Origin of the sequence: Neisseria sp. P0008.S002 (genome assembly GCF_051962805.1) — a bacterium.
Classification (GTDB): domain Bacteria; phylum Pseudomonadota; class Gammaproteobacteria; order Burkholderiales; family Neisseriaceae; genus Neisseria; species Neisseria perflava.
The window spans coordinates 227,642-340,603 of record NZ_JBQCUY010000002.1; the positions used below are offsets into that span (position 1 = coordinate 227,642).

At 47.7% G+C, this 112,962-nt stretch carries 108 protein-coding genes, 1 tRNA gene, 1 pseudogene and 1 riboswitch (1 of these 111 running past the window's edge); of the genes and pseudogenes, 52 read left to right on the forward strand and 58 right to left on the reverse strand.

The features are described from left to right. From ACTHSA_RS02990 to ACTHSA_RS03025, 8 genes are all read right to left on the reverse strand, one after another. Window positions 1-637: the 5' portion of a U32 family peptidase gene (locus ACTHSA_RS02990; RefSeq protein WP_004519591.1), read on the reverse strand. Its footprint begins 281 nt before the window's first position; only the first 637 of its 918 coding nucleotides appear in the window; it begins with the start codon at window positions 635-637; its stop codon lies off the left edge, out of view. Between the two features lie 10 nt (window positions 638-647). Next, window positions 648-1,655: a ubiquinone anaerobic biosynthesis protein UbiU gene (ubiU, locus tag ACTHSA_RS02995; RefSeq protein WP_070625134.1), complete on the reverse strand. Its 1,008-nt coding sequence runs from the start codon at window positions 1,653-1,655 to the stop codon at window positions 648-650. Window positions 1,656-1,990: 335 nt separating this feature from the next. After that, entirely contained in the window at window positions 1,991-2,611 is a 621-nt protein-coding gene (locus ACTHSA_RS03000; protein WP_070625133.1) for a DUF2238 domain-containing protein, read from the reverse strand. A 108-nt stretch (window positions 2,612-2,719) separates the two neighbouring features. Beyond that, window positions 2,720-3,709, reverse strand: a complete 990-nt coding sequence (locus tag ACTHSA_RS03005) for a phosphatidate cytidylyltransferase (protein ID WP_004519594.1) — start codon at window positions 3,707-3,709, stop codon at window positions 2,720-2,722. After that, the gene (locus tag ACTHSA_RS03010; RefSeq protein WP_039862078.1) at window positions 3,706-4,413 is read right to left on the reverse strand and encodes a lysophospholipid acyltransferase family protein; all 708 of its coding nucleotides are present in this window, start codon (window positions 4,411-4,413) and stop codon (window positions 3,706-3,708) included. Before ACTHSA_RS03010 ends, ACTHSA_RS03005 begins: the two co-directional genes overlap by 4 nt. A 63-nt stretch (window positions 4,414-4,476) precedes the next feature. Further along, complete coding sequence (locus ACTHSA_RS03015) at window positions 4,477-4,851, reverse strand: hypothetical protein (protein ID WP_039862080.1); 375 nt, start codon at window positions 4,849-4,851, stop codon at window positions 4,477-4,479. 2 nt (window positions 4,852-4,853) lie between these two features. Then, complete coding sequence (locus ACTHSA_RS03020) at window positions 4,854-6,140, reverse strand: dual specificity protein phosphatase family protein (RefSeq protein ID WP_224783390.1); 1,287 nt, start codon at window positions 6,138-6,140, stop codon at window positions 4,854-4,856. Window positions 6,141-6,205: 65 nt separating this feature from the next. Beyond that, a complete protein-coding gene (locus ACTHSA_RS03025) occupies window positions 6,206-7,948 on the reverse strand; it encodes a bifunctional alpha/beta hydrolase/class I SAM-dependent methyltransferase (protein ID WP_039862081.1) in 1,743 nt (580 codons plus the stop codon). Window positions 7,949-8,386: 438 nt separating this feature from the next. On the opposite strand from ACTHSA_RS03025, the gene ACTHSA_RS03030 reads away from it, so the two are divergent. Together ACTHSA_RS03030 and ACTHSA_RS03035 are read left to right on the forward strand one after the other, a co-directional pair. Further along, window positions 8,387-8,671, forward strand: a complete 285-nt coding sequence (locus tag ACTHSA_RS03030; RefSeq protein ID WP_440367167.1) for a PepSY domain-containing protein — start codon at window positions 8,387-8,389, stop codon at window positions 8,669-8,671. 382 nt (window positions 8,672-9,053) lie between these two features. Then, window positions 9,054-10,700: a Pycsar system effector family protein gene (locus tag ACTHSA_RS03035; RefSeq protein WP_440378800.1), complete on the forward strand. Its 1,647-nt coding sequence runs from the start codon at window positions 9,054-9,056 to the stop codon at window positions 10,698-10,700. A gap of 51 nt (window positions 10,701-10,751) precedes the next feature. Here ACTHSA_RS03035 and ACTHSA_RS03040 read toward each other — a convergent pair whose 3' ends face one another. Beyond that, window positions 10,752-11,351: a CDP-alcohol phosphatidyltransferase family protein gene (locus ACTHSA_RS03040; protein ID WP_070625271.1), complete on the reverse strand. Its 600-nt coding sequence runs from the start codon at window positions 11,349-11,351 to the stop codon at window positions 10,752-10,754. Window positions 11,352-11,422: 71 nt separating this feature from the next. Further along, a riboswitch (PreQ1 riboswitch) is annotated at window positions 11,423-11,468 on the forward strand. 3 nt (window positions 11,469-11,471) lie between these two features. Between ACTHSA_RS03040 and queC the strand changes: the two genes are divergently transcribed. Beyond that, window positions 11,472-12,131, forward strand: coding sequence for a 7-cyano-7-deazaguanine synthase QueC (gene queC, locus ACTHSA_RS03045; RefSeq protein ID WP_070625131.1), 660 nt, complete (start codon window positions 11,472-11,474; stop codon window positions 12,129-12,131). A 96-nt stretch (window positions 12,132-12,227) separates the two neighbouring features. On the opposite strand, the gene ACTHSA_RS03050 is transcribed toward queC, so the two are convergent. After that, window positions 12,228-13,289 (reverse strand): L,D-transpeptidase family protein, encoded by a 1,062-nt coding sequence (locus ACTHSA_RS03050; RefSeq protein WP_070625269.1) that lies wholly within the window; start codon window positions 13,287-13,289, stop codon window positions 12,228-12,230. 140 nt (window positions 13,290-13,429) lie between these two features. Between ACTHSA_RS03050 and rlmD the strand changes: the two genes are divergently transcribed. The 9 genes from rlmD to ACTHSA_RS03095 all read left to right on the forward strand — a co-directional run bounded on the left by rlmD (window position 13,430) and on the right by ACTHSA_RS03095 (window position 21,912). Continuing rightward, entirely contained in the window at window positions 13,430-14,755 is a 1,326-nt protein-coding gene (rlmD, locus tag ACTHSA_RS03055; protein WP_070625129.1) for a 23S rRNA (uracil(1939)-C(5))-methyltransferase RlmD, read from the forward strand. 124 nt (window positions 14,756-14,879) lie between these two features. Beyond that, the gene (locus ACTHSA_RS03060) at window positions 14,880-16,367 is read left to right on the forward strand and encodes a 23S rRNA methyltransferase (RefSeq protein ID WP_070625127.1); all 1,488 of its coding nucleotides are present in this window, start codon (window positions 14,880-14,882) and stop codon (window positions 16,365-16,367) included. Window positions 16,368-16,390: 23 nt separating this feature from the next. After that, window positions 16,391-17,494, forward strand: a complete 1,104-nt coding sequence (locus ACTHSA_RS03065) for a response regulator transcription factor (RefSeq protein ID WP_070625125.1) — start codon at window positions 16,391-16,393, stop codon at window positions 17,492-17,494. Between the two features lie 10 nt (window positions 17,495-17,504). Beyond that, window positions 17,505-18,041 carry a GTP-binding protein gene (locus ACTHSA_RS03070; RefSeq protein WP_003748733.1) on the forward strand — a complete coding sequence of 179 codons (537 nt, stop codon included), beginning with the start codon at window positions 17,505-17,507 and terminating at the stop codon, window positions 18,039-18,041. Window position 18,042: 1 nt separating this feature from the next. Beyond that, window positions 18,043-18,684: a hypothetical protein gene (locus ACTHSA_RS03075; protein ID WP_003748732.1), complete on the forward strand. Its 642-nt coding sequence runs from the start codon at window positions 18,043-18,045 to the stop codon at window positions 18,682-18,684. A 39-nt stretch (window positions 18,685-18,723) separates the two neighbouring features. Continuing rightward, complete coding sequence (locus tag ACTHSA_RS03080) at window positions 18,724-19,083, forward strand: roadblock/LC7 domain-containing protein (RefSeq protein ID WP_003679682.1); 360 nt, start codon at window positions 18,724-18,726, stop codon at window positions 19,081-19,083. Window positions 19,084-19,181: 98 nt separating this feature from the next. Beyond that, window positions 19,182-19,257, forward strand: a tRNA-Asn gene (locus ACTHSA_RS03085). Window positions 19,258-19,502: 245 nt separating this feature from the next. Further along, window positions 19,503-19,898, forward strand: coding sequence for a hypothetical protein (locus ACTHSA_RS03090; RefSeq protein ID WP_049323926.1), 396 nt, complete (start codon window positions 19,503-19,505; stop codon window positions 19,896-19,898). Window positions 19,899-20,352: 454 nt separating this feature from the next. After that, a complete protein-coding gene (locus tag ACTHSA_RS03095; RefSeq protein WP_049323927.1) occupies window positions 20,353-21,912 on the forward strand; it encodes a TerC family protein in 1,560 nt (519 codons plus the stop codon). A gap of 64 nt (window positions 21,913-21,976) precedes the next feature. On the opposite strand, the gene ACTHSA_RS03100 is transcribed toward ACTHSA_RS03095, so the two are convergent. Continuing rightward, a complete protein-coding gene (locus ACTHSA_RS03100) occupies window positions 21,977-23,080 on the reverse strand; it encodes an anhydro-N-acetylmuramic acid kinase (protein WP_070625123.1) in 1,104 nt (367 codons plus the stop codon). Window positions 23,081-23,233: 153 nt separating this feature from the next. Here ACTHSA_RS03100 and ACTHSA_RS03105 point away from each other — a divergent pair, with 153 nt between their 5' ends. Then, window positions 23,234-24,808 (forward strand): inorganic phosphate transporter, encoded by a 1,575-nt coding sequence (locus ACTHSA_RS03105; protein ID WP_039862088.1) that lies wholly within the window; start codon window positions 23,234-23,236, stop codon window positions 24,806-24,808. 342 nt (window positions 24,809-25,150) lie between these two features. On the opposite strand, the gene ACTHSA_RS03110 is transcribed toward ACTHSA_RS03105, so the two are convergent. The 3 genes from ACTHSA_RS03110 to secA all read right to left on the reverse strand — a co-directional run bounded on the left by ACTHSA_RS03110 (window position 25,151) and on the right by secA (window position 29,692). Beyond that, window positions 25,151-25,588, reverse strand: coding sequence for a ProQ/FINO family protein (locus ACTHSA_RS03110; RefSeq protein WP_004519616.1), 438 nt, complete (start codon window positions 25,586-25,588; stop codon window positions 25,151-25,153). Between the two features lie 117 nt (window positions 25,589-25,705). Beyond that, entirely contained in the window at window positions 25,706-26,806 is a 1,101-nt protein-coding gene (gene aroC, locus ACTHSA_RS03115; RefSeq protein ID WP_004519617.1) for a chorismate synthase, read from the reverse strand. Between the two features lie 132 nt (window positions 26,807-26,938). Next, window positions 26,939-29,692, reverse strand: a complete 2,754-nt coding sequence (gene secA / locus ACTHSA_RS03120) for a preprotein translocase subunit SecA (protein WP_049335622.1) — start codon at window positions 29,690-29,692, stop codon at window positions 26,939-26,941. 154 nt (window positions 29,693-29,846) lie between these two features. On the opposite strand from secA, the gene ACTHSA_RS03125 reads away from it, so the two are divergent. From ACTHSA_RS03125 to argF, 7 genes are all read left to right on the forward strand, one after another. Then, on the forward strand, window positions 29,847-30,269 hold the full coding sequence (locus ACTHSA_RS03125; protein WP_039862113.1) for a DciA family protein: 423 nt from the start codon (window positions 29,847-29,849) through the stop codon (window positions 30,267-30,269). A 291-nt stretch (window positions 30,270-30,560) separates the two neighbouring features. Continuing rightward, entirely contained in the window at window positions 30,561-31,139 is a 579-nt protein-coding gene (azu, locus tag ACTHSA_RS03130; protein WP_003748712.1) for an azurin, read from the forward strand. Between the two features lie 92 nt (window positions 31,140-31,231). Next, complete coding sequence (locus ACTHSA_RS03135; protein ID WP_004519620.1) at window positions 31,232-31,741, forward strand: hemerythrin domain-containing protein; 510 nt, start codon at window positions 31,232-31,234, stop codon at window positions 31,739-31,741. Window positions 31,742-31,775: 34 nt separating this feature from the next. Beyond that, the gene (locus tag ACTHSA_RS03140) at window positions 31,776-32,396 is read left to right on the forward strand and encodes a glucose-6-phosphate 1-dehydrogenase family protein (protein ID WP_004519621.1); all 621 of its coding nucleotides are present in this window, start codon (window positions 31,776-31,778) and stop codon (window positions 32,394-32,396) included. Window positions 32,397-32,508: 112 nt separating this feature from the next. Beyond that, window positions 32,509-33,642, forward strand: a complete 1,134-nt coding sequence (gene dapE / locus ACTHSA_RS03145) for a succinyl-diaminopimelate desuccinylase (RefSeq protein ID WP_004519622.1) — start codon at window positions 32,509-32,511, stop codon at window positions 33,640-33,642. Between the two features lie 98 nt (window positions 33,643-33,740). Further along, on the forward strand, window positions 33,741-34,496 hold the full coding sequence (locus tag ACTHSA_RS03150) for a methylated-DNA--[protein]-cysteine S-methyltransferase (protein ID WP_070625121.1): 756 nt from the start codon (window positions 33,741-33,743) through the stop codon (window positions 34,494-34,496). A 129-nt stretch (window positions 34,497-34,625) separates the two neighbouring features. Next, window positions 34,626-35,621: an ornithine carbamoyltransferase gene (argF, locus tag ACTHSA_RS03155; protein WP_107737777.1), complete on the forward strand. Its 996-nt coding sequence runs from the start codon at window positions 34,626-34,628 to the stop codon at window positions 35,619-35,621. A gap of 99 nt (window positions 35,622-35,720) precedes the next feature. Here the strand turns inward: argF and ACTHSA_RS03160 are convergent, their stop codons facing one another. The 4 genes from ACTHSA_RS03160 to hemN all read right to left on the reverse strand — a co-directional run bounded on the left by ACTHSA_RS03160 (window position 35,721) and on the right by hemN (window position 39,489). Next, complete coding sequence (locus tag ACTHSA_RS03160; RefSeq protein ID WP_004519626.1) at window positions 35,721-36,707, reverse strand: TraB/GumN family protein; 987 nt, start codon at window positions 36,705-36,707, stop codon at window positions 35,721-35,723. A gap of 38 nt (window positions 36,708-36,745) precedes the next feature. Further along, entirely contained in the window at window positions 36,746-36,991 is a 246-nt protein-coding gene (locus ACTHSA_RS03165) for a DUF1289 domain-containing protein (RefSeq protein WP_004519627.1), read from the reverse strand. 612 nt (window positions 36,992-37,603) lie between these two features. Beyond that, window positions 37,604-37,936, reverse strand: a complete 333-nt coding sequence (locus tag ACTHSA_RS03170) for a hypothetical protein (RefSeq protein ID WP_004519629.1) — start codon at window positions 37,934-37,936, stop codon at window positions 37,604-37,606. A 131-nt stretch (window positions 37,937-38,067) separates the two neighbouring features. After that, the gene (gene hemN, locus ACTHSA_RS03175) at window positions 38,068-39,489 is read right to left on the reverse strand and encodes an oxygen-independent coproporphyrinogen III oxidase (protein WP_004519630.1); all 1,422 of its coding nucleotides are present in this window, start codon (window positions 39,487-39,489) and stop codon (window positions 38,068-38,070) included. A 162-nt stretch (window positions 39,490-39,651) separates the two neighbouring features. Between hemN and fnr the strand changes: the two genes are divergently transcribed. Then, a complete protein-coding gene (gene fnr, locus ACTHSA_RS03180; RefSeq protein ID WP_039862092.1) occupies window positions 39,652-40,386 on the forward strand; it encodes a fumarate/nitrate reduction transcriptional regulator Fnr in 735 nt (244 codons plus the stop codon). Window positions 40,387-40,472: 86 nt separating this feature from the next. Here the strand turns inward: fnr and ACTHSA_RS03185 are convergent, their stop codons facing one another. Further along, window positions 40,473-41,423 carry a CysB family HTH-type transcriptional regulator gene (locus tag ACTHSA_RS03185; RefSeq protein WP_049344882.1) on the reverse strand — a complete coding sequence of 317 codons (951 nt, stop codon included), beginning with the start codon at window positions 41,421-41,423 and terminating at the stop codon, window positions 40,473-40,475. 442 nt (window positions 41,424-41,865) lie between these two features. Between ACTHSA_RS03185 and ACTHSA_RS03190 the strand changes: the two genes are divergently transcribed. Then, on the forward strand, window positions 41,866-42,627 hold the full coding sequence (locus tag ACTHSA_RS03190; RefSeq protein WP_070587458.1) for an OmpA family protein: 762 nt from the start codon (window positions 41,866-41,868) through the stop codon (window positions 42,625-42,627). Between the two features lie 135 nt (window positions 42,628-42,762). Here ACTHSA_RS03190 and ACTHSA_RS03195 read toward each other — a convergent pair whose 3' ends face one another. Together ACTHSA_RS03195 and greA are read right to left on the reverse strand one after the other, a co-directional pair. After that, a complete protein-coding gene (locus ACTHSA_RS03195) occupies window positions 42,763-43,191 on the reverse strand; it encodes a DUF4149 domain-containing protein (protein ID WP_004519635.1) in 429 nt (142 codons plus the stop codon). Window positions 43,192-43,289: 98 nt separating this feature from the next. Beyond that, window positions 43,290-43,766 carry a transcription elongation factor GreA gene (greA, locus tag ACTHSA_RS03200; RefSeq protein WP_039862094.1) on the reverse strand — a complete coding sequence of 159 codons (477 nt, stop codon included), beginning with the start codon at window positions 43,764-43,766 and terminating at the stop codon, window positions 43,290-43,292. A gap of 343 nt (window positions 43,767-44,109) precedes the next feature. On the opposite strand from greA, the gene ACTHSA_RS03205 reads away from it, so the two are divergent. Then, window positions 44,110-45,519 (forward strand): PepSY-associated TM helix domain-containing protein, encoded by a 1,410-nt coding sequence (locus ACTHSA_RS03205; protein ID WP_049336743.1) that lies wholly within the window; start codon window positions 44,110-44,112, stop codon window positions 45,517-45,519. A gap of 211 nt (window positions 45,520-45,730) precedes the next feature. Here ACTHSA_RS03205 and rplS read toward each other — a convergent pair whose 3' ends face one another. The 9 genes from rplS to ACTHSA_RS03250 all read right to left on the reverse strand — a co-directional run bounded on the left by rplS (window position 45,731) and on the right by ACTHSA_RS03250 (window position 54,643). After that, window positions 45,731-46,096, reverse strand: coding sequence for a 50S ribosomal protein L19 (rplS, locus tag ACTHSA_RS03210; RefSeq protein WP_003679470.1), 366 nt, complete (start codon window positions 46,094-46,096; stop codon window positions 45,731-45,733). A gap of 14 nt (window positions 46,097-46,110) precedes the next feature. Beyond that, the gene (gene trmD / locus ACTHSA_RS03215) at window positions 46,111-46,860 is read right to left on the reverse strand and encodes a tRNA (guanosine(37)-N1)-methyltransferase TrmD (RefSeq protein ID WP_004519639.1); all 750 of its coding nucleotides are present in this window, start codon (window positions 46,858-46,860) and stop codon (window positions 46,111-46,113) included. Continuing rightward, the gene (gene rimM / locus ACTHSA_RS03220) at window positions 46,860-47,369 is read right to left on the reverse strand and encodes a ribosome maturation factor RimM (RefSeq protein WP_070625118.1); all 510 of its coding nucleotides are present in this window, start codon (window positions 47,367-47,369) and stop codon (window positions 46,860-46,862) included. The genes trmD and rimM overlap by 1 nt, the downstream gene beginning before the upstream one ends. A 15-nt stretch (window positions 47,370-47,384) precedes the next feature. Then, window positions 47,385-47,633, reverse strand: a complete 249-nt coding sequence (gene rpsP, locus ACTHSA_RS03225; protein WP_003684452.1) for a 30S ribosomal protein S16 — start codon at window positions 47,631-47,633, stop codon at window positions 47,385-47,387. A 75-nt stretch (window positions 47,634-47,708) separates the two neighbouring features. Continuing rightward, entirely contained in the window at window positions 47,709-50,105 is a 2,397-nt protein-coding gene (locus tag ACTHSA_RS03230) for a GNAT family N-acetyltransferase (protein ID WP_440378797.1), read from the reverse strand. A gap of 55 nt (window positions 50,106-50,160) precedes the next feature. Then, window positions 50,161-51,558 carry a HAMP domain-containing sensor histidine kinase gene (locus ACTHSA_RS03235; RefSeq protein ID WP_004519642.1) on the reverse strand — a complete coding sequence of 466 codons (1,398 nt, stop codon included), beginning with the start codon at window positions 51,556-51,558 and terminating at the stop codon, window positions 50,161-50,163. A gap of 15 nt (window positions 51,559-51,573) precedes the next feature. Next, complete coding sequence (misR, locus tag ACTHSA_RS03240; RefSeq protein ID WP_004519643.1) at window positions 51,574-52,251, reverse strand: two-component system response regulator MisR; 678 nt, start codon at window positions 52,249-52,251, stop codon at window positions 51,574-51,576. A gap of 206 nt (window positions 52,252-52,457) precedes the next feature. Further along, window positions 52,458-54,290: a PglL family O-oligosaccharyltransferase gene (locus tag ACTHSA_RS03245; RefSeq protein WP_049336737.1), complete on the reverse strand. Its 1,833-nt coding sequence runs from the start codon at window positions 54,288-54,290 to the stop codon at window positions 52,458-52,460. After that, window positions 54,287-54,643 carry a DUF2069 domain-containing protein gene (locus tag ACTHSA_RS03250; protein ID WP_049336736.1) on the reverse strand — a complete coding sequence of 119 codons (357 nt, stop codon included), beginning with the start codon at window positions 54,641-54,643 and terminating at the stop codon, window positions 54,287-54,289. Before ACTHSA_RS03250 ends, ACTHSA_RS03245 begins: the two co-directional genes overlap by 4 nt. 217 nt (window positions 54,644-54,860) lie before the next feature. Here ACTHSA_RS03250 and hisC point away from each other — a divergent pair, with 217 nt between their 5' ends. From hisC to ACTHSA_RS03320, 14 genes are all read left to right on the forward strand, one after another. Then, window positions 54,861-55,946: a histidinol-phosphate transaminase gene (gene hisC, locus ACTHSA_RS03255; protein WP_049336735.1), complete on the forward strand. Its 1,086-nt coding sequence runs from the start codon at window positions 54,861-54,863 to the stop codon at window positions 55,944-55,946. Between the two features lie 19 nt (window positions 55,947-55,965). After that, complete coding sequence (gene hisB / locus ACTHSA_RS03260) at window positions 55,966-56,922, forward strand: imidazoleglycerol-phosphate dehydratase HisB (RefSeq protein WP_070587450.1); 957 nt, start codon at window positions 55,966-55,968, stop codon at window positions 56,920-56,922. A 169-nt stretch (window positions 56,923-57,091) separates the two neighbouring features. Beyond that, window positions 57,092-57,736 carry an imidazole glycerol phosphate synthase subunit HisH gene (gene hisH / locus ACTHSA_RS03265; RefSeq protein ID WP_049336732.1) on the forward strand — a complete coding sequence of 215 codons (645 nt, stop codon included), beginning with the start codon at window positions 57,092-57,094 and terminating at the stop codon, window positions 57,734-57,736. Between the two features lie 72 nt (window positions 57,737-57,808). Beyond that, window positions 57,809-58,546: a 1-(5-phosphoribosyl)-5-[(5-phosphoribosylamino)methylideneamino]imidazole-4-carboxamide isomerase gene (hisA, locus tag ACTHSA_RS03270; protein WP_049336731.1), complete on the forward strand. Its 738-nt coding sequence runs from the start codon at window positions 57,809-57,811 to the stop codon at window positions 58,544-58,546. A 178-nt stretch (window positions 58,547-58,724) separates the two neighbouring features. Further along, window positions 58,725-59,042: a hypothetical protein gene (locus ACTHSA_RS03275; protein ID WP_004519651.1), complete on the forward strand. Its 318-nt coding sequence runs from the start codon at window positions 58,725-58,727 to the stop codon at window positions 59,040-59,042. Window positions 59,043-59,082: 40 nt separating this feature from the next. Then, window positions 59,083-59,850 (forward strand): imidazole glycerol phosphate synthase subunit HisF, encoded by a 768-nt coding sequence (hisF, locus tag ACTHSA_RS03280; RefSeq protein WP_049336730.1) that lies wholly within the window; start codon window positions 59,083-59,085, stop codon window positions 59,848-59,850. Between the two features lie 43 nt (window positions 59,851-59,893). Beyond that, complete coding sequence (gene hisI / locus ACTHSA_RS03285; RefSeq protein WP_004519653.1) at window positions 59,894-60,301, forward strand: phosphoribosyl-AMP cyclohydrolase; 408 nt, start codon at window positions 59,894-59,896, stop codon at window positions 60,299-60,301. 32 nt (window positions 60,302-60,333) lie between these two features. Beyond that, window positions 60,334-60,657 carry a phosphoribosyl-ATP diphosphatase gene (locus ACTHSA_RS03290; RefSeq protein ID WP_003679440.1) on the forward strand — a complete coding sequence of 108 codons (324 nt, stop codon included), beginning with the start codon at window positions 60,334-60,336 and terminating at the stop codon, window positions 60,655-60,657. A 118-nt stretch (window positions 60,658-60,775) separates the two neighbouring features. After that, window positions 60,776-61,099 (forward strand): histidine triad nucleotide-binding protein, encoded by a 324-nt coding sequence (locus ACTHSA_RS03295; protein WP_004519654.1) that lies wholly within the window; start codon window positions 60,776-60,778, stop codon window positions 61,097-61,099. A gap of 35 nt (window positions 61,100-61,134) precedes the next feature. Next, window positions 61,135-61,338: a Sec-independent protein translocase subunit TatA gene (gene tatA / locus ACTHSA_RS03300; RefSeq protein WP_003679438.1), complete on the forward strand. Its 204-nt coding sequence runs from the start codon at window positions 61,135-61,137 to the stop codon at window positions 61,336-61,338. 3 nt (window positions 61,339-61,341) lie between these two features. Then, complete coding sequence (gene tatB / locus ACTHSA_RS03305) at window positions 61,342-62,004, forward strand: Sec-independent protein translocase protein TatB (RefSeq protein WP_004519655.1); 663 nt, start codon at window positions 61,342-61,344, stop codon at window positions 62,002-62,004. A 15-nt stretch (window positions 62,005-62,019) separates the two neighbouring features. Then, the gene (gene tatC / locus ACTHSA_RS03310) at window positions 62,020-62,796 is read left to right on the forward strand and encodes a twin-arginine translocase subunit TatC (protein WP_039862097.1); all 777 of its coding nucleotides are present in this window, start codon (window positions 62,020-62,022) and stop codon (window positions 62,794-62,796) included. A 557-nt stretch (window positions 62,797-63,353) separates the two neighbouring features. Next, window positions 63,354-64,739 carry a GntP family permease gene (locus ACTHSA_RS03315; protein ID WP_004519658.1) on the forward strand — a complete coding sequence of 462 codons (1,386 nt, stop codon included), beginning with the start codon at window positions 63,354-63,356 and terminating at the stop codon, window positions 64,737-64,739. Window positions 64,740-64,830: 91 nt separating this feature from the next. Beyond that, entirely contained in the window at window positions 64,831-65,349 is a 519-nt protein-coding gene (locus tag ACTHSA_RS03320; RefSeq protein WP_049336727.1) for a gluconokinase, GntK/IdnK-type, read from the forward strand. A gap of 59 nt (window positions 65,350-65,408) precedes the next feature. Here ACTHSA_RS03320 and dtd read toward each other — a convergent pair whose 3' ends face one another. From dtd to ACTHSA_RS03350, 6 genes are all read right to left on the reverse strand, one after another. After that, window positions 65,409-65,870 carry a D-aminoacyl-tRNA deacylase gene (gene dtd, locus ACTHSA_RS03325; RefSeq protein ID WP_049336726.1) on the reverse strand — a complete coding sequence of 154 codons (462 nt, stop codon included), beginning with the start codon at window positions 65,868-65,870 and terminating at the stop codon, window positions 65,409-65,411. Between the two features lie 98 nt (window positions 65,871-65,968). After that, entirely contained in the window at window positions 65,969-66,733 is a 765-nt protein-coding gene (locus ACTHSA_RS03330; RefSeq protein ID WP_049336724.1) for a peptidylprolyl isomerase, read from the reverse strand. A 44-nt stretch (window positions 66,734-66,777) separates the two neighbouring features. Beyond that, the gene (locus tag ACTHSA_RS03335; protein WP_049336722.1) at window positions 66,778-67,650 is read right to left on the reverse strand and encodes a peptidylprolyl isomerase; all 873 of its coding nucleotides are present in this window, start codon (window positions 67,648-67,650) and stop codon (window positions 66,778-66,780) included. A 68-nt stretch (window positions 67,651-67,718) separates the two neighbouring features. Continuing rightward, window positions 67,719-67,991: a BolA family protein gene (locus ACTHSA_RS03340; RefSeq protein WP_440378798.1), complete on the reverse strand. Its 273-nt coding sequence runs from the start codon at window positions 67,989-67,991 to the stop codon at window positions 67,719-67,721. Beyond that, on the reverse strand, window positions 67,988-68,278 hold the full coding sequence (locus ACTHSA_RS03345) for a YciI family protein (protein WP_004519663.1): 291 nt from the start codon (window positions 68,276-68,278) through the stop codon (window positions 67,988-67,990). Before ACTHSA_RS03345 ends, ACTHSA_RS03340 begins: the two co-directional genes overlap by 4 nt. Next, window positions 68,278-68,811 carry a septation protein A gene (locus tag ACTHSA_RS03350; protein ID WP_049336720.1) on the reverse strand — a complete coding sequence of 178 codons (534 nt, stop codon included), beginning with the start codon at window positions 68,809-68,811 and terminating at the stop codon, window positions 68,278-68,280. The genes ACTHSA_RS03345 and ACTHSA_RS03350 overlap by 1 nt, the downstream gene beginning before the upstream one ends. A 353-nt stretch (window positions 68,812-69,164) precedes the next feature. On the opposite strand from ACTHSA_RS03350, the gene ACTHSA_RS03355 reads away from it, so the two are divergent. The 10 genes from ACTHSA_RS03355 (at window position 69,165) to ACTHSA_RS03400 (ending at window position 83,432) form a co-directional block, all read left to right on the forward strand. Beyond that, window positions 69,165-71,153, forward strand: coding sequence for a FimV/HubP family polar landmark protein (locus tag ACTHSA_RS03355; protein WP_004519665.1), 1,989 nt, complete (start codon window positions 69,165-69,167; stop codon window positions 71,151-71,153). Window positions 71,154-71,380: 227 nt separating this feature from the next. Then, window positions 71,381-72,226, forward strand: coding sequence for a tRNA pseudouridine(38-40) synthase TruA (gene truA, locus ACTHSA_RS03360; protein WP_004519666.1), 846 nt, complete (start codon window positions 71,381-71,383; stop codon window positions 72,224-72,226). Window positions 72,227-72,540: 314 nt separating this feature from the next. After that, a complete protein-coding gene (gene porB, locus ACTHSA_RS03365; protein ID WP_070503692.1) occupies window positions 72,541-73,602 on the forward strand; it encodes a trimeric porin PorB in 1,062 nt (353 codons plus the stop codon). 468 nt (window positions 73,603-74,070) lie between these two features. After that, window positions 74,071-76,365: a NosR/NirI family protein gene (locus ACTHSA_RS03370; RefSeq protein WP_191620597.1), complete on the forward strand. Its 2,295-nt coding sequence runs from the start codon at window positions 74,071-74,073 to the stop codon at window positions 76,363-76,365. 109 nt (window positions 76,366-76,474) lie between these two features. Next, window positions 76,475-78,442, forward strand: coding sequence for a TAT-dependent nitrous-oxide reductase (nosZ, locus tag ACTHSA_RS03375; protein WP_004519669.1), 1,968 nt, complete (start codon window positions 76,475-76,477; stop codon window positions 78,440-78,442). Between the two features lie 198 nt (window positions 78,443-78,640). Next, complete coding sequence (locus ACTHSA_RS03380; RefSeq protein WP_100066638.1) at window positions 78,641-80,020, forward strand: nitrous oxide reductase family maturation protein NosD; 1,380 nt, start codon at window positions 78,641-78,643, stop codon at window positions 80,018-80,020. A 56-nt stretch (window positions 80,021-80,076) separates the two neighbouring features. Further along, complete coding sequence (locus tag ACTHSA_RS03385) at window positions 80,077-80,976, forward strand: ABC transporter ATP-binding protein (protein WP_004519672.1); 900 nt, start codon at window positions 80,077-80,079, stop codon at window positions 80,974-80,976. After that, window positions 80,973-81,803, forward strand: coding sequence for an ABC transporter permease (locus tag ACTHSA_RS03390; RefSeq protein ID WP_004519673.1), 831 nt, complete (start codon window positions 80,973-80,975; stop codon window positions 81,801-81,803). Before ACTHSA_RS03385 ends, ACTHSA_RS03390 begins: the two co-directional genes overlap by 4 nt. Further along, window positions 81,800-82,294, forward strand: a complete 495-nt coding sequence (locus ACTHSA_RS03395; protein ID WP_004519674.1) for a nitrous oxide reductase accessory protein NosL — start codon at window positions 81,800-81,802, stop codon at window positions 82,292-82,294. Before ACTHSA_RS03390 ends, ACTHSA_RS03395 begins: the two co-directional genes overlap by 4 nt. Window positions 82,295-82,412: 118 nt before the next feature. Continuing rightward, the gene (locus tag ACTHSA_RS03400; protein WP_070587445.1) at window positions 82,413-83,432 is read left to right on the forward strand and encodes an FAD:protein FMN transferase; all 1,020 of its coding nucleotides are present in this window, start codon (window positions 82,413-82,415) and stop codon (window positions 83,430-83,432) included. 595 nt (window positions 83,433-84,027) lie between these two features. On the opposite strand, the gene ACTHSA_RS03405 is transcribed toward ACTHSA_RS03400, so the two are convergent. The 5 genes from ACTHSA_RS03405 to ybeY form a co-directional block, all read right to left on the reverse strand. Continuing rightward, window positions 84,028-84,939, reverse strand: a complete 912-nt coding sequence (locus ACTHSA_RS03405; RefSeq protein ID WP_070587443.1) for a MetQ/NlpA family ABC transporter substrate-binding protein — start codon at window positions 84,937-84,939, stop codon at window positions 84,028-84,030. A gap of 194 nt (window positions 84,940-85,133) precedes the next feature. Continuing rightward, window positions 85,134-85,820, reverse strand: a complete 687-nt coding sequence (locus ACTHSA_RS03410) for a methionine ABC transporter permease (protein ID WP_070587440.1) — start codon at window positions 85,818-85,820, stop codon at window positions 85,134-85,136. 1 nt (window position 85,821) lies between these two features. Next, window positions 85,822-86,559, reverse strand: coding sequence for a methionine ABC transporter ATP-binding protein (locus ACTHSA_RS03415; protein ID WP_004519679.1), 738 nt, complete (start codon window positions 86,557-86,559; stop codon window positions 85,822-85,824). Beyond that, window positions 86,556-87,398, reverse strand: a complete 843-nt coding sequence (locus tag ACTHSA_RS03420; protein ID WP_049344871.1) for an HlyC/CorC family transporter — start codon at window positions 87,396-87,398, stop codon at window positions 86,556-86,558. Before ACTHSA_RS03420 ends, ACTHSA_RS03415 begins: the two co-directional genes overlap by 4 nt. Before the next feature lies 1 nt (window position 87,399). After that, window positions 87,400-87,915 carry an rRNA maturation RNase YbeY gene (ybeY, locus tag ACTHSA_RS03425; RefSeq protein ID WP_440367225.1) on the reverse strand — a complete coding sequence of 172 codons (516 nt, stop codon included), beginning with the start codon at window positions 87,913-87,915 and terminating at the stop codon, window positions 87,400-87,402. 118 nt (window positions 87,916-88,033) lie between these two features. Between ybeY and hemC the strand changes: the two genes are divergently transcribed. After that, window positions 88,034-88,969, forward strand: a complete 936-nt coding sequence (hemC, locus tag ACTHSA_RS03430; protein ID WP_440367226.1) for a hydroxymethylbilane synthase — start codon at window positions 88,034-88,036, stop codon at window positions 88,967-88,969. Window positions 88,970-89,031: 62 nt separating this feature from the next. Here hemC and trhP read toward each other — a convergent pair whose 3' ends face one another. After that, window positions 89,032-90,387, reverse strand: a complete 1,356-nt coding sequence (gene trhP / locus ACTHSA_RS03435; RefSeq protein ID WP_003748589.1) for a prephenate-dependent tRNA uridine(34) hydroxylase TrhP — start codon at window positions 90,385-90,387, stop codon at window positions 89,032-89,034. Window positions 90,388-90,714: 327 nt separating this feature from the next. Between trhP and ACTHSA_RS03440 the strand changes: the two genes are divergently transcribed. Beyond that, on the forward strand, window positions 90,715-91,461 hold the full coding sequence (locus tag ACTHSA_RS03440) for an amino acid ABC transporter permease (RefSeq protein WP_049344868.1): 747 nt from the start codon (window positions 90,715-90,717) through the stop codon (window positions 91,459-91,461). A 79-nt stretch (window positions 91,462-91,540) separates the two neighbouring features. Here ACTHSA_RS03440 and nagZ read toward each other — a convergent pair whose 3' ends face one another. From nagZ to ACTHSA_RS03490, 10 genes are all read right to left on the reverse strand, one after another. Then, a complete protein-coding gene (nagZ, locus tag ACTHSA_RS03445; RefSeq protein ID WP_039862102.1) occupies window positions 91,541-92,626 on the reverse strand; it encodes a beta-N-acetylhexosaminidase in 1,086 nt (361 codons plus the stop codon). 97 nt (window positions 92,627-92,723) lie between these two features. Then, window positions 92,724-94,244: a Na+/H+ antiporter NhaC family protein gene (locus ACTHSA_RS03450; protein WP_004519687.1), complete on the reverse strand. Its 1,521-nt coding sequence runs from the start codon at window positions 94,242-94,244 to the stop codon at window positions 92,724-92,726. A gap of 132 nt (window positions 94,245-94,376) precedes the next feature. Next, window positions 94,377-95,876, reverse strand: a complete 1,500-nt coding sequence (locus ACTHSA_RS03455) for a DegQ family serine endoprotease (protein ID WP_004519688.1) — start codon at window positions 95,874-95,876, stop codon at window positions 94,377-94,379. A gap of 245 nt (window positions 95,877-96,121) precedes the next feature. Further along, window positions 96,122-97,375 (reverse strand): glutamyl-tRNA reductase, encoded by a 1,254-nt coding sequence (gene hemA / locus ACTHSA_RS03460; protein ID WP_003684306.1) that lies wholly within the window; start codon window positions 97,373-97,375, stop codon window positions 96,122-96,124. 147 nt (window positions 97,376-97,522) lie between these two features. Next, a complete protein-coding gene (rpoH, locus tag ACTHSA_RS03465; protein WP_004519690.1) occupies window positions 97,523-98,386 on the reverse strand; it encodes an RNA polymerase sigma factor RpoH in 864 nt (287 codons plus the stop codon). Between the two features lie 279 nt (window positions 98,387-98,665). After that, a complete protein-coding gene (lnt, locus tag ACTHSA_RS03470) occupies window positions 98,666-100,213 on the reverse strand; it encodes an apolipoprotein N-acyltransferase (RefSeq protein WP_004519692.1) in 1,548 nt (515 codons plus the stop codon). A gap of 55 nt (window positions 100,214-100,268) precedes the next feature. Then, the gene (locus ACTHSA_RS03475; RefSeq protein ID WP_049344865.1) at window positions 100,269-101,135 is read right to left on the reverse strand and encodes a DUF808 domain-containing protein; all 867 of its coding nucleotides are present in this window, start codon (window positions 101,133-101,135) and stop codon (window positions 100,269-100,271) included. Between the two features lie 111 nt (window positions 101,136-101,246). After that, entirely contained in the window at window positions 101,247-102,629 is a 1,383-nt protein-coding gene (locus ACTHSA_RS03480; protein ID WP_039862103.1) for a TolC family protein, read from the reverse strand. A gap of 63 nt (window positions 102,630-102,692) precedes the next feature. Next, a complete protein-coding gene (locus ACTHSA_RS03485; protein WP_004519695.1) occupies window positions 102,693-104,630 on the reverse strand; it encodes a MacB family efflux pump subunit in 1,938 nt (645 codons plus the stop codon). Between the two features lie 81 nt (window positions 104,631-104,711). After that, window positions 104,712-105,893 carry an efflux RND transporter periplasmic adaptor subunit gene (locus ACTHSA_RS03490; RefSeq protein ID WP_004519696.1) on the reverse strand — a complete coding sequence of 394 codons (1,182 nt, stop codon included), beginning with the start codon at window positions 105,891-105,893 and terminating at the stop codon, window positions 104,712-104,714. Between the two features lie 289 nt (window positions 105,894-106,182). Here ACTHSA_RS03490 and ACTHSA_RS03495 point away from each other — a divergent pair, with 289 nt between their 5' ends. Continuing rightward, complete coding sequence (locus ACTHSA_RS03495) at window positions 106,183-106,605, forward strand: type IV pilin protein (protein ID WP_004519697.1); 423 nt, start codon at window positions 106,183-106,185, stop codon at window positions 106,603-106,605. 117 nt (window positions 106,606-106,722) lie between these two features. On the opposite strand, the gene nusB is transcribed toward ACTHSA_RS03495, so the two are convergent. The 3 genes from nusB to ACTHSA_RS03510 all read right to left on the reverse strand — a co-directional run bounded on the left by nusB (window position 106,723) and on the right by ACTHSA_RS03510 (window position 108,168). Next, window positions 106,723-107,151, reverse strand: coding sequence for a transcription antitermination factor NusB (nusB, locus tag ACTHSA_RS03500; protein ID WP_004519698.1), 429 nt, complete (start codon window positions 107,149-107,151; stop codon window positions 106,723-106,725). Window positions 107,152-107,271: 120 nt separating this feature from the next. Beyond that, on the reverse strand, window positions 107,272-107,751 hold the full coding sequence (gene ribH / locus ACTHSA_RS03505; protein ID WP_003748562.1) for a 6,7-dimethyl-8-ribityllumazine synthase: 480 nt from the start codon (window positions 107,749-107,751) through the stop codon (window positions 107,272-107,274). Window positions 107,752-107,844: 93 nt separating this feature from the next. Then, window positions 107,845-108,168, reverse strand: a complete 324-nt coding sequence (locus ACTHSA_RS03510; RefSeq protein WP_039862122.1) for a DUF2185 domain-containing protein — start codon at window positions 108,166-108,168, stop codon at window positions 107,845-107,847. 254 nt (window positions 108,169-108,422) lie between these two features. Here ACTHSA_RS03510 and rnc point away from each other — a divergent pair, with 254 nt between their 5' ends. Both rnc and era read left to right on the forward strand, forming a co-directional pair. Further along, window positions 108,423-109,142, forward strand: coding sequence for a ribonuclease III (rnc, locus tag ACTHSA_RS03515; protein WP_003683027.1), 720 nt, complete (start codon window positions 108,423-108,425; stop codon window positions 109,140-109,142). A gap of 64 nt (window positions 109,143-109,206) precedes the next feature. Beyond that, window positions 109,207-110,136 carry a GTPase Era gene (gene era / locus ACTHSA_RS03520; RefSeq protein WP_036493257.1) on the forward strand — a complete coding sequence of 310 codons (930 nt, stop codon included), beginning with the start codon at window positions 109,207-109,209 and terminating at the stop codon, window positions 110,134-110,136. Window positions 110,137-110,190: 54 nt separating this feature from the next. Here the strand turns inward: era and coaBC are convergent, their stop codons facing one another. The 3 genes and pseudogenes from coaBC to ACTHSA_RS03535 all read right to left on the reverse strand — a co-directional run. Then, window positions 110,191-111,369, reverse strand: coding sequence for a bifunctional phosphopantothenoylcysteine decarboxylase/phosphopantothenate--cysteine ligase CoaBC (coaBC, locus tag ACTHSA_RS03525; protein ID WP_039862104.1), 1,179 nt, complete (start codon window positions 111,367-111,369; stop codon window positions 110,191-110,193). 44 nt (window positions 111,370-111,413) lie between these two features. Beyond that, window positions 111,414-112,643 carry a tetratricopeptide repeat protein gene (locus ACTHSA_RS03530; protein ID WP_004519703.1) on the reverse strand — a complete coding sequence of 410 codons (1,230 nt, stop codon included), beginning with the start codon at window positions 112,641-112,643 and terminating at the stop codon, window positions 111,414-111,416. Between the two features lie 137 nt (window positions 112,644-112,780). Next, a pseudogene (locus tag ACTHSA_RS03535) lies at window positions 112,781-112,962 on the reverse strand (hypothetical protein); the annotation flags it as partial.

Here is a 112,962-nt window from a genome sequence, read left to right on the forward strand (position 1 = left end):
TGAGAAACGGCTGGCCTTCTCGCGTATTCATGGCCATACCGTGCTCATGATCGAGGCAGCGGAACTCGCAACTGTCTTTATTCAGATTGTAATGGCGGGCGGTAAAGCAACGTGATGAATAGGCAAGCGGCATTTTACCCCAAGCGAAGAGTTCAGTTTCAATGCCGTCTGAAGCCTTGATGATTTCGGCAACCTTATCGCGGCTTAGCTCGGACGGTGCAATCCAGCGGAATGCCCCTAATTTTCGGAATACGTCCAAAGTAGTTTCGTTGTAGATATTCAGGCTTGCACCGGCAACAAAAGGAATGCCGTGTTCGCGTGCCAATTTGACCGCCCCCATGTCGTTGGCTTCAACTTTAAACTTTCCCTGCTCCGTGATTTTGCGCAAGCGTTTCAGATCGGATTCGCTTTCGAGCAGGACTTGTGAAGAAAGAATAATCTCCTTACCGCTTTCCGCCAAGTCTTCAGCCAGTCCGAACCAGTCGGCAAAGCGCATTTTCTGACGGCGTGAGCAGACTACCTCACCCAAATAGACCGTATCCAACGGCGTATCCAGCATGGAAACGTAAAATTCCAGCAGGGCTTCTTTTTGCCAGAAAAATAAAATAGGGCCCAGCGACAATTTCAATGAATTCATTTTTTTCCCCTTATTTCCATGGGCGGTTGTATGCGCCCAAAGTTGTCTGATGACCTTCCGAAACTTTGCTCAAGGCATTGTTCCAGGACGGATTGACTTTGAAACGCGATGGATCGGCTGCAGCTGCATCCAGTGCTTGGCGCAGGGATTTGGTTACTTGCGCCGTATACATCGGACTGCGTTGGCGTCCCTCGATTTTGATGGCGGACACACCGATTTTGATGAGTTCGGGCAACATTTCCAAAACATTCAGGCTGGTCGGTTCTTCCAAAGCATAGTAAGTTTCATCATTGACTTCAAAGCGGCCTTTGCACAAGGTTGGATAACCTGCCGGTTCATTGGGTTTGTATTGGTCTATCAATACCTGGTTTAGACGTACGTTCATGCGGTCGGGCAGTTGTTCCCAGCGGACGGATTTTGCCGGAGAGCAGACACCTTGCATATTGGGCGATTCGCCTGTTGCATAGCTCGACAAGATGCAACGGCCTTCCACCATCACACACAAACTGCCGAAACCAAAGACTTCAATTTCCACATCAGTATTGTCAATCACATGTTTGACCTGATCGATGGTCAGCACGCGCGGCAAAACGGCACGACGGATGCCGAACAGCTCTTTCATCATATTGATGGCTTCGTAATTGGTGGCCGAACCTTGTACCGACATATGCAGGCGTAAATTCGGATGTTTGTCTGCCGCATACGCCATGATGGCGGGGTCGGCAACAATAATCGCATCGGCACCCAAATCCGCCGCCGTATCCACAGCGGCGTGCCAACGCTCCACTTGGCCAGCTTGTGCGAATGTATTGATAGCCATCAGTACATTGCGCCCGCGCGCATGGGCGTAAGCAACGCCTTCCCGTGCCGATTTCATATCGAAATTCAGTCCCGGAAAGTTTCGTGCATTGGTCGCATCTTTCAAACCCATGTAAACCGTGTCCGCACCGTTGTCCACAGCGGTTTTCAGTGCAGGCAGGTTGCCGGCGGGGCAGACCAATTCTGGAATTCTCTGCATTTTGTGTTCCTCGTCTTGATGATAACCTCTATCGGATTAATCAATATTTTGTAGAATTCCGGATATTTTATGGATTAATGACACAAGATATGCTGATTTAAATCAAATCGAAAAATTCAGATTGACGTAGGCATATTGTTTACAAAATCTTAACAGACGTTGTTTTTTATATATTTCATGTGCTTAAAAATTTTGATGACGAATTTTGTTTCAAAATCGGCTTATGTTTTTAACTATCGCATTTATTAATTTTTACAATAATGGCGATTGAAAAATGAAAAAAAGGCCGTCTGAAAATCTGGTTTCAGACGGCCTTCTGCTTTAAAGGGATATATTTAAGAGAAACCCAAGCGTTTATCGGGTCGGGTAAACACAAAAATAAACAGGGAAGTTAACGCACCCAAAGTATCGGCAAGCATGTCTTTTTGCGCGTCCCAAATATCGCCTTGGGAACCCAAGAATTCTAGTCCGGCCTCTCCGCCGTCGATGACGGCATATTGCCATTCGATGATTTCATAGGCGGCAGCCACGCTCATAATGAAGAACAGGGAGAAAAATAAGGCCAACGGCAGGTTGCACAGCTTGCGGCGCAGCAGCCACTCAGCCATCGGGTAGGCATAAAAGCCGATGATGTAATGGGCAATACGGTCGTAATGATTGCGGTTTTCGCCCAAAATTGGTTCGACAAAGCGGTTGATGGATTCAAATGGCACATCGGCAAAAGTGTAGTATGCACCGATGGAATGCATGATCAGCCAGAAGCTCATGAATAAGTAGGCCAAGTTGCTGAAGCGGAAAATGCGGTAGGTGGCAACCAGAAGGAAGAATACGGATGCTACGGGGGTGATTTCGGCGTACCAGACCGCGCGGTCATGAGGATTAATGCCTGACCAAACAATGAGGGCGAAGATAATCGTAGCAAGAAAAATGGGAAAGATTGGAGAGGGTTTATTCATGTTGTGTGTATGTAGTAATAATGGTTGCGTATTGTATAACGAATTGGCAGGGCTGCAGTTTTAGACATTCAAGGCCGTCTGAAAAGCAGCTTTCAGACGGCCTGAAGTTTAGCCGTTCCAGAAATAACGGGTGATGTGGAAAAACACAGGTGCAGCAAAACAAATCGAATCCACACGGTCAAGCATACCGCCGTGGCCGCGTATCATATTGCCCCAGTCTTTGACACCGTAATCGCGTTTGATGGCAGACATAACCAGGCCGCCAAAGAAGCCCATCAGGCAGACGATAAAGCCGATAATGGCTGCTTGGCCGTGAGAGAACGGCGTAATCGGCGCCATCAGCGCGGCAATGGCAGTGGCCGATAAAATACCGCCGACAGTGCCGGAAATAGTTTTTGACGGAGAAAGCGAAGGCATGATTTTTGCACCGCCAATCAGTTTGCCCCAAACGTATTGCAACACATCCGATACTTGCACCACGCCAATCAGGAAGATCAGCAACAGGATATTGTTGCCGTTATCGAAGCCATCCAAGTCCAGAAACATCAGCGCCGGAACATGAGACAGACAGAAGATGCAAATCATCGCCATCCATTGTGTTTTGGCGGCGCGTTCCAAAAAGTGTGCCGTTTGGCCGCTGAGGCTGGCAATAATCGGCAGTATCAAAAAGCCGTAAACCGGAATAAAAATGCTGAACATGCCGTACCAGCCGTCATAGACGAAATAGTATTGCACCGGCAGAAGCAGGTAAAAGCAGACCACCATGCTGTAATAGTCGCTGCGGCGTCGATAGACGAGGGTCATAAATTCGCGCAGTGCGGCAAATGAAATCAGGAAAAACAGTACAACCGTCCCGATTTTGCCGAACCAAAATGCACCCAGCAACACCAACGTCATCAGCCACCATGCGTAAATACGGGCGTTGAGGTTGGCAATGGTGGCATTATCTGCGCCGTTTTTGCGCTTGAGCCATTGTCCGATGATGCTGGCAAAACACAATACGGCAAATACGCCGACAAAAATATAGCTGGCTTGCGGAGTCAGATGAGCGGCGGCTTGTTCGACAATGATTTGTTGGGAAGTCGTAGAAAGGCTCATGCTTGTTCTCCTTTGTTTTGCTGAACTTCAGATTCATTTTGGCAAAGCTCGCTGCGGTCGTTTTCAGACGGCCTGAGTGCCAGTAGCGCCTCACGGCTGCGTGTCAAAAAGCTGTCTTTGTCTTCGTTTTCCTGCAAAGTAAGCGGCTGTCCGATATGGACTTCACACAAAAGCGGGATAGGCAGGATTTTGCCTTTGGGCAGTACGCGGCTGATGTTGTCTATCCAAATCGGCACAAATTCGGTATTGGGTTTACTTTTCGCCAGATGATAAATGCCGGACTTGAACGGCAGCAGGATGGTGTTGTCGTCAGTATTACGCGTGCCTTCAGGGAAAATAATCAAAGAGTCGCCTGCGTTCAGCGCGTCTTTCATCTGTTCGGTAATTGCTTGCGGATTATCACTATGGCGCGGAATCAGCAAGGCATTGAAAACGTTTTGAATGATGAAGCGTTTGAGTTTGCTTGTCAGCCAGTAATCCGAACCGGCGACTGGGCGCGTGGACAAGCGCCAGCGGCGGGGCAGGGAAATCCACACCAATACAAAATCGCCATGGCTGCCGTGATTGGCGTAATAGACTTTTTGGTGCTGATTGAATGTCAGCTCGCGCGGACTTTTGGGGCGTACGCCCGTAAGAAAAGAGACCGACAGACATAAGGCTTGGTCAGTTAGCCAGGCAAGTTGTTTTTTGAGGAAGTTTTTCATTGTTTCTGCCTTTGGGAGTGAGATACCGCTCTAGATCTGGTTTGGGTAAATTAGCCAAAATAATCAAATGCTTTGGATAAGCAAAATTAAAAATTGTGCGGCGGTCAGGTATAAGCTTTTGCGCCATAAGGAAAGTGCGCCGTTTATCCGTTGGGTCAACGTACGGCTGCCTGAAATTTGGCGTAAACCGTTTTGCTGTAAGGTGTGGTCGAAGTCTTCAGGAGAGTAGCGGTTGTCGGCAAAGTCTTGGAACACGCGACGGTCGAAGTGAATGCGGATATGGCAGTACAGCAAAACTGCTGCCAAGACAAGTTGCACCGCAAACCATGCGCCGCCATATTTTGCCGACAAGGCGAGCAGCAAGGCATTGCAGGCGGCAACATAATGTGCGGTAGAGAGCAGGTGGGCAGTAATACGGCTGTCGGTTGCGTTGTCCATCATTATCCTTGTTTTAAACGGTTGGCCGCAGCTTCAACTGCTTGGGCGGTGGCCGGCGATAATACCATTTGCGGCCGAGCCTGTTTGAGTTCGGCCTTCGCTTGCGCCAAGTTTTTGCAGCCACCATAGACCAGCAGCCACGTCAGCACCACTGCGGCACTTCTTCCATAACCCAAAGCGCAACATACCAGCGCTTTGCCGTGTTTTTGGCGCAAGGTTTCCAATATCAAGGCCGTCTGAACCAAATCGTTTTCAGACGGCGTTACCATATCCAGTAAAGGCAGAGCGCGATATGCTCCCTGATAGCTACGGCAGGGATATTCGGCGCATACATCCAATACGACAGGCAAATGGTTTGAAATCCCTAAAACGCTGCCAATTAATACATCATTGCGGACTGGTGCCGTTTTCGCTTTACCGCGTAACCAATACGCCATGTTTAGCCGTACGCTCACCAGATAAGGCAATAGTAAAACCGTCGCTGCCACCGATAATTTACCGTTAGCCTGTTTTTGGAATATGTTTGCATTTCCAGTCAAATAGGCAAAGGATACCATCAGTAAAGACACGCTAATCCATATCAACCACAGCCACACACCACCCAGCAGCGCAGGCAAAGCCGTCAAACACGCGCCAAGTAAATACAGCAACGCAATCCTTCTTGAGCGTACATCACTCAAGCCCAGTCTTAACGGCGAAGTCATCTGACGCGGGAAAGCCCACAACACCAGCCAGCCAAGCAATGCTCCTGTCGGCACGTCAATAAAATGATGTTGATAAGTTGTCAGTACCGACAGGGCAATCAGGCTTTGCCATAAGAAAAGAGGCAGGCGGATTTTGGGAAAGCGCGTCCAATAAAATGCACCCACGATAATTGCCAACGCAATATGCAAAGATGGCGCTTGGTTGTACGGCAAATCAAATGCAGCCAATGAATCAAACAGCCAGCCTGACAGTCCATCGGCAGGCGGTTTAGGCCACCCGAAACGCAGCGGAAACAGCACAAAGCAAGCAGTCGCAATCAGTTGGGCGGCTACAAGGTGCGCTACATATCGGTTTTGTTCATGTGTATCACGGCAAAGAAAAAATGCCGCGGCATACATCAGGTTCAGCGACCAATAAGGCACAATCGTCCATGCCCAAAACGGAATATTGCTCTCCCATGCAAAAGCGATTTCAGGTACATAGTCCAGCGATGCCGCGTAATGGTTGGAGAGGCCGTAGCTGGTGTAGAACAGGATACCGACTGAAATCAGCTTGAGTAGGGAGGTTTTGAGGGTAGGTTTCATGGATAGGTACATGGTTTAAATAAGGCCGTCTGAAAGTTAAAAAATTGTTCAGACGGCCTTTATTTTTATTTCTTCACTGCCAAGCTCACGGTGAAAATACCGTCTTCGTCTATCCATTGATGGATTTTTTCAAAACCGGCTTTTTCAACCAACTGATCCATTTCCTGCTGACTGCGGCGGCGCATTACCCAGTTTGGGCTGCCTGCTTTGTGGCTGGTCAGGGCGCGGGCAATCATTTCCAGTTGCGGATGCCACGGCTGGCCGGTGTAAATCAGGTAGCCGCCGGTTTCAATGGCTTCTCCAAAGCCGTAGAGCGAGTTTAAAATCAAATCGTTGTCGGCAAACAATTCGTGCAAGCCGGAGACGATGCCTAGGGTAGGGCGCGGCTGTAAATCATGATAATTGGCGCGGTCGTAAGCATTGACTTCATTGAAGGTTACCGTGTTTTGCAAGCCGCGTTCTGCAATCAGTTTGCGGCCGGCTTCGACATTAATCGGGCTGTAATCGCGCAAGCGTACGGAATCAGGCAATGTGTCGGCAGTCAGGGCATCCAATACATAGCGGCCATGACCGGACGCGATATCCAAAACGTGTACAGGTTTGCCTGCTTCACGCAATTTAGCTGAGGCCGTCTGAATGGCTTTGCCGATATTGACTTTGCGTTGGCGAATGCCGCGCCAGCCGATGGCGTTGAGATAGTATTTGTCCACCCATACACCGAAAGCGTTGCTGCCTTGCGGTTGATTGCGGTAGACATAATCCAGCGTGCTACCCGAATCAAAACCTGTTTCTTGACCGATTCTCAAGCCTTCACTCCAGCGTGAACCCAGTTTGAGCGAGGCGCGATATGTTGCCCAAAATGCGCCGCGAGGCGTACAAACAGGCAAAGGCGTAGCCAGTTCGTCGGCTTCGCGACGGCTGTCTCCAAACAAGTGCGCTTGAGTCAGATCGACTTGTTGCAAAGGCTGATTGAAACGCTCGCGGATAAAACGGCGCATTTCGACAAAAGCGATTTCACGGTCTTGCTCGCCTAACGTATCGTGGTAGAAACCGGGCAGGATATGGCGCTCTTTAATATGGCTGCCTAAGCGGTTGTAGAAATCGTGTTGCGGTTTGTGATGAACAACCCAATCGCTGCCTGAAATCAACAGTTGTATAGGCGTAGTAATCGCTTGTGCATCGGCAACGACGCGCTCGGCCGCCTCATATAAACCCAGCAGGATGCGCACAGAAATAGCGCGGGCAATCAGCGGATCATTGTCGTAGCTTTTTTGACGTTCGACATTGTGGGTCAGATAGTGGGCTTTGACGTAGCTGTTGACAAAGAAATTGCCACGCCATTTTTGCATAATTTTCAAACCGGTACGGGCAAACGGAACATAGAGTTTGACTTTGAACGCAGGCGAAGCCAATACGGCGCAACGGATTTTCGGCGCGTAATCGTGCAACCAAGTAGAAACCAATACCGCACCAACACTTTGTGCAATCACGCAGATGTTTTCAGGTTTGATGCCGTATTCGCTTTGAATGTGTCGGATAAAATCATCTACATCAGCAACCGAAGTACCGATACTCGGACTATCGCCGCGTTCACCAGGGCTGTAACCATGACCGCGCGCGTCCCAAGCAAAATAGGCAAAATCATCAAAACCTAGCTCATCTGCCACAAACATCATCCGGCCGGAGTGCTCATGCCCGCGATGGAACAGCACAATGGCTTTGTCGGAAGAACCATCAGCAGCAGGGCGATAGCGGTAGAAAAGCGAAGTACCGTCTTGGGTAGAAAAGAATTTTTGCTGTTCGGACATGAGAAACTCCTAATAGTCATATTTTTTGAACAGTATCATGACATATCGAATAAATGCAATGACTATCCGATAGACGGACGAATGCAATGATGGAGAGAAATGGTAAAAGATGGTTTCAAATTTCACTTAAAACTGATGACAGTGATTGTGAAAAGGGTTAGATAGGGGGTGGATAACCTTACAAACTACTACCGACATATCATCATAAACTCTTTGTTTTGCAATTAATTTACGAAACACAGTCAGACGGGACTTATCGTTATCATATTGTTGCCAAATTTTTTCTCTTATTTCTTCTGAAGGGGAATCGCTTAGGCCGTCTGAATAGTTTTCAGACGGCCTTTACTGCGTTTAACCAAGCACTAATTAACTGCTAATTTTGTCATGTTTTAATACATCCATCGAAACCCGAATACACATTTAAAAAGGAAATCAAACATGAAAAAATTTTTATTGACCGCCATCGTTGCTTTGTCTGCCGCTACTGCCGGTGCCAGTGATTATATCGAACACAAAATCTACAGCGACAAAAACTTCGAGCAAAATCGTGCTAAAGCCGTAAAAATTTTGGAACAACGCGGCTATCAAGTTCACGATGTTGAAGCCGATAGCCGTCGAGGTCAGCCTGTGTTGGATATCGAGGCTTTTAAAGATGGTCGTGAGTACGACATTGTTTTGTCTTTTCCTGATTTGAAAATTATTAAAGAACGCATCGACTATTAATATTTTGATGCAAAGCGGGTTGTCGCAGGACTTTGGGGTTCTGCGGCAGTTTGCTATTTAGGTATTTAAAGAATGTAAGCTACATGTAAATTACCTAAAATAAATGAACTAAATATGCTTTTTATTTTCCATTTAATTCAAAGTGTTTGATGTTGGGAGTCATGATATGGATTTGAATGATTGGAAGGAAAATGGTCGGCCGAAGCAGATGGGCGACCAAGACAAATCTTTAAACGACGGCGTATCTGCCGATTCCCAACAGGACGTTGATTTTTGGGATCGCAATCGAAACAATACTGTTGAAAACGAAGTTGAGGTTGCGGCTGAAACGGTAGAAGTTCAGGAGGAGGTAGAAGGTCAGGAAGCAGTTGAACATCCTGAGATGCCGTCTGAAAAAAGTGAAAAGAAAGCCAAACGCAAAAAAGACAAGGCAAAAAAGAAAAAAAATAAAGCCGAAGATTTGAATGCGCCTGATTTGTTGGGTACGAATAAGGGCGTGGAAACCATGTTCCGCAACGCCGTACGCTCGGAGATGGAATTGTTGGCGCTGGCGGCAACCAAAGCGAATATTATGATTTCGCTGAATGGTTTTATCGTGTCTGCTCTGATGATTTCGGGCGCGTTTATTTTTTCATCGTCGCCCGAATTTTTGATTCCGGCCAGTACGTTTATGATTACTGCCGCCGCATCTATCGTGTTTGCGTTGCTTTCTGCTTCGCCGGAACGTATCGGCAAAATGCAGGCGGCGCGGACATGGTTTAAGGATTTTATCCGCGGCCGTTCTAAGCTGCGGGACTTGAAAACCCGCCTCAGTAGTACCGAAACGCGCTTTTTTGGCGGCAGCCAACCCAATATTTTGATTTATGAAGACCGTGTGAAACTGCAAAAAGATCAATATTGGGAAATGATGCAGGAGATTATGGGCGACCGTAAACAAATCTATGAAAAGATGAGCGACCATCTTTATTGGCTTGGTTTGTTGGCGGACAAACAGTTCAAATACATCAATTTGTCTTACGCGGTATTCCGCTGGGGCTTGCTGGCTTCACTGGTGGCGTTTATCGGCGTGAAAACATTGCCGTCATTGCTGATACCGCCGGCCAACAATGCGGCAGAGCTGCGTTCGCTGGGAATCAATATGTTTAACGGTGTGTACGAGCCTTCCGCCGTACAACAGCTTCCGGATGGTAAGTTGCTGATTGCGGAAGACGAACCTAACCATGCGTTCAGTATCATCAGTATTGATAAAACCGGTAGGTTTGTGGAAGACGAGGCATTGGATACGCGCGTGATTACCGGTTTCAAACGCCGTCTCAGCGACTTGGAGGCTTTGGCTCGCGACGAGGAAGGTTTTATCTACGCGCTGACTTCACACTCGCGCACCCGTAAAGGCAACCGCTCGCCTGACCGCGAACACTTGATGCGCTTTAAAATTCAAGACGGCAACGTGTTGGGGCTGACCAGCTACGACAATCTGACGCAGGTTTTGGAAACCGATCACAAGTTGCATGATTTGATTCGCGAGCGAACCAAGGCAGAAGTTTCTTTTGACGAAATCAATATTGAGGGCATGGCGTTTGATCCGGTGAAAAAACGTCTTGTTTTGGGGTTCCGTGATCCTGAGTTCAACAACATGGCTTTGGTTGCGTTTATCAGCAATCCGAAAGATGTGTTTGAGCGCAATGCCAAACCTGAGTTTGATGAAGTAGCTGTGATTGATATTGATGGCGGCGGTATCCGTTCCCTCAACTATGATCCTGTGTTGAAAACCTACGTGATTGCCAATGAAGTGAAGGATGAGAATGGACAGAAATTCTCACAACTGTGGACTTGGAGCGGTAACCCGACCGATGAACAGCAAAAAATCTCTCTGCCTAATCTGCAACACATCACCAACGTTGAAGCTGTTGATTCGATTACCGTTAACGGCAAGCCTCAAATGATTCTAATGGGTGACGAAGGTAATGCTTCGCAGAAAATTACTGCCAAGTATATGTTGGTAGATTACAGTCAACTGGGTAAACAGTAAGTGATCTTCGCTGACGGATAAAAGGCCGTCTGAAACCGATAGTTTATGGTTTCAGACGGCCTTCAAGCCATTGATGACACGTTTGTAGCAGGTATAAACCAATGCCGCGCAGGCCAGCCACATAAGGATATAGAAAGTCGGATGGAAGCTGCCGGCGATTGCATACCATACTGCCAATGCACCGATAAAGAATGCACGGTCGCTTTTGCCGAATGGCCCGTCATAACGCCGGCCGTTACCATGAACTTGCCCCAAAACGCCGCAAAACTCAGTCATTGCCGCCAGCCAAATAAACAGGGCAATTTGTACGCCGCCGAAGGGTGCGATAAAGGCAAAAGGCAAATACAAAGCAGCATCGGCGGCAATATCGGTGATTTCATTCAAATAACCGCCCAATGCCGATTGTTGGCCGAACTCCCGTGCCAGCATACCGTCCATCGCATTCAGTGCCATGCGGACAAACAACCAGATCGGCAAAAGCCAGAATAATGTGGATACACCTGCAAACAATGCTAAAAGCAAACCGAGCAAAATGGAAACGGCGCAGGCAAACAGGGTTACCTGATTGGCAGTAATGCCTTTTTGATACAGTCTCTTAACGATGGGGCGCAACAGGTTTTGGAATTTTGGTTTCAGGGCGTAGATACTCATCATTATGCAGAATAAAAGAAAATGAAGTGCCGTGATTATAGACGAAATCCGTTATAATCCGTCAATCTTCGAATCACGCGGTTCGCAAACCTCCCGCGTTAACAAAACTAGGAATTTACAATGGAAAAACAGCAAGCCCTTGTTATTTTTTCGGGCGGGCAGGATTCAACGACCTGCCTGATTCAGGCAATTCAAACCTATGGCCGTGAAAATGTGCAGGCCATCACTTTTCAATATGGACAACGCCACGCCATCGAATTGGAGCGCGCGCGTTGGATTGCCCAAGATTTAGGCGTGAAGCAGACCGTACTTGATTTGAGCCTGATACAACAGATTACGCATAACGCGTTGATGGATGATACGGCATCCATTGAAACAGCTTCAGACGGCCTGCCCAATACATTTGTAGATGGACGCAATGCTTTGTTTTTGCTTTACGCCGCCATTTACGCCAAAGGGCAGGGGATACGCCATATCATTGCCGGCGTATGCGAAACCGACTTTTCCGGTTATCCCGACTGTCGCGATGTGTTCGTCAAGTCGATGAATGTTACGCTGAATCTGGCTATGGATTACGCTTTTCAAATCCACACGCCCTTGATGTATTTAACCAAAGCGCAAACTTGGGCATTGGCGGATGAAATGGGTGTGTTGGATTATATTCGCGAGCATACGCATACCTGTTATAACGGCGTGGTCGGTGGTTGTCATGAATGCCCGAGCTGTATTTTACGCGAGCGTGGTTTGTCAGAATATTTGGAAAGCAAAAAGGCCGTCTGAATTAAGAGAGACATAATATTTCCAATATCCAGTTGTACGAAAAGGCCGTCTGAAAAATTCATTTCAGACGGTCTTTGGCTATGTATTTTGTTCTGCTTAGAACAGCAAATCTGCCGGTTCGCTGCTTGCCGGAGCATCTTTTACAGGCGCAGAGGCCGAGGCAGTAGCCGGTTCGGAAGCGGCTTTAGGCGCGGAAGCAGGCGTCTCGGCAGGAGTGGTTGCCGGTTTGGCAGCAGGTTTTGCCGGTTTCACCGGAGTCGGACGAACGCTTTGTTTCGGTTCGGATGCTGCTTTGTTTGTATCGTCGGTAGCATCGACTTCGATTTCAGTACCTTGAGGCAATACCACATCTTTAGCAGGAGCCGGTTTCGGCATGACTTTGGGTTTGCTGTAAGCATCCGTGCCGCTGGTCCATGCCAAAGATTTTAAAGGCGATTTGAGTTTCACGCCTTTGGCGCAGGTCAGACAGTTTGCCGCACCGGTGCGTCCTTTCAGGATTGCATCCACACGCGCTGCAGGAATGGTTTTGCCGTGCGCTTTTGCCCAAGCGGCAATGCTTTTTTTCAGGGCAGCCGTATCAAGGTTTTTCTTGTCGTATGGGTCACGATAGGCAGCCAGCCACAAGTTTTGGTTGGCATCTTCGTTCAGGCTCGCCATTTGGTAGATAACGGAGGCAGGAGAACCTGTTGCGATGGTTTTGGCAAATTCCAATGCGTCAGGCGATTTCATGCGCACGCAACCATGGCTGCGGACTCCGGGCACGCTGGCAGGGGCATTGGTGCCGTGAATGCCCAGGCTTAATTTGGGGTCGCCAAGACGGACGAATACGGGGCCCAGCGGGTTATTTGGGCCGGCCGGTACGCTTTTTACGCCGTCATTGCGTTCTTTTTGGATAGATTTAGGGATGTGCCAAACCGGGTTGTAGGCTTTTGCACCGATTTTATGTTCGCCCAGATTGGTTTGGGTCATGGCTTTGCCGACGGCAACAGGATAAATTTTGCTCAGTTTACCGTTGTCGTAGAGGAACAAACGCTGTTGCGTAATATTGATAACGACGTGTTGTCCGGAAGAGGCGGGGGAGACGTCTGGAATAAGTGTGTTTGCAGCAGCGGCCGAGGTCAGAAGGGCGGCTGTCAGGCCAAGGAATAATTTTTTCATGTCGTCTTTTTTTTGTAGGGATTGAAATGAAAGTTTTTGGCGCATGATACCTGAAACTCTGTGTTTTTGTGAGAAAATATGCGCTTTCGGTATTGGAAGACAGTCAGGCGGCCGGTAAGCGGCTGTCTGACGGAAACGGTATGAGTGTGAAAGAACGGTATCAAGAGGCGGAAGTTTTTTCTTTGGATTATGAGGGCAGGGGTGTTGCCAGAGTCGATGGAAAGACTGTATTCATCGGCGGTGCGCTGCCCGGAGAGCGTGTAACGTTTGCCATTCATAAAGAAAAAAAGCAGTTTGCAGAAGCTCAGGTCGAAACGGTTTTAAAACCTTCTTCCGAACGCATTGAGCCAGCTTGTTGCTATTTTGATACATGTGGCGGCTGTTCGCTTCAACATGTTTCTTTCGGAGCGCAAGTTGCGTTAAAGCAACGGATTTTGGAAGAGCAGTTGGAACGGATAGGTAAGGTCAAGCCGGAAATAATTTTACCTCCTTTATATGGTTACTCCTGGTATTATCGCGATAGAGCGCGTTTAAGTGTTTCGGTGGATAAACAAGGCCGTCTGAACCTCGGTTTTCAGGCCAAAAAAAGCCATGATGTCGTCAATATCCGCCATTGCCATATTTTGCCTAAGCATGTGTCCGATAGATTGCCTGATGTCCGCAATTTGCTGCAAAAGCTGCATGATGACGGTGTAAAAGTGAAATTTGTTGAGTTTTATTGCGGGAAAAATGTGACAGCACTCAACATTCGTTTCGTAAATCAACCGTTTGGACAAATATTAAGCGAATTGCGTAATTGGTTTGATAAGATATTGTCGGGTGCTGAAAAAGTATGGCAAATATGGCTGCAGGATCATGCCGAGTCCTTGCCGTTTTATCCCGAGAATGTGCCTGCTCTGAACTATAATTTTGCTCAATTTGACGTGGAAATGCCTTACAAGCCGGGTGATTTTACGCAGATTAATGCGCAGCTGAACGAAGTGATGGTGGCAAGGGCGGTCAGGCTTTTAAACCCTCAAAAAGGGGAGAGGATTGCCGATTTGTTTTGCGGTTTGGGCAATTTCAGTTTGCCGTTGGCGAAAAGTGGCGCATCGGTTGTCGGTATTGAAGGCGCCGATTATTTGGTAGATAGGGCAAGGGAAAATGCCCGCCTGAATCGTTGTGCCGAGAATATGACGTTTTCTGTTGCCGACTTGTTCGATACCGATGAAAAGACTGTCGAGTCATGGGGAAAATTTGACAAGATGCTGCTGGATCCGCCGAGAAGCGGGGCTTATGCTGTTGTCAAATCGATACATAAGCCGTTTTTACCCCAAAAAATAGTATATGTTTCATGCAATCCATCAACATTTGCACGGGATGCCGGTGTCTTGGTGGATAAGGGCTATAAGTTTAAGGCGGCAGGAATCATGAATATGTTTGCACAAACCTCGCATGTTGAATCCATCGGTGTGTTTGAGTTGTAAATTGGTATCAAGTCCTTTATGTGAGTAGGGTTTTTAATGTAAAAATGAGTGCATTCATGTTATCATCATTCGTTTGGGGAATTCATAACGTTGAAGTTGCGTGTAAAGCAACAGATGTTAATAAATGCAGTTTGCAGCACAAGACCGGGAGGTGTTCTTGAACTATCAACTTTTAACTATTTTTTTGCTGGTGCTTTTTTTGCTGGTGTTGTTTTTTGTTCGTCATAAACAAAGTAGTGAACAAAGAGGCAACTCAGGCAAACAAAGCGCACATGCATCAAAAGGCGGCCATAAATCTGCCGCTCATACAGCCTCCTCTGAGGATGGAAACGACTGGATTGAGAAAGTCAACCAGACAGTTTCCAATGCGGATAATCAAGATTGGGAATGGGGCGGAAGCGGCTCAAGCAATGCTACGGCTTCTGTTTCTGCACAAGAAGTCGATCCGCTGACCGAATATCAGGTTTATAAACAGTTCGGCTATGAAAGTAAAGCAGCAGAGTCTTTGGCCGGTTATCTCAATACTTTGGAAGACGGTGCACCGGAAAAACTGGTTCATGAATTAATCGGTTTGAATCTGCGCGTCGGCAATATCGACATGCTCGCAGATACGCTTGAGCGCCATAGTGCTTCCCTTTCTGAAGACAGTGTAGCCGAATACTTGAAAGCTGGTCTGGCTTTGGATTCAACCAACCTGCGCTTGCGCGTTTTTGCCGAACATCATCTCGGTTGGAATATGCAGGAAGTGGATCGTCAAATTGGCGAACAAAGTGGTTTGGAAGTTGCTTCCGATGAGCATATTGCCTTTGAGAACGATTCGGCCGAACGCATTGTCGTGCCAGGTATGGGTAAACGCGCGCCTATCGTATTAGGCAAGAAAGACTTTGGCGAAATCAGCCCTGAAGAGATGGGCGCGGTGATTGGTTTTGCCAAGCCGGAGCGCAGTGCAAAAATCCTGAAAGACAAGATCAGTTACGAGACTGCTTTGCATCAATACAACAAAGCAATCCAAACTTCTGCGAAACCTGCTGGTCTCATTATCGATGCCTTGCGTCTGGATTATCAGAATGAAGAAGTAGGGCAGTTTGCCAAGCATCTGTGGAAGCTTTACCACTCTTTGGGCCAATATGGCCGTCAAGTAAAAGAACGTATGCTTGGTTGGGGTTATAGCCTTGGTTATCACGAAATTTTTGATGATTTGGAAAAAGGGCCGTCTGAACAGCAAATTAAAGAGATTGGTTTGAAGCGCGGTTATATTCAGCCAAGTTCTTTGCAGATGAAAGCCAAATATCGCGATTTGGTTCAAAAAGATTCTTCTGTCATTAGTGCAAGCTCTTCACCTGCTGATGAAGCCCTGAAAGAAGTGGAGTCTCTGTTGGCCTACGGTCAGTTGGATTTGGCTATCGGCACTCTGGAACAGGCTGTTTTGCAGTATCCTCAAGAATCGCAGCTGTACATCATCTTGTTTGATTTGTACGAACGCGTCGAAGACTGGGGACGTTTGGAGCAATTCCTGCGCTTGTTGCGTGAACGTGTTGTCAGCCTGCCTGAAGAGGTTGTCTTGGCAATGAGCCGTCTCTTGCAACGAATGAACCAATATTCAAAAAAATAAGATAATCGTAGAAAGTACGAGTGATGAATAATCATTTACCAAAAATTAAAACCATACGGGTTATGTTACAGGAGATGGGTGAGCAACAGCAGGCGGTATTCCGTATGGCATTTAAAATGCACAATACGACGAATTACGTCATCGTTTCCCCTGATTCTGATGAAAAACCGGATTTGGTATTGGTTGATACCGATACTCCGGAAGGTGTAGAAGCTTGGAAAGAGTCGAAGAAAACTTATCCGGAAGTGCCTGTAGCGATGTTTTCTTCCGAGTTGCCGACAGTAACGACTCCTTATTTGGCCAAGCCGGTTAAATTCGATACCTTGTTTCCTGTTTTGCGCAGCCTGGCTCAGGGCGGGAATGTTTTTGAGCCGTCTGAACAACAAGCGGCTGAAGAGAATAAAGGACAATCAAATTCTGATGGCGCAAGAAAAGCCACCATTCGCCGATTTAATCCAAATAAAGGCTTGTTGGGTGCGCTGAAATTTGCCAGTCAAGGACACCAAGATATTGCCGTCTTGCATGAAGGCAAGCCGATATTAATCGTGTTTCCTAGTATCCAGCGAGTACTGCTGACAGTCAGTGCCAATGAGTTGGAGAAATTGTGTAAAAACGATAACTTGGCAGTTGTGTGTAAGGCTGTTCCTGATAATCCGCAATGGAAAGAGAAAGCCAAAGTTACCATTATGTCATGCTTGTGGCAAATGGCCATTTGGACTGCATCAGGCCGTCTGATTTATCCGATGACGCCGCAAACTGTCTTTACGCTCAAGCGTTGGCCAAACTTAACCCGTTTGGCGCATGTTCCGGAATCTATGCGTCTGTCGGCATTTCTGACGAAAACATCCGTTAATTTAAATGTTCTCTATAAAGTCATGCCATTAGAGATGCCTGATATTTTGAATTATTTATCGGCAACATATATAACAGGCTTTTTGGCGACAGATACAGAGTTTGCAACAGATGCGAATAATACGCCTTCCTTGAATGAACAGATTGATGTGAATAGCAAAGACGTACCTGAAACAGCAATGAGCAAAGAGGCTCAAAAAGTTGCCGGTCCGTCTAAAGAACAACCTCGCGGCCTGTTGCAACGCCTGATGCGTAAGTTGCTGGGTAAATCGTAAAGGACACATCATGAAAGAAAATAAAATTATCTTTACCGGTCCTGTTGGCGTAGGTAAAACCACTGCAATTTCAGCTTTATCTGATGAACCGCCGGTTCAAACCGATGCATCCGCATCCGATATGACACTTGTCCGCAAGGGGTACACGACTGTGGCAATGGACTACGGTGTCATTCATTTGGATGAGGAAACCAAGGTTCATCTTTATGGTACGCCTGGTCAGGAGCGTTTTAATTTTATGTGGGAAATTCTGAGCCAAGGCAGTATGGGCTTAGTGCTTCTTTTAGATAATACAAGAAGCAACCCATTGAAAGACTTGCAATTCTTCTTGGATGCGTTCCGCGAGTTGCTGAAAAAAGCGCCTTTGGTTGTAGGGGTAACGAAGATGGATATCCGCTCCTTGCCAAGCGTAGATGTATATCAAAAATATTTAGCACAGAATAATTTTAATGTACCGGTTTTTGAGATTGATGCACGTCGAGAAGACGATGTAAAACAATTGGTTACTGCCATGTTGTTCTCAATTGACCCCGGATTAGAGGTATAAGATGGAAGCGACACTCTCTTTACAATCAAATTTATATCCTAAGATTACACCGGCAGGTGCGTATTATGCCGTTTCAAGTGATACGCCCAGCGCCAGCAGAACTTTATTGTATGGTTTGTTGCGCGCAGAGCCGTCTGAAACCATCAGCAGTGAAAAACTTTTGGCGTGGGCAGACACCAGCGATATCAATACCGCTTTAAACCTGTTGTATCGCCTCCAACGCTTGGAGTTTTTGTACGGTGACGAGGAAATCAGCACAGAGGACATCCATCTGACTGACGAGCAATTACCGACATTGTTGGAACAGTTGTCTAATTCTGGCAAAGCTTTATTGGCTGATGAAAACGGTTTGTATTTTGCCAATGCCAATTTCCATCACGAGGCTGCGGAAGAATTGGGCCTTTTGGCGAGCGAAGTGGCCAAAATGGAAGACAATCACCGTCTTTTGATTCGCAATAACCTGCATATCAATAATAGCGCATGGGGTATTTGCGATCCTTCAGGCCAAAGTGAATTGACCTTTTTCCCGCTGTATATTGGCATGACCAAGCTGATTTTGGTAATTGGCGGAATGCCTGATTTAAATAAAGAGGCTTTTGTTACTTTGGTTAAAGTGCTGTACCACCGATACGGCAGCCGTTGATTTTTGCCTGACCAATATTTATTTTAGAATGGAGCGACTATGCAACAACTATTGATCTCTGTATTAAGCGATTTGAACAATACCTCTGCGGATATCACTGCTTCTGCAGTTATTTCTACAGACGGCCTGCCAATCGCAACCATGCTGCCTTCGCATTTGAATGCAGACCGTGTAGGTGCGATGTCGGCAACGCTTTTGGCATTGGGCAATCGTTCCGTACACGAGTTGGCTTGCGGTGAGTTGGATCAGGTAATGGTTAAAGGTAAAAATGGCTATATTCTGCTGAGTCAGGCAGGTGAAAATGCAGTGTTGGCATTGATGGCAAAAGAAAGCGGTAAATTGGGTTTGATTTTGTTGGATGCGAAACGTGCGGCCAAACAAATTGCTGAAATCTTATAAAAGTTTTATAAATTAAAAAGATATAAAAATATTTTTGTTTTTATATAGATTGTTGCTTGACAGGCTTCTGATATTTTCTATATAATCCCATTTTTAATTCCCCGATAGCTCAGTCGGTAGAGCGACGGACTGTTAATCCGCAGGTCCCTGGTTCGAGCCCAGGTCGGGGAGCCAGATTTGAAAACCACCATCTTGTATGGTGGTTTTTATTTTATCTATTGGTTAATATTTTAAGATATTTTGATGATAATTGATTAAATGATTACACTTAATTCATCAGCCTTTATAGGAACAAATCATCGAGGTTACATCACAACCATCCATGTGAAAAGTGGAAAAGACTTTTGAAGATCTATAAATCGTAGCAATCCAAAAGATAAAACAATTTATGAAGTAAAATAATTTATGAAAGGTTAAAAATGATTTACTCAGCAAAGCTAAAAAAAATGGATGAAATAATTGAGGAATTTGCATATTTTTCTATAGAAAATAACGATCTATATTGTTTCCTTAATTGTTGTCCAATGGCTATTGAAGTGAATAAAGTTTACAATGTGGAACTTGACTATTTCATTATTGATGAGTTTATATTGGAAGAGGTTAATACAGATGAATCTGTTATTATTCCTTTTGAAAGAATAGGTGATAGTGCACAATATAAGATAACAGGTAGGTTAGATGGCAATACATTTACAGCTGGAAATATTTGCTTTGAAGATGATGCTCTTCAATTAGAATATTCTTATTTAGATGGCAGATTAATTACTTTAACTGTATGGAGATTAAGTATATCCGTAATTTCTGAAAGAATATAATCGTTATATTTTCTAAGAAAATTATTGTCTATATAAACCGTGCCGTCTGAAAAAATCCCAATTTTTCAGACGGCTTGAGACCTTAGTAAAAAAACCTAAGTTTTTACCCAGGCATTTAGGGGGTTTCTTATAAGAATCTTCTTTCGGCAAACCGAACAAACCATGATCACCAAATATATCGACCGATTCCTTTTGTTAACGCTGGAGAAAGTGATTTGTTGGCAGCTGTAGACTGTTTTTAAAAGAAAATATGCTGTCGGACTTTGCCTTTCTTTCGTCAAACTGATAAACTGTTTGCCATTATTTTTGACTGGGGCATAAATTTTTCATGAAAGACGCAGAGCAGAGTAGTTGTTATACCGCTTCTTTCCCTTTATTTATGCCCGAAATTTGGCAGTCTGTCCGTTTTAAGCGGAACGGCTGCCTTTTTGTATTTTAAAGGAACGCAATCATTATGGATTTCAGTTGGTTGGCCGAGCCGCATACTTGGATAGGCTTTGCCACGCTTCTGGTTTTGGAAGTTGTTTTAGGTATAGATAACCTTGTTTTCGTAGCAATTTTGGCAAACAAGGTCAAACCGTCGCAACGGGATAGGGCGCGGATAACGGGCTTGGGTTTGGCTGTCGTTATTCGGATTTTCATGCTGGGCTTCATGGCGCATATCATGACGCTGACGCGTCCTTTGTTTGAGCTGGGCGGCTTGGAGATTTCTGGTAAAGACATGATTATGTTTGCCGGTGGTATTTTCCTGCTTTATAAAGCGACTACCGAGCTGCACGAACGCCTTGAAGGCCATAATCAATTTGCGGTTGCTGAAGGGCAGAAGAAGCATTCTTCTTTTTGGGGCGTTGTGGCGCAAATCTTGATTTTGGATGCGGTTTTCTCTATCGATTCTGTTATTACGGCAGTGGCGATGGTGGATCATATTGTGGTAGCAATGGGTGCAGTGGTTGTGGCGATGACGGTGATGATTTCCGCCAGCAAACTGTTGACCGCCTTTGTGGACAAGCATCCGACCGTTGTGATGTTGTGTTTGGGTTTCTTGTTGATGATTGGTTTCAGCCTGATTGCGGAAGCCTTCCATTTCCATATTCCGAAAGGCTATTTGTATGCGGCGATCGGCTTCTCGATTTTGATCGAACTGTTTAATCAGGTTTCGCAAAAGAATGCCCGCAAAAATGACTACATCAGTACCTCTTGGCGTAAGCGTACCGCTGAAAATGTGTTGGGCATGATGGGTATCCGCGAAAGCATTTTGGCAAAAGCAGGCGATAACGGCGGTGATGACGAGCATTTTGAAGAAAACGAAAAATCCATGATTCGCAGCGTGCTGACTTTGGCGGAGCGTCCGATTATGGGTGTGATGATTCCGCGTCGGGAGATCGAGAAGTTGGATATTTCCCAAAGTCGGGAAGAACAAAATGCGCAGCTGAAAAATACGCCGTATAGCCGTTTGTTGGTTGTCGGTAAGGCAGGTGTAGATGAGCCTTTGGGCTATATCAGTAAAAAAGATTTGCTGAACCAGCTGCTTGAATCTGGGGAAATCAATATTCAGACGGCCTTGCGCCAGCCGTTGATTTTGCCGGACAGTACGACGGCATTGAATGCGATTGAATTGTTCCGTCAAAGCAGCGCGGATTATGCCTTGGTGGTGGATGAGTTTGGTGCGGTATTGGGCATGGTAACCATGAAAGATTTGTTGGAAACTATTGCCGGTGAGTTCCCCGAGGAATTCGAGCGTGAGGAAGAAGAAGCTGCTCCAGCCAGTCAGGATGAAACGCTGTCTGTGGATGGTGCATTGGAGTATGTGGAATTGGCTTCTCAATTGAATCTGCCTGCCCAAGAGGAAGATGCGGACTTTCATACCGTTGCCGGCTTGATTATGGAAGAATTGCAAAGTATTCCTGATGTAGGCGATTTCATCGATTATCACGGCTGGCGTTTTGAAGTGGTTGAGAAGGACGGACAACGGATTGCACGTGTGAAAATCAACCGTTTGCCGGAAGAAGAATAAGTGAAGAGTTAGTATGGTAAAGGCCGTCTGAAAATGTTCAGACGGCCTTTTTATTGATTCAACTTTAGTTACCGTAATGTCCAGAGCCTAAAATTCGGTGTGAATGTGCGCCGGTTGCATGGTGGGGATTGCTCGGAACTTGATTGCACCAACAGGCTGCAAGCCAGGCAAAAGCGGCGGCTTCCACCCATTGCGGGTCAAGATGGAGCTTGGCTGTGCTGTGCAATTTGGTGTCGGGAGAAAACAGGGTTTCCAAGTCTTGCATCAAAACCGGATTGCGGATGCCGCCGCCGCAGATGTAAAGATTATGAATCGCCGGAGCAGCTTGTTTGGTCGCGTCAAAAATGGTTTGTGCGGTATAAAAGACCAATGTGCGTATCACATCTTCCGGCTTTTCATTACCTTTCAGACGGCCTTGAAGCCAGCTTAGGGAAAACAACTCTCGGCCTGTACTTTTGGGATAAGGGCGGCTGAAATAAGGATGGTCGAGCAGGGAAGCGAGCAGGTCGGGGAGGATTTTGCCTTGTGCGGCTTTTTCCCCGTTTTTGTCGTAAGGCTGCTGCCAGATATGTTGCATCCATGCATCCATCAGCATATTGCCGGGGCCGGTATCGAAGCCGAAAGAAGGGCTGTCGGGCGGGAGGATGCTGATATTGGAAATGCCTCCAATGTTGAGTACGGCTCGGGTTTCATTCGCATCTCGAAACAGCGCTTCGTGAAAGGCTGGGACGAGGGGTGCACCTTGACCGTTGCAGGCAAGGTCGCGGCTGCGAAAGTCGCCGACAGTGAAAATGCCGGTCAGTTCAGCTAACAGGGAGAGGTTAACCAGTTGAATGCTGTAACCGTATTCAGGCGCATGGCGGATGGTTTGTCCGTGGCAGCCGATTGCGGCAATGTCTTTGGCCGACAGGTTTTGTTCTGCCAATAGTTGTTGGACGGTTTGGGTGTATAGGCGGCTGAGTGTTTGCGCCAGGATATTGCTTCTGTGCAATTCATTTTCGCCTATGTCTTGTAGTGCCAACAATTCTTGGCGCAGGCCGTCTGAATAGGGTAGAAAGCTGTGGGCAACGGCTCGTTGCCATTGCTTGCCCTGCATTTGAATCAGTACGGCATCGGCACCGTCCATGCTGGTTCCGGACATGATGCCGATATAGTATTGGGGTTGCATTTCGGTTACAGAAAGAGAAGGTAAAGCGACATTTTAACGCCTTTTGACGTTTTTACGGGAATTTCGGCATTTAATGTAAATAGTTGGTGCAAGAAAGATTACAAAGAGGTTAAAATAACGTGACTCAACATGTTTTCCAAAAGGAAACTTTCCATGGCTCAAACTCAGTCGAGTGCGAACTTGAAGCTGATTAATACGGTTTTTGCCGCTATGCTTGTGAGCATGGTCGGCTATTTTATTTATTGGGGCCTGGGTTATACCCACTACAACCACTCCGGCCTGTTTATCCTTGCTACCTTTTTCGGCGTCTTCATGGCGTTTAATGTGGGTGGTAACGATATTGCTAACTCTTTCGGTACAAGTGTCGGCTCCGGCACATTGACTATTCCGCAAGCTTTGCTGATTGCGGCAGTATTTGAAGTCAGCGGCGCAGTGATTGCCGGCGGCGAGGTAACAGATACCATCCGTAAGGGTATTGTCGATTTGAATGGCATGCATCTGGATCCGATGCAGTTTGTTTTTATTATGATGTCTGCGCTTTTGGCTGCGGCATTGTGGCTGCTTTTTGCATCGCGCAAAGGTCTGCCGGTTTCTACGACACACGCCATTATCGGCGGTATCGTCGGTAGTGCCTTGTGTATGGCGGCATTGAACGGTGTGGATTCCATTGCGCTGATTCAATGGGACAAGTTGGGCGAAATTGCCTTGTCTTGGATTTTGTCTCCGGTATTAGGTGGCATCGTTTCCTATCTATTGTTTTCACGAATTAAGAAAAACGTTTTGGACTACAACTCTTGGGCCGATAATACGCTCAAAGGCATCAAGTTGGAGAAGAAAGCCTATAAAGAAGAGCACCGCCTGTTTTTTGATGCCTTGAGTGAATCTGAAAAAGTCGAATACGCCACCAAAATGGCGCACGATGCCCAAATTTATGATGAGCCGGACTTTGATCCTGAAGAATTGCAGTCTGAGTATTATCGCGGTCTGCACCGCTTTGACAGCCGTAAGGGCGAAGTAGATTCTTACAAAGCACTGCATTCCTGGGTGCCGTTTATTGCTTCTGTCGGCGGCATGATGATTGCGGCCATGTTGATTTTTAAAGGTCTGAAAAATCTGCATTTGGGCATGAGCAACGTCAACAGCTTCCTGACCATTTTCATGATCGGCGCAGCTATTTGGATGGGTACGTTTGTATTCGCCAAAAGTTTGAAACGCAAAGATTTGGATAAATCGACTTTCCAAATGTTCTCATGGATGCAGGTATTTACTGCTTGCGGTTTCGCATTCAGCCATGGTGCAAACGATATTGCCAATGCGATTGGTCCGTTTGCCGCGATTATGGATGTGCTGCGTACCAACAGCATTACTTCTCAAAACGCCGTGCCGCCAATTGCCATGTTGACTTTCGGTATCGCTTTGATCGTCGGCTTATGGTTTGTCGGTAAAGAAGTGATTAAAACCGTAGGCACCAGCTTAGCAGAAATGCACCCCGCGTCAGGCTTCTCAGCAGAGCTTTCTGCCGCCGCCGTCGTGATGGCCGCATCATTTATGGGCTTGCCTGTTTCCAGTACCCATATCTTGGTAGGTGCAGTTTTGGGTATCGGCTTGGTTAACCGCAATGCCAACTGGAAATTGATGAAACCGATCGGCCTTGCTTGGGTTATTACCTTGCCTGCTGCTGCCGTTTTGTCTGTTGTCAGCTATTTGGTTTTGCAAGCCGTGTTTTAACTGACTGTTTGATTTAAAAAGGCCGTCTGAAAGATATTTCAGACGGCCTTTACTTATGTTCATAAGAGTAGATTTTAGATTGCTTTAATGTCGAACAAATAATGTTGTTCAATGTTTAAATTGATACAAGAATAATCAGCGTAATAAAGAAATACCTTATTGGGAATAGCTTAGAAAAGATTTTGGTTTCAAAACTTGGCTTGGTGGGGGTAAACAAGGCTATTTTTAATCAGCCACTATAAGGTTAAGGCAATAAAAAGCCCCAATTCATCGACGTTAAAGATGTCGTATTAAATTGGGGCTCTATTTATTTAGTGCAAGCCTTATCAGGCCGTCTGAACATTATTCAGAAGCTTCGTTGGTCTCGGCTTGAGTAGGAGCTACTTCTGCTTCTGTAGTAGCCTTAGCGGCTTGACGTTCGGCTTGTGCAGCCAATGCCTGTTGAACGGCTGGGTGCTGTTGGGCGATGGTTTGTTCTTCTGCGCTGACTTCGCCTTTGAAGCGGTTATTCAAGTCAAAACGTTTGCCGCCGCGAGCCAGGGCTTTCAGATAGCGCGGACGGCGGCAGTGGTTAGCCAGTACGCGTGCAATCAGTGCAGGGTCGTATTGGGGCAGGGCGGCAACCAAGTCTTGGTCGATACCGACGGCCAACGGTTTGAATCGTTTGAATACATCATATTTGCCGTAAATGTGGTCGGCAATCATGTCTGTCTGTTTTTTCTTGCTCATAGTTTGGACGGCAGATTTCAGCGCAGCGCCCAAAGCGGTTTCTTGTGCCATTGCGGTTGTATTCCTCTAATATAAATCCGTATTTTCGTCATACGGCAATAAGGTGCTATTGTAGTATAAAGACTGTGATTTGGCTAAATTTTTCTGAGAATATTCAGAAATAAACGGTTATTTTTCCAATTTGGCAATGTCTGGTGTATTAACCTGAACATCGGCATTTTGTGCACGATGGCGTAAGGCGTGGTCGATCAAGACCAATGCCAGCATGGCTTCTGCAATCGGAGCGGCGCGTAATCCGACGCAGGGGTCGTGGCGGCCGTGTGTGGCAAGTTCGACAGGGTTGCCCTCTATATCAATACTGCGGCGCGGTGTGGCGATGGAACTGGTCGGTTTAATGGCAATATTCACATGAATGTCTTGTCCGGTGCTGATGCCACCCAAGATGCCGCCTGAGTGGTTGGATAGAAAGCCTTGAGGCGTGAGCTCGTCGCCGTGCTCGCTGCCGCGTTGAGTTACGCTATCAAAACCTGCGCCGATTTCCATGCCTTTGACGGCATTGATGCCCATCATGGCATAGGCAATTTCTGCATCGAGGCGGTCAAAAACTGGTTCGCCTAAGCCGACAGGGACGTTGGCTGCTTCGATATGAAGTTTTGCGCCGACAGAATCCAATGATTTGCGCACGCTGTCCATATAGTTTTCCAAGTCCTCAATTTGGCTTTGGTTTGCGGCAAAAAAAGGATTTTGGGAAATATATTCGTAACCTTCAAACTGGATTTCTTTTTCGCCTACTTGGGTAACGTAGGCGGTAATTTCAGTACCGAATTTTTCTTTCAGCCATTTTTTCGCAATTGCTCCGGCTGCAACGCGGGCAGCGGTTTCGCGGGCGGAACTTCTACCGCCGCCGCGATAGTCGCGTGTACCGTATTTGTGCCAGTAGGTGTAATCGGCATGTCCGGGGCGGAAACTGGTGGCGATATTGCCATAGTCTTTGCTGCGTTGGTCGGTATTGCGGATTAGGAGAGCGATAGGTGTACCGGTAGTTTTGCCTTCGAATACGCCGGAGAGGATTTCGACTTGGTCGGCTTCGCGACGTTGGGTAACGTGGCGGCTGGTGCCGGGTTTGCGACGGTCAAGGTCATATTGGATATCCGCTTCGCTCAATTCTAATCCTGGCGGGCAGCCGTCGATGATGCAGCCCAAGCCTGCGCCGTGGCTTTCGCCGAAAGTGGTAACGGTAAAGATTTGTCCGAAGGTATTGCCTGCCATAGGGATACTCTTTTGAAATTGGGTTTGGAAATTTTTTACTTGTTTGGATAATTCTCAGGCCGTCTGAACAGATGTGAGAACGAAATCAAAGATTCTCGTTTCACCGTTCAGACGGCCTTTTGAGATGACTACTTAGTTCAATTTACCGTGGCACTGTTTGTATTTCAGGCCGCTGCCGCAAGGGCAAGGATCGTTGCGGTGAACAATCAGGCCGTTTTGTGCAAGCGCTTCAGGGCTGAAGTCTGTGCCGTCAGGGTCGAACGCTTCTGTAACCAAATCGGTTTGCGATTGACCGAGCAATTCTTCCATATCAGGCGCATCGGAGTGGACGGTTTGAACATCGCTGACGCTTTGTGCGGCGGTGTGGTCGTATTCGCTATTGCGCTCGATTTGAACGGCAGTCAGCAAAGCGGCAATGTTTTGTTTGATACCGCGCCACAGATTTTCAAACATGGCGAAAGCTTCGCGTTTGTATTCCTGTTTCGGATTTTTCTGAGCATAGCTGCGCAGATGGATACCTTGGCGCAAGTAGTCCATAGCGGCGAGGTGTTCGCGCCATTGGTTGTCGATAACTTGCAGCATAACATTGCGTTCGAAGTCTGACATAGCCTGTTTGCCGACCAATTCAACTTTTTCGGCATACTCGTCTTCGATGCGCTTGATGAGGCGTTCTTTAATGTCTTGGTTGTCCAAAGTGCTGTCTTCTTTCAGCCAGCCTTTAATATCGACATGCAGGCGGAAATCGGCGGCAAGTTGGTGCTCCAGTGCTGGAATGTCCCATTGCTCTTCCATGCTGTCAGGCGGGATGTGGTAATCAACCAAGTCGCTGATAACGTCGGCGCGGATTTCGCGGGTCAAATCACTGACATCTTTGCTGGTCAGGATTTCGTTGCGTTGATGGTAGATCACTTTACGTTGGTCGTTGGCAACGTCATCATATTCTAAAACCTGTTTACGCATATCAAAGTTGCGGCCTTCGACTTTACGTTGTGCGCCTTCGATTTGACGGGTCAGCAGGCCGTGTTCGATGGCAACGCCGCGTTCAGGTGCCAGGCGGTTGAGGATGGCGGCGGCACGGTCGAGTGCAAACAGGCGCAACAATGGATCTTCAAACGATAGATAGAAACGGCTGGAGCCGGGGTCGCCCTGACGGCCGGCACGACCACGCAACTGGTTGTCGATACGGCGGCTTTCATGGCGTTCTGTACCGATAATATGCAAACCGCCTGCGGCCACAACTTGGTCGTGTTCAGCTTGCCAACCGCTTTCAAGGGCAGAAATTTGCGCTTGTTTTTGCTGTTCGCTCAGGGTTTCATCGGCATGGATGGCTTCGATTTGATGTTTGAGGTTGCCGCCCAAGACAATATCGGTACCGCGGCCTGCCATGTTGGTGGCAACGGTAATTGCGCCGACTTTACCGGCTTGAGCTACAATCAATGCCTCGCGCTCGTGTTCTTTGGCGTTCAGAACGTTATGCGGCAGACCGGCTTTGTGTAACAAGTCAGAAACCAGTTCGGAGTTTTCGATGCTGGTGGTGCCGACCAAAACCGGTTGACCGTTTTTGTGGCATTCGGCAATGTCTTTGACAACGGCTTCAAATTTTTCTTCAGCTGAGCGGAAGATTTGGTCGTTGAAGTCTTTACGTTGTACAGGACGGTTGGTCGGGATGATGACGGTTTCGAGGTTGTAAATGCTTTGGAACTCGAAGGCTTCGGTGTCGGCCGTACCGGTCATACCGGATAGTTTGCTGTACAGGCGGAAGTAGTTTTGGAAGGTAATAGATGCAAGCGTTTGGTTTTCGCGTTTGATTTCTACGCCTTCTTTGGCTTCAACAGCTTGGTGCAAGCCTTCGGACCAACGGCGGCCGGCCATCAGACGGCCTGTGAATTCGTCCACAATCACGATTTCACCGTCTTGAATGACGTAGTGTTGGTCTTTGTGGAACAGGGTGTGCGCACGTAATGCCGCCATGAGGTGGTGCATCAGGGAAATATTGGCGGCAGAGTAGAGCGAGTCGTTTTCCTGTAATAAGCCCATTTGTGTCAGGATTTGCTCGGCGTGTTCGTGACCAGCTTCGCTCAGAATAACTTGGTGTGCTTTTTCATCTACCCAGTAATCGCCTTCGCCTTCTTCGGTTTCTTGGCGGATAAGGTGGGCCGGAACGGCATCCATTACGCGGTAGAGCTGGATGTTGTCATCTGCCTGGCCGGAAATAATCAGCGGCGTACGCGCTTCGTCGATCAGAATGGAGTCCACTTCGTCGACAACGGCAAAGTTCAATTCGCGCTGAACTTTGTCGTATTGGTCGGTAACCATATTGTCGCGCAGGTAGTCGAAGCCGAATTCGTTGTTGGTGCCGTAAGTAATGTCGGCACCGTAAGCGGTTTGGCGTTCGAAAGGTTGCAAATCGGCGACGATCACGCCGACACTCAAGCCTAAGAAGTTGTACAAAGGCTCCATAATGCTCGCGTCACGGGAGGCGAGGTAGTCGTTGACGGTAACGACGTGGACGCCTTTTCCTGACAATGCATTCAGGTAAACGGCAAGGGTGGCCACCAGAGTTTTACCTTCACCGGTACGCATTTCGGCGATTTTGCCGTTGTGCAGAACCATACCGCCGATAAGCTGTACATCAAAGTGGCGCATGCCCAATACACGGCTTGATGCTTCGCGGCAGACGGCAAAGGCTTCGACCAAGATGTCGTCCAGGCTTTGTCCGTCGGCGAGACGTTGTTTGAATTCGGCTGTTTTAGCTTGCAGTTCTGCATCGCTCAATGCCTGCATTTGTTTCTCAAGCGCGTTGATTTTGGCAACGGATTTACGATATTGTTTCAGCAGGCGGTCGTTGCGGCTGCCGAAGATTTTCTTAGCAATGTTTGTCAGCATGAATAATTCCTGCGCCTTGATATAATAGTGGGCGAAATTGGGATTTTAACACAAGCGCTTGTATAACGCGGTAATGCTGTTTGAAATAAAGGCGGTTTTGCTGTATTTCAATTGTAATTGTTTGGTTAATTTACTGAGAGGCCGTCTGAAATATATGGATTTAGCACAATTAGGCAAGCGCAATCATTTATTGGCGGGCTTGTTGCAACAATCGCAACAATGGCGGAAATTGGATGCAAAAATCAAAACGGTTTTGCCGGCCAACCTGCATCCGCATTTTCAGACGGCCTGCGTAGAAGACGGAAGATTGGTCTTGCTTGCCGCCAATAATATGGCTGCTTCGCGTTTGAAAATGATCCTGCCTGCCATGTTGCCCAAGTTGCAAACATTGCATACAGGCGTCAGGGAAGTGGTGGTCAGGGTAGTTCCCAAGCCTCCGGCTCAGCCGAAAACCAATAGTTTGAGATTGAGCGAGGCAGCTTTAGACAGCTTCGATGAGGCGGCAGCCAAATTGGAAGGCAAACATCCCGAATTGGCGGCGGCATTGGCAGAATTGGTGCGCAAGCACAGCCGCTAAAATCATGCCGAATGAGATTATGGTTAATAAATGTTAAAATTTATTTCATTTGACTGATAGCATCTAATACTAAAGAAATACGACCTAAACAGTAACTGTTTTCTTTTAGGTAAACTGATGTAAACTTGGCCTGAAATTTTGATTTCGTGTGAAGTTTGTAGCAAAATAACGCCTGAATTTCTTATCACTCTGCGTGAATAAGTTTAAGTTTGACATTTGTCTTTGTTAATATATTCGCGCGGGTTCTATTAATAGAACTTAACAAGACTCTCATCATTAGGAGATACATCAATGAAAGCTTATCTGGCTCTGATTTCCGCTGCCGTTATCGGCTTAGCTGCATGCTCTCAAGAAGCTGCAAAACCTGCTGAAGCACCTGCTGCTTCCGCTGCTTCTGAAGCTGCTCCTGCAGAAACTACTGCACCTGCCGATGCCGCTCCTGCCTCTGAAGCTGCTCCAGCCGATGCTGCCGCCGCTCCTGCTGCCGGCAACTGCGCAACTACTGTTGAAGCCAACGACGCTATGCAGTTTAACACTAAAGAAATCCAAGTGAGCAAAGCTTGTAAAGAATTCACCATCACTTTGAAACACACTGGTACCCAACCTAAAGAAAGCATGGGTCACAACATCGTCATCGGTAAAGCCGAAGACATGGACGGTATTTTCAAAGACGGTGCCGGTGCTGCTGCAACTGACTACGTTAAACCTGACGACGCACGCGTTGTTGCCCACACCAAACTGGTTGGCGGCGGCGAAGAAGCTTCCCTGACTCTGGATCCTGCTAAATTGGCCGGCGGCGAATACAAATTCGCTTGTACCTTCCCAGGTCACGGCGCTTTGATGAACGGTAAAGTTACTTTGGTTGACTAATCCGCCTCAAGCTCGAAAACAGACAGCCTGCCTTGCGCAGGCTGTTTTGTTATAATCTGGAAACATTAATTTAAGAATAAAACTTCAAAACCATGAATCCGTTTGAAACCAAAAGCGTTACTTTTGCCGAACCCATTGAAATGCTGTACGCCTGTCATGGCAAAGTGCGCCGTTTCTGCAGCCAGGTTGCCATGTTGTCGAACTATATTGCCGAAAACGGCTGCAATCAAATCGTTTTGCAAACCATCCGCCAAATTGCCCAATATTTTAATGTTGCCGCGCCGTTGCACCATGAAGACGAAGAAGAAAATTTCTTCCCGCTTCTATTGCAATATGCGCCGCAAGCTCAAGAAAGCGTTGACGAGCTTTTGCGCCAACATATCAGCCTGCACAACAACTGGGCGGCGGTATCTGCCGAATTCGCCAAACTCGAAGCAGACAACGCCTATATCCCCGATGCGGAAACGTTCAAACGCTTTGTCGCAGGATATGATGTTCATCTGGCGATTGAAGAGCCGCTATTTGATATGGGCAAAACCTTTATCCCCAAAGAAAAACTGACCGAAATCGGCGAAATTATGGCTGCACGCCGCCGCAAATAAGGTCGTCTGAAACAATCGTCTCAAGGAATACACTATGCTGACCCCAAAAAGTTGCGATTTGTTCAATATCCCTTTTTTCCAGTTTTCCCAGCTTAAAAAATACCAGCCTGAAAGCATTCCGCAAATCAAGGCAGACTATAAAGAAAACTGGCAGGTATGGCAGCAGCTAATCCAGCAGGTTGCCGCCGAATTGGGTGCACCGTTTGCGCCGCCGCATATCGAACGCTGGTGTAACGGCTGGCAGGTCCGCGCCCATTTTTTTGCCTATTTCAAATACGAACAATATAAAAATTCCGCAGCGATTTTATCGATTTTGCTGAATCGCCGCCGTTTGAGCGTCAGCTTGGACTGGCATTGCTATAAAGCCGATGTTTCTCCCATTGCGCTGCCTGATTACAACCGCTGGCTGGATAATTTTGATACTGAAAAATACGCTTCCTTCGATATGTGGCACGGTGCGGAAAGCGAATATGACGATTATCGTACCGTTGCCCAACAAAGCGACGGCGATAGAAAGCTTCGAGACGATAAAGATTTCTTCTGTATCGGCAAACACATCGAACGCGATGATTTGGGCAAGCAGGATGTCGCGAAATGGATAGTGGAAACAGTGGAAGACTTACTGCCGCTGTATGAAGCTTGTCATGGAAAATAAATCAGGATGCAGAAAGGGAAACTGCCCATTCAGTATCTTCAAATAAACTCAAGGCCGTCTGAAAATCATATTCAGAACGTTTCAGACGGCCTGTTTCTCAAAGTGAGCAAATATGACCGAAACCCAATCCCTAGAGCTTGCCAAAGAGCTGATTTCCCGCCCGTCCGTTACGCCGGATGACCAAAACTGCCAACAACTGCTGGCCGAACGCCTGCAAAAAATCGGTTTTGCCGTAGAAGAGCTTCATTTCGGCGACACCAAAAACATTTGGTTGCGCCGCGGTACTCAGGCTCCGGTGTTCTGCTTTGCCGGACATACCGACGTTGTGCCGACAGGTCCTGTTGAAAAATGGGATTCGCCTCCGTTTGAACCGACCGAGCGTGAAGACCGTCTGTATGGCCGCGGCGCGGCGGACATGAAAACCAGCATTGCCTGCTTCGTTACCGCCTGTGAGCGTTTCGTTGCCGAATATCCCGATCATCAAGGCAGTATCGCGCTCCTGATTACTTCAGACGAAGAGGGCGATGCGCTGGATGGCACAACCAAAGTTGTCGATGTATTGAAAGCGCGTGGCGAATTGATTGATTACTGTATCGTCGGCGAACCGACTGCCGTGGATAAATTGGGCGATATGTTGAAAAACGGCCGACGCGGCTCGTTGTCGGGCAATCTGACCATCAAAGGCAAGCAAGGCCATATTGCCTATCCGCATTTGGCAATCAATCCCGTGCATACTTTTGCCCCGGCCTTGCTGGAGCTGACGCAGGAAGTCTGGGACGAGGGCAACGAATACTTCCCGCCGACCAGTTTCCAAATTTCCAATATTAACGGCGGCACAGGCGCGACCAATGTGATTCCGGGCGAGCTAAACGTCAAATTCAATTTCCGTTTCTCTACCGAGTCTACTGAAGAAGGGCTGAAACAACGCGTTCATACCATTTTGGATAAACACGGCGTGCAATACGATTTGCAGTGGTCTTGCTCAGGCCAACCTTTCCTGACACAGGCAGGAAAACTGACCGATGTGGCACGCGAAGCCATTGCCGAGATTTGTGGCGTTGAGGCTGAATTGTCCACCACCGGCGGCACTTCGGACGGACGCTTCATCAAAGCCATTGCGAAAGAGCTCATCGAATTAGGCCCGTCTAACGCGACCATCCACCAAATCAACGAAAACGTACGTTTGGAAGATATTCCGAAGTTGTCGGCGGTGTATGAAGGTATGTTGAAACGCCTGTTGAAGTGAAAAGGCCGTACCGTAGGCTTTGAAAAACGATAGGGCGATACGATTCTTTTGCTCTTTCGGTTTTCTCTTAAGTTATCGATAATTGAACAAGGCAAAATATGATTACTCTGCCTTCTTTAAACGAGCTTCCATCAAAGTGGAATGAAATCCGAGAGCAGTTGGAAACTGACTTTCCCGCTACTCTCGAAGCCTTACTGCACGAGCGTCTTACCGAACACGAAGCCAAGCAGTTTGAGCAGGATTTTATTGACTGTATCGGTTGTGCGCCTGAAGAATATGTCCGTATCCGCCGAGCTATCCGACTGTTGGAAACGCGTTATCCTGATAGTCCGAACGAACTGACTGCGGCCGCGGTTGCCACGCCGTTGGGCGAGATGTTGGCGGTGTTCGGCAGCAAGGGTTTGTGTCTGCTGGAATTTGTCGGGCAGAAACATATGGAACAGGAAATCATGGCTGTCCAAAAAGCTTTGAACGGACAGTTTATTTTCCAAGAAAATGAGCAAACGCAACTTTTGCGTCAAGAATTGGATTTATACTTCCAAGGCCGTCTAAAAGTTTTTGCGACGCCTTTGGAAACGATAGGTACAGCCTTTCAGCAGCAGGTGTGGAATGCGCTGCTGACTATTCCTTACGGCGAAACGCGCAGCTACAAGAAGCAGGCGCAACAGTTGGGTAATCCTAGAGCCGTCCGCGCCGTTGCCGCTGCAAACGGGCAGAACAAGGTGTCTATCCTGATTCCCTGCCACCGTGTTATCGGTAGTGACGGCAAACTGACCGGCTACGCAGGCGGTTTGAACCGCAAACAATCGTTGCTTGCCTTGGAGAGAGGCGAGGTTCAGACGGCCTTGTTTTGAGAGGATCTGCATTAGGGGCAGGCTTCGCACGCTGAAAAATTGAGTAGCAGAAGGTCGGGGAAGCCCGGAAAAATCTGCATGGAGAAAAATGTTGGGCAACGCCCACGCTAGAAAAAAGAGAAATAAGACATGAGCCTGAAAAACCGCCATTTTTTAAAACTTTTGGATTTTACGCCGGAAGAAATCACCACCTATCTCGACCTTGCCGCCGAATTGAAAGCTGCTAAAAAAGCAGGGCGCGAGGTGCAGCGGATGCAGGGAAAAAACATTGCCCTGATTTTCGAGAAAACATCAACCCGCACCCGTTGCGCGTTTGAAGTGGCTGCGCGTGATCAAGGGGCAGGGGTAACTTATCTGGAGCCGTCTGCCAGCCAAATTGGGCATAAGGAAAGTATTAAGGATACGGCGCGCGTTTTAGGGCGGATGTTTGACGGTATCGAATATCGCGGCTTTGGGCAGGATGTGGTGGAAGAGCTGGCCAAGTATGCAGGCGTGCCTGTGTTCAATGGTTTGACCAACGAGTTCCACCCGACTCAAATGCTTGCTGATGCGCTGACGATGCGCGAGCATAGCGACAAGCCTTTGAACCAAATTGCGTTTGCCTATGTCGGCGATGCGCGTTACAACATGGCCAATTCGTTGCTGGTGTTGGCTGCGAAACTGGGCATGGACGTGCGTATCGGTGCGCCGAAAAGTTTGTGGCCGTCTGAAAACATTATCGAGACGGTGCAGGCTGTTGCCAAAGAGACCGGCGGACGGATTCTGTTGACGGAGAATGTGAAAGAAGCCGTAAAAGGCGTGGATTTTATCCATACCGATGTGTGGGTCAGCATGGGTGAGCCTAAAGAGGCGTGGCAGGAACGTATCGATTTGCTGAAAGATTACCGAGTTACGCCTGAATTGATGGCGGCGGCGGAAAATCCGCAAGTCAAGTTTATGCATTGCCTGCCTGCTTTCCATAATCGTGAAACCAAAGTCGGTGAATGGATTTATGAGACATTCGGTCTGAATGGTGTGGAAGTAACGGAAGAAGTTTTCGAAAGCGAAGCCAGCATTGTGTTTGATCAGGCAGAAAACCGGATGCACACGATTAAAGCGGTGATGGTAGCTGCATTGGGCGATTGATTGTTACGCTCAACGCTGCTTACCGCTTCATTTAATAGAGATTAAATAAAGGCCGTCTGAAAGAAAGACTTTCAGACGGCCTTGTTGTTGGATTGGAGTTTATTGCCAAATCAGAACTTTGGGTTCGGGCGTTACTTGATAGCCTTCTTGACGCAATAGTTCGATTAAGCCTTTTCCGCTGGGTAAATGGGCAATGCCGACAGCAAAGAGGGTGCTTTGTTTGGCCGATTGCTTGCGGATTTCAGGTAGCCATGCCAAGTTACGGCGGATCAGGAGGTCGTTTTTCAGCCAATCGGACATGGCTTTGGCGTGTTTAGCATCAACACGTTTGAGGGTGCACTGTTCGGTTTCTTCCAAAAGTGGGATGAGTTCTTCAAAGCGGCCTTCTGAATAGGCTTGATGGAGTTTTTTGATATCTTCGGTTTCTTCTTTATTGGTTTTAATGCTGGCTTTCAGAAAGTTGAGCATGGTTTCTTCAGGCTGTGCTTTGAAGATTGCGGAAACTTCGTCCAAGCTTTCTAATGAACTACGCGGTTTGTTGATATTGACTGCTGCGTTGGTCAGCAACATATCTGCACCGGTTTCTGCGCTATATCCTTGGGGAAATGCGCTGCCGGCAAAAACCAATGCTGCCCACGGGTGGAGTTTGTCGGCAATTCTGGTGATGGGTCGGCTTTCTTCATTTTTTGAATAGATTTCTTGTAAAAGACGGAAATCTGTTTTGCCAAGCTTGCGGCTAAGCGGTTCGGTACTCATGACTTCTTTGAAGTATTTTTGATACATTTTTTTCGTTTCCGGACTGCTGTCCGGCAGTGGGTCAATTTCTGTGGTCAGTTGGTTGGTGGATTGCAACAGTTTGACCGCATCGGAAGACAAAGTTTGATTGGTTCGTCCCATGTGGATGGTGCCGAGCAGGTAGGAATCGGGTTGGCCTTCTTTGCTGATTTTCCAAACATTGCTGGTCAGTTTAGGCTGCTGCCAGTTAAGTTCGGCAGGTTTGTTGTCGGGTGAGATCGCGGCGGGTTTGCAGGCGCCCAGGGCGAGGGCAGTCAATGGCACAAGCAGGCAGGCAAGCAGTTTTTTCATGTTTTTCCTTATTGTGGTGTGCGGTAGGCAAGGGCAATTTAGAAATCGAGCAGGTTTTGAACCGGATGTTCGCCCGTTTCGGTTTTTTCCATTTTGCGGTTGCGGATTTTGGCTTTCCTGAGGGATAGAAGGTGCATGACTTGATGCTTTTGGCTGTCGGTCATCTGGAGCCAGTACAAGCGCTCTTCCCGGCTGCGCAGGCAGCCTTTGCAATAGCCTTTGGCATTGGCTTCACAAACGCCGATGCAGGGACTGGGGATGGGGAAAAAATCAGGTTGTTCCATATTTTAAAAGCGTTTGAGACAAGAGACTGGACAAACCAAAATTGCAGACTGCATTCGTATTTGTCTACACACGATCGGTGTATCCAGCAGGGTTCCTAATATCCAATTGAGTTGATCATTTCAATAAGTTTATATCTGCCACCCTAGGCATAAAAAACCTAAGAGAAACCATAAATATATCGCAGAAGAAGTCAGTATCTTCCCTATTTTCAGATTTCTCCAATAAAACCCAAGTAAGAACATTATAAAAATTAAAGGAATTCCAATATAAATATAATATTTAAGCGATCCTAATTCACTGAACACGTTTATAACAGAATAGAGACCGATAAATCCACCTGACCAAAAAACAATTATTGCTGGCCCTAAAAAAATAGCCGTTATTAAATGAGGGAGCAGTATGATTTTTATCCATTCTTTATATTTGTTGTTCATTTTAATCCCAATTACTTCAATGGTATCGTATCGATTCAAATGGGGGAGCAAAGTGTACAGTAACGTCACCAAGAATAATTACGGTATGTTTGGCAGAATCATGTTTTAATACATATTTGGAGTTCCGCTATATTTTGATTTTCAGACGACCTATGTGTAGCCCCAACTATCTGCATTTTATGACTTAATCAGTTTGCGCAAAGACTGATTGTTGTATTTGATATCGGCAATCAGCTGGTCATATTGGTGCATTCTACGGAGCGAGCGGGTAATTAGATAGACCGAGAAAATAATCAAGCTGATGTTCATCAGACTGACCAGTACGAGCAAAGGCCAAACATCAACGGCCTCGTACCATTTCGATGTCGCAATCAGCGCACTGAAAATAGACAAAGGGAGTGCGAAAACGGCAATGCCCGTACGCATGATAGCAAGTGCCGTGCGTTTTTCTGCAAGGAGAAGCTGTACTTGATTGATGCTGAGGATATCGTTTTGCTGTTCGGTAACCATAGGATACGCGCCTATACAAATTAACTTTGAATTCTGATAAAGCGGAAAATATGGTTTTATGTTACCCGAAAGTATTGAAAATAAAAACAAAGGTCGTCTGAAAATTTTTAGACGACCTTTTCCATTCCTGTTTATACGGTTTGCGAGTATTTGGCTTTGGTTTCTTTATGGCGCAAATGGTAGTCGAACACCATGGCGATGTTGCGGATCAGGAAACGGCCCTTCGGTGTCACGGTCAGGCTGTGCGGTTTGAGACGGACCAGGCCGAGGGTTTCAAGTTGCTTCATATCTTCCAGTTCGGCTGCAAAATAGCGGCTAAACGGAATGCCGAACACGCTTTCGTAAATTTGATAATCAAGCGAGAAGCGGCACATTAAATCCTGAATAATGTTGCGGCGCAGGATATCGTCTTGATCAAGCTGGTAGCCGCGCATAATCGGCAGATGTCCGGCATCAAGAGCGGCGTAATAGGCATCGATGTCGCGCTCGTTTTGGGAGTAGGTGCTGCCGATTTTGCCGATAGAGGACACGCCGATCGCTACCAAATCGCAGTCGGCATAGGTTGAGTAGCCTTGGAAGTTGCGTTGCAGGAAGCCTTCTTTGAGGGCGATGGAGAGTTCGTCGTCAGGTTTGGCAAAGTGGTCCATGCCAATGAAAACGTAGCCGCGCTCAGTCAGGGTTTGGACGCAATATTGCAGCATATCGAGTTTTTCTTCGCTGCCGGGAACGACATTGGTGTCGATACGGCGTTGCGGTTTGAAGATATGCGGCAGGTGGGCGTAGTGGTAGAGGGCGAGGCGGTCAGGGTCAAGCGACAAGACCGTGTCGATGGTGGTTTTGATGCTTTCGGTGTTTTGGTGCGGCAGGCCGTAAATCAAATCGACACTGACGGATTTGAACCCTGCTTCGCGGGCGGCATCGATGACTTCTTTGGTTTCTTCGTAACTTTGGATACGGTTGACGGCTGCCTGCACTTTAGGATCGAAGTCTTGAATGCCGACACTCATGCGGTTGAAACCGAGTTTGCCCAGTTTGAGGACGGTTTTGCGGCTGACTTTGCGCGGGTCGATTTCGATGGAGTATTCGCCGTTGGGGATGAGCTGGAAGTATTTGCGGATCATTTCGAAGACGCGTTCGAGTTGGTCGTCGCTTAGGAATGTCGGCGTGCCGCCGCCGAAGTGGAGTTGCGCAAGCTGGTGTCGTCCGCCTAAATGCGGTGCCAGCAACTCCATTTCTTTTTCCAGATACTGGATATAGGCATCGGCACGGCTTTTGTCTTTGGTAATGATTTTGTTGCAGCCGCAGTAGTAGCAGATGGTATTGCAGAAGGGGATGTGGATGTAGAGTGAAAGGGGTTTGTTGAGCGCGCCCATGTTACGCAGGTTTAAAGCTTGGATATATTCGGCTTCTTTAAAGCCTTCATGGAAGCGGTCGGCGGTCGGATAGGATGTATAACGTGGACCGCTTGATGGCAAACTGGCAATCAATTCGCGGTCGAATTCCGGTAATTCATTGTTTGTGTTAGTGTTATTTGAGATAGGGATGATTTTCATGGTCGGGGCTTGTAGTATGAAGTAAGGAAATTAGGGAAAATTTTAGTCAAAATTTCGATAGTTTGGTAGAATGCCTCATAATGATATGCCAACTTTGACATGGGTCAATAGTTATTCGGCTTCATCAGGGATTGAGAGAACTAAGCAAATTAAAGGTGCGTTATGGCCACACACAATGCAACACATCAAATGAAAACCTTGTGTTCCACATGTTCTTTACGCGAGCTGTGTTTGCCTGTCGGACTGATGCCTAACGAATTTTCACAATTAGACGCGGTTATCCGTCAAAGCCGCCGTCTGAAAAAAGGTGAATACCTGTTCCGTGCCGGCGAGCCGTTTACCTCTTTATTTGCCATCCGTGCGGGCTTCTTTAAGACAACAGTTGCCAGCCAAGATGGACGAGATCAGGTAACCGGCTTTTTTATGTCGGGCGAGCTGATCGGTATGGATGGGATTTGTTCCCATATTCACAGCTGTGATGCTGTGGCTTTGGAAGACAGCGAGGTATGCGAGCTTCCGTTTACACATATTGAAGAACTTGGTCAGGATATTCCCAGCCTCCGTTCTCACTTTTTCCGCTTGATGAGCCGCGAAATTGTCCGAGATCAGGGCGTTATGCTGCTTTTGGGCAATATGCGCGCTGAAGAGCGATTGGCAGCATTCTTACTCAATCTGTCTCAGCGTCTCTATTCACGAGGTTTTGCCGCCAATGATTTTATCTTGCGGATGTCGCGTGAGGAAATCGGCAGCTATTTGGGGCTGAAACTGGAAACAGTCAGCCGCACCTTGTCTAAATTCCATCATGAAGGCTTGATTTCTGTTGAACACAAGCACATCAAAATCTTAGATGCGACAACCTTGAAGAAAATGGTTTCTGGTTGTTCGCACGCTATCTGAATCTTAGGCCGTCTGAAATATTTCAGACGGCCTTTTTAACAAGAATTAAAGAATAATTGTTAAGTTACGCAAGTTATAGTCAGATATTAAATTGAAAAATCTTCAACAACCGGCGTGTACAGAATGCGGTCGACTACTTCTCTGGTCAGTTTCGGTGCAAACATCTGGATAAAGTCATACGCGTAACCGCGCAGGTAGGTATCGGTGCGTAAGGCTATCCAAGTGGGTGATGGTTCAAATAAGTGTGCCGCATCAATCAGCTGTAAATCTTGATCGACCGCAGGATCGTACGCCATTTTCGCCATTAAACCAACGCCCAAGCCTAAGCGGACATACGTCTTCAATACATCTGTATCGGCAGCCGATAAGGCAACATCAGGTTGCTCAATATGCGCTTTATTAAATGTACGCGCAATGCTGCTGCCGGAATTAAAAGCAAATTCGTAAGTAACTAGCGGAAAAGAAGCTAAATCTTCAAGGCTTAAAGGATTGCGGCAGTCCAAAAGAGGGTGATCGTGCGGAACAATCACGGCATGGTTCCATTCGTAGCAGGGTAGTTTGCCCAACTCGGGGTGATCGTCAATGCGTTCGGTAATAATTGCCAAATCTGCTTCTCCGCTGCTGACCATTTGGGCAATGGCAGAAGGGCTGCCTTGTTTGATGGTCAAATTGACTTTAGGGTAGTTTTTGACAAATTCCGCAACGATTTTGGGCAAAGCATAGCGCGCCTGGGTATGCGTTGTCGCGATGGTTAGCGAGCCGCTGTCGTGATCGGTAAACTCGCTGCCGATATTTTTAATGTTTTGTACATCACGCAAAATCCGTTCCGAAATCTCTAATACGGCTTTGCCCGGTTGCGAAACGGAAACCACACGTTTGCCGCTGCGGATAAAAATTTGGATACCCAATTCTTCTTCAAGCAGGCGGATTTGTTTGGAAATGCCGGGCTGGGATGTAAAAAGCGCATCGGCAGCCTCGGAGACATTCAGATTGTGCCGGTAAACTTCAAGGGCGTAACGTAATTGTTGCAGTTTCATGGTAGTAGTACCGAATACGTTGTTATTGTGGATTTTGTGCGACAAACGGCATGTAATTTAACATATTTTGCCCAGTTTTGCCCCGAGTTTTGAAAATGGTTGTTTTTAATGAAAATATCTTTTAATGATATGAAAACAGGAAATTCAGGAAAGAAGAGGGAAAGGGGTTTTGTTGTTTTTGTACAACTTTAGGTAGGTGAATTGTCTGATTTTGCCCTAAATTAATGACACAAGATTGATTTTTCGGCATGATTAACTACTAGGAAGCAGGCACTTCATGATTGTTTGAAGGCATCGAGTATTGACAGTTTGCCTTGCGCTTCTTTATAGTGCAACCTGATATATCCGATTTGCCGCTGTTTTGATACTGCGGCCTGTATATTGGTACTTTGCAGCGGTTGCTTTCCTAGTCCGCCGCATAACAATTTGATGAGGGAATAAAATGACCAAACAGCTGAAATTAAGCGCATTGTTCGTTGCCTTGGTTGCCTCTGGCACCGCTATGGCCAGCGAAGCGCACACCAAACACGGTTACACCGTAAGCAGCCAATCTCAAGAAATCGTCCGTAACAACTACGGCGAATGCTGGAAAAACAGCTACTTCGACAAAGCTACCGAAGGCCGTGTTGAATGTGGTGACCGCGAAGCAGTTGCTCCTGTACAACAAGCTCCTGAGTATGTTGATGAAACTGTTTCCCTGTCTTCTAAAACTCTGTTCGGCTTCGACAAAGACAACCTGCGTCCTGAAGCTCAAGAGAACCTGAACGCTTTGGCTCAACGCCTGAGCAACGAAAGCGTACAAACTGTACGTGTTGAAGGTCACACTGACTTCATGGGTTCTGAGCAATACAACCAAGCTCTGTCTGAGCGTCGTGCCAACGTAGTTGCTAACTACTTGGTAGGTCGTGGCGTTGCTTCTAGCAAAATCTCTGCAGTAGGTCTGGGCGAATCTCAAGCTCAAATGACTGCTACTTGTGAAGCTGAAGTTGCTAAACTGGGCAAAAAAGTTTCTAAAGCTAAGAAACGTGCTGCTCTTATCGCTTGTATCGAGCCTGACCGCCGCGTTGATGTTAAAATCCGCAGCGTGGTTACTCGTCAAGTTGCTCCAGGTCAAACTATCGAAGGTCAAGGCGAATTGCCTGCTACTGATGAAGGTTGGATCCCAGCTCCTTACAATGGCGTTCACGGTTACGCTAAACCTTAATCGGTTTTTGAAAAATGCCCTGCATATTGCAGGGCATTTTTTTATGGTTTATATTTGAAGAGTCGGGGAATTCATGATTCAAAATAAAAGGCCGTCTGAAAGACTTATTTTCAGACGGCCTTTTATTAAGACAGATTAGTTTGACTTGGGCCATTTCCATACGCAAACAGCGGCGAGTATTGTACAAATCAAAAAGATGATACTGGATAAGCCGTGCCAAACGCCGAATGTTCCACCTACTAGGGACAGTAACCAGTTATCTAGTCCGTACTTGTGTGCCTCGATAACCGGCGTAACCAAAAGATGATTACAGGCTAAGAGTAGCCAAAGTACCAATATCCACCAAGAAAGTAAGGCCAGCTGCCGTCTGAAAAAGGCATAGGCTGCGCCAAAAATAACTAAGCCACAAAGTGCTGTAATAGCAAATAAAATGCCGGCAATTTCTCCTGCCAGCATTTTGGGCAGGATGCGGAATAGGATAGGGGCAGTAACATAGCCTGCTGTCAGCTGCATACCAAGCCACATGGCGGCAGCGGTTTGGATAATTTTGTATAGTAGATTCATTATGCTTCTCCTGTGAAGATTTTATTTTCTTTGATTATGGTGTTTTTAGGTACAGCAAAAGGCCGTCTGAAAATGTTTTCAGACGGCCTTTTGTTTATTTAAATATATTGCACGGCAATGATGTCATATTCACGCACGCCGCCGGGTGCTTGAACTTCTGCAACGTCGCCTTCTTCTTTGCCGATCAGGGCTCGGGCAATGGGGGAGCCAACGTAGATTTTGTGTTCTTTGATGTCTGCTTCATCTTCACCGACGATTTGGTAGGTAACTTGTTCTTCGGTTTCCAAATCTTCCAGTGTCACAGTTGTGCCGAACACAATTTTGCCTTCTGCATGGATTTCGGCAGGGTTGATGATGTGCGCCATAGAGAGTTTGTGTTCCAACTCGGCAATGCGGCCTTCGATAAAGCCTTGACGCTCTTTGGCGGCTTCGTATTCTGCGTTTTCAGACAAGTCGCCGTGTGAACGTGCTTCGGCGATGGCTTCAATGACTTCTGGGCGTGCTACGCTTTTGAGGTGTTGAAGTTCTTGTTTCAACAATTCTGCACCACGGACGGTCAAAGGGATTTTTTGCATTGAGTTCTCCATGAAAGCATGATGATGCTTTTAAAATTTTATCCGGCCACGCGCGGTAGCCGGATTGGAAATAAAAATACAAGCCGCCAAAGCTTGGCGGCTTGATGAATAAATAAGTAATGCCTGTATTCTACCAAATTCTGCCGAAACCGCAATAATTAAAACGGATTTTCAGTAAAGTGTTGTTTTCTGTCTATTTTGTTTTTCAGACGGCCTGAAAACTAAATATTGAAGTATTTCAAAGCTGCATCGGAAAAACGGTTTCTTAAATGAATGTTTTTGATTAAAATGCCTGATACTAATTCGTAATAATTAGTCTGCTTTGACTATATAAAGAGAATATATGGAAACAAAACCAACTTCCCAAAATGAACAACAGGCTAACCGCCGTTATTTGACTGTTTGGCGATGGCATTTTTATGCCGGACTTTTGGTTGCGCCGTTTTTAACCCTGCTGGCTGTTACAGGGTTGGGAATGCTGCTATTTGCCAATATTACCGGTAAAGAAGGCGAGCGCATACATGTTACGCCTCAGGCAGTGGTTCAGCCTTTGTCGGCTCAGGCTGAAGCTGCCAGACAGTTTGTGAATCCGGAAACTTCCTCTGTGGTGCAGTATATTGCGCCGCGCACAGATGATATGGTTGCCGTATTCCGCGTGAACAATGACGATAAAGCCACTATGGTTGCCGTTGATCCCTATACGGCAAAAGTCGTGAACACGATGCCGCGCGGTCAAGGCTGGTATCACACGATGGATGAAATCCACGGCGATATTATGATTGGGGCGACAGGGGACTACCTGTTGGAAACCGCTGCGTCGCTAACCATCATCATGATTGTGACCGGTATTTATTTGTGGTGGGTAAAACAGCGTAGTCTGAAGGCTGTTTTTTTACCTAAAGCAGGCAAAGGTCGTTCTTGGTGGCGCAACCTGCACGGTGCATTTGGCTCTTGGGTTTCTTTGATTTTATTGCTGTTCTGTCTGTCGGGCGTTGCTTGGGCAGGTATTTGGGGTGGTAAAGTGGTTCAAGCGTGGAGTCAATTTCCTACGGGTAAATGGGGCGTGGAGCCTAATCCTGTATCTTCCGTATCAACCCATGGTGATGTGCTGAACGACGGTAAATCCAAAGAAGTGCCGTGGATTTTGGAGCTGACGCCTATGCCGGTTTCCGGTACGACAATGGGCGAAAACGGCATTAATCCGAGTGAGCCGATGACGTTGGAGACGGTTGACCGCTTTGCGCGCGAAATTGGCTTTAAAGGTCGCTATCAGCTTAATTTGCCTAAGGGTGAGACCGGTGTATGGACGCTGTCGCAAGACTCAATGAGCTACGATATGATTAGTCCGACTGCGGATCGTACGGTACACATTGATCAATACAGTGGCAAAATCCTGGCTGATATTCATTTCGATGATTACAACTGGTTTGGTAAATTCATGGCGGCAAGCATTGCTTTGCATATGGGTACGCTGGGCTGGTGGAGCGTATTGGCAAATGTCTTGTTCTGCCTGGCGATTATCTTTATCTGTGTCAGCGGTTGTGTAATGTGGTGGAAACGCCGTCCTTCGGAAGCGCGAGGTTTAGTTCCTCCTGCACAGAAAATTAAATTTCCGGTATGGTGGGCAATGGCTGTGCCACTTCTGATTTTGGCTGTGATTTTTCCAACGGCCATTGCTGCAATCGCTGTTATTTGGATTTTGGATACACTGTTGTTGTCGCGTATCCCAGCATTGGCAAGATGGTTTAAATAACCGTCTGATGTGATTAAAGGCCGTCTGCATCTTTTGTTTCAGACGGCCTTTGTTATAAAGGTTAAAAGAAGCAGGGGGAGTTATAATTCTGTTTAAGTTTATGCGTGAGATGGGAATTGTGATTGGCTTACAGGATTGTGTAAGAAAGACAAGGCGTTCTTGTATAAAAACAAAAAACCCACTTCATTGAAGTGGGTTTTTGATGAAGGCTTTAACCTTTGCGAGCAGGCAATTTTTCTTTAATGCGAGCTGCTTTACCGGTCAGGCCGCGCAAGTAGTACAGTTTGGCGCGACGTACGTCACCACGGCGTTTAACTTCGATTTTTTCTACGGTAGGAGAGTACAGTTGGAAAGTACGTTCTACACCTTCGCCGCTAGAGATTTTGCGAACGATGAAGTTGCTGTTCAGGCCACGGTTGCGGCGAGCGATAACAACACCTTCGTATGCTTGCAGACGGCTGCGAGAACCCTCAACTACGCGTACAGATACGACAACGGTGTCGCCTGGAGCGAATTCAGGGATTTCTTTGTTCAAGCGAGCGATTTCTTCTTGCTCTAATTGTTGAATCAAGTTCATTTGTTTTTCCTAAGTTATGATTGGATTTCCTGTTGCTCTTGCAAGATTTCTTTTAAGAGGCGGGATTCCTTTGGGATTAAACTGCGCTTTTCCAATAAATCGGGTCGGCGCTCTAAAGTGCGTCGCAGTGATTGTTTCAATCGCCACTCGGCAATCAAGCCATGATTCCCTGAGCGTAAGACATCAGGAACTGTCATGCCTTGGAATTCTACGGGTTTGGTGTAATGAGGACAGTCTAAAAGGCCGTCTGAAAACGAGTCTTGTTCGGCTGACTGTATATCGCCCAATACGCCCGGAACCAATCTTAAGACAGCATCCATCAACATCATGGCGGGTAATTCGCCACCTGAGACGACAAAGTCGCCAATGCTGATTTCTTCGTCCACACTGCTTTGCAATAGTCTTTCATCTATGCCTTCATAGCGTCCGCATAGAAGAATAAGATGGGGCAGTTCGGCAAGATCTGCGGCCTTTTTATGTGTCAGCGACTGACCTTGCGGACTGAGATAAATTACTTTGGCAGGTTTTTGCGAGTTTGCTTTGGCTTCTTCAATTGCTGCTTGAAGCGGCGGCGCCATCATAATCATTCCCGGACCACCTCCGAAGGGGCGATCATCGATATAGCCAAGTTTGTTGTCGGCAAATTTTCGGGGATTAACGGCTTGAAATTGCCAAAGGTTTTGTTTTCTTGCCCTGCCTGTAACACCATATTCGACAATGCTGTCGAACATCTCTGGAAAAATGGTGATGGCTTGAATCAGCATCAGTAATCCAAACCCCAGTCGGCGATAATAGTTTTGCTGTCGGTATTGACAGATTCGATATAGTTGGAGACGAAGGGAATCAGGATTTGTCCGTGTTTGCCTTTAATCATCAAAACATCATTCGCGCCGGTTTCCATCAGGTTACTGACTTTGCCGAGGACAATGTTTTCTTTATTGATGACGGTCATGCCGACTAAATCTGCCCAGTAGTATTCGTCTTCTTCAGTAGGGGCGAATGACTCTCTGGGAATTTCGATGGTATAGCCGCGCAAGGCAAATGCTTGATCGCGATCGTCTATACCTTCAAATTTGACCTGAAGTTCGCCATTGACAATTTTACCTGCCTCAAGCACAACATTCAGGGTTTTGCCATCCTTGCACAACTGCCACTCTGGGTAGTCCAGCAGACTGTCGGTATATTCGGTATTGGCGGCAATTTTAAGCCAGCCTTTAATGCCGAACACACCTTTGATGTAGCCCATGGCTACCCGTGTTTGAGTGTCTGTCATGGTCGTTTCAGCTGATTAAGCAGCGATTTTTTGCTCTTTAATCAGTTTGGCAACTGCGTCGCTAACTTTCGCACCTTGAGCAACCCAGTGGTTGATGCGGTCTGCGTCGAAACGTACACGTTCTTGTTTTTCGTTGGCAACGGGGTTGTAGAAACCTACGCGCTCGATGAAGCGGCCGTCACGACGGTTGCGAGAGTCAGTTACGACTACGTTGAAGAAAGGGCGGTGTTTTGAGCCGCCGCGAGCCAAACGGATAACTACCATTTTGAGTCCTTTTGAAAAATGCGGATATATAGAAACCGCTAATTTTAGGATATTTTACACGGGTTATGCAAGTTTTTATTTGTTTTTGTTGCTGTTTTGCCATTCGTTCAAATCGAGGCTTGCTTGATACAGGCCGCGGTCGGTTTCCGATGGAGTGACGGTAAATCCTGATTTTTCAGCGAGTTTGAGCATCGGTGTGTTTTCTTTGAGGATTTCCGCATTCATGATTTGATAACCTTGCTGTGTGGCAGTTTGGATAATGAGGCTTATCATTTTGCCGGCCAAGCCGGTTTTGCGTGTTTCAGGTGCTAAAGTAATGCCGAACTCGCACTCATTACGATTGATGCGGCTGTAACGGCTAACTGCGACGATACGACCGTCTGAAGCGAAGGCTACCCACGCGCATTCGGCATGGAAATCGAGACGGGTCAGCCGTGCGAGTGTCGGCGGCGGCAACTCGTTGGTATGGGTCATGAAGCGCGTATAGCGGTCGGCCGCGGGTAATTGGCGGACAAATTTTTGTTTGGCTTCGGCATCTTCAGGTTCTAGTGCGCGGATGTGCAGTGTGTTGCCGTCGGGCAGGGTAAAGGTATCGGTTTGGCTCGGATAGGGTGCGAGTACGTTTTGTATCTCGGGAGTTTCGGTTTTAGGGTGCAGTAGTTCGGACGCGGCTTCGCCGGTGTTGCGTAGAAACTCGGCTGCGACCGGATTTTTTTGTTGGAGGTAGGCGGCGGCACTTTGCATTTTAGCGGCGGCCTGTTCTAAGGTTTGGACGGCTTTTTTGGGGATTTTGGTTGTCGGCGTGGCTGGTTTTTCCACAATTTTGGGAATGATGGTGCTGCTGTATTGGCTGCCGTTGTAGTTGAGGATGATGTCGCCGATATGCTGGTTGTTGTGGATAAGCGTGTTTAGGGAATGCAGGAATTGATTGAGAACGGAAGTGTTGTCAAGTTCTGCAAACTGGCTTAAACGCTGGATATCGAGTGTGGTAAAAGGAGGTAATGCGGCTTCGGTTTTGCCGTTGTAATGGGCGGTAAGGATATTGCCGTAAATGGCATGGCGGTTGAATCGGAATTGGACGGCATTGTGTTTTTGGGTTTGGCACGGAGGCAGGTATAGGGCTTCCGCCATCAGTTCGGTTTGGCCGGAAGCAATGGCTTTATCGATACTTTTGCTTTTAGGTGTTTTCAGACGGCCTGTTTTGGCTGGGGCAGGGGTATTTTGTATTTGTTGCAAATAGGTTGTTTGATTGCGGAAATAAAGTGTCAGTAAGGCTTCTTCCGGCGTGTTGAACCGAGTCAGGCCGTCTGAAAAACGATAGCTGACGAGAATGGGCTTGCTGGTTTTTTGTGCCAAATTATCCAGAGTTTGATGAATGCTGTACGCATCCGGCGTATCTGGCGAAATAATGCCAAGCAGGGCTTGAGTATGCGGATTTTGTAATTGTTCGAGTGCCAGACGGTGGATGCGTGCAGGCGTTGGGTTGCTGCCGATGCAGCCTTGTCGGATGGATGGTACATCGGTTGGGAGGTCGAGGGTCAATTCACGGGCATCGGCGGTAGTGCGCAGCCATTCTATCGGCGTGTCGGACAGAATAGTGGGATTAGTAATGACGGGAATGCCGGAAAGGTGGGCTTTTAGGGCTGCTTCCAGTTCGGCGGTATTGAATACCGGTTGGAAATTGCAATGGCGGCTGAGGCTGCGCAGGATGGCTTTGTCTGTGTCGTTGGTGTAGTGTGTGGACAATAGGATAAGCGGAGTGTGGCGTGTAAAGTGGCGGATGGCACTGAACAGCTCGCGTTGGTTTTCGGCCGGATTGTAGTGGATCACGGCAACTTTGGTATGGCGGTTGTGGCCGAAGCGGTTGAGCCAGTCGGCGGATGTAGTAGGGCTTAGGTTATAGTTGAGGCTGATGTGGCGTGATACGCCTTGGTGCAGCGTGTTCAGCAGGTGGTTGATGTTGCGGCTGACGGTGCTGTGGCCGGTGAGTAATGCGATATGGCCGGCCGGATAGTCGGTTTGGGTGCCGATGTTGAGGTTGAGCGAGGGAAGTTGGATGCCTGCGCTGTTGCATACGGTGATGTTCAATTCATCGCCGTGATGTTTTTGAATGGTGGAACGGGCGTTTTTGCAGGATTCGGGCGGTAGGTTTTCCCAATCTTGAATCAGAATAATGTGGTGCAGGTCTTTTTTACGGCAGGCTTTGAACAGCGAGTCGTAATGGTCGGGCGGGATAACGGCAACAACCAAATCGGCTTGTCCCGGGATTTTGCTGAGGCTGGAGTAGGAGGGAATGCCTGCTACACTGCTGTGTCGAAGATTGACGGGGGTGATTTTGCCTTGATATGAGGAACCGAGCAGGTGGCTGAAAATGCGTTCGCCAAGGCTGTGCGGACGTTCGCTGGCGCCGACGAGGATGATGTGTTCAGGCATGAAGAAGTAGCCGGAGCCGGTTTGGACGGTTGCGCTCATGATGGTTCCTTATTTGTGTTTTTGGCCGTCTGAAAAGTTTCAGACGGCCTTATTTTTAGACTTCTTTTTTGTCTCCGGCTTTCTTTTTGGGAAGGATAAAACGCATCCTCAGGCCGTTGGGTTTGACATTTTCAGCAATGATTTTACCGCAGTGCTGTTCCATAATGTGCTGTGTCAATGCAAGCCCTAAACCTGTACCGGGCTTGTGCGCGCTGGAGTCGGCGCGATAAAAGGCAGTGAAGATATGCGGAAGCTGCATTTCATCGACACCCGGACCGTTGTCGGTCACATCGATAATCCAGTGTTTGCCGTCTTGTCCGATATGGGTTTGAATGGTGCTGCCTTCCGGACTGTAATTGATGGCATTACGGATAACGTTGTCAAAGGCGCGGTATAGATAGCCTTCGTTGGCGCTGACCACGGCATTTTCGGGGATTTTTGGGTCAATGCTCAGGGTAACGCTTTGGTTGTTTTGGTGGGCAATGCTTTGGTTGTCCTCAATCAAGTTGGTTAAGAACGGAACGAGTTTGAGGTTTTCTTTTTCCAAAGGAATATTGGAAGTTTCCAAGCGGGATAGGGTCAACAATTCGCCGACCAGAGTATCCATGCGCACCAATTCGCCTTCAAGGCGCTTGAGGTATTGCTCTTGCTTTTGCGGCTGAGATTGAATCAGGCCGACAATCGCCTGCATACGTGCCAGCGGCGAGCGCATTTCATGAGAAACGTGGTGGAGCAAATGACGCTCTTTGGCAACAAGTTTTTCCAGTTTCTCGGCCATTTTGTCGAACTGCACGGCAAGGTGGGACAATTCGTCGTCACGGTCGTCAACTTGCTGGGAAATGCGGGTTTCGAGTTCGCCATTGGCTACCCTGTCCATGCCACCGCCAAGAATTTTAATGGGCTTGGTGATGTTGTTGGCAAGGATGTATGCCATCAACAGGCCGACGATGATGATGAAAGACAGAATGATAAATTCATGCCAAATAGGCGAAAGCGGCAGGCCGGGAATAAAGAGCGGGCTAGGGAGGCGTTGAGCCTGATGGTTGTCCCAGCCTTTAATGAAGAAGAGGTATTCTTCGCCGAAACGGTCGTATTCGATGTGGGCTAAATCGGATTCGGGGTTATTGATGGCAAAGATGCGGGCACGTTCGATGGACAGGCTGTCGATGTTGCGGCCTAAAATATCTTTTTTATCGTCGCCGGTAATCACATAAACGGCATTGGAAACCGGATTGTTTTTCCATTCGGAAAGAATTTCGCGCGCACCGCTGTCTCCGCGCGAGTTAAACGCGGAGATGATGCTGCTCATCAATGTGGTTTCGATGGTGCGGCGTTGGTTGAATTGGTTTTCGGCGAGGGTGTTTTGTACCAGCCAAAATGAAAAACTCGCCACAAAGATTGCGCAGACGATGACTGCGCAAAATGTGGCGAAGATGCGTTGAAACAGTTTCATTGATCTGTTTAATCTTTAGTTTTTAACAAACAGGTAGCCTAAGCCGCGTACAGTTTGAATCAGGGAGGCATCGCCCAATTTGTGGCGGATGCTGGAGATGTGTACGTCGATGCTGCGGTCAAATTTAGCCAGTTTGCGGTCGAGTGCCTCGATAGACAGGGTCTCTTTGCTGACGACTTGTCCGGCGTGGCGCATCAAAACTTCGAGCAGGTTGAATTCGGTGCTGGTCAACTCGAGCGGAGTGTCTTTGATGCTGGCTTGGCGTTTTGCCGGGTACAAAACGACGTCACTGACAGAAATGCTGTTAGGCGCGTTGTTTTGTTCGGTGCTGTGTTGCGCACGGCGCAGGATGGCGTTGATGCGTGCCAAGAGTTCGCGCGGTGTACATGGTTTCGGAACATAATCGTCCGCACCCATTTCCAGACCGATGATACGGTCGATGTCGTCGCCTTTCGCGGTCAGCATGATGATGGGTACGGTGCTTTGGGTGCGTACGTTTTTCAGTACGTCCAAACCGTTCATTTTAGGCATCATGGAGTCTAATACGACGACATCGTATTGTCCGGTCAGAATTTCTTGAACGCCGGCTTCGCCGTCGGGAACACTATGAACGTTGAGACCTTCGGCAGTCAGGTATTCGGTCAGCAATTCGGTCAAGAGAGCATCGTCATCTACGAGTAATACGCGACTCATGGAATTTCCTTTTCGTGATTGTATGCGCTGCGGTACTAAATGGCAGTACGGCGCTTAAAATAGAGTTGTGTTCAATCTTAACATGCAATCTGCTTTTGTTGATAGCGTAATTTTCTGTGCTTTTGCGCTTTTTTGCATAGAAACTCGCTGCTCTTTACATTTTCAGACGGCCTGTAAGGACAAACTGACAATTGGGTGTGTTTTGTTCAGGGTTTGTCGCATGATTGGGCGGTTTGGTGTTTCGGTGCGTTGATGAAATCTTTGCAATCAGACAAAAGTTTGGGCAGCAAGGGAGCGAATGCCGGGTGACTGCGTATTTTGTCAGCGTAGAAATACATCATATAAGGATAATAATATTGCATTGCCTGCATCCATTGCGCACCTTCTTCTTTTTTGCCTTGTCGGTAGAGGTAAAGGCCGACTTGGTAGGCGCTGGAGTAGGGGCGGTAGGTCAGGGCTTTGAGTGCTGCTTCTTCCGCCCACGGACGGATGTAGGCATCGGTCGGGTCTGCACGTTTGCTCAAGCTCAAATCAGCGTAATAGGCAAGCATGGAGCTTTCTTTGGAAAGTCGTTGCAAGCCGTCGATTTTGTTTTGAACTGTTTGCTGATCGTCGGTTTTCCCTACACGGCTATATTGGGTCAGATTTTGATATTCCCAGCTGAGGTTTGCCATGCCGATTAAAATCGATAAAGCAGCTATACCGCCTACCCACTGTCTGATTCGGGTAGATAAAGGGCCGTCTGAAACATCTTTCGGATAAGAGGGTGTCAACGACAGAATCAGGCTAAATACGGTGAGGAAGTAGATATACCAAAGTGGATATTCAAGCATGCTGTGGCAGAGGCTGACGGCGGCGGCTGTCAGTAAAAACAGCGAGGCCGGTGTTTGGTTGCGTCCCAACAGTCGCCATACGGCTGCAAGCAGGGTTAAGGCTGCGAGCAAGGTGCCGACAATGCCCATTTCGGACAATAACTGCATGACGATATTGTGCGAATGGGTAAACAGTACGCCGAGGATGTTGTTGGGGAAGTATTGTTGTTGGGCATTGATCAGGAAGGTTTGTTGGGCAAAGCTGTTCCAGCCATGGCCGAACCAAGGTGCGGATTGAAAGGCAATCCATGCTTTGCTCCATTCGATTTGGCGCATGGAGCCTTCAAAACCGCTGGTGCCTGCGCGTTCGACAGCAGTTTCGTATTTGATGTTGCCAAACAAATCCAATAGGCTGCCCATGCCGAATTGGAAAGCGGCGGCCAGGATGGCGGTCAGAAGGAAAATGCACAGTGCGCGTTTGTGTTGGAAACGGGTACGCCAAAACCATAACGGTGTAATCAGGAATAGGGCGGCAATGTAGCCTAAGATGGTGCGTGAGTTGACCAGGCCGAGGGTTGCGGTCAAAGCCAATACAAACAGAAAACCTGCTGTATTGGACATTTTGCGTGCCGTCCATAAATAGGATGCCGCCAAAATGCCCCACATTAAATAATGTCCCAAATGATTGCGCTGGCCGAGTTGACCGTTTACGGTGCCGTTGCTTCGGGCAATGATGCCGTTCAACCACTCTACGTTGGACCAGCCTTTAAATTGCAGCCAGACGATGGAGGCCTGTATGGTTGCCCCTATCAATAAAGACCAAGCGAAGATGCTGACGACGCGTTCCTGTCCGTAAGCTGCTACCCAGCCCCGCACCGACCATGCGCCCAGTGCCAAAATGACAAATGTCCAGGCGGTAATATCGCTCATGCCGGGGTAGGTGGAATGCATGAGGCGTGCTTGGAGCAACCAAAATGCAGCCATGGCAAACAGGCCGATACTGAGTGTGGGAAGACGGATATTCAGCAGGCCTTTGTGTGCGCTAATCAATGTCAGTACCAATGAGCCGCTCAGTGAAATGGCTTCCAGATAAAAGCTGGGTAGTGGGCCGACTCGGTAGAGTGAAAGAAAAGGGACGGCGCAAATCCAAATAAAGCTGAGCCATAAAGGCCAAAAGGTTTTCACTGAAGATTCGGTCAGGCCGTCTGAAAGTGTGTGGTAGGTCATTTTGATGTGTGTTTTTGTTGTTTGATAAATGCAAGGCAGCCGAGGAAAAAGGCAATGCACAATAATACGGAAACGGCGGCGCAAATCCGGCTGGCGACGGCTGTGTCAGCCAGGCGCATACAGGCTTCGGCAAAGTAAATCAGAATTAGCATGGAGCTGTATTGGTAAGTGTAGATGCGTTTTTTCAAAATACCGGTCAACGGCAAGCACAAAGGCAGGGCTTTCAGTGCCAACCATGAGCCGCCTTCGCGCAATGGAGCGATCCACAATTCCCACGACAAGGAAAGCAGAATCAGCAGGATAAGGCTTATGGACGTTGCAAGATAAGGTAATGGGGAGCGTGTATTATTCACAAGATTGAGGGCGTAAGCCGTACTGGAAAACTTAAAATTATACCGCTAAAAAGGCGGGGTAAGCCAAGAATATTGCTTAAAGATGCTCAAGAAAGGATTTATTGTTTTTTCTTCAAATTAATGAAACTTTATCTTGTTTTATAGTCTTATTAATATATATATCTAATAAAGATTGTGCTACTATTATAAATACTTTATCTCAGGAGGATAGAAAACCATGAATCGCGTTGCTGAAGTTATCCGTGATGATATTAAAGTAATGACAGCCTATCAGGTTGCTGATTTGCCGGAAGGTTTTATTAAGTTGGACGCTATGGAGTGTCCGCATCATCCTTTCGCCGGATATGAATCTTTGTTGTCAGAATGGGCGGACTTGGCAAAGCAGGCACCGATTCATTTGTATCCCCATACTGCCAAGAGCGGGATTTATGAAGAATTGAGGGAAATTTTCGGTATTCCCGATAAAGCGGAAATCGCATTGGGCAACGGCTCAGACGAGCTTATCCAGTTTTTGACTATGCTGGTTGCCAAACCAAATGCGCGTGTATTGGGTATTGAGCCAAGTTTCGTTATGTATCGTCATAATGCCGCGCTTTATGGTATGGAATATGTCGGTATTCCCTTAAATCCGGATTTTTCTTTAAATCTTCCTGCCGTTTTGTCTGCGATTGAGCAACATCAGCCGTCATTAATTTTTATTGCCTATCCCAATAATCCTACCGGCGTGTGCTTTAAACGAGAAGAAGTAGAGGCGGTCATTCGTGCGGCAACCGGCATTGTGGTTGTCGATGAGGCATATGGCGCGTTTCATCATGACAGTTTCCTTCCGTGGGCGGGCGAAGTCGAAAACCTGGTCGTAATGCGCACCATCAGTAAAATCGGCTTTGCAGGCTTGCGGATGGGATATGCGGCGGCAAGTCCAAGCATTATGGGTGAACTGGCCAAAATCCTTCCGCCTTACAATATGAATCAATTAAGCTTGGCGGCGGCAAAATTCTCATTGAAACATCATCAAATCATTCAGCAAAACATTGATATATTAAAAAACGAGCGTTCGCGCGTGATGAATGAATTGTTGAAATTAAACCGTTTGGAAGTTTTTCCGAGCGAAGCCAACTTTATTACCGTTCGCGTTCCTGATGCGGACGGGCTGTTTGAAACATTGAAGCAATACCGCATACTGATTAAAAAACTGCATGGCAGCCATCCGCTTTTGGATCAGTGTGTCCGCATAACCATAGGCTCGGCAGCGCAAAATGATGCTGTCTTGGCCGTTATTAGAAACCTTTACCCCAATCTTTGATTCCAAGGAAACTACCATTATGAACAAAGCTCAACTGCATTTGACCAATTTTCTGTTACTGGTTGAAGAAGCCGGTTCATTGACCAAGCTTGCACGCGCGTGCGGTTATGAAAACTCCGCCTCTTTGTCTCAGCTCAAACGCCGTTTGGAACAACAAGCAGGCGATGAGTCTGCACGCGGCATTCGTCCGAGCCTGGCTGCGAAGTTGGAATCCGGCATGCACAAACGCAAAGGCTGGCTGAACCGTGATCACAGCAAAGACCAAGAAAAAGCAGCAGCGGTTGAAGTGGCGCGTTTGGAAAAACAAACTGTCGAAGCAGTCGAAGCTGGTGTTTCAACCGAAGACCGTTTTGTTACCGTTACCCGCAATACCTGCGAAACCCAAATCACCGTCAGCCTCAACCTTGACGGTACCGGTAAATACCGCTTGGATACCGGCGTTCCTTTCCTTGAACACATGCTTGCCCAAGTGGCGCGCCATGGTTTGATTGACTTGGATATTACCTGTAAAGGCGATTTGCACATTGACGACCATCACACGGTTGAAGACATCGGTATCGTGGTGGGTCAGGCCTTGAAACAGGCGCTTGGCAATAAAGCCGGCATTACCCGTTACGGTCATGCCTATGTTCCGCTGGATGAAGCGTTGAGCCGCGTGGTCATCGATCTTTCCGGCCGTCCTGGTTTGGTGTATAACATCGACTTTACCCGCGCCCTGATTGGCCGTTTTGATGTTGATTTGTTTGAAGAATTTTTCCACGGCCTTGTGAATCACAGTATGATGACCTTGCACATCGATAATTTGAGCGGCCGTAATGCACATCATCAAGCCGAGACCGTTTTTAAAGCCTTCGGCCGCGCCTTGCGCATGGCGGTCGAATACGATCCGCGCATGATGGGTCAAACACCTTCTACCAAAGGCACGCTGAGTGAAGAATCTGTTCAAGAAGAAGCGGAAGCCGCGTCTGAAGAATAAGGCATCGTGTGAATGAATAAAGGCCGTCTGAAACCGATTGGGATTTCAGACGGCCTTTTATTATTTGTCTTGTATAGTGGCAATATTTTGTTTTAAACCATCTTTTGCTACAATCATTCTTATTATTATATTAATCATTAAATGTTTTCAGACGGCCTGAGGAGAAACAATGAAAGTAGCGATTGTCGATTATGGAATGGGAAACCTGCACTCAGTATTGAAATCTGTTCAGGCGGCGCAGGCCTTGTCCAATCAAAATGCTGAAATTTATCTGACTTCGCGGCCTGAAGAGGTGATGGCGGCGGATAAGGTTATCTTTCCGGGGCAGGGCGCCATGCCGGATTGTATGTCGGCGCTGAAGGCAAGCGGTTTGGGCGAGGCGGTTTCAGACGGCCTGAAAAACAAGCCGTTTTTTGGAATTTGCGTAGGTGCGCAATTATTGTTCGAACACAGCGAAGAAGGCGATACAGATGGTTTGGGTTGGTTTGAAGGACAAGTAAAACGGTTTTTGCCCAATCAAACCGATGCACAGGGAGGCCGTCTGAAAGTGCCGCATATGGGTTGGAATACAGTGCGCCAAACCCGTCCGCATCCTTTATTTCAAGACATTGGGCAGAACGAGTATTTCTATTTTGTCCATAGCTATTATTTTGCACCGAAAAATGAAGAGATTATTTTAGGTGTCAGTGAATATCCGAATGAATTTGCCTGCATTGTCGGTAAGGACAATGTATTTGCCACACAATTCCACACGGAAAAAAGCCATCAGGCAGGATTGCTGCTGCTGCGTAATTTTTTAAATTGGCAGATTTGAGGCTTTAACATAAATCTGCTAAAAATCGCTAATTTGTGTAAAATATACTGAAATTGAATAGAGGAGAAGAAAATGCTGTTGGTACCTGCCATTGATTTGAAAGAAGGACGCTGTGTTCGCTTAAAACAAGGTTTGATGGAGCAGGCGACGGTGTTTTCCGACTCGCCGGCAGAGATGGCGTTGCATTGGCGCAATCAAGGCGCACGCCGTTTGCATTTGGTTGATTTGAACGGCGCATTCGCAGGCGTTCCTCAAAATTTTCCGGCGATTAAAGAAATTTTGGCCGCCGTGGTTAAAGATATTCCGGTACAGCTTGGCGGCGGTATCCGTGATTTGGGCACCATCGAAAAGTATTTGGATTTGGGTCTGACCGATGTGATTATCGGTACGGCCGCGGTAAAAAATCCTGAATTTGTGCGCGAAGCATGTAAGGCCTTTCCGGGTCAGATTATCGTCGGCTTGGATGCCAAAGACGGTATGGTGGCGATAGACGGTTGGGCAACGGTAACGGAACACCATGTCGTCGATTTGGCCAAGCGTTTTGAAGACGATGGCGTCAACAGCATTATTTATACCGATATCGGTCGCGACGGTATGATGAGCGGCGTGAATATCGAAGCCACCGTCAAATTGGCTCAATCAGTGAATATCCCGATTATCGCTTCCGGCGGCTTGACGAATTTGGACGATATCCACGCATTGTGTGCCGTCGAAAAAGAGGGTGTGAGCGGTGCGATTACCGGCCGCGCAATTTATGAGGGAAGTATTGATTTCGCACAGGCACAAAAAATGGCCGATTCTTTGGCTTGACCTAAGTGCGTTTAATTATGCAGATTGGGGCTTTGCAAGGTGTAACAGCGCAGGAGTTGGCGTATAGCTGAAAATGCCTTCAAAAGCGGCATTTTGCAAAGTCCTTAGACTTAAAATCTGTCTGAAATAATTATAAAAAAACAACTCACTCAATATCTTATTTTATTAAGGGATTGGTATGCTTGAAGCGTTTGTTTTGGGTTTTTGGATTATCTGGTCATCCGACCGCGAAGTGTATCCGCTAAGCGAAAGTTTGTGGTTTACACTGATTGCAGTGATATTGCGGCAGCTGACGGCGTTTGATTTGCCGATTATCGATACCTATTGGATGATTTTCAACGGGATAATCTGGGCATTTGCCGGTTTAATTTTTTCCATTGTCGGCCGCATTGACAGCAATTTCATTATTTCCTGTGTTTTGGCGATGATAGCCGGCATTGGTTATTTTCAGCTGTTGCAACATTTGCCGGATTGGTTGAGCAAATTTTTGGCCTGACGGTTTCAGACGGCCTGATAACGGATAATAGGTATTGAGTATGGCATTGGCAAAACGAATTATTCCTTGTCTGGATGTAAAAGACGGTCGCGTGGTAAAAGGTGTCAACTTTTTGGGTCTGCGCGATGCAGGCAATCCGGTTGACGTTGCCAAACGCTACAACGATGAAGGCGCGGATGAGTTGACCTTTTTGGACATCACTGCCTCCAGCGACAATCGCGACACTATTTTGCACGTTATTGAGGCAGTCGCTTCACAAGTTTTTATTCCATTAACCGTCGGCGGCGGTGTCCGTACGGTTGCCGATATCCGTCGTCTGCTTAATGCCGGTGCCGATAAGACCAGCATCAATACGGCCGCTGTAACCAATCCTGATTTGGTAAACGAAGCGGCCGGTTTTTTTGGTTCGCAAGCGATTGTTGTTGCCGTGGATGCCAAAGCGGTTAACCCTGAAAACACCCGTTGGGAAATCTTTACCCACGGAGGACGTAATCCGACCGGTTTGGATGCGGTGGAATGGGCTGTCGAAATGCAGCGGCGCGGTGCAGGCGAGATTTTGCTGACCAGTATGGACCGAGACGGCACCAAGCAAGGTTTCAACCTGCCTTTGACACGCGCGGTCAGCGAAGCGGTCGATATTCCGGTCATTGCTTCTGGCGGCGTCGGTTCTGTTCAACACTTGGTGGACGGCATTAAGGACGGGAAGGCCGATGCGGTATTGGCCGCCAGTATTTTCCACTTTGGCGAAGCGAGCATCCGCGAAGCAAAACTGGCCATGCGTGAAGCAGGAATTGAAGTGCGTTTGTGATTACTATCCAAAGGCCGTCTGAAAATATGGGAAAAAAATGCGAATGTCGAACATAAACGAAACGCTGCTGAATGCCGTAAAATTTGATGAAAAAGGTTTGGTTTGCGCGATTGCCCAAGATTGGCAGACACACCGTGTGCTGATGGTTGCCTGGATGAACGCCGAAGCCCTGCAAAAAACCGTAGAAACCGGGTTTGCCCACTATTACAGCCGTTCCCGCCAAAAACAATGGATGAAGGGCGAAGAGTCAGGGCATACGCAAAAAGTACATGAATTGCGCCTGGATTGCGATGGCGACGCAGTGGTCATGTTGATTGAACAAAACGGCGGCATTGCCTGTCATACTGGGCGCGAAAGCTGTTTTTACAAAGTTTGGCAAGACGGCGCATGGCAGACAGTCGATGCCGTGTTGAAAGACGAAGAGGCGATTTACGGACATAAACATCCTTAAGGCCGTCTGAAAGAAAATAAGAGAAACTGACCATGACCGATACTATCCTTACCCAAATTCAAAACGTCATCGATTCGCGCAAAGGCGGCGATCCCGATGCTTCTTACGTTGCCCAGCTGCTGCACAAAGGCGAAGACAAGATTCTGAAAAAAGTCATCGAGGAAGCGGGTGAAACCTTGATGGCCTCTAAAGATGGCGGTGGCGAACATTTGGTTTACGAAGTGGCGGATTTGTGGTTTCATACCATGGTTTTATTGGCGCATCACGGATTGCGTGCCGAAGATGTAGTAAACGAGCTTGCGCGCCGTCAAGGTTTGTCGGGATTAGTGGAAAAAGCTTCTCGCAAAGAATCTTGAATTTATATTACAATCCCGTATTTGACCTGTTTCAGAATCCGTCTCTTAGGGCAAAAACGATTTCCCTTTTTGGGGTGAAACTCGTTATACCCGTTTTCAGACGGCCATTGGAGCCATTATGGATAATTGTATTTTCTGCAAAATCGCAACCAAAGATATTCCGGCACAAACTGTTTACGAAGACGATGAGATGCTTTGTTTCAAAGACATCCGTCCTGCTGCGCCGGTGCATCTGCTGCTGATTCCGAAAGTACACTTCGATTCACTGGCACACGCAACCGCCGAACATCAAACCCTGTTGGGGAAAATGATGTTGAAAGTCCCTCAAATCGCCCAAGAGGCAGGTTTGACCGACGGTTTCAAAACCCTGATCAACACAGGCAAAGGCGGTGGACAAGAAGTATTCCACCTGCATATACATATCATGGGTACGCCTGCATAACTATCATCTATTTTTAATAAATTCAAGGATTTATCATGGGTAGCTTCTCTCTCTGGCACTGGATTATCGTACTGATTATCGTCGTTTTGGTATTCGGTACCAAAAAATTGCGCAATGTCGGCAAAGACCTCGGCGGTGCAGTGCATGACTTCAAACAAGGCCTGAATGAAGGTACAGACGGCAAAGATGCCAAAAAAGACGAAGTCATCGAACACAAAAAAGACGAAGACAAAGCATAATCCATGTTTGATTTCGGTTTGGGCGAATTGCTGCTGGTCGGCGTTGTCGCCCTAATAGTGCTGGGTCCAGAACGTCTGCCGCAAGCCGCGCGCACGGCCGGGCGTTTGGTCGGCAAATTGCAAGGCTTCGTCAACAACGTCAAGCAGGAGCTCAATACTCAGGCTGAGTTGGACGAATTGCGCAAGGTGAAGCAGGAATTTGAAGCCGCCGCTTCGGAGTTTCGCGACGGTATCAAAGACTTAGGCGATGATGCACAAAAAAATCTGAATGATATTTCAGATGGCCTCAAGCCTTGGGAGCGCCTGCCCGAACAAAAAACGCCAGCTGATTTTGGCGTGGACGAGTTCGGTAATCCTCTGCCTGATTTGGCTTCAAGCAGCACTGAAAATGAAAGTGCGGCCCAAGTTCCTGAAGAGGGTGGAGCAGCGCAAACTCAAGAGCCTGTCGGAGCTGAAAATGCCGAGTCCGAGCAAGACCGCGCTTGGCGTGAGTATTTGACCGCATCGGTTTCCCCCGCACCGGCGGTTGAAGTCAGCTATGTCGAAGCTCCTGCTGCCGATGTTCCTCCGCTGCATACGACTTCTTTGCGTAAGCAGGCGATGAGCCGCAAACGCGATATGCGCCCGAAATTCCACGCCAAGCCCAAACTGCGCGTCCGTAAGTAAAAAGTGAGTCAACCGGTGTCCGAACCTCAACACGAACAACCCGTCCAACCGCTTATCGAGCATCTTCTCGAGCTGCGCCGCCGAATGATGTGGATCGTCATCGGTATCGTTGTCTGCTTTTTGGGCATGATGCCGTTTGCCCAGCAGCTCTATACTTTTGTTGCCGAACCATTGATGGCCAATCTGCCTAAAGATACCAGCATGATTGCGACCGATGTGATCGCGCCGTTTTTTGTGCCGGTAAAGGTTACCTTGATGGCGGCGTTTCTGCTGTCGTTGCCGCACACGCTGTATCAAGTCTGGGCGTTTGTCGCCCCGGCTTTATACCAAAACGAAAAGCGTTTGATTACGCCGCTGGTGTTGTCCAGCGTGACGCTCTTCTTTGTTGGTATGGCGTTTGCCTATTTTCTGGTATTTCCCGTTATTTTCAAATTCTTGGCCGGTGTAACCCCTGTCGGTGTCAATATGGCGACCGATATCGATAAATACCTGTCCTTTATTTTGGGCATGTTTGTTGCATTCGGTACGACGTTTGAAGTTCCCGTCGTTGTGGTGTTGCTTGCCAAAATGGGCATTGTTTCGACTGCACAGCTTAAGAATGCGCGTCCGTATGTGATTGTCGGTGCGTTTATCGTGGCCGCAATCATCACGCCGCCTGACGTAATTTCCCAAACCCTGCTTGCCGTTCCGCTGATTCTGCTCTACGAAGCTGGTATTTGGTTCAGCCGTTTTGCCAAAGCGAAAACGCAGCAGGAAGATGAGGATACACCGCAACCACCGGCAGAAGTTTAAGAATCAAGGCCGTCTGAAGAATTTTTCAGACGGCCTTTGTATCATGGCACTTTCAGTTTTTAAGAAAAAGCATGATGAATGTTCGGGGAATCGTAAAACATTACTGTCCAGATTCTTTTGATTCGGCTAAAATTTTTGACCGAGGATTTTGCCGAAATCGAAGCAGTAATGCGTAACAGTCCCTCATGCCTCAATGGGCTGGATTTTAATACCAAACTGCCGGAATTACGTTTGGGAAATGGGGTGATTTTTACCAAGGCATAAGCCGAAAATACTTGATTTTAGGTAATTGAAAAAATATTCGTTTCTATTTTATCGAGAAGAATGATGTCAGGCCGTCTGAAAATTAACTACGTTTCAGACGGCCTTTTTGTCACCCTTGTTTTTCGTTGTAATCCTTATTTATCAAGCATCTTACAAAAAGGGTTTTGAAAAAGAGAAGTTTATATTTTGACTAAATCCAGCCGTATGAATCCATAGTGAAATGTGTTATCTTATCTACGTGTGTTAAGAAACATTAATAAGTTTGTATTTTTCTTACAGAGAAAGGCTTCAAAATGGATGGATGGACTCAAACGCTGAGTGCCGGTACTTTGCTCGGTATCGCCGCGGCAGCGATTTTGCTGATCTTGATTTTGATTGTAAAACTGCGCGTTCATGCCTTGCTGACGTTGGTATTGGTCAGCTTGCTGACTGCCATCGTAACAGGTCTGCCTATGGGCAGCATTGTTAATGATGTATTGGTCAAAAACTTCGGCGGTACACTTGGCAGCGTGGCGTTGTTGGTTGGTTTGGGTGCAATGCTTGGCCGTTTGGTGGAAACTTCCGGCGGTGCTCAGTCTTTGGCAGATGCGCTGATTCGGATTTTTGGTGAGAATCGTGCGCCGTTTGCCTTAGGCGTGGCTTCTTTGATTTTCGGTTTTCCGATTTTCTTTGATGCCGGTTTGGTGGTGATGTTGCCGATTGTGTTTGCAACGGCACGCCGCATGAAGCAAACTGTTTTGCCCTATGCGTTGGCATCTATTGGCGCATTTTCCGTCATGCACGTCTTCCTGCCGCCACATCCCGGCCCGATTGCAGCTTCTGAATTTTATGGCGCAAATATTGGTCAACTGCTGATTTTGGGTTTGCCTGTTACCTTGATTACTTGGTATTTCAGCGGCTATTTATTGGGTAAGATTTTGGGCCGCAGCATTCATGTGCCCGTTCCTGATTTGCTCAGCGGCGGTACGCAAGATAACGACCAACCGAAAGCGCCTGCAAAGGCATCTACGGTCATTGGCATTATGCTAATTCCTATGTTGTTGATTTTCTTGAATACTGGTTTGTCTACTCTGATCAGCGAGAAAATGGTCAGTGCGGATGAAGGCTGGGTGCAGTTTGCACGAATGCTCGGTTCGACACCAATTGCTTTGCTGATTTCTGTTTTGGTAGCCCTGTATGTATTGGGCAGTAAACGTGGTGAAAAAGCCAGCGCTTTGGAGAAAACCATTGATGGCGCATTGGGCCCGGTTTGCTCGGTTATTTTGATTACCGGTGCAGGCGGTATGTTCGGCGGCGTATTGCGTGCTTCCGGTATCGGTAAGGCTTTGGCCGACAGCATGGCTGACTTGGGTATTCCTGTTTTACTGGGCTGTTTCTTGGTAGCTTTGGCTTTGCGTATTGCGCAAGGTTCTGCGACTGTTGCCCTGACTACCGCTGCCGCGTTGATGGCACCGGCCGTTGCGGCGGCAGGTTTCAGCGATTGGCAGATTACTTGCGTGGTATTGGCGACGGCGGCAGGTTCCGTTGGTTGCAGCCACTTTAACGACTCAGGCTTCTGGCTTGTCGGCCGTCTGTTGGATATGGATGTGCCGACGACCTTGAAGACATGGACGGTCAACCAAACACTTATCGCACTCATCGGTTTTGCTTTATCGTCAGTGTTGTTTATCTTGGTTTAATCGAAAATGGCCGGCGGATAGTGTTTTTGAGATAACACAATCCGCCTGTTTTCAAATACCGTTAAAATCTAGATAAACAAGGAGTAGAAAAATGACGACACATTTTGTCATGATGGGCGTGTGCGGTTGCGGTAAAACCACTGCCGCATTGTCTTTGCAAAAACATCTCAACCAATGCCCATATGCCGAAGGCGATGATTTCCATACTCAAGCCAACCGCGACAAAATGGGTGCCGGTATTCCGTTGACGGACGAAGACCGCTATCCTTGGCTGGGCAATTTGCGTGACTGGATGACAGAGCAGGCAAAAAACGGGGAAAAATATTCCATTGTTACTTGTTCCGCACTCAAGCATCACTATCGCGATATTCTGCGTGGTGCAGAAGGGAAGGTGGCTTTTATTCATCTGACTCCGCCTCAAGCAATCAATCTTGAACGTATGCTGTCGCGTCAGGGGCATTATATGAAAGCCGGAATGCTGGATTCGCAGCTGGAGATTTTGGAAGAGCTGGGTGCGGATGAGTACGGCGTTAAAATTGACAATCCGGGTTCGCCTGAAGCCGTTGAGGCAGATATTGTGAACTGGGTGAAAGCGCAAGGCTTGATTTAGTAATGATCAGAAATGGAAAGGCCGTCTGAAATATTTCAGACGGCCTTTTTTGATGGGATTTAGAATGTTTTTTGCGAGTCAAGCAATAAGGTAACCGGCCCGTCATTGCAAAGGGAAACCTGCATATGGGTTTGGAATCTGCCGGTTTCGACAGTCAATCCATGTTTGCGCAAAAGTTGCGCGGTATATTGATAAAGCTTATCCGCTTGTTCGGCAGGGGCAGCATTGGAGAAAGATGGGCGGCGGCCGCTGCGCGCATCAGCGTAAAGGGTAAACTGGGAAACCAGTAATATCGAGCCACCGACATCTTTGAGCGATAAATTTAATTTGCCGTTTTCGTCTTCAAAGATACGCAGGTTGGCGGTTTTATCCGCAATGTATTTGGCGTCTGTTTCTGTATCGGTGTGGGTAACGCCGAGCAATATCATAAATCCGTTGTCGATTTTGCCGCAGGTTTCGCAGGAGTTTTCGGACAAAACGTCAACTTTGGCTTGGGTAACTTTTTGGATAACAGCGCGCATGATGTTTTTGAATAAAAGAAGTTTGTAAAAAAGGGCGTAAAAGACACGCCCTTTGGGTTGGAGTATGGTTTCAGACGGCCTGAAACCATTGAATCAATTTACGGATTAATGCCGTTTTCTTTTAAGATACGTTCGATCTGATTCTCGACTTTTTGTCGTTTAACAGCTTGGGCAATCTGATTGCGTACCAGTTCGAAAGGTTCGGCATTGGGATCGTGTTCTACTGCACTGAGTTTAAACAGATAAAAACGGTTTTCCATTTGAATCGGCTCATGCGTTACATCGCCTCGGTTCATGTCGGCAAAAGCGGTAGCCAGTTGAGGAGAGAGCTGCTGCGGAGAGATGAAGCCGTCGAACTCTTGTTCGGGGTTTGGATAGCGTTTCATCAGCTCTTCAAATGACAAGCCTTTTAGCAGCAGCTCTCGCGCGGCGCGTACTTCGTCGGCTGAAGCAAAGCTGACTTGTTGCAGCTTGATAATGCGTGTTTGATGGTCGTAGAAACGGCGCAACTCAGCATCGTCAACCGCGGTTTGACGTTCTAGATAAGCAGCGTATTGGTTGGCATAAAACTCAGCTTCAACGTTTTTAAGCTGATTCTGCACTTCTGCATCTTTGTCCAAACCAGCCTGGATGGCTTCATTTTTCAAAATTTCCAAAGTCTGCAAACGTGTAACCACATCTTTGCGGATTGCCTGACCATCGGGTTTGGCAGTCTGGTTGGGATGTTGATCGGCTTGTCTCAATACTTCGGCAACCATGCTGTCGATACGGGCGGGATCGATTTCAGGTGCTTTGGCAGTTGCCAAGCCGATGGTTGATAGGGCGAGGATAGCCAAAACGGCAGTTTTGGGCTTGATGTTCATGTGAGTTCCTTATTGCCCGCCGTTATCACGGCGGGCACGTTATATTATTTGTTGACTTTGATGCTGGCTTTTTTCAGCAATGATTGAATGGCCGCATCAACACGGGCTGCCTGTAAGTCGCTGCCAATCTCGTTTTTAGAGGCTTCGTAAGAAGGTACGGTAACGTTACGGCGGTCATTGACGTAGAAAACGGCGTACAAATTACCGTTTTGCAGCGGCGTTTTAGTGTGCGCACCTTTTTTCAGGTCTTTGACAGCTGCGTAAAGCGGAGGCGCTGATTCTTGCAAATCTTTAAGCGGAACATAAGCTTTAGGGATACCGCCGGCTTTTTTGGCCGCTTCGTCAATTGAGTATTGGTTCAATACCGAAACAAAGCTTTTTTTCGCATCCAAATCGGCAATGGCTTTTTGGGCATTGCTGCTGCTGTCAGTCACGATTTCGCCCATTTGGACTTCCTGAGTACCTTTATAGAAGTTGCTGAAGTCGTTGTAAGCGGCTTTGACATCTTTTTCTTGAACAGGATATTGACGGACGATATGCGCCGCGAAAGCTTGGCCTAACAAATCATTTTCGAAAACTGCCCATTCGGTTTTGAATGTGGCTTTTTTATCTGCACCTTGCTTGGCGGCATCGGCACGCGCTTGCTCCAATGCAGTTTTGAATTCAGCGCTTTGATCCAGTTTTAATTTTTTAGCTTCTTGGGTAACAACAGTGCTGATAACTTGGCGTTCAGTCAGCATTTGACGCAATTCAGGAGTGTCTTGAACGTTCGGGTTGCTGGCGCGTACGGAAGCAACTTGGTCATCGATAACGCTGCTGTCGATGGCTTGACCGTTGACGGTCACCAAAGTTTGGGCAAACAGGGTGCCGGTAGTCAGGGCAAGCATCAAGGCTGAAGCAAAGTAGGTTTTTTTCATCGTATTTCTCTTTTAAATAATGATTGGAAATAAATTAATGATTAGAAATCAAAGTTTAAGTAGTAATCTTAATGGAAGTATTCGTCCGGCGTGGCCGCTTTGATACTGAGTGCATGAATCAGGCCGTCTGAAAACAAGTCTTGCAAAAGCTGCTTAATCATACGTTGCCGCCGGAGGCGACCGATATTTTCAAATGCGTTGCTGACCACCAATATCGCATAATGCCCGCCGCCTTTATTGCCGGCATGGCCGGCGTGCAGATGGCTCTCATCTTCAAAATCGAAGAACTCAGGCTCAAGTGCCTGCAGGCGTTCCTCGATAATTTGACGCATATTGCTCATTTGAACACGGCTTTAAAGGGTTTAATCAATACTTCTGCGTATACGCCGGCATCGACGTAAGGGTCTTGTTCAGCCCATTCTTGTGCTGCGTCCAAAGATTCAAATTGAGCCACAATCAGGCTGCCGGAAACGCGTTCCGGATTGTCTGGTAGAGGATTGGGGCCGGCAGTCAGCAGACGGCCTTGCGCTTTCAATTCTTCCAAGCGTGCCAAATGAGCAGGGCGGGCTGCCATGCGTGCTTCGTGGACATCTTCGGCATCAGTGGCCAAAAGCATGAAATATTCCATTATTGATCCTCCTTAGGCTGGAAACGCATCAGATACATGCCCTGTGCGATAGAAAAAATGATTGTGAAACCCAATGTGCCGAACAATTTGTAATTGACCCATTGGTCTGGAAAATACGTAAAGACAAAGAGATTGGCAGCCCCCATAAAAATCAGGAAGCCAATCCATGCATAAGTCAGGCGCGTCCATACAAAATCAGGAAGCTGCATTTCTTTACCCATCACGGCTTTTAGCCCGTTTTTACCGGCAAGATGGCTAAACAGCATGACGATTGCGCCGATCCAAAACAGAACGGTCGGTTTCCACATGATAAAGCGGTTGTCTTTCAGCAGAATCGTTGCACCGCCAAAAAAGACAATCAAAATCAGACTGACCCATTGCATGGTGTCCAGTTTGCGGTGTTTCCAAAAGGTCAGCGCAGCTTGGGCAATACCGACTATAACCGCAACAGCCGTTGCGGCAATCATGTCTTTGGTGATGATGTATGTGATGAAAAATAAGAATACGGCGAATAAGTCGCTCAAAACCTTCATATATTAATGATGAAACTAATTGAGTAAATGCTAATCATACAGGGAGATGTGTTTTTTTGCACCTTTCCCCATGACTTTAATACCACATATATCCATATGAGATATTTGTTTTGGGTTGGCGAAATTTGTAAAAAAGAAACACAAGCATGCAAAAGTAATAGATTTACCAAGGAATTTCAGGCTGAATAGCCTGTATTGCTTGGCAGAAATGGGTTAAAAATATATCATGACGTAATATCTAGTAAATATATGGTTAAATGCGCGCACATTGGTTAGTACCATAATTTCCGAACAGGGGATCAGTTTTGAAAAAACATCACAATATTAAATTAATTACAGCTTCTATCGCTTTAATGACATCGCTCAGCGCTTCTGCAGGTTTGGGCGGTTTGAACGTTCAATCTCATTTGGGTGAGCCTTTTACAGGCAGTATCACTGTGACTGGCGAGGAAGCTCAGGCTCTGCTTAATGGCGGTAAGGCCACTATTTCAAATGGTAATTTGCGCGCGGCGGTACGCAAATCAGGCGATAAGGCAGTCGTTACCATTCGTTCCTCTAAAGCCATCAAAGATCCTGTTTTGGTTTTCCAAGTAGGTGTCGGCGCGCAATCGCGTGAATACACTGCTATCATCGATCCGGCCGGATACGACGCTAAAGATGCGGCATCCGTCCGCCCCCGTCAAACTGCCGAATCCCAATCCTTCGAGCCGACACGCAATGCCCAACAGCCTGCAACTAAAAACAATAAAGCAGTAGGTAATCAGGCAGCTCAAGCGCGTAAGGATGTGCAGCGTAAGGCTGAGAAAAAACAAGTTCAGACGGCCTCTGCTAAAAACGACACAGCTGCACGTTCAGGTAGACAGCATTTGGTGCGTACGGGTGAAACCCTGATTGCCATTGCGTCCAGCATCCGTCCGCAAGGTATGACCTTGGATCAAACCATTCAAGCATTGGTTAATGCCAATCCGGATGTGTTTATCGATAACAATGCCAACCGTATGTTGGCAGGTAAGGTGCTGAATATTCCAAACCGTAGCGAATTGCAACGTTTGGCTGCTTCTGCTCCTGCTAAAACTAATACGGCAACAGAAAAAGCCAATGAAACCGCTAATGCAACAGAGGCTAAAACAGAAAAACCTGTTGTTCAGCCTGAGGCTCAAACTGAAGCCCAGGTTAAAGATGCTGGCGTAAATACACAGCAACAGGAAGAAGTAAAACAAGCTTCAGCTGAACAAACAGAACAAGCAGCATCTGCAGCGGTTAATGAAAATGCCGCATCGACTGTTCCTGCATCCGATATTCAAGAAGCTATGGCTTCTTCTGATGCTCAAGAGAATGTAGTGGCTTCTGAGTCTGTTGCAACCACTGATTCTATCGCGGAGCAAACAGAGGGCGAATCAAATGGCAATTTATGGAAATGGTTATTGGCAGGCGGTGCAGCCCTTATTGCTGCTTGGTTGTTGTTAAAAGCTGCGGGTAAACGTAAAGACGAGCCTGAAGCAGCACCTGTAAGCCGTATGGATGAAGAGAAGGCTGTACAGAAAGATGTTGCTGCTTCAGCTGCTGCGGTTGCTGCAACTAAAGTAATGCCGTCTGAAAAAACTCAAGATGGCCTGCTTATCGAAGACGATTTTGAAGATGATGTGGTTATCAATGAAGTAGAAGAATCTTCCAATATCGATGATGTCAAACTTGATTTAGGTAAGATTGACAATAGTCAGGCAGGTATTCTTTCAGGTGCAGTAACGCATGATGTTGAGACAGAACAACGTCGCCATGCTGATTGGGACAATATCGAATCAACAGAAAGCGTGTACGAACCTGAACCAGAAAATCCATATCAGCCGGTATCCGTTGTTATGCCTGAACGTAAAGAAGAGCAGGCAAATACATTTGCTGAGTTTGATTTGGCGGCAGAGAAAAAAGTCTCCGAGTCAAGAAATGAAGAGCCACTCGAGTTTACGGTAGAAACCCCTGAAGCTTCAGACGGCCATGCGTTGCCATTCGAGATCAAGCAAGATCAAGACTTGCAAATTCAAGGAACCAAAGAAGAAGTAGAGAAAGAAGAAGCTGCTTCTGAGTTTGTGATTGAAGAAGGTGCATTGGAATGGGGAGCTGAAGATGTTTCAGTAGCCGCCGATAAAAGCAATAGTGAAAGAGGCTTTGTTTCAGAATCAGTTGGCATGACTGCACCGCTTGAAGCCAAATATGATTTGGCTAAGATGTATATCGAAATCGGTGATCCTGAAGCGGCTCGAGAAACATTGCAAGGGCTGATTGAGGAGGCTGAAGGCGATATTCTGCATAAAGCCCAAAAACTGATGAAAGAACTTGGCGCGTAAGTGCTAGTCAAATGAAGATGCCGTTTCAGACGGCATCTTTTTTATGGTAAATTAAAAAGCAAGATTTTATCTGAGTCTATTATTGGTTGGGTAAGATTTCAGCTTTATATGATGGTTGAAGATGAAGGCCGTCTGAAATACAAAATGGAGGCGTGTGTTAATCACGCCTTTTTAATATTTGTTACTTGAGCGTAGGCAACAATATCAATTTACAAGAAGTATAAGAAATGACTGAACAAGTAAATACAACAGGACATCTGGTGCAGCGCTGGGCTTTGACCCTCTCTTATGACGGTAGTCGTTTTTATGGTTGGCAAAAACAGGCTGGAGATTTGCCGACTGTTCAGACGGCCTTAGAGCAGGCATTAACTTCAATAGCAGGAGAGCAGATTAATACTATTGTTGCAGGAAGGACAGATACGGGTGTACATGCGACAGCTCAGGTCGTACACTTTGATACATCTGTAAGCCGTCCGGAGCAAGCGTGGGTGCGTGGAGTCAATGCGCATTTGCCTGACGGTGTGGCTGTATTGCTTGCGCAAAAAGTTGCACCTCATTTTAATGCTCGATTTGATGCTTATGGCCGGCATTACCGTTATTTGCTGGAGTCATCTCCGGTTTGTTCTCCGTTGTTGGTTGGCAGGGTGGGGTGGACACATTTGAAATTAGATTTAAATCTGATGAGGCAGGCTGCTGCTTTATTGGAGGGTGAACATGACTTCTCCAGCTTTCGTGCGGCTGAGTGCCAGGCAAAATCGCCTATAAAAACGCTATATAGGGCAAGTATTAGTGGGACTCCTCGTTATTTGTGCCTTGATTTGCATGGAAATGCATTCTTGCATCATATGGTGCGCAATATTATGGGCGCATTGGTATATGTGGGAAGTGGTAGGATTAGTGTGGATGAATTTCAGTCAATCTTTTATGCAAGAAGCAGATTGAAAGCGCCTCCGACCTTTATGTCTGACGGTCTATATTTGACAGGCGTTGATTATCCTGATGAGTTTGGGGTGGTAAGACTGCCTCTGCCTGAGTGGATGAATGTTTCGGGTAACGTTTTTCAGACGGCCTAATTGGCGGATTGTTGGTATAAAAGCAACAAAATAGCTGGATTGATGTGTAAATTAATAAAGTGTTGTAAAAATGCACAATTGGTTTTAAAAGAAATTTATCATTGATTTTAAATAATAAATTTCATTTTTTTAGGCTGTGTTTGCCTTTGCTGGGTTTCAAGGGTGGTGGGGGTGGATTGAATAAAGTTTGTTTTTTTAGAGAGGAGCAATTATAGTAACAGTCATGGAATCGCTGATTCCAGCGATAATGTAAGCCTAAGCGGATTGTCCGGTCTGCTTAAGTTATTTCTTCACAATAGAAAAGGAATACAGCAATGAAAAAATCTCTGATTGCTCTGACTTTGGCAGCTCTGCCTGTTGCAGCTATGGCTGATGTGACTCTGTACGGTCAAGTTAAAGCCGGCGTTGAAATTTCTAAAGTAAAAGTGGGTAAAGCTACTTCTAAAACTGCTACTGAGATTGCTGACTACGGTTCTCGCATCGGCTTCAAAGGCCACGAACACTTGGGTAGCAACTTGAATGCTATTTGGCAAGTTGAACAAAACACTTCTATCGCCGGTGGTGACTCTGGTTTTGCTAACCGTGAATCTTTCATTGGTTTGGAAGGTGGTTTCGGTAAAGTTCGTGCCGGTAACCTGAACACTGCTCTGAAAGACAGTAGCGACAGCTTCGACCCTTGGGAATCTGGTGCCGCTAACGCAGATGCTCTGCAACTGGGTAAAATTAAACGTGTAGATACTCGTAAAGTATCTGTACGTTACGACACTCCTGTATTTGGTGGTTTCAGTGCAAGCGTACAATACCAACCTCGCGACAATGCTAACCCTGGCGATAAATACACTCACACTGTGAAAAGCCGTGAATCTTACGATTTGGGCCTGAACTACGAAAACTCTGGCTTCTTCGGTCGCTATGCTGGTTCTTATGCTAAACGTGCTGACTTGGATGCTGGCTACTTGGATGCATTCAACGGCAACACTACTTTGGCTGCTGGTGCTTACAAAGATCACCAAGCACACCGTCTGACTGCTGGTTACGATGCTAACAACCTGATGGTTGCTGTTGTAGGTCAATACGAAGGCTTCAAAGCTGACGTAGCTGGTGCTAAGAAAAACGAACGTACTGAAGTTGGTGCAACTGCTGCTTACCGCTTCGGCAACGTAACTCCTCGTGTTTCTTACGCTCACGGCTTCAAAGCTAAAGAAGATGGCGTAAAACAAAAAAATAGCGCTTACAACCAAGTTATCGTTGGTGCTGACTACGACTTCTCTAAACGCACTTCTGCCCTGTTGTCTGCCGGCTGGTTGAAAGAAGGCAAAGGCGACTACAAATACGAGAAAACTGCTGGTACTGTTGGCCTGCGTCACAAATTCTAATCTGACTTAAGATTAGTCTGAAAAAAGAGCCTGTTTTATATAGGCTCTTTTTGTTTTTGTAAGAAATGTATTTTGTCATTGTAGGGGTAGGTTAAAGTATTTTCGATATTCGTTTTCAGGCGGTCTATGGAAATTTAAGTCAGGTTCTATTCTATTTAATATATGCTAAATGAAATTTCAGAAATTGTTTTGAGTATTATTATAAATAAGTTAATAATATGGGGATGATTCTTGGATTGAGTTGATTTTCCTATGTTTCATGCCTAATAATAAAAGGTTCATCTAATGTAGTTCTAAAGTATTATTAGTATGTAGAATCTGGTTTTAAGATTTGTAAACTTGATTTTAATCAAATTATTGCTGATAGATGATTCATATAATATAAGTGTTTAGAGTATCGATATATCGGGAATAGCCATGTCCTGTCTTGAAATGAAGTGCTTAAGTGGCATTTGGAAACGAATCCTTATGCTGTTTGCTGTATTTTTCGTGATGATGGTAAGCCTGCCTGCTTACGCGGAACGCTTGCCTGATTTCTTGGCAAAAGTTCAGCCGTCTGAAATTTTCCCAGGTGCTGACCGCTACGGTAAGCCTGAAGGTAAGCCCTTGGTTGCTCGCGTGTACAAGGGCGAAGAGCAGCTTGGCTTGGTTTATATCACGACTGACGTGGTCAATACGCGCGGTTATTCGAGCAAACCGATCGATACGATGGTTGCATTGGCCAATGATGGCACTATTGCCGGCGCAAAATTGGTTGAGCACCATGAGCCGATTATGCTGATCGGTATCCCGCAATCCCGTGTCGATAAATTCATTGACAAATATATCGGCTTAAATTTTATTAAAAACCCGCCTCAACCAGGTGTTGCACCAGGGGATATTATTAGTGGTGCGACTGTGACCCTGATGGTCATCAATGACAGTATTCAGCGCTCTGTTAAAGCAGTAATCCATCAATATCATTTGGGTACAGATAAAGCAGTTCAAGCCGGTACGGCAGCTGCTTCCGACGAACAGTCTGCCGAGCCTGCCGTTCAAACCCGTCCGCGTCGTGTTGCCAATCAAGACAAACAAGATATCCTGTCATGGAATGCGCTTTTGGAACAAAAAGCCGTCGGTCATCTGCATATTTCTATCGACGAAATCAATAAACTGTTTGAGAAAAGCGGTAAAGCAGGTGTGGCAGATCATGCGGAGCAGGGTGATGGTAACGATACATTTATTGATCTGTATGTTGCCTTGGTCAGCCAGCCTTCCATCGGTAAAAGCCTTTTAGGTGAAGCCGGTTGGAACAACCTGCAAAAACGTTTGAAACCTGGCCAAGAAGCCGTGATGGTGGCCGGCGAAGGTCGCTATTCTTGGAAAGGTTCGGGTTATGTTCGCGGTGGTATCTTTGACCGTATTGAAATGATTCAAGGCGATACCAGCTTCCGCTTTACCGATGCGCAACATGAACGTGTAGTTGCTTTATCCGCCGAAGGTGCGCCTGCATTTAAAGAAGTTTCTTGGTTCACTATCCCCGAAGGTGTGGAATTTGATGGTGCTGAACCATGGCGTTTACAACTGATGATTCAACGTGTGTTGAGTGTTAACGATAAGGCTTTCGTAACTGCAGATTTGGATTACGAATTGCCAAAAGGCTACTACGTTGACGATCCTAAAGCACCGCCGGTTGAAATTAGTGCACCGGTTGAGCCGGTGGCTGTGGCAGCCTCTGCTCCGGAAGAAAGTACAGGTATTGCAGAAGATGCAACGGCTGAGGAAGGCGTATCCAACCAACTTTGGAAACAGGTTTGGAAAGCCAAACAAGGTCAAATCGTGGTTGTCGGTATTGCTTTGACAATTCTTCTGTTGGTATTCCTGTTCCAAGATTGGATTGTCCGTTACGAAAAATGGTATGACCGATTCCGTCTCTGTTTCCTGACCTTTACGCTGTTTTATATCGGCTGGTATGCTCAGGCACAATTATCGGTAGTGAATACTTTGACGTTGTTCTCAGCTGTTTTGACTGAGTTCCACTGGGAATTTTTCCTGATGGATCCGCTGGTATTCATTCTGTGGCTCTTTACAGCGGCGACCATGCTGTTGTGGAACCGCGGTACATTCTGTGGATGGCTGTGCCCTTTCGGTGCATTGCAAGAGTTAACCAACCGTATCGCTAAAAAATTGGGTCTGAAACAAATTACAGTGCCACACTTGTTGCATACCCGTCTGAGTGCGATTAAATATGTAATTTTCTTCGCTTTGCTGGCAATTTCCCTGTACGATTTGGGTACGGCTGAAAAATTTGCTGAAATTGAGCCTTTCAAAACTGCAATTATTTTGAAATTCATGCGTGAATGGTGGTTTGTTCTGTTCGCCGCCGCTTTGCTGATTGCAGGCTTGTTCATCGAACGTTTCTTCTGCCGTTATCTGTGTCCTTTGGGTGCAGGTATTGCATTGCCGGGCCGCTTCCGTGTGTTTGATTGGCTGCGCCGTTATAAAATGTGCGGTAACCCATGCCAGATTTGTACACACGAATGTCCCGTACAGGCAATCGCACCTGAAGGCGACATTCATCCGAACGAATGTATCCAATGTCTGCATTGTCAGGTAATGTATCATCACGATACGCGTTGTCCCCAAGTAGTGGCAACGAATAAGAAAAAACAAAAACAAGCGGCGGCAAAAGCTGAACAGCATGATGCGGCAGTGACGCAAAATGCTCAAGAACAAGTCGTCCAGTTTGTTAAAAAAGAATCGGCAATCAGTGTCGACAAGTAGTAATTTATCAATAAAAAAAGAGGGCTGTATCGGCAGCCTGACTTAGAAAGTTTTTCATCGGCAGGCCGTCTGAAAAATCGGCCGCCGGATTTTATCCAAGGAGTGTCGTATGTCAGACGAAAAATTAGAACAAAACGGCTTAAGCCGTCGTTCATTCTTAGGTACTGCCGCTGCTTCCGGTGCGGGTATTGCTGGTGCCGGTTTGTTGGGCTTGGCCGGTTGCTCTAACGGCGAGGGTGATAAAGCTGCTGCTTCCGGTGCTGCACCTGCCGAAAAAGCCGCTGCTCATTCTGCCGAACCGGGCAAACAAACTTCCGAAGTTGGTCCAGGCGAACTTGACCAATACTACGGTTTCTTGTCAGGCGGTCAATCAGGTGAAATGCGCTTGATCGGCGTACCTTCTATGCGTGAGTTGATGCGTATCCCTGTGTTCAATATGGACAGCGCTACCGGTTGGGGTCGTACCAACGAGAGCCTGCGTATTTTGAATGAAAAAATTACGCCGGAAACCCGTAAATTCCTGCAAGACAGCGGTCTGCGTTGCTACCCTAACGGCGACTTGCACCACCCGCACTTGTCTTTCACCGACCAAACTTACGATGGCCGTTATGCTTACGCCAACGATAAAGCAAACACCCGTGTTTGCCGTATCCGCTTGGATGTGATGAAAACTGATAAAATCATCGATATTCCTAATGCTTCAGGTATCCACGGTCTGCGTCCTCAACGCTATCCGAAAACTGGCTACGTATTTGCCAACGGTGAGCATATCGTTCCTGTTGACGGCGTAGGCAAATGGGATGATCCTAAAACTTGGAATGCCGTTTATACTGCAGTTGATGGCGAAACCATGGACATCGCATGGCAAGTATTGGTAGACGGTAACTTGGATAATGGCGATGCCGACTACCAAGGTAAATACTCTTTCTCTACCTGCTATAACTCTGAGCGCGCTCTGACTGTACAAGGTGCATCTTCTAACGAACAAGACTGGTGTGTAGTATTTAACCTGGCCGCCATCGAAGAAGGCATCAAAAAAGGCGACTTCAAAGAAGTTAACGGCGTAAAAATGTTGGACGGTCGTGCGGAAGCCAACTCTCCATACACTCGTTACATCCCGGTTCCTAACTCTCCTCACGGTTGTAATGCAAGCCCTGACGGCAAATACATCATGCTCAACGGTAAACTGTCTCCAACCGTTACCGTATTGGATGTTAGCAAACTGGATGACTTGTTTGCAGGTAAAATCAAAGAGCGCGATGTTGTCGTAGCCGAGCCTCAACTGGGTCTTGGCCCATTACACACTGCATTTGACGGTCGCGGCAATGCCTATACTACATTGTTTATCGACAGTCAAATGGTGAAATGGAACATCGACGACGCGATTAAAGCCTATAAAGGCGAGAAAATCGATCCGATCAAACAAAAACTCGACGTTCACTATCAACCGGGTCACAACCACACTACCATGGGCGAAACCAAAGAAGCCGACGGTAAATGGTTGGTATCTTTGAACAAGTTCTCTAAAGACCGCTTCTTGAATGCCGGTCCTTTGAAACCTGAGTGTGACCAATTGATCGACATCTCCGGCGACGAAATGCGTCTGGTGCATGACAATCCGACTTTTGCCGAACCACACGACTTGTGCTTGGTTGCTGCGTCTAAAGTGAACCCAAGCAAAACTTGGGACCGCAAAGACCCATGGTTCTGGCAAGAAGCTTTGGAACAAGCTCAAAAAGACGGTGTTGAGCTGGAAAAAGCTGCCAAAGTCGTACGTGAAGGCAACAAAGTACGCGTGTACATGACTGCCGTTGCGCCTGCTTACAGCGTTCCTCAATTTGAAGTGAACCAAGGCGACGAAGTTACCGTATATGTAACCAACGTTGAGACCATTGAAGACTTGACTCACGGCTTTACTTTGGAAGGTTATGGCATTGCTATGGAGATTGGCCCGCAAGCTACATCTTCTGTAACCTTCAAAGCTGTCCGTCCAGGCGTACACTGGTACTACTGCCAATGGTTCTGCCACGCATTGCACATGGAAATGTCTGGCCAAATGATTGTTAAACCAAAATAATTTCGGTTTGATGATTTAATTCTTCAGGCCGTCTGAAAAAACATTCTTTCAGACGGCCTTTATAGCAAAGTTGTTTGTCGGCCGATATGGTCACAAAATGAAAGCCATCATCAGACAGCTTTGCTATAACACCAAAATACCTGTTTCCGCATCGGTTTATCATGCGGCAAGCAGGCCGTCTGAAACAGAGATATGATTATGACGCACACACAAATCCATCGTTCCAAATGGCAACGTGCCGCACTCGTATTGCTGCTTGGCAGCATGGTTCAGACGGCCTTTGCCGCAGTCATCAACGTATCCGCACAAGACAATCTCAATGATGCTTTGGCGCGCGCCCAAGCCGGCGATACGCTCAAGCTTGCCTCCGGTATATACAAAACCAAACTCTATATCGACAAACCCATTACCATCGAAGGCCCTGCCGACCGTTCCGCCAAGATTGTCGGCGACCGGAGTGGGAGGACGGTTGCCGTTCATGCGCCTGATGTAACTTTGCGCAATCTGACCGTTTCCCATTCCGGCATGAGTTTGCCGGCAATGGATGCCGGTATCTATTTAGAAGAGACGGCAACGCGCGCGCTGGTGGAGCATAACAACATCGTCGACAATTCCGTCGGCGTGTATATTCACGGTGCGGCAGAATCCATGGTGCGGGAAAATAAAATCATCGGCGATGCAACCCTGCGCGTCAACGAACGCGGCAACGGCGTAACCGTCTGGAATGCGCCCGGTGCGCAAGTGATTGATAACGATATTTCCAAAGGCCGTGACGGTATTTTTTCAAATACCAGTACCCATAATACCTACAAAGGCAACCGTTTTAGCGACTTACGCTTTGCCGTCCATTATATGTACACCAATGACAGCGAAGTCAGCAACAATATCTCCGTCGGCAACAATATGGGTTATGTGCTGATGTTTTCCGAACGCCTGAAAGTGTATGGCAACATTGCCGTTGGCAGCCGCGACCAAGGCATTATGCTCAACTACGTCAATTATTCCGAAATTCACGATAATGTGATCAACAAGGCAGGCAAATGCGTGTTTGCCTACAATGCCAACTACAATAAAATTTTCGACAACCATTTTGAAAACTGTCAAATCGGTATTCACTTTACCGCGGCCATTGAAGGCACAAGCCTGTTCAATAATTCGTTTATCAACAACGAAAGCCAAGTCAAATACGTCAGCACCCGTTTCCTTGATTGGGGCGAGGGTGGTCGCGGCAACTATTGGAGCGATAACAGCGCCTTTGACCTTGACGGCGACGGCTTCGGCGACAGTGCCTACCGTCCCAATGGGATTATCGACCAAATCATCTGGCGCGCACCCGTCGCCCGGTTATTGATGAACAGCCCTGCCATCAGCATTGTCAAATGGGCGCAATCTCAATTTCCCGCCATCCTGCCCGGCGGCGTAATTGACAGCAAGCCTTTGATGAACCCTGTCCGCAATAAAACGACAACCAAATACGAAGCCATGAAGGACGAATTGCTGCATGAAGCAAAAACGCACCAATCCGAATGGGGTAATGCCGAAAACGGTGCGTTGACAGGCGGAAATGCCAATATGTAACCTTTCAGACGGCCCAATATCAAAGGCCGTCTGAAACATTCACTAGAGGAATATCCATGAGCAGTACCAACCACGTTGAATTAAGAAACGTGACCAAGCAGTTTGGCAGCCAAAAGGCCGTCAACCAAGTCGATCTGGTTCTCAAGGCTGGCGAGAGCGTCGGCATGGCAGGACACAACGGTGCAGGCAAATCTACCATTATGAAGCTGATACTCGGCCTGATTACGCCGACCGAGGGCGAAGTGATGCTTTTGGGAGAGCCGACCGGCAGTAAAGCAGGGGCGCAGCGTCGCAGCCAAATCGGTTACCTGCCTGAAACGGTTGCATTGCACCCTTCATTGACCGGTATCGAAACCATGGATTTCTATGCCAAACTAAAAAAACAGCCCCTGAGTAAAAACCGCGAATTGCTCGAGCGTGTCGGCATTTCCCAGGCCGCACGCCGCCGTGTCGGCACTTACTCTAAAGGTATGCGTCAACGCCTCGCTTTGGCACAAGCCTTGTTGGGCGAGCCTAAAGTTTTATTGTTTGACGAGCCAACTACCGGCCTTGATCCGGCTTCACGTCAAATGTTTTACGAAGTTGTGCGCGAACTCAATGGGCGCGGCGCAACCGTATTGCTCAGCACCCATGCACTGGCCGAGCTTGACGGCCACGCCGACCGCATCATCGTTATGAAAAACGGCGTGAAAGTTGCTGACGGCAGCATGGATGAGTTGCATGTTCAAAGCGGTCTACCGCTGACCGTCAACGTCCGCTTGAAAGAAGCGCGCCCGTTGAGCGAGCGTTGGCATCCGCTTTCAGACGGCCTGTCGTATAAAGCGCAATGTAAAGCCGAAGAGCGTATGGGACTTTTGAGCGAATTGGGTGATTTGGGCAGTCTTGCCTACATCGATATCCACACGCCAACACTTGATGATATGTACGCGCAATTCTTGAAGAGGGAAGACGTATGAACCCCGTTTGGATTATTACCGGCAAAGAAGTCCGAGACAGCCTGCGCAACCGTTGGGTTCTTGCCGCCGCACTTTTGCTTGCCGCATTGGCACTGTCATTAGGCTTTCTCGGCAGCTCGCCTACCGGTTCGGTCAAGGTTGATCCCTTGACGGTAACTGTAGTCAGTCTGTCCAGCCTGTCTATCTTCTTGATCCCGCTGATTGCGATGTTGCTCTCTTATGATGCACTGATCGGCGAAATCGAGCGCGGTACAATGGCGTTGTTGCTAAGTTACCCCATCTCGCGCAACCAAATCCTTGCCGGTAAATTTATCGGCCACCTCATCATTCTTGCCCTTGCTACCACCGCAGGCTACGGATTGGCAGGTATTACCCTTCAGCTTGCCAACGGCGGTTTTGATATTGCCGCATGGCAACCTTTCGCCCTTTTGATTGCTGCCAGCGTGATTCTTGGCGCAGCCTTTTTGTCCATGGGCTATTTGATCAGCGCAAAAGTTAAAGAACGCGGTACAGCCGCCGGTATCGCCATCGGCGTATGGCTGTTTTTTGTCGTTATTTTCGATATGGCGCTTTTGGGTGTTTTGGTTGCCGATACCGAACAAGTCATTACCGCGCCTGTAGTGGAAACCGTTCTTCTGTTCAACCCCGCAGACATTTATCGCCTGCTGAACCTGACGGGTTACGAAAATACAGCCATGTATGCCGGCATGGCAGGTTTGAGCGAACAAATCAGCCTGAGTATGCCTATTTTGCTGACGGCTCAGGTATTATGGGTTATCATTCCTTTGATTTTAGCCGCCTGGATTTTCGGAAAGCGACAAATATGAGAAAAATATTATTGACAACCTTCACACTCATCGCATTGGCAGCCTGCAGCAAGCAGGACAACAGCCCTCCGCCTGCGCCCCAACAAATCAGCGACAGCGCGGTCGGTCATTACTGCAGCATGAATTTGACTGAACACAACGGCCCTAAAGCGCAAATCTTCTTGAACGGCAAACCTGACAAACCGGTTTGGTTTTCCACCATCAAGCAGATGTTCGGCTACACCAAACTGCCCGAAGAGCCTAAAGGCATTCATGCCATCTATGTTACCGATATGGGTAAAGTCAAAGATTGGGAAAAACCCAATGCTGACACTGAATGGATAGATGCGAAAAAGGCCTATTACGTTATTGAAAGCAGCTTTATTGGCGGCATGGGTGCGGAAGACGCGCTTCCGTTTGCCGACAAGGCTCAGGCTGAAAAATTCGCCAAAGAAAAAGGCGGCAGAGTAGTCGGTTTTGCAGAGATGCCCGACGAATACATTTTCAAATAAAACAACCAATAAAGGCCGTCTGAAACAGTTTCAGACGGCCTTTGTGTTGGAAGCTGCCGATTGCTGATTTAATGAATGCGGCTTTCAATATAAAGATAAAAAATCTAAGGAATACTTTATGTCCACCCCTTTAACGCGCCGCCGTTTCCTTGCCATAGCTGCCACCCTTGCCGCCGGTGTCAGCATTCCTTTTGCCATCAGCCGCAAAACCAATCAGCTGACTCATTCAGCCAGCCCGAATCAAGAAGGGCAGCCTGTTATCTGGAAAGGGATTGCATTAGGCTCGGGTGCGGAATTGCGTTTGTTCGGCGTTGGGCGCAGGCAGGCGGAGATACTGATCAACAAAGTATTGGCAGAAGTTTCACGGTTGGAAAAAATCTTCAGCCTGTATCGGGACGACAGCCTGATCAGCCGTTTAAACCGAGAAGGCCGTCTGAAGAATCCGCCATCCGATTTTTTGCAGCTGCTCAGTATCAGCCGAGATATCCATCAGCTGACGCAGGGTGCATTTGATCCCAGCATTCAGCCTTTGTGGAATCTGTATGCCAACTATTTCAGGAGAAACCCCAAAACCGAAACGCCACCATCTGAACGCAGTATCAAAGACACGCTCAAATTAGTGGATTTCAACAAAGTCGATTTTGATACTAAAGAAATCCGTTTTGCCCAAAAAGGCATGGGCTTGTCGCTTAACGGCATTGCCCAAGGCTATATCACCGACAAAGTAGCCGAATTGTTGAAGCAGCAAGGCGTTACCCAGGCATTGATTGATATGGGGGAGATTTACGGCTTTGATAATGCCAACCAGCGCGAGTGGAATGTCAGCATTCGCAATCCTGACCAAGAAGACCAAATCCTGACCACCATTGCCATGAAAAATCAAGCGTTTGCCACATCGGGTGGCTATGGCACGGTGATGGACGAAGCTGGCAAATTTACCCATCTTTTTGATCCGCGTACAGGCGGAAGCCAACCGCGCTATAAAAGCATGAGCGTCATGGCGGAAAGTGCGGCAGTTGCCGATGCTTTTTCTACCGCATTTTCTATTATGGATGAAGCGGCCATCCGAGCAGCGGCCCAAGTTAAAAAGGCACAGGTTTGGCTGGTGATGCCAAATAATGAATTGAAGAAGATTTGAGATTGAGAAAAAGAATAGTTTTGCCAGTTGCTTTGAATATATGAATAAGGGAAAGTCTAAAATATTGAAATAATGAAATATAAAAAAAGAAGGGCTGCCCAAGGGGCAACCCTGAAACTCTTGCAGCTGGGAGTAATTAGCAAGAGATTACGACACTTAAAACAAAAATTCACTCATTTCAAAGCACGAAGCTTTAATATCTAAGCAAAACGGTATTTCGACCGCTCAAACCCCTTCGATACGGAGAAACACAACATACATGGGAAAATCCGACAAAGTGGTTTGAAGCAATTCAGATGAACGGTCTGTAATGCAGATAACCGGATATCTTTAGATAAACGGTATAATATCAGGATAAGCGGAACATTACTAGTGAATATTATAAAAAAGTAGAATAATTCATTTAGTGATTGATTATATTGAATAAAAACATGATTTCTTATTGAACTTTTTTACAACATATTGATTTGGTTTTAAAAAGGGAATTACGTAAGTATTTGGCGTTAATCAAAAAACTTGTTTTGAGCTTTGAGAAGAGATAATCAATAGAAAAAGGCCGTCTGAATGTTCAGACGGCCTTTTTTCAAAAAGTTACTTATTTGGTTGCAGAAGCAGTAGAAGCAGCTTCGGCTTGAGCGCCTGCAGCTGCGTTTTCACCCCATGCCGCAGGATATTTGTAACCGGCAAAGCGTTTTTGTGAGTAAGCTTTGAACTCGTCAGAGTTGTAGGCTTCGGTTACATCTTTCAGCCATTGGCTGTCTTTGTCGGCAGTGCGGACGGCAGACCAGTTAACGTAGGCAAAGCTTGGCTCTTGGAACAGGGCTTCGGTCAGTTTCATGCCGCTGCTCATGGCGTAGTTGCCGTTAACGATGGCAAAGTCAACGTCGGCACGGCTGCGTGGCAGTTGGGCGGCTTCAAGCTCTACGATTTGGATATTTTTTGGATTCTCGGCAATATCGTTTTTAGAAGCAGTCAGCGGATCAACGTCGGCTTTCAGTTTAATCCAGCCCAATTCGTTCAACATAACCAATGCACGGGCAAAGTTGGATGGGTCGTTAGGCGCAGAAACGCTGACGCCGTCTTTCACTTCGTCCAAAGATTTCAGTTTGCCAGGGTACAGGCCCAAAGGTGCAGTCGGTACTTGGAAGGCTTCAGTGATGTCCAGTTTGTGTTCTTTTTTGAAGTCATCCAGATAAGGTTTGTGTTGGAAGATGTTGATGTCCAATTCGCCTTCAGCCAAAGCAAGGTTGGGGCGCACATAGTCGGTGAACTCGATCAGTTTGACTTTATAGCCTTTTTTCTCCAAAGCCGGTTGGATTTGGTCTTTTACCATATCGCCGAAGTCGCCGACGGTTGTACCGAAGACGATTTCTTTTTTCTCTGCGCCGTTGTCGGCAGAAGAAGCAGCAGAGGCAGCAGGCGCGCTGTCTTTTTGACCACCGCAGGCAGCCAATACGATGGCCAGCGCAGCAGCAGAAAGGGTTTTGAAGAATGTGTTGGTTTTCATATTTTGCTCCAGATGGATGATAAAACGGTTTCAGACGGCCTTAAGCTGCCGCCGTCAAAAAAAGAGGAATTGTAAATCTATTTTGGGAATATGAGGGTGTTTTTTGTAGATTTATTTGGTATATCCTAATATGTTCTAAATAGATAACAGGCCGTCTGAAAAATAGTAAGTCCATTTCAGACGGCCTGGTTTGTTTAACGTTTATCCAGTTTGCGCGCCAATCTGTTGCCGATACCTTGAATCAGGATAACGAGTAAAACCAGGATGGCAACGATGAAGATGATGACTTCCATTTGATAGCGGTAGTAGCCGTAACGGATAGCAAGGTCGCCCAAACCGCCGCCGCCAATCATACCTGCCGCCGCGCTGTACGACAAAAGGCCAATAGCCAGTACGGTAATGCTGGAAACCATACCTGCGCGCGCTTCATTCAAAAGCACTTTGCAGATGATGCTCATGGGTGAGGCACCCATTGCGGAGGCCGCTTCAATTACGCCTCTGGGTACTTCGCGCAGGTTTTGCTCAACCAGACGGGCGAAGTAGAATAGGCCGGATACGCTCAATACCAATGAGGCGGCAACCGGGCCGATGGTCGTGCCGATGATGGCGCGTGTAACAGGAATCATGGCAATCATCAGGATGACGAAAGGGAATGCGCGCATCAGGTTGACCAGGTTGTCCAAAAACAAATTCAGCTGTTTGTTGTAGTGCAACTGATGGCTTGACGTCACAAACAGCAATACGCCCAAAATCGTACCGAAGATAACGGCGAAAGTAGTCGATAGGCCGACCATAATAAAGGTTTCGCCCAAGGCTTGGATAATTTCGCCCTTCATGCTGACGATGGTCTCAACAGCACTTTCAAATGTTAAATCTGCCATATTAGTCCTCTCGAATCAGCTCTTGCCCGATTTCGGATTGGGCATGGATTTGGTTGCCGTGTACTTCAACGATTTCCAGCAGACGGCCTTTATCCAAGAGGGCGGCACGGTCGCACAGGCGGCGGATAACGCTCATTTCGTGGGTAACGATGACGATGGTTACGTTGAAACGTCGGTTGATGTCTTCCAAACATTTCAAAACGCTGCGCGTAGTGGCGGGGTCGAGGGCGGAAGTGGGTTCGTCGGCGAGGATGACTTGAGGTTGCGGCGCCAGCGCACGGGCAATGCCGACACGTTGTTTTTGACCGCCGGAAAGTTGGGACGGGTAATGGTTGGCACGGTCTTGCAAGTCGACAATTTCCAAACATTCTTCAACACGCGCTTGGATTTTTTTAGACGGCCATTTGGCAATTTCTAAAGGGAAGGCGACGTTTTCGGCAACGGTACGGTTGCTCAATAGGTTGAACTGTTGGAATACCATGCCGATGTTTTGTCGGGCGTGGCGCAGTTGCGTGGCGTTGAGTGCGGTCAGCTCTTGGCCGCACACGCTGACGGTACCTGTATCCGGACGTTCCAATAAGTTAATCAGGCGCAGCAGGGTGGATTTGCCTGCGCCGGAATAGCCCATCAAGCCAAAGATTTCACCCTGTTTGATTTCGAGGCTGGTCGGCTCGACGGCGACAAAGTCTTTGTTGTCGCGTGTTTGATAGTGTTTGGAGACGTGATCCAGAATAATCATGGTTTATCCGTGTTTTCTTTAATTCGTGTGGCCATCAGGGTGTGCAGACGGCGGTTGTCGGCGCGTGCGACGGTAAATTGCAGGCTGCCGATGATGACTTTTTCGCCGCGTACGGGCAGGTGTCCCAATTCTTGAATGACCAGGCCACCGATGGTATCGGCTTCTTCGCTGCTGTATTCCGTACCGAAGAAGGTGTTGATGTCTTTGATTTCGGTGGCAGCGTGGATGCGCCAGCGTTCGGAAGAAACGGCGTGGATATTGTCGGCGCTGTCGTCTTCATCAAATTCGTCTTCGATGTCGCCGACGATTTGCTCGATGATGTCTTCAAAGGTTACCAGGCCGGATGTACCGCCGTATTCGTCAATGACAATCGCCATGTGGTTGCGTTGTTCGCGGAATTCTTTTAAAAGGGAGGCCAGTGATTTGCCTTCGGGGACGAAAACGGCAGGGCGCAAGACGGATTTCAGGTGGAACTGCTCGGGGTTGAACATATATTTGAGCAGGTCTTTGGCGTGCAAAATGCCCAAAACTTCGTCTTTGTCTTCGCCGATGACGGGGAAACGCGAATGGGCGGTTTCGATGATGTAGGCCGTGATGCGCTCGATGCTGTCGTTTTCTTTCAATACGTTCATGCGGCTGCGCGTAATCATGGCATCGCGCACTTCCAGCTCGGCAAAGTCCAATACTTTTTCCAGCCGGGTCAGTGTGTCGGCATCAAAAACTTCCTGCTCGTGCGCTTGGCGCAGCAGGGTCAATACGTCTTCGGCGGAATCAGGCTCGCCGGCAAGTCGGGAGATTAGGCGTTCGAAAAACTTGGGTTTCGACTGCGTACCGTCCATTTTAATATTCGTCCTCTTGGTAGGGGTTGGGGAAGCCTGCCGCCAGCATCAGGCGGATTTCTTCGGCTTCCATTATTTCGGCTTCATTGTCTTCGATGTGGTCGTAGCCCATCAGGTGTAAAGTACCGTGTATGGTCAGGTGGGCAAAATGCTGCTCAGGTGTTTTGCCTTGTTCGGCGGCCTCTTTCAAAACCACTTGCGGACAAATCACCAAATCACCATACAAGCCGTCTGAAAACTGGTCGGGCAGGATTTCGCCTTCGTTGAGCGCAAAACTCAATACATTGGTGGCGTAATCTTTGCCGCGGTAGTCGCGGTTGTAGGCGCGGGCTTCTTCTTCGTCCAGAAGAATCAGGCTGATGTCAGCGCGGCGGTATTCGTTTTTCAAGGCAGACCATGCCCAGCGGTAAAAATCGCGTTCGCTCGGAAGGTCGGCGGCGGAAGAGGCGTTTTCAAAGTTCAGATGAAAACGTTGCCGCTGTAAGGATAAAAAAGGATATTTTTTGGCGCGTTTCATGTTGTCCGGAAAATTTGGTTTTTAGGTGTAAATATAACATATTCACCCACATGCCGTCTGAAAAACCGCCCAAAATATGATAGACTTCATGCCGTTTTCCATCTTTCAGGCAACCATTATGAACCCGAAAAAACTCGTTATCGCCAGTCGCGAAAGCCTGCTTGCCATGTGGCAGGCAAAACACATCCAAGGCCGTCTGAAAGCCCTGTATCCCGATTGCGAAGTCGAGATTTTGGGCATGACCACGCGCGGCGACCAGATTTTGGATAGAACTTTGTCAAAGGTCGGCGGTAAAGGCTTGTTTGTCAAAGAGTTGGAACAGGCTTTGTATGACGGCCGGGCTGATTTGGCCGTGCATTCGATTAAAGACGTACCGATGGATTTGCCTGAAGGTTTCGCGCTTGCAGCCATCGGCGAACGCGCCAATCCGTTTGACGCATTTGTGTCCAACCAATACGCGCGTCTGGAAGAAATGCCCAAAGGCGCCGTCGTCGGCACATCCAGCCTGCGCCGCGAAGCCCAGTTGCGCGCGCGCTATCCGCATTTGGTCATCAAACCTTTGCGCGGCAATGTGCAAACCCGTTTGTCCAAACTCGATAACGGCGAATACGACGCGATTATCTTGGCTGCCGCCGGTTTGCAGCGTCTGGAATTGGACGAACGCATCCGCATGATTTTGTCGGAATCCGACAGTCTGCCTGCCGCCGGACAAGGTGCATTGGGTATTGAAATTGCAGCGCATCGCGAAGATTTGTACGAAGTCTTGAAGCCGTTAAACCACGATACCACACACGCCTGCGTTACAGCCGAACGCGCATTGGCACGTGCTTTGGGCGGAAGCTGCCAAGTGCCGCTGGCCGCATATTGCACTGAAGAAAACGGCTTGCTGACCTTGCGCGGCTTGGTCGGCCATCCCGACGGCTCGGTCATTTTGCAGGCGGACGCGCAAGCACCTGCCGAATACGCCGATGCTTTGGGTCGCGCTGTCGCCAAAAAACTGTCAGATGACGGTGCGGAAGAATTGATTGCCGCCGTATTGCAAGAACAGGCTTAAAACAGCATAGATAATGTAAAAGGCCGTCTGAAACTTTCAGACGGCCTTTGTTTGGTTGATGCTTAAGGATTCATAATCCGCGCAACCAAAGCTTTTTCTTTGCCTTGCATATTCGGGATTTTGACCTGAATGCCGTTGCCTGGGGCAACATCGACAGGCTGACCTTTGCGGGTCATTTGTTCCAATTTGATGGTTTGGTTGCCGCTCGGGTGGATGATTTCGAGTGAATCGCCGACTGCAAAGCGGTTTTTGACTTCGATGGTCGCCCAGCCGTTTTCATCGATTTCGGTAACGTGGCCGACATATTGGCTTTGTTTGGCGATAGAGTGGCCGGTCAGGTAGTTTTGGTAATCCTGAGTTTGGTGGCGCTCAAGGAAGCCGCTGGTGTAGCCGCGGTTGGCAAGGCCTTCGAGTTCGCTCAACAGGCTGTAATCAAACGGACGGCCTGCGACGGCATCATCAATCGCTTTGCGGTAGGACTGGGCGACGCGGGCGACGTAATAGAGCGACTTGGTACGGCCTTCGACTTTGAGACTGTCCACGCCGATTTTGGCCAGTTTCTCAACCACTTCAATGCCGCGCAGGTCTTTGGAGTTCATGATGTAGGTGCCGTGTTCGTCTTCCATAATCGGCATCATTTCGCCCGGGCGGTTGGACTCTTCAATCAGGAAAACTTTATCGGCGTAGGGATGGCGTTTTTGACCGTTGATGCCTTCGAAGTTTTGGTTGGCTTCTTCTTGGGCTTTTTCAAAGTTGAAACCTTGCAGAAGCTGGGCATCACCCGCGTCGCTTTCGACGGCGTTGTGGACTTTGTAGTCCCAACGGCAGGAGTTGGTGCAGGTGCCTTGGTTGGGGTCGCGGTGGTTGAAGTAGCCCGACAATAGGCAACGGCCGGAGTAAGCGATGCACAATGCGCCGTGGATGAAGACTTCAAGCTCGATGTCGGGACATTCTTGGCGGATTTCGGCGATTTCTTCCATGCTCAATTCACGCGACAGAATAATGCGTTCAACGCCGATGTTCTGCCAGAATTTTACGCCCCAGTAGTTGGTGGTGTTGGCCTGTACGGACAGGTGAATCGGCATTTCCGGCCATTTTTCGCGCACGGTCATGATCAAACCCGGATCCGCCATAATCAGCGCATCGGGTTTCATGGCAATCAAAGGCTCCATATCGGAAACGAAGGTTTTGAGCTTGGAGTTGTGCGGCAGCGTATTGACGGTCAGGAAGAATTTTTTGTTGCGCTCGTGCGCTTCTTTAATGCCTTGCTCGAGGACGTCGAGTTTGGCAAATTCGTTGTTGCGGGCGCGCAGGGAGTAACGCGGGCTGCCGGCGTAAACGGCGTCTGCGCCGTAATCGTAGGCGGCACGCATACGTTCGAGGCCGCCTGCAGGCAATAAGAGTTCGGGTGCTTTCATGTTTTATGCTTTTTAAAATGTTTTCAGACGGCCTTTAAGGGAAGAGGGAAGGCCGTCTGAAAGATGTTTGAAGAATGGGCGAATTATCCGCTGTTTTTGTGTTTCGGTCAATTTTGTGTCGGGTTTGCGCTTTGTTTTTTATACGGAAAATGTCCTATATGGGCAAAGGTGAAAAGGGGCTTTAATTTATTAGAAATGTAAAAAAAGCAGGGTTGGGCGGAATAATTTAACAAAAAACCGTTCAAGCAATGTATTTTCTTGTAAAATATCAAGCTTCATTTTAAAAAATATTCGGATTAGTTACCGATTTTGACCGACGGAAGGTTTATGGATTTTCGTTTTGACATTATTTATGAATACCGCTGGATGTTTTTATACGGCGTGTTGACAACGCTGGGACTGACGGTGGTTGCAACGGCAGGTGGCTCGGTTTTGGGTTTGCTGTTGGCATTGGCGCGTTTGATCAATCCGGAAAAAGCCGGTGTGCCGATGCGTGCCTTGGCTTGGGTGTTGCGTAAGATTTCTTTTTGGTATGTTACGCTGTTCCGCGGTACGCCATTGTTTGTACAAATTGTGATTTGGGCTTATGTTTGGTTCCCATTTTTCGTTCACCCGGCCGACGGTGTGCTGATTAGCGGCGAAGCAGCTGTTGATCTGCGCCGTTCTTATGGTGCGCTGATTGCCGGTTCTTTGGCTTTGGTTGCGAACTCGGGTGCGTATATTTGTGAAATTTTCCGTGCCGGTATTCAATCGATTGATAAAGGCCAAATGGAAGCTGCGCGTTCTTTGGGGCTGACCTATACTCAGGCGATGCGTTATGTGATTTTGCCGCAAGCTTTGCGCCGTATGTTGCCGCCATTGGCCAGTGAGTTTATTACGTTGTTGAAAGACAGCTCATTGCTTTCCGTCATTGGCGTGGCAGAGTTGGCTTATGTACAAAGCACGATTACCGGCCGCTATTCTGTCTATGAAGAGCCGCTTTATACAATTGCGCTGATTTATTTGGTGCTGACAAGCTTTTTGGGTTGGGTATTCCTGCGATTGGAAAACCGTTACAATCCGCAACACCGCTAATCGCTTTAAATCAAAAAAAGGAAGACTTTTTCAAGTCTTCCTTTTTTTATTTGCTGTCAATGTTTCAGACGGCCTTGAATCAGAATGCTTCACCGACTTTGACACCGCCAGCGATGTCTTTTGGCGTTGCCAGTTTGGCAGTTGCTTGTTGGGCGGCTTGGAATGCTTCGGTTGCCATGATGTCGGCGGCTTCTTGTACGGTCAATGTGTTGGCCATGTATTGCCAACGCGCTGCCAAGTCGGCGTTTGCCGGTGCGTGGAAACCGTCTCGCAATTCATCTACCAAATCGGGACGGTTGCACACCAGTACAATATCGCAGCCTGCTTCAAAAGAAAGGCGGGCGCGTTCTTTAATACCGCCGACACCGCATGCGCCTTCCATGGTCAGGTCGTCTGAAAAGATAACGCCGTTAAATCCGATTTCTTGGCGCAGGATTTGTTTCAGCCATTTTTCGGAGAAGCCGGCAGGTTGGCTGTCGGTTTGCGGGTATACGACGTGGGCAGGCATGACTGCGGCCATGCCTGCTTGGCTCAATGCTCGGAAGGGGATAAGGTCTGCGGCTTCTAGCTCTTCTCGGCTGCGTTCGTCGCAAGGCAGGACGTGATGGCTGTCGCCTTCGACAAAGCCGTGGCCGGGGAAGTGTTTGCCGCAAGATTTCATGCCGCCTTTGTTCAGACCTTTTTGCAGGGCAAGGGCAAGCTGGGTAACGATGTTGGCGTCGCGGTGGAAACTGCGGTTGCCGATGACGGCGCATTGACCCCAGTCCAAATCCAATACAGGCGTAAAGGATAGGTCGATACCGCAGGCGGAGAGTTCGGTTGCCAAAACCCAGCCGACTTGTTCTGCTTGGGTACAGGCGGCTTCTTGGCCTTCGTTATCCCAAATTTCGCCCAATACATTCATGGCAGGCAGGCGGGTGAAGCCGTCAATAAAACGTTGAACCCGTCCGCCTTCGTGGTCGACGGCGATGATAAGTTCAGGTGTACGGACGGCTTTGATTTCTTGAACCAAAGCTTTGAGCTGGGAAACGTTTTCAAAGTTGCGGCGGAACAAAATAACGCCACCGACGGCAGGGTCGAGCAGGCGTTGTTTTTCTTCTTCGGTCAGATGATAGGCAGCGACGTCGGCCATGACTGGGCCGCGTGGAAGATGAGGCGTATTCATTGTTTTGTCCTGAATAATGTATCTATTGGATAATCGTTATGTTCAGACGGCCTGAGAGTGTAAGAATATCTCAGGCCGTCTGAATATTGGTTTTGAATTAGGCAGTTGCTTTTTTCTTGTCTTTTAAGATGAAAACCAACACAACCATCACGATGCCGGTTACCACAAAACCTAAAGGCGCAGAGCCGGTCATGCCCAGTGCGAGGTAGCCTGTGGCAGCAGATGCGGCTACGGTCAGCGCATAAGGGAATTGCGAGGTAACGTGGTCGATGTGGTTACAGTGTGCGCCGGTAGAAGAGAGGATAGTGGTATCGGAAATTGGCGAGCAGTGGTCGCCAAATACGGCACCGGCCATTACGGCAGACATGCAAGGGATAATCAGCGAAGGTTCGACTTTGACGGCCATGGCGGCGGCAATCGGCAACATGATGCCGAATGTGCCCCAGCTTGTGCCGGTAGCGAAGGCCATCACGCCTGCGAGCATAAACAAAATCACGGGTAGGAAGCCTGCGTGGATATTGCCTGCCACCAAAGTGGAGAGGTATTCGCCGGTGTGCATCTCGCTGACAACGGTGCTGATGATCCATGCCAAAATTAAGATGGTAATGGCACCGCGCATAGAGATGATGCCCTGCCAAATGGCTTTAGGGTAATCGCCGGTTTTGATGGTGCCGATGGTGCAGAGGATGACGGCCAATACGCCGCAGGTGCCGCCGAATACGAGGGAAGTGTTTACATCGGTATTTTCAAATGCGCTGAGCAAAGAGAAGGTTTCAGAAGCTTGTGCGCCAGTGTAAATCATGGCGGAAACAGTGGCGACGATCAGTACCAAAACCGGCACAATCAGAGCGAATACGCGACCGTTGGGATGGCCTGTTTCAACGGTTTCATCATGAATTTCATTCAAAGCGGCGCGTTCCAAACGGGCCATGGAGCCGATGTCGAAGGAGAACCAGGCCACGACAAACACCATAATCAATGCGAAGACGGCGTAGTAATTCATCAGGCTCATGGCCACGAATGCGCCCATTGGTGTGTAGTCTGTGATGTTGTAAGTCACCAAAAGGCCTGCCAAAGTAGCAATAATCGATGCCCCCCAGCTGGATACAGGCATCAAAACGCACATCGGCGCGGCAGTGGAGTCAAGGATATAAGCCAGTTTGGCGCGGGAAACTTTGAATTTGTCGGTTACAGGGCGGGCAATCGCGCCGACGGCAAGGCTGTGGAAATAGTCGTCAATAAAGGTAACGAATACCAGGCAGGCAGTCAGCAGCTTCGCACCACGGCGGCCTTTGATGTGCTGTTTTGCCCAATCGGCAAATGCTTGGTTACTGCCTGAATGCGTCAGCAGGGAAGTGAAAATCCCCAAAAGCACTAAGAAGAGCAGGATTTTGGGTTTGCCCAAAGACCAATCGCCGTCCGCCCAAGTCAGGCTGACGGCCATGTCTTTCAAGTGAACCAAGGCATCAAGCGGATTACCGCCTACCAGCAGGAATGAGCCGACGATAATGCCGACACCCAAGGACAGCAATACACGACGCGTGGCAATGGCCAGGGCAAGCGCGATGGCTGCAGGAATAATGGATAAAATAGAATTCGAATAATTAATAAGTTGCATAATTATATTGTATATAAGCGGTGAAATATTTTCAGACGGCCTAAACTGGAAGACGGATAACAAAATACCCACCGCCTCTGACAGATGGGTATTTTATCATTTAACGCATCATCATGCCGTCTGAAAATCTTGCTATTGCAGATTTAGCGCGAGGAACAAAGTATTGCCTTCGCGTTGTACCAAAAGCGGTACGTTTTTGCCTGCGCTTTCCAATGCGCTACGGAAAGTGGATTCGTCATTGACGCTGATTTGGCTGACGGCAATAATTTCGTCGCCGCGTTTGAGGCCGGCACGTTCGGCCGCACCGCTAACGCGCAGAACGATTAAGCGTTGTTTGCCGTCTGCGTTTTCAACCTGCAAAGTTAGGCCTGCATTTTCAACGGTAAATCCGTCATGGCCGCCTTCGTGTTGCGGGTGTTCGGCTTCTTTTGCAGAAGTTTCCGTTTGTTCGGCTGCGCTGCCAAGTTTGACTTTGACATCGGTTTGTTTGCCGCCGCGCCAAATGCTCAAAGTCACTTCTTTGCCCGGCATCATCGAGCCGACCATGACCGGCAAGTCGCTGGAGGCACGGACTTCTTCTCCGTTTACGCTGCGGACAATATCGCCGACTTGCAACCCGGCTTGTTGCGCTGCGCTGTTCGGCATGATTTTGGCAATCAGCGCGCCGCTTGCTTTGTCCAAACCGAAAGATTTGGCCAAATCGTAAGAAACTTCTTGGATAACCACGCCTAATTGACCGCGTTGGACTTTGCCGTTGGCTTTTAATTGATCGGCCACATTCATGGCAACATCAATCGGAATGGCAAACGAAATGCCCATGAAACCGCCGCTTCGGCTGTAAATTTGCGAGTTGATGCCGACTACTTGGCCGCGGAGGTTGAATAACGGGCCGCCTGAGTTGCCGGGGTTGATGGCAACGTCGGTTTGGATGAACGGCGTGTAGTTTTCATTCGGCAGGCTGCGGCCTTTAGCGGAGACGATGCCTGAAGTTACGCTGTTGTCAAAGCCGAAAGGTGCGCCGATGGCGGCTACCCATTCGCCCGGTTTCAAATCTTTCGGATTGCCGATTTTGACAACCGGCAAGTCTTCTTGCGGCTCAATTTTTAAGAGGGCAACGTCGGATTGGGCGTCTGAGCCGACCAGTTTGGCCGTGTATTCGCGTTTGTCGTTGAGCAGGACTTTGATATTGCCCATGCCAGCAACCACGTGGGTATTGGTCAGGATATAGCCGTCTTTGCTGATGATGAAGCCGGAGCCGAAATTCAGATCGTCGCTTTCGGTATCTTCTTGCGGCATGTCTGGCATATTGGGAACAAGGCGTTTGAAGAACTCGTAAAACGGATCGTTGTCGGGAAATTGGCTCAGGTCCATGCTGTGGTCGTCATCCGGTGTCGCAGAGCGTTTTGCCGGTGTCGCTTGAATATTGACGACGGCCTGTCCTTCGTTTTGCACCAGTTGGGCGAAGTCGGGCAACAACATACCGACTTTTCCGTCATCGGTATTGGTTTCAATACGTTGAACGAGTTCTTTGTTTTCGTCTTTGTCGAAAAAGGTGCTGACTTTGTCGCAACCTGAAAGAAGGGAAGCTGAGAGGACAGCAAGGGCCAGATATGTGTTTGTTTTAATATGCACGAAAGTTCCTTTTGCCGGTGCCTATCGTATTGTCGGCATGCGTTTGAATCGGCAGGCAGTTTTATTGTTTGAATGCTGTTTAAATGTATAAGGTAGGATTTTTACACTTTAACGGTTTTTTTTCAAGCATTTCATTTTAAATGAAAAAATGATAATTGGGATTTTATTGTTTTAAGGCCGTCTGAAAACTTTTGAATATGACCTGTCGGTCGGTTCGCTTTTTTCAGACGGCCTTTAAATTGTGGTCAGTCGTGTTGATCCAAATGGTAGATCTGTGCCACGGCATCGATTAATTCGCTGTTGTCCGAGCCAGCTTTATTGAGCGTGCGTGTCGGAGAGTGGAGCAGTTTGTTGGTCAACTGAATGGAGAGGCGTTCGAGGACATCCTCGGCGGATACGCCTTTTGCCAGTTGCTTCATGGCATTTTCCAATACTTGGCGGCGTGCACGTTCACCTTCGTCGCGCAAGGCGCGGATAAGCGGAACGCTTTGGCGGTTTTTCTGTAGGCGGATAAATTCGCTGACTTTTTCTTCCACCATGCTTTCAGCCGCCGCCGCTGCTTTTTTGCGCGCATCTTTACCGCTTTGGACAATGTCCATCATGTCGTCTACGGTATAGAGATATGCGTCTTCCAATTCGCCGACTTCGGCTTCGATATCGCGCGGAACAGCCAAATCCAGCAGGAAAACAGGCATGTTGTGGCGTTTTTTCAATGCGCGTTCGACCATGCCTTTGCCGACGAGTGGGAGTTGGCTGGCAGTGGAAGAAACAACCACGTCGTAATCGTGAAGAATATCGGGCAATTCGTTCAGCAGGCAAGCTTCGGCGTTGACACCGAGTTTGTCGCACAATTCCTGCGCGCGCTGGTGTGTGCGGTTGGCAACGGTAATGAGCTTGGGATTTTTGGCGGCAAAATAAGTAGCCACCAGCTCAATCATTTCGCCTGCGCCGATAAAAAGGACGTTCAGATCAGAAATGGAAGGGAAGATTTGCTCTGCCATTTTGACCGATGCAGAAGCCATGGAGACGGAGTTTTCGCCGACAGCAGTGTCGGTACGCACTTCTTTGGCAACGGCAAAGGTTTTTTGAAACAGGGCGTTTAAGTGGGTGTTGATGCTTTCCTGTTCTTGCGCAACGCGGACGGCATCTTTGATTTGACCGAGAATTTGCGGTTCGCCCAAGACCATGGAATCTAAACCGCAGGCGACGCGGAAGGCGTGGCGGACGGTTTCATTATTATCTAAGGTATAGAGGTAAGGGCGGATTTCTTCGGCAGGCAGGTCGTGATATTGTGCCAACCAGTCGATGATTTTTTCGGTTTCGCCGACGCAGTAAAGCTCGGTGCGGTTGCAGGTAGAAAGAATGACTGCTTCTTCCGCCGCCTCACTACGCGCGAGGTTGGACACGGCATCCGGCAGATTTGCAGCTGCAAATGCCAGTTTTTCGCGTATGCTCAAGGGCGCGGTTTGGTGATTGAGTCCGACGACGGTAAGTTGCATGGTTATGGTATGACTGGGTAGTGTGTGTGGTGGGTATTATAGCTTAAGTGGGCTTTAAAATGAATGTGTTGGGGGAGAAGATGCAATGAGGTTTGCCATCGAAAAGGCCGTCTGAAAAGATTCAGACGGCCTTTTATCAAGAAAGGCTTAAACGGCTTCAGCTTCTTCTGCCAAGAAACCGCGCAGTTTTTGCATAGCTTTGGCTTCGATTTGGCGGATGCGTTCGGCAGATACACCGTATTCGGCAGCCAATTCGTGCAGGGTCAAACCGCCATCGTCTTGCAACCAGCGGCTTTCAACGATACGGCGGCTGCGGTCGTCCAGTTGTGCCAAGGCGTTTTGCAGACCTTCGGTTTGCAGGGCGTAGTGGGCTTGTTTGGACAACTGGCGGCTAGGCTCTGCATCGTGATCGGCCAACCAGTCGATAGGGGCGAAGTTGTCTTCGTCATCGTTGTTTTCTGCCATGATGCCGATATCGTGACCGGTCATGCGTTGTTCCATTTCCAAGACTTCGGACAATTTGACGCCCAAATCGTCGGCGATTTCTTGCGCTTCTTTTGGAGACAAGGCATTCAGGTTTTTACGCATGCTGCGCAGATTGAAGAACAGTTTGCGTTGCGGTTTGGTTGTGGCAACGCGGACCAAACGCCAGTTGCGCAAAATGAATTCATGGATTTCGGCTTTAATCCAATGCACGGCAAACGAAAACAGGCGCGCGCCGCGGCTCGGTTCGTAGCGTTTGACGGCTTTCATCAGGCCGATATTACCTTCTTGAATCAGGTCGGCTTGGTTGAGGCCGTAGCCGTCGTAACCGCGTGCAATGGATACGACGACGCGAAGATGAGACAGAATAAGCTGTTTGGCGGCGTTGAGATCGCCTTTTTGTTGACGTTCGGCCAGTTGTGTTTCTTCTTCGGCAGTCAGCATGGGAATGCTGTTGACAGTATGAATGTATTGCTCGAGGCTACCGTTGCCGCTGTGGATAACGGGTAATGCAAAAGCTTTATTCATAAAGGATACTCTCCTTGATTGGGCCGTCTGAAAACGGCTTTTTGTTTATTGTGTGACAAGCAGTATAACACTGCCTGTGGTTTGTTTTGTTATGGGTTGGATTTTTTCTGTAAATTAACGATAGATCCAATAGTTTTTACTGCTTGAATCGCAAGGGTTGATTGTCTTAGAAAATTTGAGTGATTTGCTAGGTTTTGGCTAAGTATATTACAAACATTTCTGTATGTAAATAGTTTTGGTGATAAAAAAGACCTTGTATAACAAGGTCTTAAAAATTTTTTATTCTGGTTTTTTCCGGCCAATCAGGATAAGGAATACGCCGATAACGGCCAAAATGCTGATAAGCCATGTTGAGCCGCCTGCTTTCATATAAGGCGTTTCGCCGATATAGCCTTTAACGTGGCCTTCGAGGACGGTTTCTGTATCCGGTTGGGCTTCGGCAACAATCGTACCTTTAGGGGAAATAATGGCGGTCGCGCCGGTATTGGTGGCGCGAACCATGTAGCGGCCCAGTTCCATTGCACGCGCTTGGGACTGTTGAAGCTGCTGGTACATGGCATTGGACTTGCCATACCACGCCATATTGCTGATGTTGGCAAGCAAGGTGGAGCGTTTCGCCGTTGCAATGAGTTCGTCGCCGAAACCGTCTTCATAGCAGATATTGAAGGCGACTTTTTGATCTTTCATCACCAAAGGCGCTTGGTTGTCGCCGCCTTTTTGAAAGTCGGCCAAAGGCATATCCATCATTTTATAGAGGCGCTCGGTAATGGTGGGCAAGGGCTTGTATTCGCCAAATGGAACGAGGTGGTTCTTGGCGTAGTAGGGGATGGTATCGGAAGTGCTGTTGTGATAGTCGCTCAAATTGATGACTGCATTTTCGTAGCCGTTGCCGTCGGGCGTATATTGGCTGATACCGATGGCCAACGCGCTGCCGTTGCTTTGCGCTTGCTCGGCGAATTGTTCCAAGATGCCTTCGGGCAGGTCTTGGCGCATCAGTGGCAGGGCGGTCTCGGGCAGGATGACGATGTCAGCACTGGTTTTGCTGATTTGTTCGTAGTATTTCTGAATGGTTGGGATGATTTGCTCTTCTTTCCATTTCAGATTTTGCTCGATATTGCCTTGAATCAGGGCAACCGTGCTGGTGCTGCCGTCAGGGCGGGTGTATTCGGTTTGTTGGGAAATGTAGCCGACGGAGCAGAGTGCAACGATAAGGAATAAGGGCAGGAGGCGGTGTTTCAGACGGCCGTGGTTGTCAATCAGCAACACCAGCCATGCGCTGAGAAAAGCGGTTGCCAGCGTGACCATATGAATGCCGCCCAAAGGCGCGAAGCCTGCCAACGGGCTGTCTTTGATGATTTGGGAATAGCCGATTGCACCCCAGCCGAATCCAGTCAGGAAACGTTCGCGGGCAAATTCTGCCAGCGTCCACAAAATCGGCAGCAGGAGGCCGGTTTTGGCCCAGCGCGACAGGTTGCATTTTCTCCACACCCAAAAACAGATGGCCGGATAAAGCGCAAGAAATGCCGGCAGCAGGAAGGTGAGGGGGATGGCGTATGAATCCGGCAAACCCGAAACATCATGCAAGGCAGTGTGTATCCAATAAAACTGCGCCGTATAACCGATTAATCCGAACAGATAGGCAGTCATGACGGCAAAGCGTGGACGCAATTCAATCAGGCGTATCAGCGCGCCAAACAACAGCGGCATCAGCCAGAAATGATAATACGGGGCGAAAGTGAACGGTGTCGCGGCGGCAATCAAGATGACCAGCGGCCAGTAAAGCAGCGGATGTTGCCAATATTGTTCGAGTTTACGGAAAATATTCATGCTTTAAATGGTATTGAGGCCGTCTGAAAAGTTTTCAGACGGCAGGGAAACAAAATCAGTCTTTTTGAAACAATTTCATTGCAGGCAGGACGATTGCGCAAGCCAATGCACCGGCGGCTACTCCGACCACCAAGTTGGCGATATGTTCCATCATGCCGCTGTCCCAATGCTGTGCGTGGAGGAAATCGTGCAAAAAGCCAAGGTTGTGGGTGATCAGTCCGCCGCCAACCAAGAACATCGCCAGCGTACCGACAATGCTCAAGCCACGCATAAACCAAGGCATAAATGAAATCAAACTGCGTCCGATACCTTGCACAGCAACGCTTTTTTGGCGCATCAACATCATGCCGAGGTCGTCAAGTTTGACGATAATGCCGACCAAACCATAGACCAATGCCGTCATGCCGACACCGATGGCGGCCATAACCAAAGAACGCGTCATCAGGTCATATTTTTCAACAACGCCCAGCGCGATAATAATAATTTCGGCGGAGAGGATGAAATCTGTGCGGACCGCGCCTTTCACTTTTGTTTTTTCGTCTGTGACTTCAGGCTCGGCATCGTGTCCGTCTTCGTGTTCATTGCGGTGCAAGAATTTGTGCAACAGTTTTTCCACGCCTTCAAAACACAAATAAACACCGCCGATCATCAACAAGGGCGTAATCAGCGCTGGCAGGAAAGCGGAAAGCAACAGTGCAAGCGGCACCAGAATCAGCTTATTGACCAGAGAGCCTTTTGCCACCGCCCAAATAATCGGCAATTCGCGCTCGGCGGATACGCCGGTTACCTGATTGGCGTTGAGCGCCAAATCGTCACCGACCACGCCGGCGGTTTTTTTTGCGGCGACTTTGGTCATCATCGCTACGTCGTCCAAAACGGCGGTAATGTCGTCCAAAAGCGTAAAGAGAGAGGCGAAGGCCATAATGTTGTCCGGATAAAATCAAATAAACGCGCGATTATATATGAAAATTCAGTTGCTTGAATGGTTTCAGACGGCCTTTGACGGAAATTAACCAAAGGCCGTCTGAAAATGCTATTTCGGCGTATAACGTCCAGCCATGGCTTTATACACCATATTTTCGTATTTCAAGGCTTCATAGCGTTGGTTCAGTAGGTTTTGCGCCGAGCTGTATTCCGAATTCAAAGCCTCCAGCCAGTCTTTCAGCTCGTTTTTACCGTGTTGGTAGCGTACTTGATAGTAATGGCTGTTTTTCTTGTCCAACTGATAACGCTGTTCTTGATTGGCAAGGCTGGCCTGCGCGTTTTTGTAGGCAAGGTAATTGGTGTTGACCTCGTTGAGCGCGGTAGTCAGGGCTTTTTCAAAATTCAGCTTGGCACTGTCCATCTCCGCTTGTACGGTTTTGTCTTTCCATTTCATGATCTGCCAATTAAGGAAAGGCAGATTGATGGTGGCCGATCCGCCTAACATAGGGATATTGAACGTGCTTTTCGCTTTATCGGAAGACGTACTCAAACTTGCGCCCAAAGTAATCGACGGATACCAACTGCGTTTTTGCGCGTTGACCGATTGCTGCGACGCCTGCAGGCGGTATTCGGCGGCGCGCAGGTCGGGGCGGTTGGCTAAAACGGTAATCGGTACGTCCAAGTTCACGCCTTTGACCGGCAGCAGGCGGAATTGTGCCGGATCGGCGGCCATGTTTTCAGACGGCCTTAAATTCAATAAATTACGCAAAACCTGTTTTTGCGTATCCAAATTGTTTTGCAAAGACAACAGGCTGTTTTCTGCGCTCAGCAATGACTGTTTGGCTTGGGTCGGCTGGCTTGAGTCGGCTCGGCCGTAGTGGAACTTGGCATTCGCAATGCGGTTGATTTCCTGGTATTGCTTCAGCGATTTTTTCGCCAACTCGATGGCTTCGTTCAGGTAGGAGATATTGAAATACGCATCGGCGACATTATTAATCAAAGTCAGGCGTGTATTGGCCATGTCTTCATGCGTGGCTTGGTATTCCCATACCTGCGCATCGGCAGTGGCACTGAGTTTGCGCCACAAATCCAATTCGTAGCTCAAACCAAGCTGGCTGCTGAAGGTATTGCCATGGCTGCCGGTTTTCAGGTTTTTAGAAGCGTTCGCGCCCAACGATCCGCTGAACGAAGGCACCAAATCCGCGCCCAAAATATTGGCTTGATACAAAGCTTTGTTGACGCTGATGGCGGCCTGTTTCAAATCGACATTGTTCGCCAGCGCCTGCTCCATCAGCGCATTGAGCTGCTGGCTTTGGTAGATTTCCCACCAGTTGCCGTTTACATCGTAGCGTTCGGCAGTTTCCGCCGCGCTCATGACTTGGCCGGTCGCTTCCAGCGTCAGGTTCGGATTGGCTTTAGGCGCGGCGCACGCACTTAGGGCAAGGGCAACAGCCAATGATAAGGCTGCTTGGGAAAAAGGTTTCGTCTTCATAAAAAATCTTTCGGGTAACAGCATTTCAGACGGCCCTAAAATAATAGGCCGTCTGAAACATAATCAATCCTGAGCCAGCGCATCAATCGGGTTGAGCTTGGAAGCCTTGTTGGCAGGCATAAAGCCGAACGCGACGCCGATGGCGGTGGAGCAGACGACTGCGCCGATGACGGAAGTCATGGAAATGCTCATTGGGAAGTCGGTAACAAAATAGTTGAACACCAGGCTGATGCTTGCGGACAGCAATACGCCGGACAGGCCGCCGATGATACAGATTAAGACGGCCTCAATCAGGAACTGTTGCAAAATATTGTTGCGGCGTGCGCCGATTGCCATGCGAACGCCGATTTCTTTGGTGCGCTCGGTAACGGAGACCAGCATGATGTTCATCACGCCGATACCGCCGACCACCAAAGAGATGACCGCGATGGAAGAAATCAGCAGCGTCATGGTGCCGGTTGTGCTTTCCACCATTTCTTTGATGCTGTCGCTGTTGTTCATAAAGAAGTCTTCTGTACCGTGGCGTGCTTTCAGCAGCTCGGTCAGGCTTTTTTCGGCAACCTGTGTGTTGGCATCGTCTTTGATTTTGACAACGATGGAGTTGGTATAGCTTTCGCCGGTAATTTGGTGCATGACCGTTGTATAAGGCGACCAAAGCATCAGCGAGTCGGAATTGCCAAATGAGTTGTCATCCTTTTTCATAATGCCGATGACGGTTAGCGGACGTTTTTTGAAAAGGATGGTTTTGCCTAAAGGATTGACACCTTCGCCGAAGAGTTTGGTTTTGGTGTTTTGGTCGATGACGACAACTTGGGCATCGGTTTTTACATCGTCATCATCAAACAGACGGCCTTCTTCCAATTTCAAACCGCGCACGTCGAAATATTGTTCGCCTACGCCGTAAAGCGAGGCGGTCAGGTCGGTGTTGCGGTAGGTCAAGGTGCCGCTGGAGTTGGTTTGAGGGGTGGCGGAGGCGACGTAACTTTGTTGGCTGATAGCTTTTGCGTCATTAATCGTCAGTGTCTTGATCCGTCCGCTTCTACGGTCGCCAAAACCACGGCCGGGGAAGATACTGATGGTGTTTGTGCCCATCGAGTTGATGTCTTCCAAGATTTTTTGTTGAGAACCATTACCCAAGGCCACTACCGATACTACCGAAGCGATACCGATGATAATCCCCAGCATGGTCAGCAGCGAACGCATTTTGTGCGCCATAATCGCCTGTACCGACATTTTGAATGCTTCCATAAATTGATCGTAATAAAACGACCAGGAAGCTTTTTCTTTAATCCTCTCCACTTTGCTTGGCGGAATATCGGGATTTTTAGACGTATCCGAAATAATCTGACCGTCGCGAATTTCGATGACGCGGTTTGCATTTGCCGCAATGCCCGGATCGTGGGTAACCATAATCACGGTATGCCCGTCTTCGTGCAGCTTGTGGATGATTTCCATCACATTTTTACCGCTGGCGGTATCCAATGCGCCGGTTGGTTCGTCGGCAAAGATGATTTCGCCGCCGTTCATCAACGCGCGGGCAATCGAAACGCGCTGTTGCTGCCCGCCGGAAAGTTCGCTGGGTTTGTTGCCTTCTTTATTTTGCAAACCCAAATCGCCCAACAGTTTTTCCGCACGTTCCGCGCGCTCTTTGCTGTCCATGCCCATATATACGGCAGGCAGGGCGACGTTGTCCCGGGCGGTCAGCGAACTTAACAGGTTGTAACGCTGGAAAATAAAGCCGAAACGCTCACGGCGCAAAGCCGCCAGCTCATCCGGCTGCATTTGCGATGTTTCGATGCCGTCGATTTGATAAGAGCCGGAAGTGGCGGAATCCAGACAGCCCAAGATATTCATCAGCGTTGATTTGCCCGAGCCGGATTGGCCGATAATCGCCACAAAGTCGCCTTTTTCAATAGAAAGGCTGACATCTTTCAATACATGCACACGGTTTTCACCGCTACCGAAAAAACGGTTGATATTCTTACATTCGATTAAACTCATAATCTTTCCAGGCGAAAAATAGACATACAGAAACCAAGGCCGTCTGAAACACAGCCAAACCTTTCAGACGGCCTTAATCAATCAGCGGGGAGGGCCGCCGCCCATCATCGCGCGTTCGCTGCTCTTATTCTTTTCGTCTGCGCTCATTTCAGAAACGATTACTTTTTCGCCTTCTTTCAAGCCGCTTTTGATTTCGGTATTCATACTATCTTTCAAACCGACGGTTACTTCGCGTTCTACCGCTTTATTGTCTGCACCCAAAATGCTGACATAGGATTTACCGTTATGTTTTTTTACAGTCAGCGTCGGTACCAGTAAGACATTCTTCACGCCGTTGATTTCAATCGTGTTTTGAGTGGTCATGCCGATGGAAAGTTTGCCGTCGGAATTTGGCACCAAGGCGCGGGCATAGTAGTAAATCGCATTGGAAGTTGTGTCCGTGCTGCTGGTGTAGCTGCCCAAAGACATGGTGGTCAGGCCGGGGTCGACGCTGTCCAATTTCGCTTTAATCGGCGTGTCCGGCTCGGACAAAATGGTGAACGAAATATCCTGACCGGCTTTGACCTTTGTGATGTCGCCTTCTGCAATCTGCATTTTGTTCAACATGGTTTCCAGATTGGCCAGCTGGATAATGGTCGGCGTAGATTGCGCCGCATTGACGGATTGGCCTTCTTCAACAGGAATGGCGACCACGGTTCCGTCCATGGTGGCGGTAATCCGCGTGTGTCCCAATTCGGATTCGGCCGTATTGATGGAGATTTTGGATTGTTTGATGGAGGCCTTCAGTTCGGCGACATTGGCTTTGGCTGCGGCTAAAGAGTCTTGTGCAGATTCCAAATCTTCTTTGGAAGTGGCTTGTTCTTTCCATAAGGCAAGTTCGCGCTTATATTTTTTCTCCGCACTGGAAAGCGCAATTTCGGCAGAAACCAATTTTGCCTGATAAGTTTCCAGTTTGGATTTTTCGGTATTTAAGGTATTGAGCTGATTGGTTGAGTCGATTTCTGCAATCAAATCGCCTTTTTTCACTTGTTGGCCCAGTTTCACATACAGTTTTTTAATCTGGCCTGAAGCTTCCGCGCCTACGGATACCAAATTGGAAGGCGAGATTTCGCCGGTTGCCGATACGGTTTGACGGATATCGCCGAGTTTGACCACTTCCGTAATAAAAGAAGACTGAGGCTCAGGCTTCATCAAAGACCAGCCGCCGAAAGCCGCAGCCACGATAACAGCCGTACCGGCCGCCCACTTGAAAACTTTAGACATATAAAAGGAACCAATTCAATAAAATAACGTCGCAGACAAGCAACCAATGTATTGATAGAAACAAAAAAACAACTGGATTTTACTGTAAAGACCAAGACCAACCAAGAGACGGTCAACTTAAATTGAAGTTTAACTTATTGAAATAAAAAATAAAAGGATGAAGATATTTTTCAGAACTTGTACCTCGTTTACATAAATTCCCAAACTCCCTCCGAATCTGAACATTTAAGCCGCAAGAAAACGACTATAATATTCATGTCTTATTCCAATTATTAACGACACAAATAAAATGAAACACCAACAAGGCTTCACGCTTATCGAGCTGCTGATAGTCGTTTTGATTGCAGCCATTCTCGCTACCATCGCCTATCCGTCTTATCAAAACTACATCCGCCAAACGCGTCTCGCATCCGTCCGCACACAGATGCTGCATAATGCCCAACAACTTGAACGCTACTATACTCAAAAAAGTACTTTTGTAGGGTTTCCTACCGAAAATTTGCAGCAGAATCAATATTTCAATATTAGTTTTTCCGAAGGTACGGATTCTATGCCTGATCCTTCCGATTCAGGTTATATTTTGAAGGCTGTACCCAATAGAGAAACCAATGCCGATGAAACTTGTACCGTTTATTACAACGACAGCGGTATCATCTGGGCAAACAGTGATAAACAAAACTGCCCCGGTTATGAAATACCAAAATCGGAATAAATCGAAATATAAAAGGCCGTCTGAATTTTAGACGGCCTTTTGGATGGTTTGGCTGTATAAGCACATTAGCTTATACAGGGCAAAGATTGGTAATCCCGGCCCGATGTGAAGCCCATCTTAGCCTTTGCGGCGCGGTTCGTCAGGGCGGATGCGTGAAGCCAGTTGGTCGAGGATGCCGTTGACGAATTTATGGCCGTCGGTGCCGCCGAAAGTTTTGGTGACTTCAATGGCTTCGTTGATGATGACAGGATAGGGGGTCTCAGGCATGGTGCTCAGCTCATGGCAGGCAACCAGCAAAACGGCGCGTTCGATAGGGCTGAGATCTTTCTCGTCGCGGTCGAGCAGGGGGCTGATTTTTTCCATGTATTCTTCGGCATGGGTTTGCGCGCCGAAAAACAGTTTGTTGAACAGCTCTTCATCCATATTGGGCGCTTGGGACAGTTCGCGGATGTTTTTGGCGATTTCGGGAGCGGCTGTTTTGTTGATGCCTGCTTGATAAATGGCTTGTACGGCAAGCTCGCGTGCGCGGCGGCGTGGGCTTTTCATGGGTATTCCTTGTGAAGAGGGTGCCGATGGTTGTCGGCTGAATATTGAATGATTCAGACGGCCTCAATGTCATGATTGGGAGGCCGTCTGAAAATATGCGGTATTCAATACGGGGAGAACTTATTCTTCGTCGTCTTCGTATTGTTCTGACAAAAGATGGTTGACCAAGTTGGCACATTCTACGGCAACTTTGGCGGCATCGGAGGCTTTTTCTTCGATGCGTGCGACGGCCTGTTCGTCGTTTTCGGTCGTCAGGATGGCGTTGGCGATCGGGATGTTGTAATCAAGGGCAACGCGGCTGACGCCTGCGCCGGATTCATTGGATACCAATTCAAAGTGGTAGGTTTCGCCGCGAATGACAACGCCGATGGCAATCAGGGCATCGAATTGTTCGGATGAAGCGAGGTTCATCAGCGCGATAGGCACTTCAAGCGCGCCGGGGACGGTGGCAAGCGTGATGTTGTCTTCGGCTACGCCCAATTCTTTTAAGGTGCGGCAGCAAACTTTGACCATTTCGCTGCCGATTTCGTTGGTGAAGCGGGCCTGAACGATGCCGATGCGCAAGTTGGTACCGTCGAGGCGGGGTTCGATAATGTTCATGATGATTCCTTCAATATTGGTGAAATAGGGATTCGGCTCGGTTTCAGACGGCCTGGTTATAGGGAAGGCCGTCTGAAACGAAATGGGGATGGATTATTCTTGCGGCTGCCAATCGGCAACGGCTTGGAACTCGCCGTCTTCGTTTAATTCCCACGCGCTGCCTTCTGCCTGAGTCAGCAGGGGCGCGATGTCGGGATTGTCTGCGGTAATGGCGGAGAGGCTGACAATGCTGAAGTTGTCGGGATTGTCGGTGTATTCGTCGGTTTCGTCGCCGCTGAAAATACGCCAGCCGCTGTCGTTTTCAAATACGGGGGCTTCGCGGTAGAGGAAGCCGACGGGTTTGCCTTGTTCGGCGACGGTGTTGGTAACAATGCAGCGGTCGAGCGCTGCGGCCAATGCTTGGGCAAATTTGTTCATGGAGTTGGCAAAGAGATGATTTGGCATGATTTTACACGATTCGCCGCTTTTCCGCACGGATGTGTGCAGGGTCGGTTTGATGGTACAATGTCGGCAAGTGCCGTCAGGTTTGAACATGACGGCTTTTGATTGTTTATCGGCTTGAGGGACGCAAGAAACAATGAGCCAAAATAAAAAAGTTGCCGGTGTAGCCTTTTTATTTTGTTTCACTGCGGATGAGGCGTGCTTTCCGGCTGTTTTTTTGAAAGTATGGAATGAAACCTGATTTGCTCAAACAGCAGGCGCATCGAGCGATTCAAAAGCGTCTGGGCTATGAGTTCCGCAATATGGAGCTGCTTCAGCAGGCTTTGACTCACCGCAGCTACAATGCCAAACACAATGAGCGTTTTGAATTTGTCGGCGATTCGATTTTGAACTATTCAGTGGCGCGGATGTTGTTTGACGCGTTTCCGAAATTGTCGGAAGGCGAGTTGTCGCGGATGCGCGCGGCTTTGGTGAATGAAGGCGTATTGGCTGAAATCGCGTTGGAAATGAATGTCGGCGACGGTTTGTATTTGGGTGCCGGCGAGTTGAAGAGCGGCGGTTTCAGACGGCCTTCGATTTTGGCTGACGCAATGGAGGCGATGTTTGCGGCGGTCAGCTTTGACGCTGATTTTTCTGCGGCGGAAAAAGTGGTTCGCCATTTGTTTGCGGAACGCGTGAAACGTGCGGATTTGAATATCGGCAAGAAAGACAGTAAAACCGCTTTGCAGGAAGCCTTGCAGGCACGTCGCTTTGCCCTGCCGAAATACCGAATCGAAGAGCAGGCGGAGCAGACGGCTGATGCGATGTTTGTGATTTCCTGTGATTTGGGCGAACTCGGTTTCATCTGCAATGCACGCGGCAGCAGTCGGAAAGTGGCCGAGCAAAAAGCGGCATGTGAAGCTTTAGAGTGGTTGGAACAGAAGTTCCCTTTGAAAAAAGCTAAAAAATGATACTTCAGACGGCCTTTGAAAAAATGCAAAGGCCGTCTGAAACAATCAAGAAAGTCATATATAAATGGATATCGAAACCTTTTTGCAAAACGAGTCGCAACACCCGACGGATTATCGTTGCGGCTTTGTGGCCATCGTGGGTCGTCCGAATGTCGGCAAATCCACGCTGATGAACCATTTAATTGGTCAGAAAATCAGTATTACCAGTAAAAAAGCACAAACCACGCGCAACCGTGTAACCGGTATTTACACCGACGACACGGCGCAATTTGTGTTTGTCGATACGCCTGGTTTTCAAACCAATCACCGCAATGCCTTGAATGACCGTCTTAATCAAAACGTAACCGAAGCGTTGAGCGGCGTGGACGTGGTGGTTTTTGTGGTGGAAGCCATGCGCTTTACCGATGCGGACCGCGTGGTGCTGAAGCAGTTGCCTAAGCATACGCCTGTGGTATTGGTGGTCAATAAAATCGATAAAGATAAAGCCAAAGACAAATTTGCGCTTGAGGCTTTTATCAATGAAGTGCGCCAAGAGTTTGAATTTGCCGCCAGCGAGGCAGTCAGCGCGAAACATGGTCTGCGTATTGCCAATTTGCTGGAATTGCTCAAGCCGTATCTGCCGGAAAGTATCCCGATGTATCCGGAAGATATGGTGACGGATAAATCCAGCCGATTTCTGGCGATGGAGATTGTGCGCGAAAAACTGTTCCGTTATTTGGGCGAAGAGTTGCCGTATGCGATGAATGTTGAAGTGGAGCAGTTTGAGGAAGAGGAAAGCGGACTGTTCCGCATTTATATCGCGGTGTTGGTCGATAAAGACAGCCAAAAGGCGATTTTGATTGGCAAGGGTGGGGAGAAATTGAAGAAAATTTCTACTGAAGCCCGCCTTGATATGGAAAAATTATTTGATACCAAAGTCTTTTTGAAGATTTGGGTGAAAGTGAAATCCGGTTGGGCAGACGATATTCGTTTCCTGCGCGAATTGGGATTGTGATTTAATGTGTTTGAACAAAGGCCGTCTGAAAAATTTTCAGACGGCCTTTTTTTATCAAGCCAACAACTCAGTCAGACGTTTGACGATTTCATCCGCTGCTTGGCGTTTGGATGTTTCCGGAAATGAGGTTTCGGCAAGGTCATCAATAATGGTGATTTGATTGGTTGGTTTGCCCATGGAAACGGAAACTTGGTTGGCTACCAGCATCGGTACGTTTTTGCGCAAACGTTTTGCCCGAGCAAATTCCAAAACCTGATGGCTTTCGGCAGCAAAGCCGACGCAGAATGGTCGAGAAGGTAGGGCGGCAACGGATGCGAGAATATCCGGATTTTCCGTCAGTTCGATAATTGGAGGCTGATTGCCGTTTTTCTTCAGTTTCTCGTTGCTGCTGTTTTTGACTTTATAGTCTGCAACGGCTGCAACGGAAATAAAGACATCTTGCTCATGGATATGGCGGTGAACTGCCTGATACATGGCTTCTGCGCTGACAGCTTGTTCGGAATGAGCCAAGCCTGCTGGCAAGGCCATCTGAATTTGACCGTAAATCAGCGTGACTTTCGCTCCGGCAGCACGGCACGCACGTGCTAAAGCCATGCCCATTTGTCCGCTGGAAATATTGGTAATGCCGCGGACAGGATCGATGGCTTCAAACGTTGCGCCGGCTGTAATCAGAACTTTTTTGCCGCTCAATAGCTTGGGTGTCCATAAATCCTCTAACAAATCTGCCAGATCGACCGCTTCGACCATTCTGCCGGTACCTGTTTCGCCGCAAGCCTGTTCGCCGCTGTTTGGGTAAAACACGGTAATGCCGTCTGAAACCAGCTGCTCAATATTGCGCAGGTTGGCAGGGTTGTTCCACATTTCGACATTCATTGCAGGCGCAACGGCCAAAGGACATTTTCTGGCTGCGGCCAAAGTAGTCAACAGGTTGTCAGCCAATCCGTTGGCAATTTTGGCGATCGTATTGGCAGTGGCTGGTGCAATAAGAAATGCGTCAGCTTCACGCGTCAGATTGATGTGCGCCATGCCATTATTGGAAGTGCCTGAATAGGTATCCGATAAAACAGGGTTGCCGGTTAAAGCTTGGAAAGTCAGTGGGGAGACAAATTCCGTCGCAGAATCTGTCATTACCACTGATACAGAATGTCCTTGCTTTTTCAGCAGTCTGACCAGTTCGCAAGATTTATACGCCGCAATACCGCCGGTAATGCCGAGGAGAATGTGTTTGCTCATAAATAATGGGTTCATTAAATGAGGTATATAGGAATCAAATCAAATTAGATTTGTTCGATGTTGATCCTGGCCAGTTTTGCTTTAATCGCATTGCCATATCTCTTCGGTAAGAATGCTGAAACCACCCCGTTTTTCACTTCAGTCACATAACTGCAGACTTTAAATTCAGGAACAACATTGAGCGAGTAGTCCGGATTGACCAAAGGCGAAGCACTGGAGTACAGCGTCCATCTTGCCAGACTGCCGTCTTCATAATCAGTCGTTGCATTAAAGCTGGTGACCCCTTCGCTGAAAGCGATTTGATAATTAGAGTAGAACTCGCCGGGAATTTCGTGTGCATTACAGAAATCAAATAATCTGTCATGTGCAAACAGATTCTGACGGATATAGGCCCACAATTCTTTTTCTAGAAAATCTTGGTCGGCAAAATGCCTGGAAGGATAGCCCTCGTCGACAAAGTTTTGAATCCTTTCCTGCATATCTGGGACTGCGCCCGCTTTAGCGCCCCACATACCCGCAAGAATTAGGGCAGTATGCGAGCCCGAGTCACGAATAGTGTGGAATAGTGTACCACTTTTTATCCATTCGGATACGGCCGCTGCATCACGATAACAAATAATAGAATCTGCATCACGGAAAATAACGTATTCAACCTCGGGATCATTGATGGCAAGAAAGCGCCACATCGTACCCGGCCAGTTGTCCAATGGAGCGCCAACCTTAATCACTTCTGCACCGTTATTTCTAAATCGTTGAATAGCTTCAGCCGATACAGAATCGTCAATATAAAAACGACATGTCCAACCGGGGAAAAGTACAGGAGCAAGCTGGGTGTTTAAGACGGCAGGCTCAATATATTTGGAATTATTGCCAAATAAAGAAAAGGAGATAATCCGTTTGCCGTTTTTTGGAGCTGATGTCGGAATTATTTCATGTTCTAGGTCTGGGATGGCTTTGTCTTTTAGAACCAAAGCCTGATGACCGTAAAACCCGGTTTTTTCCCAATTATCTAGGGCGCCGTAAGCATGGGCAAGTAAATCCAAAGCAGGAATATAGGTGCTATCCAGCTCTAACGTTTTCATTTCAGCCTCAATGGCTTTTTCCCATTTCAACTGCTTCAGATAGGCATAAGCAACTTTGTGATGAAATTCGACAGATTGTGGATTGAGAAGGCAAAGAATCTCGGCACGTTTTAGCGCTTCCTCGTAATTTTCCTCTTCGATAAAAGAGTGATATGCTTGTTCAAATTTTTGTTGAATCTTTTCGTTATTCATAATAGGGACTATTCTAAATTTATGATTGTTTTATTGGAGAAAGTAGAGATTGTAAGAGTAGATGGGACTAAAGCGCCAGTAGTATAGAGATATAGAGTGTTTGAATGTGGCAATTAAGAGTAAAACTGCAGGACTATTTATCTTTGGATATCTGTTTTATCTATCGAACGATAAAATCCAATAAATTTTAAATTATTTAAATACAGATAGTTGTGAAAAAATTTTAATTTTTTTGAAGTTGGGTGTTGACTGGTTTTGTAGGTAGGCGTATAGTTCGGTTCTTCGCTGCTGACGCGGTGAAGAAAACGAAGCAGACAGT

What these genes read in the sequence shown, in the direction of transcription:
- ACTHSA_RS03195 (WP_004519635.1), bottom strand. Translation starts at nt 43,191, where the DNA reads ATGAATCTACTATACAAAATTATCCAAACCGCTGCCGCCATGTGGCTT.
- nusB (WP_004519698.1), bottom strand. Translation starts at nt 107,151, where the DNA reads ATGAAAAGCCCACGCCGCCGCGCACGCGAGCTTGCCGTACAAGCCATT.
- ACTHSA_RS03035 (WP_440378800.1), top strand. Translation starts at nt 9,054, where the DNA reads ATGCCGTCTGAAAAAAGTGAAAAGAAAGCCAAACGCAAAAAAGACAAG.
- trhP (WP_003748589.1), bottom strand. Translation starts at nt 90,387, where the DNA reads ATGAAAGCACCCGAACTCTTATTGCCTGCAGGCGGCCTCGAACGTATG.
- hisB (WP_070587450.1), top strand. Translation starts at nt 55,966, where the DNA reads ATGAACAAAGCTCAACTGCATTTGACCAATTTTCTGTTACTGGTTGAA.
- greA (WP_039862094.1), bottom strand. Translation starts at nt 43,766, where the DNA reads ATGCAAAAAATCCCTTTGACCGTCCGTGGTGCAGAATTGTTGAAACAA.
- ACTHSA_RS03185 (WP_049344882.1), bottom strand. Translation starts at nt 41,423, where the DNA reads ATGAAACTGCAACAATTACGTTACGCCCTTGAAGTTTACCGGCACAAT.
- ACTHSA_RS03205 (WP_049336743.1), top strand. Translation starts at nt 44,110, where the DNA reads ATGGAAACAAAACCAACTTCCCAAAATGAACAACAGGCTAACCGCCGT.
- hemC (WP_440367226.1), top strand. Translation starts at nt 88,034, where the DNA reads ATGAACCCGAAAAAACTCGTTATCGCCAGTCGCGAAAGCCTGCTTGCC.
- nagZ (WP_039862102.1), bottom strand. Translation starts at nt 92,626, where the DNA reads ATGAATACGCCTCATCTTCCACGCGGCCCAGTCATGGCCGACGTCGCT.
- ACTHSA_RS03380 (WP_100066638.1), top strand. Translation starts at nt 78,641, where the DNA reads ATGACGCACACACAAATCCATCGTTCCAAATGGCAACGTGCCGCACTC.
- ACTHSA_RS03110 (WP_004519616.1), bottom strand. Translation starts at nt 25,588, where the DNA reads ATGGCACAAGAAACCGCTTTGGGCGCTGCGCTGAAATCTGCCGTCCAA.
- ACTHSA_RS03340 (WP_440378798.1), bottom strand. Translation starts at nt 67,991, where the DNA reads ATGAGCAATATGCGTCAAATTATCGAGGAACGCCTGCAGGCACTTGAG.
- nosZ (WP_004519669.1), top strand. Translation starts at nt 76,475, where the DNA reads ATGTCAGACGAAAAATTAGAACAAAACGGCTTAAGCCGTCGTTCATTC.
- rimM (WP_070625118.1), bottom strand. Translation starts at nt 47,369, where the DNA reads ATGACAGACACTCAAACACGGGTAGCCATGGGCTACATCAAAGGTGTG.
- ACTHSA_RS03495 (WP_004519697.1), top strand. Translation starts at nt 106,183, where the DNA reads ATGAAACACCAACAAGGCTTCACGCTTATCGAGCTGCTGATAGTCGTT.
- ACTHSA_RS03150 (WP_070625121.1), top strand. Translation starts at nt 33,741, where the DNA reads ATGATTACTCTGCCTTCTTTAAACGAGCTTCCATCAAAGTGGAATGAA.
- ACTHSA_RS03190 (WP_070587458.1), top strand. Translation starts at nt 41,866, where the DNA reads ATGACCAAACAGCTGAAATTAAGCGCATTGTTCGTTGCCTTGGTTGCC.
- ACTHSA_RS03170 (WP_004519629.1), bottom strand. Translation starts at nt 37,936, where the DNA reads ATGGTTACCGAACAGCAAAACGATATCCTCAGCATCAATCAAGTACAG.
- ACTHSA_RS03015 (WP_039862080.1), bottom strand. Translation starts at nt 4,851, where the DNA reads ATGGACAACGCAACCGACAGCCGTATTACTGCCCACCTGCTCTCTACC.
- ACTHSA_RS03385 (WP_004519672.1), top strand. Translation starts at nt 80,077, where the DNA reads ATGAGCAGTACCAACCACGTTGAATTAAGAAACGTGACCAAGCAGTTT.
- ACTHSA_RS03140 (WP_004519621.1), top strand. Translation starts at nt 31,776, where the DNA reads ATGCTGACCCCAAAAAGTTGCGATTTGTTCAATATCCCTTTTTTCCAG.
- ACTHSA_RS03010 (WP_039862078.1), bottom strand. Translation starts at nt 4,413, where the DNA reads ATGAAAAACTTCCTCAAAAAACAACTTGCCTGGCTAACTGACCAAGCC.
- ACTHSA_RS03290 (WP_003679440.1), top strand. Translation starts at nt 60,334, where the DNA reads ATGACCGATACTATCCTTACCCAAATTCAAAACGTCATCGATTCGCGC.
- truA (WP_004519666.1), top strand. Translation starts at nt 71,381, where the DNA reads ATGACTGAACAAGTAAATACAACAGGACATCTGGTGCAGCGCTGGGCT.
- ACTHSA_RS03275 (WP_004519651.1), top strand. Translation starts at nt 58,725, where the DNA reads ATGCTTGAAGCGTTTGTTTTGGGTTTTTGGATTATCTGGTCATCCGAC.
- hisA (WP_049336731.1), top strand. Translation starts at nt 57,809, where the DNA reads ATGCTGTTGGTACCTGCCATTGATTTGAAAGAAGGACGCTGTGTTCGC.
- queC (WP_070625131.1), top strand. Translation starts at nt 11,472, where the DNA reads ATGGAAAAACAGCAAGCCCTTGTTATTTTTTCGGGCGGGCAGGATTCA.
- tatA (WP_003679438.1), top strand. Translation starts at nt 61,135, where the DNA reads ATGGGTAGCTTCTCTCTCTGGCACTGGATTATCGTACTGATTATCGTC.
- ACTHSA_RS03020 (WP_224783390.1), bottom strand. Translation starts at nt 6,140, where the DNA reads ATGAAACCTACCCTCAAAACCTCCCTACTCAAGCTGATTTCAGTCGGT.
- ACTHSA_RS03235 (WP_004519642.1), bottom strand. Translation starts at nt 51,558, where the DNA reads ATGAAACTGTTTCAACGCATCTTCGCCACATTTTGCGCAGTCATCGTC.
- ACTHSA_RS03005 (WP_004519594.1), bottom strand. Translation starts at nt 3,709, where the DNA reads ATGAGCCTTTCTACGACTTCCCAACAAATCATTGTCGAACAAGCCGCC.
- ACTHSA_RS03080 (WP_003679682.1), top strand. Translation starts at nt 18,724, where the DNA reads ATGCAACAACTATTGATCTCTGTATTAAGCGATTTGAACAATACCTCT.
- rlmD (WP_070625129.1), top strand. Translation starts at nt 13,430, where the DNA reads ATGAGTGTGAAAGAACGGTATCAAGAGGCGGAAGTTTTTTCTTTGGAT.
- ACTHSA_RS03355 (WP_004519665.1), top strand. Translation starts at nt 69,165, where the DNA reads ATGACATCGCTCAGCGCTTCTGCAGGTTTGGGCGGTTTGAACGTTCAA.
- ACTHSA_RS03075 (WP_003748732.1), top strand. Translation starts at nt 18,043, where the DNA reads ATGGAAGCGACACTCTCTTTACAATCAAATTTATATCCTAAGATTACA.
- ACTHSA_RS03390 (WP_004519673.1), top strand. Translation starts at nt 80,973, where the DNA reads ATGAACCCCGTTTGGATTATTACCGGCAAAGAAGTCCGAGACAGCCTG.
- argF (WP_107737777.1), top strand. Translation starts at nt 34,626, where the DNA reads ATGAGCCTGAAAAACCGCCATTTTTTAAAACTTTTGGATTTTACGCCG.
- ACTHSA_RS03105 (WP_039862088.1), top strand. Translation starts at nt 23,234, where the DNA reads ATGGCTCAAACTCAGTCGAGTGCGAACTTGAAGCTGATTAATACGGTT.
- ACTHSA_RS03405 (WP_070587443.1), bottom strand. Translation starts at nt 84,939, where the DNA reads ATGAAAACCAACACATTCTTCAAAACCCTTTCTGCTGCTGCGCTGGCC.
- tatB (WP_004519655.1), top strand. Translation starts at nt 61,342, where the DNA reads ATGTTTGATTTCGGTTTGGGCGAATTGCTGCTGGTCGGCGTTGTCGCC.
- trmD (WP_004519639.1), bottom strand. Translation starts at nt 46,860, where the DNA reads ATGCTGATTCAAGCCATCACCATTTTTCCAGAGATGTTCGACAGCATT.
- dtd (WP_049336726.1), bottom strand. Translation starts at nt 65,870, where the DNA reads ATGCGCGCTGTTATCCAAAAAGTTACCCAAGCCAAAGTTGACGTTTTG.
- hisC (WP_049336735.1), top strand. Translation starts at nt 54,861, where the DNA reads ATGAATCGCGTTGCTGAAGTTATCCGTGATGATATTAAAGTAATGACA.
- ACTHSA_RS03345 (WP_004519663.1), bottom strand. Translation starts at nt 68,278, where the DNA reads ATGGAATATTTCATGCTTTTGGCCACTGATGCCGAAGATGTCCACGAA.
- rplS (WP_003679470.1), bottom strand. Translation starts at nt 46,096, where the DNA reads ATGAACTTGATTCAACAATTAGAGCAAGAAGAAATCGCTCGCTTGAAC.
- ACTHSA_RS03125 (WP_039862113.1), top strand. Translation starts at nt 29,847, where the DNA reads ATGGATTTAGCACAATTAGGCAAGCGCAATCATTTATTGGCGGGCTTG.
- porB (WP_070503692.1), top strand. Translation starts at nt 72,541, where the DNA reads ATGAAAAAATCTCTGATTGCTCTGACTTTGGCAGCTCTGCCTGTTGCA.
- ACTHSA_RS03335 (WP_049336722.1), bottom strand. Translation starts at nt 67,650, where the DNA reads ATGAAAAAAACCTACTTTGCTTCAGCCTTGATGCTTGCCCTGACTACC.
- ubiU (WP_070625134.1), bottom strand. Translation starts at nt 1,655, where the DNA reads ATGCAGAGAATTCCAGAATTGGTCTGCCCCGCCGGCAACCTGCCTGCA.
- ACTHSA_RS03160 (WP_004519626.1), bottom strand. Translation starts at nt 36,707, where the DNA reads ATGAAAAAACTGCTTGCCTGCCTGCTTGTGCCATTGACTGCCCTCGCC.
- ACTHSA_RS03070 (WP_003748733.1), top strand. Translation starts at nt 17,505, where the DNA reads ATGAAAGAAAATAAAATTATCTTTACCGGTCCTGTTGGCGTAGGTAAA.
- ACTHSA_RS03440 (WP_049344868.1), top strand. Translation starts at nt 90,715, where the DNA reads ATGGATTTTCGTTTTGACATTATTTATGAATACCGCTGGATGTTTTTA.
- ACTHSA_RS03395 (WP_004519674.1), top strand. Translation starts at nt 81,800, where the DNA reads ATGAGAAAAATATTATTGACAACCTTCACACTCATCGCATTGGCAGCC.
- aroC (WP_004519617.1), bottom strand. Translation starts at nt 26,806, where the DNA reads ATGGCAGGCAATACCTTCGGACAAATCTTTACCGTTACCACTTTCGGC.
- hisF (WP_049336730.1), top strand. Translation starts at nt 59,083, where the DNA reads ATGGCATTGGCAAAACGAATTATTCCTTGTCTGGATGTAAAAGACGGT.
- ACTHSA_RS03030 (WP_440367167.1), top strand. Translation starts at nt 8,387, where the DNA reads ATGAAAAAATTTTTATTGACCGCCATCGTTGCTTTGTCTGCCGCTACT.
- ACTHSA_RS03530 (WP_004519703.1), bottom strand. Translation starts at nt 112,643, where the DNA reads ATGAATAACGAAAAGATTCAACAAAAATTTGAACAAGCATATCACTCT.
- ACTHSA_RS03095 (WP_049323927.1), top strand. Translation starts at nt 20,353, where the DNA reads ATGGATTTCAGTTGGTTGGCCGAGCCGCATACTTGGATAGGCTTTGCC.
- ACTHSA_RS03450 (WP_004519687.1), bottom strand. Translation starts at nt 94,244, where the DNA reads ATGCAACTTATTAATTATTCGAATTCTATTTTATCCATTATTCCTGCA.
- ybeY (WP_440367225.1), bottom strand. Translation starts at nt 87,915, where the DNA reads ATGAAACGCGCCAAAAAATATCCTTTTTTATCCTTACAGCGGCAACGT.
- ACTHSA_RS03065 (WP_070625125.1), top strand. Translation starts at nt 16,391, where the DNA reads ATGAATAATCATTTACCAAAAATTAAAACCATACGGGTTATGTTACAG.
- hisI (WP_004519653.1), top strand. Translation starts at nt 59,894, where the DNA reads ATGTCGAACATAAACGAAACGCTGCTGAATGCCGTAAAATTTGATGAA.
- ACTHSA_RS03490 (WP_004519696.1), bottom strand. Translation starts at nt 105,893, where the DNA reads ATGTCTAAAGTTTTCAAGTGGGCGGCCGGTACGGCTGTTATCGTGGCT.
- ACTHSA_RS03040 (WP_070625271.1), bottom strand. Translation starts at nt 11,351, where the DNA reads ATGAGTATCTACGCCCTGAAACCAAAATTCCAAAACCTGTTGCGCCCC.
- rnc (WP_003683027.1), top strand. Translation starts at nt 108,423, where the DNA reads ATGAAACCTGATTTGCTCAAACAGCAGGCGCATCGAGCGATTCAAAAG.
- hemN (WP_004519630.1), bottom strand. Translation starts at nt 39,489, where the DNA reads ATGAAAATCATCCCTATCTCAAATAACACTAACACAAACAATGAATTA.
- ACTHSA_RS03025 (WP_039862081.1), bottom strand. Translation starts at nt 7,948, where the DNA reads ATGTCCGAACAGCAAAAATTCTTTTCTACCCAAGACGGTACTTCGCTT.
- ribH (WP_003748562.1), bottom strand. Translation starts at nt 107,751, where the DNA reads ATGAACATTATCGAACCCCGCCTCGACGGTACCAACTTGCGCATCGGC.
- dapE (WP_004519622.1), top strand. Translation starts at nt 32,509, where the DNA reads ATGACCGAAACCCAATCCCTAGAGCTTGCCAAAGAGCTGATTTCCCGC.
- ACTHSA_RS03480 (WP_039862103.1), bottom strand. Translation starts at nt 102,629, where the DNA reads ATGAAGACGAAACCTTTTTCCCAAGCAGCCTTATCATTGGCTGTTGCC.
- ACTHSA_RS03370 (WP_191620597.1), top strand. Translation starts at nt 74,071, where the DNA reads ATGCTGTTTGCTGTATTTTTCGTGATGATGGTAAGCCTGCCTGCTTAC.
- ACTHSA_RS03295 (WP_004519654.1), top strand. Translation starts at nt 60,776, where the DNA reads ATGGATAATTGTATTTTCTGCAAAATCGCAACCAAAGATATTCCGGCA.
- ACTHSA_RS03090 (WP_049323926.1), top strand. Translation starts at nt 19,503, where the DNA reads ATGATTTACTCAGCAAAGCTAAAAAAAATGGATGAAATAATTGAGGAA.
- era (WP_036493257.1), top strand. Translation starts at nt 109,207, where the DNA reads ATGGATATCGAAACCTTTTTGCAAAACGAGTCGCAACACCCGACGGAT.
- ACTHSA_RS03330 (WP_049336724.1), bottom strand. Translation starts at nt 66,733, where the DNA reads ATGAACATCAAGCCCAAAACTGCCGTTTTGGCTATCCTCGCCCTATCA.
- ACTHSA_RS03060 (WP_070625127.1), top strand. Translation starts at nt 14,880, where the DNA reads ATGCAGTTTGCAGCACAAGACCGGGAGGTGTTCTTGAACTATCAACTT.
- ACTHSA_RS03415 (WP_004519679.1), bottom strand. Translation starts at nt 86,559, where the DNA reads ATGATTATTCTGGATCACGTCTCCAAACACTATCAAACACGCGACAAC.
- ACTHSA_RS03100 (WP_070625123.1), bottom strand. Translation starts at nt 23,080, where the DNA reads ATGCAACCCCAATACTATATCGGCATCATGTCCGGAACCAGCATGGAC.
- ACTHSA_RS03135 (WP_004519620.1), top strand. Translation starts at nt 31,232, where the DNA reads ATGAATCCGTTTGAAACCAAAAGCGTTACTTTTGCCGAACCCATTGAA.
- ACTHSA_RS03350 (WP_049336720.1), bottom strand. Translation starts at nt 68,811, where the DNA reads ATGAAGGTTTTGAGCGACTTATTCGCCGTATTCTTATTTTTCATCACA.
- ACTHSA_RS03165 (WP_004519627.1), bottom strand. Translation starts at nt 36,991, where the DNA reads ATGGAACAACCTGATTTTTTCCCCATCCCCAGTCCCTGCATCGGCGTT.
- ACTHSA_RS03000 (WP_070625133.1), bottom strand. Translation starts at nt 2,611, where the DNA reads ATGAATAAACCCTCTCCAATCTTTCCCATTTTTCTTGCTACGATTATC.
- ACTHSA_RS03230 (WP_440378797.1), bottom strand. Translation starts at nt 50,105, where the DNA reads ATGAGCGCAACCGTCCAAACCGGCTCCGGCTACTTCTTCATGCCTGAA.
- hemA (WP_003684306.1), bottom strand. Translation starts at nt 97,375, where the DNA reads ATGCAACTTACCGTCGTCGGACTCAATCACCAAACCGCGCCCTTGAGC.
- ACTHSA_RS03050 (WP_070625269.1), bottom strand. Translation starts at nt 13,289, where the DNA reads ATGAAAAAATTATTCCTTGGCCTGACAGCCGCCCTTCTGACCTCGGCC.
- azu (WP_003748712.1), top strand. Translation starts at nt 30,561, where the DNA reads ATGAAAGCTTATCTGGCTCTGATTTCCGCTGCCGTTATCGGCTTAGCT.
- lnt (WP_004519692.1), bottom strand. Translation starts at nt 100,213, where the DNA reads ATGAATATTTTCCGTAAACTCGAACAATATTGGCAACATCCGCTGCTT.
- ACTHSA_RS03320 (WP_049336727.1), top strand. Translation starts at nt 64,831, where the DNA reads ATGACGACACATTTTGTCATGATGGGCGTGTGCGGTTGCGGTAAAACC.
- ACTHSA_RS03315 (WP_004519658.1), top strand. Translation starts at nt 63,354, where the DNA reads ATGGATGGATGGACTCAAACGCTGAGTGCCGGTACTTTGCTCGGTATC.
- rpoH (WP_004519690.1), bottom strand. Translation starts at nt 98,386, where the DNA reads ATGAATAAAGCTTTTGCATTACCCGTTATCCACAGCGGCAACGGTAGC.
- ACTHSA_RS03475 (WP_049344865.1), bottom strand. Translation starts at nt 101,135, where the DNA reads ATGGCCTTCGCCTCTCTCTTTACGCTTTTGGACGACATTACCGCCGTT.
- fnr (WP_039862092.1), top strand. Translation starts at nt 39,652, where the DNA reads ATGGCCACACACAATGCAACACATCAAATGAAAACCTTGTGTTCCACA.
- secA (WP_049335622.1), bottom strand. Translation starts at nt 29,692, where the DNA reads ATGCTGACAAACATTGCTAAGAAAATCTTCGGCAGCCGCAACGACCGC.
- misR (WP_004519643.1), bottom strand. Translation starts at nt 52,251, where the DNA reads ATGAGTCGCGTATTACTCGTAGATGACGATGCTCTCTTGACCGAATTG.
- ACTHSA_RS03400 (WP_070587445.1), top strand. Translation starts at nt 82,413, where the DNA reads ATGTCCACCCCTTTAACGCGCCGCCGTTTCCTTGCCATAGCTGCCACC.
- rpsP (WP_003684452.1), bottom strand. Translation starts at nt 47,633, where the DNA reads ATGGTAGTTATCCGTTTGGCTCGCGGCGGCTCAAAACACCGCCCTTTC.
- ACTHSA_RS03420 (WP_049344871.1), bottom strand. Translation starts at nt 87,398, where the DNA reads ATGGACGGTACGCAGTCGAAACCCAAGTTTTTCGAACGCCTAATCTCC.
- hisH (WP_049336732.1), top strand. Translation starts at nt 57,092, where the DNA reads ATGAAAGTAGCGATTGTCGATTATGGAATGGGAAACCTGCACTCAGTA.
- ACTHSA_RS03245 (WP_049336737.1), bottom strand. Translation starts at nt 54,290, where the DNA reads ATGACCTACCACACACTTTCAGACGGCCTGACCGAATCTTCAGTGAAA.
- ACTHSA_RS03485 (WP_004519695.1), bottom strand. Translation starts at nt 104,630, where the DNA reads ATGAGTTTAATCGAATGTAAGAATATCAACCGTTTTTTCGGTAGCGGT.
- ACTHSA_RS03510 (WP_039862122.1), bottom strand. Translation starts at nt 108,168, where the DNA reads ATGAACAAATTTGCCCAAGCATTGGCCGCAGCGCTCGACCGCTGCATT.
- ACTHSA_RS03410 (WP_070587440.1), bottom strand. Translation starts at nt 85,820, where the DNA reads ATGGCAGATTTAACATTTGAAAGTGCTGTTGAGACCATCGTCAGCATG.
- coaBC (WP_039862104.1), bottom strand. Translation starts at nt 111,369, where the DNA reads ATGAGCAAACACATTCTCCTCGGCATTACCGGCGGTATTGCGGCGTAT.